The organism is Actinoplanes sp. NBC_00393 (genome assembly GCF_036053395.1).
Lineage (GTDB): Bacteria > Actinomycetota > Actinomycetes > Mycobacteriales > Micromonosporaceae > Actinoplanes.
This window is the reverse complement of the sequence record NZ_CP107942.1, coordinates 1,430,718-1,544,320: the sequence shown is the minus strand read 5'-3', so window position 1 is coordinate 1,544,320 and position 113,603 is coordinate 1,430,718. Positions and strand designations below refer to the sequence as shown.

Here is a 113,603-nt window from a genome sequence, read left to right as displayed (position 1 = left end):
TGATCGCCGTCGGTTCGGCGCTGACCGTGAAACCGGGCCGGCTGTCGCTGCGGCTGTCGTTGCGGTTGACCTGGTCCAGCAGCGCGCCCGCATCCCCGGCGAACGACGAGACCGCGATCTGCGCCTGGACACCGCCCTGCACCATCGACGCGGACGCTGAGCCGGCCCCCGGCTGCACCGTGTCGGCGCCGACCAGTATGCCGTCGACCAGCTCCCAGCCCACCGGCGGCGCGATCGTCAAACCGTTGTCCAGGTTGAGCCGGTCGCCGGCCTCGATCACGTCGTCGACCGGAGTCGCCTGATCGATGGACGGGATGATGCTGCGCAGCAGGATCGCGATCGCGAAGACCACGAGACCCGGTAGCAGTGTTCGCTTGTCCAGGCCCAACCAGCGTCTCTCCACGGGGACCCAGTTGTCGACTGCGACATGGCGCCCCCCATATGTACTCGCCATGACCACACCCTGGCACGGCAAGGATCATCCGGGAAAGCGCTCTGTTACCCAGGACTCACCAAGCGCCAGCCCGCCGCGGCCTCCTGCTGCCGCCAGAACTCCGCGAACCGCCCGCCGGCGGCGACCAGACCGTCCACCGTGCCGTCCTCGACGATCCGTCCTTCCTCGAAGAACAGCACCCGGTCGGCGGCGCGGATGCCGGCCGGCCGGTGGGCGACGATCACCCGGGTCCGTGCCACCGGGTCGGCCGTCAGCGCCTGCACCACGGCGATCTCGTTCTCGGTGTCCAGCGCGCTGGTGGCCTCGTCGACCAGCAGAATCGGGGCCGGTTTGAGCAGCGCGCGGGCGATCGACACGCGCTGGCGTTCGCCGCCGGACAGCGCGGTCCCGCCCTCGCCGGCCCGGGTGTCCAGGTCGTCCGGCACCCGGGCCAGCGTGGCGGCGGCCGCGATCTCGGCGTCGTCCGCGCCGGGCCGCCCGCTGCGGATGTTCTCCCGGATCGTGCCGTCGAACAGGTACGGGTGCTGGAAGACCACGCTGACCATCGAGCTGTCGACGGCGGCGCCGTCGGCGAGGACCTGTCCGGTGGTGGGTTCGTGCAGGCCGGCGAGCAGCGCGAGCACGGTGCTCTTGCCGGAACCCGAGGGGCCGACGATCGCGGTGGTGGTGCCCGGCTCGAAGGTCACGTCGAGGCCGTCGAGCACCGCCGGGGTGTCGGCGGCGTACCGGAAGCCGACGCCGCGCAGCTCGATCCGGGGTGGGCCGGCAGCGGGCTCCGGCGTACCCCCGCGGTTGTCGATGATGGGTGCGGTGAGCGCCGTGCGCAGCCGGCGCAGGACCGTGGTCGCGGCCTCCAGGCCCGGGGTGAGCTCGCCGAGCGCGGTGAACGGCTCCAGGTAGCGGGCGATCACCGCGATCAGCGCGATTGCCTCCGGCACACCGAGGTCGCCGCGGACGGTCAGCAGCGCGGTGGCGCCGGCCAGCAGGACCAGCGCGATCTGCCCGGCCAGGCCGAACAGCAACTGGCCGGGGATCTGCATGAGCAGCAGCCGGCGGGTGGCGGCATGCTGCGCGGTGAGCGCGGCCCCGGCATGGCTGCGGGCCGGTTCCACCCGGCGCGCGGCACGAAGAGCCTGCTGGGTACGCGCGAACTCCACGATCCGTTCGGTGAGGACGGTGTTCGACTGCTCCGCCGCACGATCGGCGTCCCGGCCGAGCCGTCCGGCCGCCAGGAACGCGCCGAGCAGCACCGGCACCCCGGCGAGCGCCGCCAGGCCGAGTGGCAGCGAGACGGGCAGCAGGGCCACCGCGATCGCCACCGGCAGCAGGATCGCCCCGGCCAGTGGAGTGAACAGGTAGATGACCAGACCGACCAGGTCCGGCCCACCGGCCGCGACGGCCTGCCGGGCGGTGGCGGTGTTCTCCGCGGTGAACCAGGTCAGCCGGGTGCGGACGAGCCGGTCGGCGACGCTGTGCTGCCCGTTCTCCAGCAGGCTGAAGCCCAGGTCGAAGCCGATCCGGGCGGCCCGCGCGTCGATCAGCCAGCCGGCGGCGGTGACGCCCGCCAGCATGCCCACCCAGGGCCAGGCATCGGCGGGCCGGGCACCGAAGAGAGCAGCGACCAGGGGTACGAGCAGCACCACACCAGCCGCGCGGAGCACCACGCCGAGCAGGGTGAGAGTGAGGTGGACGGCGACCGCGCGGCGGCGGTCGGCGGGCAGCAGCGCGAGCAGGGTGCGGATCATCGGACCATCTCCGTACGGGCGGCGCCGGCGTCCCAGAGCTTGCGGTAGCGGCCGTCGCGGGCGAGCAGTTCGTCGTGGGTGCCGCTCTCGGCGATCCGGCCGGCATCGAGCACCACGATCCGGTCGGCGCCGGTCACCGTGCGCAGGCGGTGCGCGATGACCAGCACGGTACGGCCGGCGGTGAGCCGGTTGAGGGCCTGCTGGACCAGGTACTCCGACTCGGGGTCGGCGAACGCGGTCGCCTCGTCGAGGACGAGCACCGGGGTGTCGGCGAGCAGGGCCCGGGCGATGGTGAGCCGTTGACGTTCGCCGCCGGACAGGGCGGCGTCGGGTCCGAGGACCGTGTGGTAGCCGTCGGGTAGCCGTACGATCCGGTCGTGGATCTGGGCGGCCCGGGCCGCCGCCTCGACCTGCTCGCCGGTCGCGTCCGGCACGGCCAGGGCGATGTTCTCACGGACCGTGCCGTGCACGAGCTGGGTCTGCTGGAAGACGAACCCGACGCGGGTGTAGAGCTCGTCGGCGGTCAGCTCACGCAGGTCGCGGCCGCCGATCCGGATCGCTCCCTCGCCGACGTCGTGGAAGCGGGCGAGCAGCGCGGCGAGCGTCGACTTGCCCGACCCGGACGGCCCGACCAGCGCGGTCACCGTACCCGGTTCCAGGGTGAGCGAGATGTCGCTGAGCACCGGGACACCCGGCCGGTAGGCGAATCCGACCCGGTCGAACTCCACGGTGCCGGTCTGCTCGGCGGCGGACGGTTCGCGCATGTCCAGTTCGGCCTCGTCGAGGGTGACCTGAATGCGGCGGGCGGCGAGCAGACCGCCGCGCAGACCGCTGAGCCCGTAGCCGATGCCGAGCAGCCGCGCGCCGAACGTGGTGCCGAGCAGCAGGAACGGCAGCAGGGTGACCGGATCCATGCTGCCGTTCGTGACGAACAGCGTGCCGGACGCGGTGATCAGCAGCAGGAAGGTGGCCGGGCGGGTGGCCAGGTCCATCAGGGTCTTCTTGCCGGTGAACGGGCGCTGCCAGTCGCCGAGGAAGGCGATGTACTCGTCCTGTCGGGCCCGGAACGAGGACGCGGCCGCACCGCCGAACACCCGGATCACCGGCTGGCCGTCCAGATAGGCGCCGGCCTCCGCATTCATCCGCTCCGACCAGCGCAGATACTGGGCGGGCCGGGTCCCGGACTGGACCAGCATGACGTACATGGTGAACACGTAGACCAGGACCGGGACGAACAGCAACAGCGCGATCCGCCAGTCCACGAGGAACAGATAGACGAGTACGCTCACCGGCGCGACCACCGCGGCGACCGCATCCGGCACGGCGTGCGTGACCAGGTAGTGCAGGGCCAGGGTGTCGTCCTGGACGAGCTGTTTGACCTGGCCGGAGCCGCGGTCGGTGAACCAGCCCAGGGGCAGCCGAGCCAGTTTGCCGAGCAGCCGGCGGCGCAGGTCCCCGGCGAAGCGGGCGTCGACCGCGTGCAGCCACAGGGTCAGCGCCGAGCCGAGCAACACCCCGGCGCCGACCAGCCCGGCCGCCCAGAGTGCCGCACGGACGCCGGACTCACCGGCGAGCAGGGCCCGGGCGAGTTCGGCGAGCAGCACGAACGGGGCCAGCTGGATCAGGGTGACCAGCGCCTGGAGCACGCCGGCCAGGATCAGGGTGGACTTCAGCGGGGCGAGCAGCCGGCCGCCGGCCTGCGCACGCCAGGCGCCCTGCTTCGTCGTGGCCGGTTCGGGCTTCGGAATCTCCGGCTGCGGTTCCTCGGGCACACCGGTCGCCCGGAGCTTGCCCATCGCCCGGCCGTGATACCAGTACGCCTGGGCGTACATCTCGGTCTTGGGAAAACCGAACTCGTCGCGCAGCCGCAGCCGCAACTGCTTGAGCGACCCGGACTCGACCGCGACCCAGGCGAACCAGTCGGACCAGTCCCGGGCCTCGATCGCGGCAGCGAGCGAGGCCGGGCCGCGGCGTGGAACCCGGTGCAGGTTCATCCGCGGATGGGTGCCGAGCGGGATCAGCAGGTCATCGTCGTCGTGCTGCTCCAGATAGACCTCGACCGGGATGTCTTCCGGGATCGCGCCGAGAATGCCGGTGATCGCCGGGATCGACGCCGAGTCACCGATCAGCAGATATCCGGCGGGCGGCTCGTCCGGAACCTCGAACCTGGACGAGCCGAGCGACGTCACCGCGATCGTGGCGCCGGGCTCGGCCCGCTGCGCCCACAGCGAGGCCGGCCCGGCCGGCTCGTGGATCACCACGTCCACCGCGAATGTGCCGGCCTGCTCGTCGGCCTCGGAGAGCGTGTAGGCCCGCTGGTGCTCGGCGTCGCCGCCGTCCGGGTCGGGGAACCAGAACCGCAGCCACGCCGTCGGTCCCGCCTGCGCGTCCTGGAAGAGGGTCGGGGACGTCATGCGTACCCGGAGGAAGTTCGGCGCCAGGAGCTGTCTGCCCACCACGGTCGCCTGGTGATCGCGGGCGCCGAAGCTCCGCATCATCGCACCCTGAAAACCCCGCGCCATCTACGCTTGCTCCTTCTCGCCGGAGAGGTCGGCGATGATCTCCGCGACCGGCCGCCCCGGCGGGGCGACCTGGATCAGTCCCCGGATGGCCGCGGTCAGCAGCATCCGTACGTACGCCGGGCGGCTCACCTGCGGCAGCACCGAGTGCGCCGCGGCCAGGTGCGCGTCGGTCGCCAGTTGCTCGACCGCGGCCTGGCGTTCCCGGTCCAATCCGGTCAGGTCCTCGGTCTCGGCGGCGACGCTGCTCTCCTCGGAGGCGGTCATCGCGATGCTCAGCGAGGCCACCGCGCCACTGACCACGACCGCGGCGTCCGGCCGGTAGCCGCGCCGGACGAGCGCCTCGACCTCGGCGGTGAGCAGGCGCCGGCCGCTGTCGCCACGCGGGAACAGGATCTGCAGATATCTCGCCAGGCCGGGATGGGCCAGCACGAACTCGCGCAGCTGGAGCGCGAAGCTCAACAGGTGCGGTTCGAGGTCGTCGGCCGGATCGTCACGCAGGGTGAGGCCGGCCAGGATGCTCTCGCCGACCACGCGTTCGAGGCCGAACCGGCCGTCGACGTGCCGGTAGAGCGCGGTCGGGGTGACGCCGAGCGCGGCGGCGACGGCTTTCACGCTCAGCCGGCTCATGCCCAGCTCGCGGCCGGCCCGGACGATGTCGTCGCGGCCGATCTGCGGTGGACGGCCACCGATGCGCCTAGTCAAAGTTACCCCCTGAAACTAAGGGCAACCTAACCTAAGGATCCACTCTCGGCAATGGTCAGTTCCAGCCGCTGAGCTTGGCCGGGTTCAGGACTATCCAGACGGTGGCGATCCGGTCACCCGCGGGCTGCACGGCAGCCACCGCGACGACCCGGCCGGCGCGGCGCAGGGCCAGGCCCGGTGTTCCGTTCACCGATTCGCTGGTGAGGTCCGCGCCGCCGCCGGTCAGCCGGGTGAGCAGCCGGGCCACGTCCGCGGCGCCGCGGACCGGCAGCAGGCCGATGCCGTCGCACACGGCGACGGCATCGGTGGTCAGTACGGCCTCCAGGGCCGCGACGTCCCCGTGCAGGCAGGCGTCGGCCAGCCTGGCCACGAGGTCACGCCGATCCGGCATGTTCGAGTCTCGAGGACGGCTCCGCGCCCTGTTTCTCGCTGCCCTGCTTCTCGCTGCCCTGTTTCTCGCTGCGGGGTGCTTCTCCGCCGGTCACGAACTCGTGGCGCGGGTCCTGCACCGAGGCCAGCGAGACGATGTCGCGGCCGAACAGGGCGGCGGTCAGCCAGACCGCGAGCACCCGGACCTTGCGCTCCCAACTCGGCACCGCCAGCACGTGGTAGCCGCGGTGCATCAGCCACGCGGGCAGACCCTTGATGACGATGCCGCGGTACTGGAAGATGCCGCGGCCGAGGCCGAGCGTGGCGACCGTACCCAGGCTGTGGTGTTTGTATTGCCTGGTCCGGCGGCCGCGCAGGGTGGCCGCGATGTTCTTGGCCAGCAGCTTGCCCTGGCGCACCGCGTGCTGGGCGTTGGGCACGGTGGCCGCACCCGGCCGGGCGACCGCGAGGTCGGGCACCGCCGCGTCGTCACCGGCGCCCCAGGCGTCCTCGACCGGCTCGTCCTCGGTGCCGACGCGCAGGTCGGCGCGCACGATCAGCATGCCGCGAGCGTCCACCGGCAGGTCGGTGTGGCTGCGCACCATCGGGTTCGCGCCGTTGCCCGCGGTCCAGACGATCAGGTCGGAGTCGAACTCCTCGCCGGTCGACAGCACCACGTGCCCGCCGTCGGCGGAGACCAGCTGGGCGTTGAGGTGGACCCGGGCGCCCCGCTTCTCCAGCGACTCGACCACCCAGCGGCCGGGCTTGTCGGTGACCTCGGGCAGGATCCGGTCCCGGGCCTCCACCAGGTGGAAGCTCAGCTCGCCGGGGTCCAGCTCGGGATACTTGCGCACCAGGGCGGTGGCCAGCGACAGCAGCTCGCCGATGCCCTCGACGCCGGAGAACCCGCCGCCGACGAACGTCACGGTCAGCAACCGCCGGCGCTGCGGCCCGGCCGGCAGCGTCGAGGCCCGGTCGAAGTTGGTCAGCAGACGGTCCCGGATCGCCACCGCCTCCTCCACGTGCTTCATGCCGATGGCCTGCTCCGCCACCCCGGGGATACCCAGTTTGCGGGTGATGGCACCGGCGGTGACGACGATGATGTCGTAGTCGAGCCGGTACTCCGGGCCCTCCACCGGCTGCACGGTGACCTGCCGGTGCGCGTGGTCGACCTGCACGACACGGCCCGCGATCAGGCGGGTGCGCCGCAGGTGCCGGCGCAGCGACACCGCGGCGTGCCGGGCCTCGACCGAGCCGGCCAGCACCTCGGGCAGGAACGGCTGATACGTCATGTACGGCCGCGGATCGACCACGACGACCTGCGCCTCGTCACGGCGCAGCTTCTTCTCCAGCTTCCAGGCCGTGTAGAAGCCCGCGTAACCGCCGCCCACCACCAGAATCGTTCTCATACCTGTAGGACCGGACAGCCCGCCGGTTTGTGACAACCGGCGGTGTGACCTACAACGCTGCGAGTTTCGCCGGGTTCATCATCCACAGCAGCTGGTCGATGCCGTCGGCCGAGGCGGTGATCGCGAGCACGGCGTTCACCTGCCCGTCGCGCAGCAGCAGGGCTGCCGGCTGCCCGTTCACCTCGGCGAACCGCACCTCGAGGCCCTCCCAGAACCAGCCGGAGATCACGTGGTACATGTTCGCGATCTTGCCGGCGCCGGTGACCGGGTAACGCGAGACCTGCTTCGCGCCGTTGCCGTCGGAGAGGCTGACGACGTCCACCGCGAACAGCCGCTCCAGCTCGGCCATATCGCCGGAGCGGGCGGCCGCGACGAAGGTGGCGAGCAGCTCCTTCTGCGCCTCGGAGCTCACCGGCGTACGCCGTTCCCCGGTGACGTGCTTGCGGGCCCGGCTGACCAGCTGGCGGACCGCGGGTTCGGTGGAGTGCAGGATGTCGGCGATCTGCCCGTACGGATAGTCGAAGGCCTCGCGCAACACGTACGCCGCGCGCTCGTTGGCGGTGAGCTTCTCCATCAGGATCAGCGACGCGAACTCCAGCGCCTCACCGCGCTCGGCCCCCAGGTACGGATCTGCGCTGGTGTCGACCGGCTCGGGCAGCCACGGCCCGATGTACGTCTCCCGCCGCACCCGCGCCGACTGCAGCGCGTTGATCGCCAGCCGGGTGGTCGTGGTGGCCAGGAACGCGGCCGGGTTGAGCACCGCGCTGCGATCGGTGGTCTGCCACCGCAGCCACACGTCCTGCACCAGGTCCTCGGCCTCGGCAGCGCTGCTGAGCATGCGGTACGCGATGCCGAACAGCCGCGGCCGCACGCTCGTGAAGATCCTCGCCGCTTCGTCGAGATCTTCGGTTTCCACTACCACTGGCCCCCCAATGTCTTCGCGCCGATGACCATCCTTCGCTGAATCCGGCCGGAATTCCAACGCGTCCCGTGTCACACATCCCGCGGCTGCCCGGTCTGGGCTCGTGACAGCGATTCCGCGCCAGGAAGGCAACCAGATGAGCGAGCACATCCTCGAACCGGCGGCCCAGGCCTTCGCGGCCGCCACGGCAGAACCCCCTTTCCTGTACGAGCTGGGCGTCGACCGCGCCCGCCAGGTGCTCGACGACATCCAGGCGGCGGCGATCGACAAGCTCGACGTCGACGAGAATTGGATCACCGTCCCGGCCGGCGCCGGCGACGTGCGCGTCCGCATCGTGCGGCCGCCGGGCTCGGCCGGTCCGCTGCCGGCGATCCTCTACGTCCACGGTGGCGGCTGGATCCTCGGCGGCGCCGTCACCCACGACCGGCTGATCCGGGAACTCGCCGTGGGCGCCGACGCCGCGGTCGTGTTCGTCGACTACGACCGCTCGCCGGAGGCCCGCTATCCGGTCGCCATCGAGCAGGCGTACGCGGTGGCCCGCTGGATCACCGAGCACGGAGGGTCCTCAGGTCTGGACACCTCCCGGGTCGCGATCGCCGGTGACTCGGTCGGCGGCAACATGACCGCCGCCCTGACCCTCCTCGCCAAGCAGCGCGGTGAGGTGCGCTTCGTGCACCAGTCGTTGTACTACCCGGTCACCGACGCCGGCCAGGACACCCCCAGCTACCGCGAGTTCGCCGACGGGCCGCACCTGACCGCCAAGGCGATGGCCTGGTTCTGGGACGCCTACCTGCCGGAGAAGGACAAACGCGACGAGATCACCGCGTCACCGCTGCGGGCGAGCCTCGACGACCTGGCCGGGCTGCCCGAGGCGTTCGTGCTCGTCGACGAGTGCGACGTGCTGCGCGACGAGGGCGAGGCCTATGCCCGCAAGCTCACCGCAGCCGGGGTACGCACGACGAGCGCCCGTTACAACGGCACGATCCACGACTTCATGATGCTCAACCCGCTGCGCGGGACCGCCGCCACGACGGCCGCGATCGAGCAGGCGATTCACGTTCTCCGCAAGGCCCTCGGCCGGTACTGAAAGGACCCTGTCATGACCCAGCAGAAGCCCACCGTCGTACTCGTCCACGGCGCCTTCGCCGAATCCGCCAGCTGGACCGCAGTCACCGAGATGCTGCAGGCGAACCACGTGCCGGTGATCGCCGCCGGCAACCCGCTGCGCAGCCTCTCCGGCGACGCCGCCTATGTGCGTGACGTGCTCGCCACCATCGACGGCCCGGTCGTCCTCGTCGGCCACTCGTACGGTGGCATGGTGATCACCGAGGCGGCCGCCGGCAGCGAGCAGGTGGCCGGTCTCGTCTACGTCTGCGCGTTCGCCCCGGACCAGGGCGAGTCCGCGTTCCAGCTGTCCACGAAGTTCCCCGGCAGCACGCTCGGCGAGGCGCTCGAGGCGTACCCGCTGAGCAGCGGCGGCAACGAGTTCGTGATCCGGCGCGACGCCTTCCACCACCAGTTCGCCGCCGACCTGCCGGCCCACCAGGCCGCGGTGATGAGCGTGACACAGCGCCCGGTCACCGAGGCCGCCCTGACCGAGGGCCTGCCCACGGCGACACCCGCGTGGCGCTCCATTCCCTCCTGGTTCGTCCTCGGCGACCGGGACAAGAACATCCCGGTCGCGTTGCAGCGCTTCCTGGCCGACCGGGCCGGCGCGAAGGGCGTACGGGAGGTCTCCGGCGCCTCGCACGCGATCAGCGTGTCCCACCCGGAGTCGGTGACCGCCTCCATCCTCGACGCGGTCAGCGCGGTCTCCGCTTGATCCGCCCGGTGGTGCGGCCGCCGGGCCGCACCACCGGCCCACCCCGGAAGGACCCGCGATGACACGACTGCCGACCAGGCAGGTCAGCACGGCCGAACTCGACGTGGCCTACCACGAGACCGGCCCGGCCGACGGGCCGCCGGTGGTCCTGCTGCACGGCTTTCCCTACGACATCCACAGCTACGCCGAGGTGGCGCCGCTGCTCGCCGGATCCGGGCACCGGGTGATCGTGCCCTACCTGCGCGGGCACGGCCCGACCCGGTTCCGCAGCGCGGACACCGTCCGGTCCGGCCAGCAGGCCGCCCTCGGCGCCGACGCCATCGCGCTCCTGGACGCCCTCGGCATTCCCCGCGCAGTCCTCGCCGGGTACGACTGGGGCGGCCGGGCGGCGTGCGTGGCCGCGGCGCTGCACCCGGAACGGGTGACCAGGATCGTCTCCGTCAACAGCTACCTCATCCAGGACATCAGCGCGGCGATGCGGCCGCTGCGGCCCGACCTGGAGGCCGGCTTCTGGTACTTCTTCTACTTCCTGACCGAGCGGGGACGCGCCGGGCTGACCGCGGACCGGCGCGGGATCGCCGAGGTGATCTGGCGGCGCAACTCCCCGAAATGGGCGTTCGGGACGGCTGACCTCGACCGGGCGGTGGCGGCGTTCGACAACCCCGACTGGGTGGAGGTGGTCGTTCACTCGTACCGCCATCGGCTCGGACAGGCGGCCGGCGCGCCCGGCCATGCCCGCGCCGAAGCGCAGCTCGCGCTCCTGCCGTCGGTCCCGGTGCCGGCGGTGACGCTCGACGGCACAGCCGACGGGAACTTCCCCGCCACCGATGGCAGCCCGACCGCGGACCGGTTCACCGGCCCGCGCCGCCACCATCAGGTCACCGGCGCCGGGCACAATCTGCCGCAGGAGGCGCCGGAGGCGTTCGCCGACGCGGTCCGGGAGGTGCTCAGCCTCGCGGGGTGAGCCCGGCCCGGCGGTAGCACTCGTCCATCAGCTCGGCGGTGGCCACCGATCCGTCCAGCTCGTCCGGCGGGTTCTCGGCGAAGCGGGCCAGCTGGTACGTGTACGACGTCTGGTCGCCGAGCACCTCGTCTTCGGTCCGGCCGGCGCGGGTCACCGTGATCCGGTTGTCGAAGTGCGGGATGGCGAAGGACTGCGAGACGGCCGTTCCCGCGGTGCCGGTCACCGTCCAGGTCATCGTCAGATCGTCGGCGGCCATGTCCCACCGGCCGCGGCCGGTCACCCCGCCGTCGTACGCGAACTCCACCTGCATCGCCGAATCCACCTCGGGCGCCCAGAGCGTGACGTCCACGCCGGTGATCCGCGCCTCGGCGCCGATCCAGTCGCCCAGGGTGCGGGCCGCGTCCAGCACGTAACAGCCCAGATCCATGGTCGCGCCGCCGGCCAGCTCGAGCGACCAGCGCGGGTCGGTGGGCGGCGGCGCCGGGATCGCCAGCACCAGGTCCACCGAGCGGATCTCGCCCAGCGCGCCCGAGGTGACCAGGTCACGCAGGCGCAGGTTCACCGGGTGGTGCCGGTAGTGGAAGGCCTCGACGAGCCGGCCGCTGGATTCGCGCGCAACTGCTCGTACCCTGCGAGTTTCCGCTGCGTTGCTGCTCAGCGGCTTCTCGCTGAGCACGTGCTTGCCGGCGCGCAGGGCGGCGATGTTCCACTCGGCGTGCAGCGAGTTGACCAGCGGGTTGTAGATCATGTCGATGCCGGGGTCGGCGATCACCTCGGCATACGTCTCGTGCACCCGGGCGATGCCGTGTTTCGCGGCATACTCCTCGGCCCGCGCGCGGTCACGGGCGGCGATGGCCACCAGCTCGTGCCCGAGCACCTGGGCCGGGGTGACGATGGCCTGGTCAGCGATCCGGGCGGCGCCGAGGATTCCGATGCGCAACGGACTCACCTCCGTGAAGTGTTACCGAGCCTCTCATAGTTGCGCTAGGCTGCGCCTTAGAACATTTGTTCGAGAGCAGTTTGTTCGGAGAAGCACCGTCGCCGCACCTTCCCCTGCGGCACGCACCTCGGGGGACCGCGCATGGGCACACGGCAGGCTTGGACCGGCGACGGCCGCATCAACGGCGTGGCCGACGCTCTCGACGCCCTGCAACGTGTCAACGCCACCGCGCAGCAGCGGGACAACACCGCCGCCCTCGCGCACGCCGTGCAGACCGCCGACGAGGCCGAGCTCGCGCCGGACGTCTCGCAGATCCTGCCCGCCGACCCCGCCCTGCTGCCGCTGCTCCCCTGGCCCGGCGGGCTGCGCAAAGGCGCCACCGTCGCCGCGGTCGGCTCCACCTCGCTGCTGATGCTCCTGCTGGCCGGCGCCATGCGCGACAACGGCGGCTGGGCGTGCGTGGTCGGCATGCCGTCGTTCGGGGTGCTCGCCGCGGGGCAGGACTACGGGGTGCCGATCGAGCGGCTCGCCCTGGTGCCCGACCCCGGCCCGGATTGGCCCACGGTCATCGGCACCCTCCTCGACGGCATCGACCTGGTCGTCGTGGCCCCGCCCGCCGACGTCCCGGAAGGGCTGGCGCGGTCGCTCTCCTCGCGGGCCCGGCAGCGCGGCGCGGTCCTGATCCCGACCCGGGCCTGGCCGGGCGCCGAGCTCACCATCGAGGTGACGGCCCGCCGCTGGCACGGGCTCGGCCAGGGGCGCGGCCGGTTGCGGCACTGCGAGCTCGAGGTCCGCTCGGCCGGGCGCGGCAAGGCCGTCCGGGCCCGGTCCGCCACGCTCAGCGTGCCGCCGGGCGCGGCCGCCCCCCGGGATCCGATTCCGCCGCCGCCTCCGCGGCCGGCCCGCGTCAACGCGGCCGATCTGGTGTGATCCGTTACACACCGTCACTGCAAATGACAGCAAAAACGGGTTGAGGAATCGATTTGCGTCATCGGTGTTTCCGGCCCTTGTCAGGCTCGTCAAAGGCTGCCTATTCTCGCCAGGAAAGCGCTTACCCAGTGCTCAGAGGCTTGCAGCGGCGGCATCCCCATACACCGCCGTCAATGACGCACGTCCCCGACCCAGGACAGGTGAGACGAGAATGAAACGACCGTCCAAACTGCGACTTCGCGCGGCGCTGGCGGCCACCGCCACCGCGGCGGCCGCAGGCGCGATCGCCGTCACGCTGCCGACGCAACAGGCATCAGCGGCGGTAGGCGGCGTCACCGGCTTCGCGACCGCCAACGGCGGGACCACCGGCGGCGCCGGCGGCACCCGGGTCCGGGCCACCACCGGCACCGCGATCCACACCGCCCTGTGCACCCGGGCCAGCAGCAGCACCCCGATCATCATCGAGGTCGAGGGCACGATCAACCACGGCAACACCGCCAAGGTCTCCGGCGACAGCTGCAACACCGCGGCCGGCCTGATCGAGCTCAAGCAGATCAGCAACGTCACCATCGTCGGTGTCGGCGGCGGGGCGGTCTTCGACCAGCTGGGCATCCACATCCGCGACTCGAGCAACATCATCATCCAGAACGTGACCGTGAAGAACGTGAAGAAGTCGGGTTCGCCGACCTCGAACGGCGGTGACGCGATCGGCATGGAGAGCACGGTCCGCAACGTGTGGGTGGACCACGTCACGCTCGAAGCGTCGGGTGGTGAGTCGGAGGGCTTCGACGGCCTGTTCGACATGAAGAACGACGTCGAGTACGTGACGCTGTCCTACAGCATCCTGCGCAACTCCGGGCGCGGCGGCCTGATCGGCTCCAGCGAGACCGACACCGGCAGCGGGAACATCACGTTCCACCACAACAAATACGAGAACATCGATTCGCGTACGCCGTTGCTGCGCGGCGGTGTCGCGCACATCTACAACAACCACTACGTCTCGCTGCACGAGTCCGGGATCAACTCGCGGGCCGGGGCGAAGGCCAAGGTGGACAACAACTACTTCGAGGACTCGAAGGACGTCCTCGGCACGTTCTACACCGACCAGGCCGGGTACTGGCAGGTCAGCGGCAACATCCTGGACAACGTGACCTGGTCGGCGCCGGGCACCGACAACAAGCCGGCCGGGCCGAACCTGACCTCCACGACGACGGTGAGCGTGCCGTACTCGTACACGCTCGACAACGCGTCCTGCGTGCCGAACATCGTGAGCCAGACCGCCGGCGCGAACAAGGGCCTGCAGGTCTCGACCGGGAGCTGCTCGGTGACCACCGGCCCGACGTCGAACCCGCCCTCCTCGCCGCCGCCGTCCTCGCCCGCGCCGTCCTCGCCCGCGCCCTCGTCGCCGGCCCCGTCGCAGCCGACCGGGACCAACCTGAGCATCGGCGCCGGCGCTGACGGGTCCAGCAAGGCCAGCGGCACCAGCTACGGCAACGTCAAGGACGGCAACCTGAGCACCTACTGGTCGCCGAGCGGCACCACCGGCGACATCTCGATCAAGTGGAGCTCGGCCAAGACGGTGTCGAAGATCAACATCCGGGAGGCGTCCGGCGCGACCGGCCGGATCGGCAACTGGCAGGTTCTCAACGGCAGCACGGTGCTGGCCTCCGGCAGCGGCGCCAAGGTGATCAGCTTCTCGGCCACCTCGCTGACGAAGATCACCTTCCGGATCAGCAGCGCCTCCGGCACGCCGCAGGTCGCCGAGTTCGAGACGTACGCCAGCTGAGTCTTTCCTAGTAGGAGGCGGCGCCGCCGGTCAGGGCGGCGCCGCCTCGGCTCTGCCGGTACTCCAGCGCCTCGGGGACCTCCTCGTACTGCAGCAGGCTGCCGGTCAGCTCCATCAGATGTTGCTTGGCCTCGGCCGGCGTCGCATAGAAGAACTCGCGCCGCTGATTCACCAGGTTGACCCGCCGATCCGCCAGCCGGGCGTGCATCTGCGCCTCGATCCCGGCGGCGTCGTCCGAGAAGAACAGCGCGTGTACGTCGAACGTGAACGGAACCGAAGCGTCCCCGAGCTCCCGCACCCGGTCCATCGGATCGAGCCGCCGGGTCATCCCCACCTTGATCATGTTCTCGCCGAACGCGCCGAGATTCGAGATGACGTAGACGTACCCGGCCCGAACATTCGCCGCCCGGTAGTCGACATCCTGGATCGCGGTGTCGATCTGCGCCAGCCGCTCCTGCAACTGCGCGGCCCCCTGGGCGTCACCGTTCGCCTGCAGCGTGGCCAGGGCGTTCGCGTAATGCTGACGCTCCTTGTCCAGCCGGGCCCGCTCCCGTTCGATCTCCTGCTGGATCCGCCGCTCCTCCCGCAGCCGGGCCTTCTCCTCGCGGTCGCGCTCCTTCTCCTCGGCCAGCTTCTCCTGAAAATCAGCGGTCAACCCCAGTTCGCGTACGCGCAACCGGTGGTAATCCTCAGTGATCCGAATGTCCATCGTCCGGCCCAGCCGGGCGATGGTCGCGGCCACCTTGCCGAGCCGGTCGATCGCCGCCTCCAGCTTGTACGGCTTCAACGTCCGCACCAGGTTGTCAGCCTCGGCGTTGTAGGCGCGCAGCATCAACTTCGAGTAGTCCCGCAGCATGGCGCGCCCCTGTGACTCCGACCCGTTCACGGTCCAGCCGCTCGCGGTCGCCACCGCGCCGCCGTCGGTCTTCGCCATGGCCTTGACCTGGTCCTGGAGCTGGGCGAGCGCGTCTTGGTAGGCGACCGCATCGCTGAGCGGATGCTGATACCGGTAGACACCCGCCTCCTGCAAGAGCACCCGCTCCTCGGTCACCACGACCTGCTGCCGCAGCTCATCGAGCCGCGCCCGCAACTTCGCGTGCTCCGCCTCGGCGGCGACTGCGCGTTCGGTGATCTCCCGGTCCAGGCGGCCGCGATACTCCTCGAGCTCCTGAACGGCGAACACGCCGAGCCGTTCCATCTCGGCTCGCAACTGATCGTTCTCCGCGCGCAGCCGGGTCACTTCGGCGGCCAGTTCACGCGCTTTGCCGCGCGCCCCGAAGAACGGCACGTCCGCCTCAACAGCCGGCGCCGCCTGCGCTGCCGCCGACGCCTGCGCTGCCGCCGACGCCTGCGCTGCCGCCGACGCCTGCGCTGCCGGCGGGGCCTGCGTTATGAGCGGCGCCTGCGCTATGAGCGAGGCCTGCGCTGCCAGCAGCGCCGGATCGGCCTCCATCCCGGACGGCGCTGCGTCCACCTGCGGCACCACGGGCGGCGCCGGCGTCTCAGAAACCCAGAACTGCCATCCGGGCGGCACCGGCCCCCACGCCGGATCCGGCGCCCACCCGGCCGGCGGCTTCCACCCCGGCGGCGGTGCGGGCCAATTCGGCGGCGCCTGGAATCGCCACCTCGCCGGTGCCGTCTCGCTCCCCCGCTCCGACACCGCCGCCGAAGCCGGAGCCGACGCCGGAGTCAGGGCCGAATCTTGAGCCGGGGCGACAGCCGGAACTGAGGTCGGCGCCGAAGCCGAACCATGCGCTGAAGCCGAGCCGTGCGCCGAACCCGAGCCGTGCGCCGAAGCCGAGCCATGAACCGAGGCGGGAGCCGCGGAAGGAACGGACGCCCGGGCCGAAGCGACCGGCGCGCGGGCCGGCTGCAGAGGCTCCGACGTCCTATGAGAAGCCGCCGGCACAGCAGCCTGTTGGTTCACCACCGGGGCGGACGTCACCGGCATGGAGCGCGCCGGTGCGGCACCGGACAGGGACGACGCGAGCCAGCTCTCCGGCAGGTCGTGCGCGCGGGCCGCGTACAGAACGACCTCGGTCTTGATTCTGTTGCCCTTGACCACCGCACGGGCCGCAGTCGCGAGATCTCCGGCGGCGAGGTGCCGGATCGCCGGCAGCAGGTCGCCGCTCATCTTCGGGGTGAGCTGTCCGACCCGGGCCCCGTCGAGGCGCACCTCGACGACCGTGCGTGAGCTGCGCGCCAGCTGTTCGGTCACCTCGTGCAGGGTCGCGTGGACCCAGCACTCCCCTTCCGGTCGCAGCCACGGCGCCAGCGTGTCCAGGTGTTTCTCCTCGCCGGTCACCTGGATCGCCGCGCCGGCCGGCAACAGCGAATGCGGGACGCCGGGCGGCTGGTTGGCCGGCACGAGCATGTGCGGCTCGGCCAGATCGAGCCGCACCGACGCGGTGACGTCCCGGCCGGAACCCGCCGCCCAGAGCCGCGCGGAGACCTGCGGGGTCCATCCCCGGGCCAGCAGCGCGGACAGCACGGTCGAGTAGCGGGCCGCCTCCTGACGTGGCAGGTAGCCGAGCTGCCGCGAACCGGCCCAGACGCCGACCGCGTTCCGGTCGTGCTTGTTCGTGCCCTCCGGCAGCAGCTGCACGGTGGCCGTCATCTCGGAGCCGCCCGCGCGCAGCGCCGACCCGAAGAGGGCGCGGATCGAGGTGACGTAATGCGATTCGCCGGCCACGTCCATGCCGGCCCAGCCCCGCTGGCCCCAGAGATCGAACGGCAACGACATGGCGGACAACGTACGGCGAATATGTGATCGACTACATTGGCCGGTCGGCCCTCCCGGGATGGCCCGGGAGGGCCACGTCACCGGTCAGCGGGTCAGAACCGGTTCCAGTACGTCGTACACGTGCGTGTTCGGGTGCTTGCCCGTGAACCTCTCGGCCAGCGGTCCGAAAGCGGTCACCGGCACGTCCTGTCCGGTGTGCCCGGTGGTCGTCCAGTCGATCACGAACTGGAACGAGCTGCCCTGCACCGCGAACGGCCCGTCCTCCACCGAGGCGCCGCTGCCGGACTCGTCCTCGGCATCGACGTCCTCCACGGCCAGACCGCCGGTCTCGTGGTCGCCGGTCACCACGACCAGGGTGTCACGGTGGTTCGCCGCGTAGGCCCTGGCCACCGCGACCGCCTTGTCCAGTTCGCCCATGGTCTGCAGGGTGCGGATGCCGTTGTTGCGGTGCGCGAACTCGTCCACCCCCTCCTCCTCGACCATCAGGAAGAAGCCGTCCCGGTCACCGGACAGCCGTTTCAGCGCCTCGCGGGTCATCGTGGCCAGGCTGACCACCGGGTCGTAGATGTCGCCCTGCCCTTCGGCCCGCTGCTGGAACATCTCCTGGTTGGCGAAGAGCCCGAGCACCTTGCCGGACCGGGCAGCGGCCAGTTGCGCCGGCGTCGACACGTACTGGTAGCCGGCCGCCTGCGCCTGCGCGATCAGGTTGCCCTGGGTGCTGCGGCTGCCCTCGGTCGGGTCCTCGGCCGGCTGGTCCGGGTAGGCGCCGGGCGTCCCGGCGGGCAGCCACCAGTCCTCGCCGCCGCCCAGGATGATGTCCGGTTTCGACTTCTCCAGGTACTGCCGGGCGATGTCGTCCTGCGCCGCCCGGTCCACCGAGTTCGAGAAGAACGCCGCCGGGCTGGCGTCGGTCACCTGTGCCGTGGTGACCAGCCCGGTCGCCTTGCCGGCTGCTTTGGCCTGCGCGCCGAGGATCGGCAGCGGGTTGCCGTCGGTGTCGACGCTGATCGCGCCGTTGTAGGTCCGCACGCCGGTCGCCCAGGCGCTCGCCCCGGCCGCGGAGTCGGTGATCGCCGACTCGGGGTCGTCGGGGCTGGTGGTGAGCTGCCCGGAAACCGGCAGCTTGTCCATGGTGAGCTGGCCGTCCATCCCGGCGTAGTACAGCCGGGCGGCCTCGCGGTGGGCGGCCGCCATGCCGTCACCGTTGATGAAGATGACGTTGCGGACCCCGGGACGGCCCTTCTCCGGCGCCCCGGCGCCGGCCTGGCTCAGCGGGTTCACCAGGGTCAGACCGGCGGCAGCCACCGCTCCGGCCACGACCGGCGCGGCCAGCCAGCGCACAGCACGAACGAACATGTCTCCTCCTCCAGCGTCGTCGATGTAACGGAGGACCCGATGACGGGCATCGATGTCGAGTTAACGCCCCCAGCCATCGTCCGTCGCACCAGCCGCCGGAAATGCGACAACTATGCGGATGGGCAGACCATCCAAGATCAACACCATCCGGAGTACGCGTGACGAAAAGTCCCCGCTCTCCCCGAGCGATCAGGCACGCCTCAAGGCCCCAGCGCCCCCGCCGGGCTGAAGCACGGGGTTCAGCTGTCCCGCAGGGCTGCTTCGCAGCCCGCGAAGCAGCCCTGGTCCGTCAGCCGCCCCACCGAGCTGACCCCAAACGCTGCCTCGCGGCCCGGAAGACAACCCTGGCCGTCAGCCGCCCCACCGGGCTGACCCCGAACGCTGCCTCGCGGGCCGGGCCGGGCCGAGGACGACGGCTGGCGCGTATTGCTCGGCTGGTTGACTGGGCTGTTTTGCGGACGCGAAAACAGGCGTGTCGACCGGCCGGTCCACGTGCTTCAGCCCGGCCGTGGCGTTGGGGCGTCTCGCCGTGCCAGGTCGCTTGGGTGAGCGGGGACTTTTCGTCGCGCGTACCCCGGATTTTCAGAATTCGTAGCTGTGCAGGCCGGCATGGCCGGCCGGAAGCAGGCAGTCGTCGTGCTCGTCGGGGCAGACGCGGTCGCAGGGTTCGAGGCGGAGCACTTCGCCGCGCTCGGCGTCCCAGCTCGCCCACCACCATTCGTCGCCGCCGTCGGCGGCCAGCGCGAAGGCGACGTGGCGGCCGCCGTGGTCGGCCGCGAGTTCGCAGCGCAGGTCGCGTTGTGGCAGGCCAACCCGGTGCCGCAGGCCCAGCAGGACCTCGAAGTCCGCGTGCGGCACGGTGGTGGCCGCTGCGCATCGCGTCCCCTCGGGGGCCGCCTGCGAACTCCGGTCCGCCATCGTCACGTGCAGCAATGTACCCAGATCATGCAGGCTCGCATCCCCGGGCCCGTCCGTCGCATCGGCGGACGGGCCGCCGGCTGCGCCGACCGGTCGGAATCGGCCGGGCACCGGGGGTCACTGCTGGGCGCCGAGCGTCACCTTCGCGCTGCCCGGTTTGCCGTTGCGTGTGTAGTCGACCGTGACGACGTCGCCGGGCCGCTTGGTCAGGGTGACGGCGGCGAGGTCGTTGGTGCTCGTAACCGGCTTACCGTCGATACTGGTGATCATGTCGCCGGTCTGCAGGCCGGCCTTGGCCGCCGGGCCGCCGGGCACCACCGAGCGGACGTAGACGCCGCCGGGCTGGCCCTGGGTGGGCGGCACCGTGATGACGCTGACGCCGAACCAGGCGTGGGTGACCGTGCCGGTCTCGATGATCTCGTCGGAGACGAGTTTCGCCAGGTCGACCGGGATCGCGAAGCCGAGGCCGATGTCACCGGCGCTGCCGCCGCCGCCCGCCGAGCTGGGGATGGTCGCGCCGGCCGAGGGCACCCCGATCAGCTGGCCGGAGCAGTTGACCAGCGCGCCGCCGCTGTTGCCCGGGTTGATCGCGGCGTCGGTCTGCAGCGCTGAGACCAGCAGCGCGCTCTCCCCCTCGTCGCCCGGCACCTCGATGGTGCGGTCCAGGGCGCTGATGATGCCGGAGGTGACCGTGTTGGACAGGCCGAGCGGGGCACCGAGCGCGACCACCGGCTGGCCCACCACCACGTCCTTGGAGGAGCCGAACGGGATGACCGACAGGTTCTGCTGCCCCTCGACCTTGATGACGGCCAGGTCGGCCTTCGGGTCCCGGCCGGTGATGGTGGCCGGCACGCTGCGGCCGTCGTTGAACAGCACGCTGACCTGGCCGCCGTTCGCGGCCACCGAGATCACGTGGTTGTTGGTGAGGATGTAGCCGTCGTCGCGGATCACCTCGCCGGAGCCGGTGCCGCCGGCCTCGCCGCTGCTCGCGGAGATCGTCACGACCGAGGGCAGCGTCTTCTCCGCCACCGCGGTGGCCGCGCAGGTGGCGGCCTTGTCGGAGCCCACGCCGAGCGAGGAGCCGCCGGACGGGCTGCCGGACGACTGGTTCGCGTTGACCACGACACCGCCGATCACCGCGCCCAGCACCGCGGCGATCGCCGCACTGACCCAAACCCGCCAGCCCCAGTCGGAGCTCGTCGCCGGAGCGCTGTCGTTCGCGGTGTCCATCTTCTACCGTCCTTGTGCCGTCGTTAACCGCCCGTCCGTCGTCCAGCAAAGGACACCGCGTCGCGGGTGACATCCCCCGTCAGGGGTGAGCGCGGCTCAGGTTCACCCATCACGAACGATGCGCGGCACCGGCGCAGCGAGCGACGTTGAGGCCATGGCTGATACCGAACAAGGGCGGGACACCGCCGTGACCGGTCAGGCGCCGGCCCGAGCTGGACTGGTGCTGACCGCGCTGATCGTGGTCGCCGCCGTGGCGAACCTGAACCTGTCCGTGGCGAACGTGGCCCTGCCGTCGATCGGCCGGGCCTTCGACTCGTCGCAGACCACCCTGGACCTGATCGCGGTCGGCTATTCGCTGGGCCTGGCCGCGTCGGTGCTCTACCTGGGCGCGCTCGGCGACCGGTACGGGCGCAAGATGATGCTCCTGCTCGGCATGGGGCTCTCCGTCCCCGCCTGCCTGCTGGCCGCGTACGCCCCGTCGGACGCGGTGCTGTTCGGGGCCCGGATGCTCGGCGGCTTCTCGGCCGGCCTGGCCTACCCGACCACCCTGGCGCTGATCACCGCGCTGTGGTCCGGCGCCGGGCGGACGAAGTCGATCGCGCTCTGGTCGGCGATCGGCGGTGGCATCGCCGCCCTGGGGCCGCTGGTCGCCGGGGCGCTGCTGCAGAACTTCTGGTGGGGCTCGGTCTTCCTGATCACCCTGCCGCTGGTGGTGCTGGCGCTGCTGCTGGCCTGGTTCCTGGTGCCGAGCGGGGTGAACGAGACCACTGATCCGGTCGACAACCTCGGCGGCATCCTGTCCGTGGTGCTGGTCGGCTCGCTGATCCTGTCGATCAACTTCGCGCCGGTGCCGAACAAGGGCACGCTCACCCTCGGGCTGGCCGCGATCGCGCTGGCCGCGCTGATCGGGTTCATCCTGCGCCAGCGTGCCGCCGCGAACCCGCTGTACGACCTGAAGGTGGCCGGCCGGCGAATCTTCTGGGTGGCCGCCTGCGCCGGGGTGATCGTGTTCGGCTCGCTGATGGGCTCGGCGTTCGTCAGCCAGCAGTACCTGCAGAACGTGCTGTCCTACTCGACCCTGGAGGCGGGCGCCGCCTTCCTGCCGGCCGTGGTGCTCATGGTCCTGGTGGCTCCCCGAAGCGCCGTGCTGGTGGAGACCCGCGGCGCCCGGTTCACCCTGCTCTGCGGGTACGTCTCCCTGCTGCTCGCCTTCGGCTGGATGCTGGTGTTCTGGCAGGAGGACAGCCCGTACTGGCAGATCGGCCTGGCGTACGCGTTCATCGGCATCGGTGTCGGTCTGGCCGGCACCCCGGCGTCGCACTCGCTCACCGGCTCGGTCCCGGTACGCCGCGCCGGCATGGCCTCCGGCACCGCCGACCTGCAGCGTGACCTGGGCGGCGCGATCCTCCAGTCGATCTTCGGCGCGCTGCTGACCGCCGGGTACGCCTCCGCGTTCGCCGCCACGCTGGCCACCGCTCCGGACGCGCAGAACATGACCAGCGAGATGGAGAACGTGCTGACCAAGTCGTACTCCAGCGCCGCGGACGCGGCTCAGCAGTACCCGCAGTACGCGAACGAGATCACCGCCGCCGCCAAGAGGTCCTTCCTGGACGGCGCGGACTGGGCGTACACGGCCGGGATCATCGCGATCCTCGTCGGCGCGGTGCTCGTCTACTTCCTGTTCCCCCGTAAGGAGCAGGAGCAGCAGCTCTTGGCGGACTACCACGCCGAGGACAACGGATAGGGGAAGAGCGCATGCACTCCGACGTGATCGTGATCGGGACCGGCGCCGGTGGCGGCACCCTGGCACACCGGCTGGCCGGCACCGGCAAGCGGGTCCTGATCCTGGAACGCGGGGATTACCTGCCCCGGGAACGGGACAACTGGGAATCGACGGCGGTGTTCGTCAAGGGTAAGTACCGGGCGCCGGAATTCTGGCTCGACAAACACGGGCACGAGTTCCCACCCGAAGTGAACTACTACGTCGGCGGGAACACCAAGTTCTACGGGGCGGCGCTGTTCCGGCTGCGCCCGCAGGACTTCGGCGAGATCCGCCACCACGGCGGGGTCTCCCCCGCTTGGCCGATCAGCTACGACGACCTGGAGCCGTACTACTGCGAGGCCGAGCATCTGTACGGGGTGCACGGGTGGCACGGGGAGGATCCGTTCGAGGGGCCGGCGAGCCGGCAGTATCCGTACGCGCCGGTGCAGCACGAACCGCGGATCCAGGAGCTCAGCGACAGCCTGGAGAAGCTCGGCCGGCACCCGTTCCACCTGCCGATCGGGGTGAACTTGACGCAGAACGCGGCCGGGAACGCGACCCATGACAGCGCCTGCATCCGCTGCAACCGGGTGGACGGCTTCCCGTGCCTGCTCAACGCCAAGTCCGACGCCCAGGTGCGGTGCGTCGACCCGGCGCTGGCGCACGACAACGTCACGATGATCACCAATGCGTACGTGGAGCGCCTGGAGAGCTCCAGCCGCGAGGTCACCGCGGTGATCGCTTCAGTGAACGGCGAGACGCAGCGGTTCACCGCCGACATCGTCGTGGTGGCCTGCGGCGCGGTGAACTCGGCGGCCCTGCTGCTGCGATCGGCGAACGACCAGCACCCACGCGGCCTGGCCAACGGCTCGGACACGGTGGGCCGCCACTACATGCGGCACAACAACCTGGCCGTGATGGCGGTGTCCCGCGAGCCCAACCCGACCCGCTTCCAGAAGACCCTCGCGATCCACGACTGGTATCTCGCGTCGGACGAGTGGGAGTTCCCGATGGGCGGCATCCAGATGCTCGGCAAGTCCGACGCCGAGCAGATCCGGGCGAACGCGCCACGGATGGCCGGCAAGGTGTCCCCGGAGATGCCGTTCGAGGTGCTCGCCCATCACGCGGTCGACTTCTGGCTGTGCGGCGAGGACCTGCCCGACCCGGCGAACCGGGTCACGCTGGAGTCCGACGGGCAGATCCGGCTGACGCTGGACGAGAAGAACAACTTCGAGGGCGTCAGGCGGCTGCAGCACCAGCTGCAGAACATGCTCGGCGACCTCGGGATGCACCCGCACCGGCTGCTGGACCACAGCATCTACCTGCACAAGGGGATGCCGATCGGGGCGACCGCGCACCAGGCCGGGACCGTACGGTTCGGCACGGACCCGGCCAGTTCGGCGCTGGACGTCAACTGCAAGGCCCACGAGCTGGACAACCTCTACGTGGTGGACACCAGCTTCTTCCCGAGCATCGGGGCGGTGAACCCGTCGCTGACCGCGATGGCCAACGCCCTGCGGGTCGGCGACCACATCGCGTCACGCCTGAGCTGAGCTTTCCGTGGCGGGGGCCCGCGACGTGGCCGGGTCCTCGCCCAGCTCATCCTGCTGATCCAGCCAGAACAGCAGGATCAGGGCCGGGATCACCAGAATCAGGGCGCCGACGAACCAGATCAACATCCACCGCAGCGTCGCCGCCTCGGCGGCCCCCTGCGAGACAGTCAGCGAGAACGGCAGCAGGTACGGATACTGCGCGACCGCCCACGCCCCGACCAGGGCAGCGATCCCGCCCGCGCTGACCAGCCGGGGCAGCCACGTCCGGGCGCCGGTGGCCAGCCGGAACGAGACAGTCAGCAGGATCAGGCTGAGCAGCAGCAGGATCCAGCTACGCTGCACCACCCGGTCGAACATCTGCTTCTCGTCGAAGTACAGCGAGATCAGCACACCGACGCCGATCGCCAGGCCGGCGATGCCGGCGCCGATGGCCCGGATCCGGAAATAGCCGTACAAGGCGCTGACGCCGTGCCGGAGCGCCTCGGCGTGCAGGTAGACCGCCGAGACATACGCCCCGATGGCCACCACCAGCAACCCGATCAGGATGGCCGTGACGTTGAACCAGCTGGTGACCTCGTTGCCCGCCGCGTCCCCGACCGGGATCCGGCCGGTGAGCACCGCGCCCACCGCGGTGCCCAGCCAGAACGGGGTGAGCACCGAGCCGATCCCGAACACCCAGCCGGCCAGGTGCCGCATCCGGGCCCGGGCCGCGTCCTTGCTCATCGCGAAGCCGGCCGCGCGCAGCACGATGCCCAGCAGCGCGAGCGCGAGCGGGATGTACAGCGTGGACATGATCGACGCGAAGGTGCTGCCGAACGCCGTCCAGCAGACCACCAGCACGTAGATCAGCCAGACGTGATTCGCCTCCCAGACCGGGGTGATCGCGGTGTCGATCAGGGCGCGCGGGCGACGGCCCCGTTCCCGTCCACCGGCGGTCAGATCCCAGAATCCGGCGCCGTAGTCGGCGATGCCGGTGCACGCGTACAGGGTCAGGGCCAGCACCATGATGCCGGCGACAGCGGTGCTCATCGCTCCACCACCTTGGGCCGCGGCCCGTAGACGGCCAGGTCGTCCTCGGTGTGATCGGTGTTGCGCCAGCGCCGGGACATGGCCCGCAGCACGGTGATCGTGCCGATGGCCAGGCACAGGTAGAGCACGGCGATGGCGGTGAAGCTGATCCAGAGGGTGCCGGCGCCGATGTCGGTCACCGCGTCCTCGGTACGCATGATGTTGTAGACGATCCACGGCTGCCGGCCCACCTCGGTGACGATCCAGCCGGCCTCGATGGCGATGTAGGTGAGCACGCCCGCACTGGCCGCGAACCACAGGAAGACCCGGTTGTCCGGCACGTCGCGCTTGCGCCAGTAGGCGATGAAGAACCAGAGCGCCAGCAGGATCAGGACGGTGCCGACGCCGACCATGATGTCGAACGCCCAGTGCACGATCGTCACGTTCGACGGGCGGTTCTCCGGCGGGATCTGGTCCAGGCCGGGGACGTACGTGTCGACGCTGCCACCGGCTAGCCACGAGTTCAGCCCGGGGATCGAGATGCCGCCCTCGACGGTGTTCGTGGCGCTGTCGTACCGGCCGAACAGCACCTCCGCCTGATTGGTGCCGGAGGTGGTGACCGCCTCCATGGCGGCGAACTTGGCCGGCTGGTCCTCGAAGACGGCGACCGCGGTCCGGTCGCCGACGATGAACTGCACCGGGGTGAGCACGGTGGCGACGGTCAGCGGAATCAGGATGCCGAGCCGGTGGTAGCGGTCGCGGCGGCCCTTCAGCCAGCCGACCACGTAGATCGAGGCGACGGTGAACCCGGCGGCCATGTACGCGGCGACGATGAAGTGCGCCAACTCGTACGGAAGCGCCTGGTTGAAAATCGCCTTGATCGGGTCGACGTTGATCACCTGGCCGTTCGCGTCCAGCTCGAACCCGGCCGGCATGTTCATCCAGGCGTTCGCCGAGATGATCGAGAACGCGCCGCCGAAAGCCACGAACGGGATCGGCAGGCCGAGCCAGAAGTGGGTCCACGGCTTCAGCCGCCGCCACCCGTAGATGTAGACGGCGACCAGGATCGCCTCCAGGAAGAACAGGATGCCCTCGATCGCGAAGGGCAGGCCGAAGACCTCGCCGAACCGGCCGGTGAGACCGGGCCAGAGCAGGCCCATCTCGAACGACAGCACGGTTCCGGAGGCGGCGCCCACCGCGAAGGTGAGGCCGGCCGCGTGCGACCAGCGCCGGGCCAGCATCAGCGACACCGGGTCGTTGCGCTTGAGGCCCTTGTAGTTGGCGATCAGCATCAGCGTCGGCAACGCGATCCCGAACGGCACGAAGATGATGTGGAACATCAGGGTCAGCGCCATCTGCTCCCGTGCCGGCAACAGCTGGGCGGGAGCGGCGAGCAGGTCCGGATTCACCGCTCCACGATGGGTCAGCGCCGCGTTTGCGCACCTCATCCATCCGGGGTGAAGCCCCTCGGGTATGACCGTCCGACCATGTCGGGATGACCGAGACGAAACGAGTCGTCATCGTCGGCGCGGGGTTCGCCGGGGTGGCCTGTGCACGGCGGCTGGCCGCCGAGCCGCGCGCCCGGGTGACGATCGTCGACCGCAACGGATACCACCAGTTCCAGCCGCTGCTCTACCAGATCGCCACGGCCGAGCTGGCGCCCCGCGACATCCGGTTCGAGCTGGACGAGATGTTCGCACGGCACAGCAACGTGGAGACGCATACCGGTGAGGTGGTCTCGCTCGACCCGCACGCGCCGTCGGTGACCCTGGCCGACGGCAGCACCCTGCCTGCCGACGTGCTGGTGCTCGGCGCCGGCGCGCAGCCCAACTTCTTCCACACACCCGGCGCCGACCAGCACACCCTGCCGCTGTACAGCCTCGACGACGCCGAGCGGGTCCGCGGCCGGATCCTGGAGCTGTTCCGCGACGCCGCGGCCAAGCCGGAGCTGATCGACGAGGGCGCGCTCACCTTCGTGGTGGTCGGTGGTGGCCCGACCGGGGTGGAGACCGCGGGTGCGCTGGCCGAGATCGTGCACGACGTGATGCCGCACGTCTACCCGCACCTGGCCATCGCCGGCGCGAAGGTGATCCTGGTCGACCTCGGGCACACCGTGCTCACCGCGTTCTCCGAGGACGCGCACGGCTATGCGGTCAAGCAGCTGAAACGACGCGGCGTCGAGCTGCGCCTCGGTGTCTCGGTCAAGGAGGTCACCCCGGACGGTGTCACGCTCAGCGACGGCACCGGCATCCCGACCCGACTGGTGGTCTGGGGCGGCGGCCAGATGGCCGCACCCCTCGCCTTCCGGTCCGGCCTGCCACAGGGGCGCGGCGGCCGGATCGACGTACGCCCGGACCTCACCGTCTCCGGCTTCCCCCGGGTGTACGCGCTCGGCGACGTCGCGAACATCCCGGCCGGCGACGGTGACACCCTGCCCCAGCTGGGCAGTGTCGCCCAGCAGGCCGGCGACTGGGCGGCCGGCAACATCATCGCCGACCTCGAGGGCGAGGCCCGGCAGCCGTTCCACTACCGGGACAAGGGGATCATGGCGATGATCGGCCGCAAGGCCGCGGTCGCCGAGATCGGCCCGCACCGGCACGAGCTCAAGGGCCGGTTCGCCTTCGCCGCCTGGCTCGGTGTGCACGCCCAGTTACTGGCGAACGCCGGCGCCGAGATGCGCGCGTTCGTCTCCTGGCTCGACGACTTCTACGTACGGCCCGCGCACCGCTCGGCCGAACTTCTGGATCCCGCCACGATCGATCAGCCACGCATCCGAAAGGGCGACTGAGATGGCAACGAACACACGGGGTGACGTCTTTGTCATCTTCGGCATCACCGGCGACCTGGCCAAGGTGATGACCTTCCGCTCGCTGTACCGCCTGGAGCTGCGCGGACTGCTGGACTGCCCGATCATCGGGGTGGCCGTGAACGAGTGGTCGCACGCCGACCTCGTCACCCACGCCCGCGCGGCGATCGAGGGCACCGGCGAGAAGATCGAGGACGAGGCGTTCGAGCGGCTGACCAGCCGGATGAGCTACGTCAGCGGCGACTTCGGTGACGCCGCCACCTACCGCCGGGTCGGCGAGGCGATCGGGGACGCCACGGCGCCGGTGTTCTACCTGGAGATCCCGCCGTTCCTGTTCGGCCGCGTCACCGCGGGATTAGCCGAAGCCGGACTAATTCGTGGCGGACGAGTTGTGGTGGAAAAACCGTTCGGCCACGACACTTCATCGGCGATCGCACTGGCCGCCGAGATCCACCAGCACGTGCCCGAGGAGCAGCTGTTCCGGATCGACCACTTCCTCGGCAAGATGGGCCTCGAGGAGCTGGTCTACTTCCGGTTCGCCAACACGCTGCTCGAGCCGATCTGGAACCGCAACTACGTCGAGTCCGTCGAGATCACCATGGCGGAGAGCTTCGGCGTCGAGGATCGCGGCCACTTCTACGACCCGGTCGGCGCGGTCCGCGACGTGGTGGTCAACCACCTGATGCAGGTCGTCGCCGCGGGCGCGATGGAATCTCCCGCCGGCGCCGACCCGGACACTCTCAAGAACGCCCAACTGGCGCTCTGGAAGGCCATCCCGGCGGCGGACCCGGCACACTACGTGCGCGGCCAGTACGACGGCTACCGCAGCATTCCCGGGGTCGCGGCCGACTCGCAGACGGAGACGTACGCGGCGATCCGCCTGGACATCGACAACTGGCGCTGGTCCGGGGTGCCGTTCTTCATCCGCACCGGCAAGCGGCTGCCGGTCACCCAGACCGAGTTCCGGCTGGTCTTCAAACGCCCGCCCAAGCTCGGCCTGCGGATGCCGGGCCTGTCGCACCGGCCCGAGCCGGACGAGCTGGTGGTCAAACTGGACCCGTCGACCGGGCTGCGACTGCGACTGCAGGCCCACCGGTCGGATGCGGAGGGACCCGAGCCGGTCACCCTGGACATGGAGTTCGCCCAGGAGGGCGGCGAGGGGCCGACGCCGTACGAGGTGCTGCTGCACGCCGCGCTGCTCGGCAACAGCACGCGCTTCCAGCGTCAGGACGGGGTCGAGGAGACGTGGCGGATCATGCAGCCCCTCATCGACAACCCGCCGCCGGTCGAGTCGTACGCTCCCGGCAGCTGGGGCCCGCCCGGCGCCGACCGGCTCGTCTCCGGCCACGGCGGCTGGCACGGCCCCTGGGTCGCCTCATGACCGTTTGTGCCAGGATGGGCCGGTGGATGCCGACGCGTTCGCCGGCCTGATCTCTCCGCTGCGTGCCGAGCTGCACGCGCACTGCTACCGGATGCTCGGCTCGGTCCACGACGCCGACGACGCGCTGCAGGAGACGTTGGTCCGGGCGTGGCGGGCGATCGACCGCCTCGACGACCCGGCGAACGTCCGGCCGTGGCTGTTCCGGATCGCCACCAACCGCTGCCTCACGCTGCTGACCGGCCGGGCCCGCCGGGAACTGCCGGTCGACGCCTCGGCCGATCCGGTCTGGCTGGAGCCGTACCCGTCTCCCGAGACGCAGACCGTGGCCCGGGAGAGCATCGAACTGTCCTTCGTCGTGGCGGTGCAGCAGCTCTCCGCTCTGCAGCGGGCCGTGCTGCTGCTGCGTGACGTGCTCGGGTTCAGTGCCCGCGAGGTGGCCGACCAGCTGGACACCAGTGTGGCCGCGGTGAACAGCACCATGCAGCGGGCCCGCAAGGCGCTGCCCGCGGTCACCCCGCAGGAGACTCTGCCCGAGGCGACGGTCCGCGAGGTGGCGAGGCGTTACGCGGCCGCCTGGGAGGCCGGCGATGTCGACGGCATCGTCGGCATGCTCACCGAGGACGCGCGGTACTCGATGCCGCCGCTGCCCGCCTGGTACGCCGGACGCCCCGCGATCCGCGCCTGGCTGCTGGAGCCCGGTGGCCCACTCGACAGCCGCTGGCGGTTCCTGCCGGCTGCGGCGAACGGGCAGCTGGCGTTCGGCACCTACCGCTGGGATACGGCGCGGAGCGCGTACGTCCCCTGCGGTCTTGATCTGTTGCGGTTGCGACCGGACGGCATCGCCGAGGTGGTCTCGTTCCTCGACGCCGACTTCAGCATTTTCGGATTGCCGATGGATTTGGCGTCCCTGCCGGGTTGTACCGGTGAAAGGAGCTGACCATGGACAACGAGAAGACCATCATCGCGCTGATCGAACGCTGGGTGGCCGCCATCCGGAACCGTGACCTGGACGGGGTGCTCGCCGACCACACCGGCGACATCGTGATGTTCGACGTGCCGCCGCCGCAGGACGGCGCCCGCGGCATCGACGCCTACCGGGAGACGTGGCCGCCGTTCTTCGAGTGGATCGAGAGCGGGAGCATCTTCGAGCTGGTCGAGACCCGGGTCGTCGCGGGCGCCGACGTCGCGTACGCCCATCTGTTGTTGCGTTGCGGATCCCCGGCGGACCTGGCCCGCCGGCCGGACCACCGCCTGCGCATCACCCTGGGGCTGCGCCGCGAGGCCGGCCGGTGGCAGATCGCGCACGAACACCACTCGTTCCCGCTGGATCCCCAGCCTGACTCTCAGCCGATGTAGTCGGCCAGGTGCTGCCCGGTCAGCGTGGACCGGGCAGCCACCAGGTCGGCCGGCGTGCCCTCGAACACGACCTTGCCGCCGTCGTGACCGGCGCCCGGGCCCAGGTCGATGATCCAGTCGGCGTGCGCCATCACGGCCTGGTGGTGCTCGATGACCAGCACCGACTTGCCGGCGTCGACCAGCCGGTCGAGCAGGCCGAGCAGCTGTTCGACGTCGGCCAGGTGCAGACCGGTGGTGGGCTCGTCGAGGATGTAGATGCCGCCCTTCTCGCCCATGTGGGTGGCCAGCTTGAGCCGCTGCCGCTCACCGCCGGACAGGGTGGTCAGCGGCTGGCCCAGGCTGAGGTAGCCGAGGCCGACGTCCACCAGCCGCTTCAGGATGGTGTGCGCGGCCGGGATCCGGGCGTCGCCGGCGGCGAAGAACTGCTCCGCCTCGGCCATCGACATGCCGAGGACCTCGCTGATGTCCTTGCCGCCGAGGTGGTAGTCGAGCACCGACGCCTCGAACCGCTTGCCCTCACACACCTCGCACGGCGTGGCCACGGTATCCATGATGCCCAGGTCGGTGTAGATGACGCCGTTGCCGTTGCAGGTCGGGCAGGCGCCCTCGGAGTTGGCGCTGAACAGGGCCGGCTTCACCCCGTTCGCCTTGGCGAAGGCCTTACGGATCGGTTCGAGCAGCCCGGTGTACGTGGCCGGGTTGCTGCGCCGCGAACCCTTGATGGCGCCCTGGTCGATCGCCACCACACCCTCGCGCCCGGCCACCGAGCCGTGGATCAGCGAGCTCTTGCCGGACCCGGCCACCCCGGTGATCACCGTCAGCACGCCCAGCGGGATGTCCACGTCGACGTTCTGCAGGTTGTGGGTGTCGGCGCCGCGCACCGGGAGTTTGCCGGTGGCCTGGCGGACGTCCTTCTTCAGCGAGGCCCGGTCGTCGAGGTGCCGGCCGGTGAGGGTGCCGCTGGCCCGCAGCCCGTCCAGGGTGCCCTCGAAACAGATCGTGCCGCCGTTGCTGCCGGCGCCCGGCCCGAGGTCCACGACATGGTCGGCGATCGCGATCGCCTCCGGCTTGTGCTCCACCACGAGCACTGTGTTGCCCTTGTCGCGCAGGCGCAGGAGCAGCTCGTTCATCCGCTGGATGTCGTGCGGGTGCAGCCCGATGGTGGGCTCGTCGAAGACGTAGGTGACGTCGGTGAGCGCCGACCCGAGGTGGCGGATCATCTTGGTGCGCTGGGCCTCACCACCGGACAGGGTGCCGGCCGGCCGTTCCAGCGACAGGTAGCCGAGGCCGATCTCGACGAACGAGTCGAGGGTGTGCGCCAGCTTCGCGATCAGCGGGGCTGCGGACGGCTCGTCGAGTCCGCGTACCCATTCCGCCAGGTCGCTGATCTGCATGGCGCAGGCGTCCGCGATGTTGATGCCCTTGATCTTCGACGACCGGGCGTGCTCGGCCAGCCGGGAGCCGCCGCAGTCGGGGCAGGCGGTGAAGGTGATGACCCGCTCGACGAACGCGCGGATGTGCGGCTGCATCGCGTCGACGTCCTTGGACAGCATCGACTTCTGGATCGACGGGATCAGACCGGAATAGGTCAGGTTGATCCCGTCGACCTTGATCTTCGTCGGCTCCTTGTAGAGCAGATCGTGCAGTTCCTTCTTGGTGAACTTGCTGATCGGCTTGTCCGGGTCGAAGTAGCCGCAGCCCCGGAAGATCCGCCCGAACCAGCCCTCCATGCTGTAGCCCGGAATGGTCAGGGCGCCCTCGTTCAGCGATTTCGTGTCGTCGTACAGCTCGGTGAGGTCGAAATCGGTGACCGAGCCGCGGCCCTCACAGCGCGGGCACATGCCGCCGGTGATGCTGAACGAGCGCCGCTCCTTGGTGACCACACCGGCCTTCTCGATCTTCACCGCGCCGGCGCCGGAGATCGAGGCGACGTTGAACGAGAAGGCCTGCGGCGACCCGATGTACGGCTGCCCGAGCCGGCTGAACAGGATCCGCAGCATCGCGTTGGCGTCGGTGACCGTGCCGACCGTGGACCGCGGGTTCGACCCCATCCGCTCCTGGTCGACGAGGATCGCCGTGGTCAGGCCCTCGAGCACGTCCACGTCCGGCCGCGCCATGGTCGGCATGAAGCCCTGCACGAACGTGCTGTAGGTCTCGTTGATCAGCCGCTGCGACTCGGCGGCGATGGTGCCGAAGACCAGCGAGCTCTTGCCCGATCCGGAGACCCCGGTGAAGACCGTCAACTGGTGTTTCGGGATCTCGACGCTGACGTCCTTGAGATTGTTCACCCGGGCGCCGTGCACGCGGATAAGGCGTTGCTCGCTCATGTGCGTCCCCCTGTCGCTCAGCTGTCCTGGATCAACCCGAGGACGTTGCCGTCCGGGTCGGCGAACGTGGCCACCGTGCGGCCGGGCCCGACCTGGTGCGGGGCCTCCTTCACGGTGGCGCCGGCGTTCGTGACCTCGGCCAGCTTCGCCTCGATGTCCGCAACGTGCCAGTAGGCTACCGGGCCGGTCATGCCCTGCGGGCCCCCGTTCGGGACCAGGCCGATGTGCTGGCCGTCGACGTCGTAGCCGACGTACCACTCGCTGTCGGCCTGCGGTTGGACGCCGAGCAGGGCGGTGTAGACCTCCTTGGCCTTGGTCAGGTCCGCGACCGGGTGCAGCACAGTCTTGATCATCATCTTCTCCTCTTCGCTCTCGAAGGCGCGGTTACGAAAGCCACGCTAGGTGCGTGGCCGAGGCCCGCGCTTCTCGAATCCTGACGAGCTACTGGATGGTGATCGGGTTGACCACGTCGGCGGTGACCGTGAGCAGTGTGAACACGGCCCCGATGATGATCGCCGCGTAGGTCACCGGCATCAGCTTGTAGTAGTCCACCCGCCCCGGATCCGGCCGCCCACGCCGCGCCGCCAGCCACGAGCGGGCCCGCTCGAACCACCAGATCGCGATGTGCCCGCCGTCCAGCGGCAGCAACGGCAGCAGGTTGAAGAAGCCCATGAAGACATTCAGACCGATAAAGATCATCAGTACGGTGGACCAGAGCCCGAGCGACGCGGCTTCCCCGCCGATCAGGCTGGCGCCGACCACGCTGATCGGCGTCTCCGGGTCCCGCTCGTCGCCGGTGATCGACCGCCACAGCGCCGGAACCTTCGCCGGGATGCGTTTCGCCGCCTCCACGGTCTGCCCCGCCAGCCAGCCCGAATAGGTGACCGTCGCCCCGAACGCCGCCACCGGCCCGTACGTCACCTCGCGCGGCGCGCTGACCTGCAGATCCACGCCCAGCGCGGCCACCGTGCCGGCCGCGCCCGCCGGGTCGTCCAGCGGCGCCCGCTGCACCGCGCTCAGATCCGCGACCACCGTGCCCGGCCGCCCGTCCCGCGTGAAGGCGATTTTTGCCGGCCCCGGCAGCGACTGCCGGACCACCCGCACCATCTCGCCGTACGAGCCGATCGCCACCCCGTTCACCGAGGTCAGCACGTCACCGTCGCGCAGCCCGGCCTTCCTCGCCGGCGACACCGGATCCCCCGCCGCACAGGCCCGCGCCGCCTCCGGCGTCACACACTGCCCGACCACGATCGCGGCCGGCTGCGCGTTGAACTGCGCCGGCGTCTGCGGATAAGCCAGATTCGGTACGCCGACGAAGGCCGCCGCGAACCACAACGCGACGATCGCCAGCAGGAACTGCGTCATCGCCCCGGACGCCATCACCACGGTCCGCTTCCACAGCGGGAACCGCCACATCGCCAGATGCCGGTCGGCGGGCTCGACCGGATCATCCGGCACCATGCCGGCGATCTTGCAGAAGCCGCCTACGGGGAGGGCCTTCACCCCGTACTCGGTCCCGCCCCTCCGCCAGGAGAAAACCGTCGGCCCGTAGCCGACGAAGAAACGCTTGACCCGCATCCCGAACCGCTTCGCCGACAGCATGTGCCCGGCCTCGTGCAGGCTGTAGGAAACCAGCACCGCCATCGCAAACGCGATCGTGAACAGGACCCTCGACATCAGCTTCCCTTCGCCGGTGCGGGCCTCCACCCTAAAAGAACGCAGCCCCCCAGGCGGTCTCCCCGGTCACCCTATTTCCCGACACGGAACCCCGGTTTCTCGGCACGCGACCCCGATTTCTCGGTGCGCGACCCCGATTCCTCGGTGCGCGACCCCGATTCCTCGGTGCGCGACCCCGATTCCTCGGTGCGCGACCCCGATTTCTCGGTGCGCGGCCTTCCTCGGCGCCGGCCAACCCACCCGGCTAGCAGCCGCGCACCGCCTCAGGGCCGCATCCGGTGCGCCCACGCCAGCCCACCACGCCGAGCTGGCACCACGCACCCACCAGGACCGCATTCGGTGCGCCCACGACAGCTGATCACGCCCAACTGGCTTCCGCCTGCCGACCGGGCCGCAGCCAGCGCCAGCGGCAGCCGGCCGAATTCGGCTGGCGCCGCACCGAACGGCCGCATTTCGCATTTCCAGCGCCGACGACGGTTCGGGACGCTCAGCCGTCGCCCATGCATCCGAAACGCGCTTATCTGCGTGAGCGGCGGCTCGCAGCGACCGGCCGCCATACAGGCAGGTCCCAAGCCCCGGATTACCTGCGTAAGCGGCGGCCCGCAGCGACCGGCCGCCATACAGGCAGGTCCCAAGCCCCGGATTACCTCCGTAAGCGGCGGCTCGCAGCGACCGGCCGCCATACAGGCAGGTCCCAAGCCCCGGATTACCTCCGTAAGCGGCGGCTCGCAGCGACCGGCCGCCATACAGGCGGGTCCCAGACCTCGGATAACCTGCGTAAGCGGCGGCTCGCAGCGACCGGCCGCCATACAGGCAGGTCCCAAGCCCCGGATTACCTGCGTAAGCGGCGGCTCGCAGCGACCGGCCGCCATACAGGCGGGTTCCAGCCGTCGGGTTACCTGAGCCGGCGGCGGCTCGCGTGCACCCAATGCCACTTAGCTCCCGCGTGCGCCCAATGCCACTTGGCTAAGTTGATCATGATGGTTGAGATGCCGCCGACCGAACACGCCCGGCTCATCAAGATCAAGCGTGCGGATTGTGGATCTCCCCGGCTGGTTCTCACGGCCGTTCACGAGGCCCCGCAACAGCCATGAGAGCCAGCTGGATCTCCGTGGCTGGCTCTCACGGCGGTTCAAGCACTCCGTAAACAGCCACGAGAGCCAGCCGGATCGCCGCAGCTGCCAGCCCGAACTGTTGATCATGAGGCTGGGCGCAAACCCTTGGCCAAGGACGCCCGGCCGCGCATCGGAGCGCAAGATCAACTTAGGCTCATTGGCATCGGAGCACGCTCGGCCGTCGCGCACGCATCCCATTCGGCCGCCATGACGATGCCAGTGACGGCCGGGCTTGGCGAAGCGCTCGGCTGGCGCTTACGCACGCAACCACGGGCCGTTGCAGCGCGGGCAACGGCTGTCAGGCTGGCTGGCTCCGGCGCGACGGAGAGCACAGGCCACCAACGGCGCTTGCCCGGCTGGCTCCGGCGCGGTGAAGCGCGCAGGCCAGCCACTGCGAGGACCGGCTGGCTCCGGCGCGGCCTAGAACGCAGGCTGCCAACTGGGCTGGACCGACTCGGTCGGGTGTGGCGGAGGGCGCAGGCCATGAGCTGCGCCGGAACCGGCCGCGCTGGTGCGCCGGCTTGATGCGGGCCGCGCGTTGGTGGGGTGAGCGTGCGCCCGTGCGATTTCCCGGCGGGCGCGTTGTGGGGCTGGCGTGGCTGGTGGTCGCGTGGCTTGGCGGGACGGCGTCGATTTTGTAATGAGGTGTAGGCGTACCGGGGAAAAACGATCAGACCGGGACGGCCGTGCGGTCCTCGGCCACCGCCTCGGAGCGCGTCTGGATGCGCAGGCTGAGCAGGGCCAGCAGCAGGCCGACGACGGTGAGGGCGACGCCGATCCAGGCTGACGCCATGTAGCCCCAGCCGGCCGCGATGGCCGCGCCGCCGAGCGCGGCGCCGATGCCGTTGGCGATGTTGAGGGAGGACTGGTTCACCGCAGCGCCCATCAGCTGGGTGCCGGGGGCGGCGGCGATCAGCTGGGCCTGGAGGGCGGGGACGATGAAGAGGCTGGCGGCGCCTACCAGGAAGGCGCCGATGAAGAGACCGGCGGGGTTTGCGGCGGTCAGGGCGAAGAAGCCGGCGGAGGCGAGCAGGCCGACGAAGCCCAGGAGGACGCTGCGGCGCAGGTTGCGGTCGGCGGCTACGCCTCCGAAGGCGATTCCTACGGTCATGCCCAGGCCCATCACGGCCATCACCCACGGTACGGTGCCGGCGGACAGACCGGTGACCTCGGTGGTGACGGGGGCTACGTAGCTGTTGACGGTGAAGAAGCCGCTGGTGCCGATGGCTACTACCAGGGCTACCAGCCAGACGTGCGGGGAGCGGAAGGCGCGCAGTTCGGCGCGGGGTGAGCCGCCGGGGGCGGCGGCCACCGCGGGCACGGTGGCGAGCACGGCCAGGAGGGTGGCGGCGAAGACTGCGGCAACCGCGAGGTACGCGATGCGCCAGCCCTGCTGCTGTCCGAGGGCGGTGATGAGGGGTACGCCGAGCAGGTTCGCCGCGGTGAGGCCGCCGATGACGATGGCTACGCCTTTGCCGTGGTTGCCGGGGCCGAGGATGGTGGCGGCGAGGATGCCGGCGGCGCCGAAGTATGCGCCGTGGGCGAGAGCGGCTACGAACCGGCCGGCCAGGACCAGCTCGAAAGTGGGGGCCAGGGCGGAGGCTGTGGTGCCGACGACGAAGAGGGCGAGCAGTCCGAGTACCAGGCGACGGCGAGGGGCCCGGGCGGTGAGTGCGGCGATGGTGGGCGCACCGACCACGACGCCCAGCGCGTAGATGGTGATCATCCAGCCTGCGGTGGCTACGGCGTCCGGGGCGGACCGGGCGTAGGCGTCGGGCAGCAGGTCGCGGGCGATCTCGGGCAGCAGGCCCATGGCGGCGAACTCGGTGAGGCCGAGCCCGAAGCCGCCCAGCGAGAGGGCGAGCAGGGCCGCCCAGCGGCGGCCGGCGGTCAGTGTGTCCACGGAGATCAACTCTAGAACGTTCTAGTTCGCGTGCCGATAGAACGTTCTAGTGATCACAAAGTAAGCTTTCCCGGTGCAGTCAGCAGACCGCAGGACTACGCTCGCCGACGTCGCGGCCGAGGCCGGGGTGTCGGTGGCGCTCGTGTCGATCGTGATGCGCGGTGCGCCGGGTGCCGGGGCCGCCACCCGGGAGCGGGTGCTCAAGGTGGCCCGCCAGCTCGGCTACCAGCCGGACAGCCGGGCCCGACTGCTGCGCAGCGGGCGCACCCGGCTGCTCGGGGTGGTGTTCGACGTCCGGCATCCGTTCCACGACGATCTGCTCACCGGGCTCTACGACGCTGCGGGCCGGGTGGGGTACGAGTTGACGCTCAGCGCCGTGACCCCGCGGCGGAACGAGCGCACCGCGATCGACGGGCTGCTGCAGGACCGGTGCGAGGCGCTGGTTCTGTTCGGCGGGCGGTTGCGGACGGCCGAGCTGGCCACGATCGCGGCCCGGCTGCCGGTCGTGGCGATGATGCGCGGGGTCCGGCATCGTGACGTCGACGTGGTGCGCACTGATGATCCGCTCGGCTCGCAGCAGGCCGTCGACCATCTGGTGGCGCTCGGGCATCGGGACATCGCGCACGTCGACGGCGGTCTCATTCACGGGTCCGCGGAACGTCGCCGGGGGTATTACGAGGCCATGCGCCGGCACGGGCTGGCGGATCAGGTGCGGGTGCTGTCCGGCGGCGCCGGTGAAGAGGACGGCGCACGAGCTGCGGCGGGGCTGCTGGCTTCACCGCCGACCGCGGTCACGGTGTTCAACGATCTGAGCGCGGCTGGGCTGCTTGATGTGCTGCGCCGCAACGGGCTGGACGTGCCGGGGGACATCAGCGTGGTCGGGTATGACGACAGCAGCTTCAGCCGGCTGGCGCATATTGATCTGACTACGGTCGCGCAGGATGTCGAGGCCATGGCGGCGGGTGCGATCTCCCGGGCGGTGGAGCGGATCGAGGGGGCGGTGGTCGAGCGCCGGGAGGTGGTCATCGCGCCGCGATTGGTGGTGCGAGGCACCACCGGGCGGCCGGACGGGCGCTGACCTGCTCGGGGCGATAGGCCCTGACCAGCTCGGCATGAAAGGCGCAAGCAGGCGCGGACCGCGCCCAGGAGACGCTGACCAGCTCGGCATGAAGGGCGCAGGTAGGCGCAGGCCGACGCGGCGCGCGACCGGGAAGGGTGATCAGCGCGGCTTGCCGCGGATGGCGATGATCGCGTTGAGGCTGTGCTGCCGGGTGCAACGTTCGAGCTCGGCCGGCGAGACCTCGTCGTCGCGTAGCTGGCGCAGCAGCTCGTCGTGCTCGTCGACCGCGCTGGCCAGTCGCTTGGCTGGGTAGAGGGAGACCAGCACGCGGGAAGCGTCGATCCGGTCCCAGAGACGGTCCAGCGACTCGATCAGGTAATCGTTGTCTCCCCGGGCGTAGATCGCGCGGTGGAAGCGGCGGTGCAATGACATGACCTTCTCGTGGTCCATCGGCCCGGCGACCTGGGCGCGCAGCGCGTCGTTGTAACCCTGCGCCTCCTTGATCACGCCGGCGGTGATCCGGCGGCGGGCTCGGGTCACCGCGTAGCCGTCGAGCAGGGCGAGCATTTCGACGAGCTGTTCCCAGGCCTCGCCGTCGAGGGTGTTGACCCGGGCGCCGACGTTGCGTTCGAAGGTGACCAGGCTCTCGGCTTCGAGCCGCCGGATCGCCTCGCGCACCGGGACCGGGCTGACGTCGAGATCACGGGCGATGACGCTTAGCACCAGGCGGTCGCCGGGGGCGTAGCGGCCGTGGACGATGTCCTCGCGGAGCGCTCGGTAGACCGCCTCGTGCTTGGACAGACCTCCCGAGGAGAGCTGCAACGCGACACCCCCTCTGGACGGCCGGAAGCTGATCGTATATCGTCGTGAAATCGTATACGATCTTGCCGGTACCGGGTGACCGGACGGGGGAAGATCCAGCCTCGCCGATCTGCGGGCGAACGGTTGGGTCTACCGGCAAGTGGGGGCCTGGGGCCCGGGCCGACTGGCCCGGGCCGCGGCCGGCGGTCCGTCTCGGTACGCCGGCCCACCGCAAAACAGCAGGCTCTCAGAGCTGGATCGACTTGATCTGGGTGTATTCCAGGATCCCGTACGGGCCGAGCTCCCGCCCGTGCCCGGACTGCTTGTAACCCCCGAACGGCGCAAGCGGGTTGAACGCCGCCCCGTTGATCTCGACCTGTCCGGTCCGCAATCGGCGGGCCACCCGGACCGCCCGGTCCCGGTCACCCGACCACACGCCACCGGCCAGCCCGTAGTCGCTGTTGTTGGCGATCCGGACCGCGTCGTCCTCGTCCTCGTACGGGATCAGAGCCAGCACCGGCCCGAAGATCTCCTCGCGCGCGATGGTCATCTCCGGTGTGACGTCGCTGAACACTGTCGGGCGTACGAAATATCCCTGATCGACCGGCGGCGAAGCGCCGCCGCAGACCAGCTTGGCGCCCTCTGCCTCGCCCCGCGCGATGTAATCGCGGACCCGATCGCGCTGCGTCGCCGAAACCAGCGGCCCCAGCGCGGTGCCCGGATCGAACGGGTCCCCCACCGTGATCTGCCCGGCGACCGCGGCCGCGATCTCCTCCACCACCGGCAGCGACTGCCGCGGCACCAGCATCCGGGTCAGCGCCGAACAGGTCTGCCCCGAGTTGATGTAGCACTTGGCGATCCCGTCGGCCACGGCCTGCTTCAGATCCGCGTCGTCGAGGATGATGTTCGCCGACTTTCCGCCGAGCTCGAGTGCGACCTTCTTCACGGTCGCCGCCGCGAGCTCGCTGACCCGCCGCCCGGCCCGGGTCGACCCGGTGAACGACACCATGTCCACATCCGGATGCCCGGCCAGTGCCTCCCCGACCACCGGACCGTACCCGGTGACCAGGTTGAACACGCCGGCCGGCAGCCCCACCTCGTCGAGGATCTCGGCGAGCAAGAAGGCGCTGAGCGGAGCGACTTCGCTGGGTTTGACCACGATGGTGCATCCGGCCACCAGCGCCGGCGCCACCTTGGCGGCGACCTGGTGCAGCGGGTAGTTCCACGGCGTGATCGCCGCGACCACGCCGACCGGCTCCCGTTCGATCAGCGAGTTCCCGATCCGCTGCTGCCAGGGCAGGTCCTCGACGAGGTGCTGCATCGACGCGAACGTGGCGGCCGGCAGTCCGGCCTGCACGCCCATCGCGAACGGCAGCGGCGACCCCATCTCCCGCGCGATCAGCGCCGCGATCTCCTCGGCCCGCTGCTGCAACCGCAGCGACACCGCGCTGCACAGCGCGACCCGGTCGGCGAGCGGCGTCGCAGCCCAGCCGTCGAAGGCCGCACGGGCCGCGGCCACTGCGGCATCGGCATCAGCCGCGGTGCCGGCCGGGACCTCGGCAAAGACCTCTTCGGTGTACGCGTTGACGACCTCGATCATCTCGTCCGAGGTGGACGGTACCCACTGCCCACCGATGAAAAGGTTCTTCACAGCGCCGCCTCCTTGATGTTCTCGGCGGTCCTCGACGCCAGGGCCATGATCGTGATCATCGGGTTGGTGCCGGACGGGGTCGGGAACGCCGAGGCGTCACCGATCCACACCCCCGGCGTGTCGTGCAGCTCGCCGCGCGGGTCGGCCACGCTGGTGGCCGGGTCGGCGCCCATCCGGCAGCTGCCCATCTGGTGCGCGCTGAAGATCGTGGCGCCGCCGGCCCGCAACGGCACCCGCTGGGCCCGGGCGATGTACGCCTCCAGGTCATCCCCGTACCGCCAAGGTGGAATACCCCGGGCCAGCAGCCGGATGCCGCGAGCCCCGGCCGCGTGGTGCAGCCGGATCTGCGCTTCCAGAGCGCGGTGCGTCATCCGGACGTCCCGTTCGTCGGTCAACTCGTACCAATGCACGGTGTTGCCGGACGCGTCCAGGGTGACCCGGCCGTGCCCGTGATCGCGGATCAACCCGATGTACGAGCCGTTGTTGCGATAGTCGGCAAGCGCCTGCTTGTGCTCGGCCCCGCTGGTGAACGGCAGCGCGGAAGCCCCCAGCCCGGTGCTGTACTGCACGCTCTCCATCAGGAAGCCGTAGCCGTCCTCGACGTCGGCGAACTCGTTGACCAGCCCGGCCTGCGGCGCGCCCCACCAGGCCTGCATGTCCGTGCCGTAATCACCCATGGTGACCGTGCACGGGTGCAGCCGCAGGTAGTCCCCCACCGCCGGCCCGCCGATCCCGGTGCGCAGCAGCACACCCGGCGATTCCAGTGCTCCGGCAGCCAGAACGACGACCGGCGCCCGTACCGTGACGGCTGCTCCGTCCACTGTGCGGCCCTGCGCCCCGGCGGCCCGGCCGTTCTCCACCAGGATCTTCTCGACGTGGCAGCCGTCGACCACGCGGGCGCCGTGCTCGGTGACGGCCGGTTCCAGGTAGACCTTGAGGGTCGAGCGTTTCGCCCCGGACGGATCCCCGAAGCCGAGGTGCCCGGCGATCGCCGGGTCGTGCCGTTTCTCGTCCCAGTTGCGGTAGATGGTGGCGAACGACCAGCCGAGCGCGTCGGCGCCCCGATGCATCGCCTCGTGCACCCGGTTGAACTCGGAACACTGGTCGGTGACCGACAACTCGCGCCACACCGCGTCCAGGTGCTTGTCGAACGCCGGCGTCGCCACATCACTCAGACCGTGGTCCTCGGCCCACTGGCGGCGTACCCAATCCTTGGTCTTCAGGCAGTTGGTCCAATTGATCACGGTGCCGCCGCCGAGCCCGGCGCCGGCCATCAGCGTGACGTTCAGATCGGCGGTCGGGTTGGGGCCGCCACGCCAGTAGGAGTTCTGGTACGCAGCGAGTTCGAGCTGGTGGAAATCGGCCTCGGTGCGGTAGCGGCCGGCCTCCAGAACGACCACCCGGGCGCCGGACGCGGCGAGCCGGCCGGCGATCAGGCCACCGCCGGCGCCGGAGCCGATCACCACGACGTCCGCGTCCAGCTCGAGGTCGCCGTCCGGCCGGATCGGGGTGATGGCCGGCTCGTCCGGCGGCGGAACCGCGGAGACCGCGCCGGGATAACCGAGCCGCGTCCAGTTCGGATTGCGCCCGGACGCGTCCGCGGCGCCATAGGTGAGCAGCAGGATGATGCTGGTCAGCGAGCCGATGCCGGCCGCGGCCTGCGCCGAGGCCAGCGACAGCGTGGTGAGGATCTGCTCGCGCGACTCCTGCGAGGTCGTCGGGCGGAAGCCCTGCGCGCCGAGCACGTCGAGCAGGCCGCCGAGGGCCAGCCGCTGCTCTTCCGGCATGGCCGCCAGCATCGTCAGCACGCCCTGGTCGGTGCCGACGTCGGTGGCGCGGCGGCGCCAGAAACCGTCGGAGTCGTCCGGATGTGGGAGGGAAGGGACCACGGTGTCGCAGAGCAGCCGCAACACCTGGGTCTGGGAGGGAGTGAGGATCTCGGTCACGAGGCGGTCCTCCTACTTCGGCCTTCGGCGGAGAAGGTCGGTGGCCGTACGAGACCATCAATGTACGGCCTCCGGCACGCTCCTCAGTGGATTCTTCGTTGACTAGATGCGTGACGGGGGTGTGTAGATGCTGCGCAGATACCGTGCACGCGGCGGGCTGTGGGCGGATTCGGACTTAACGTCCGGGTGGTGGAGACAGTCGATGTTCTCGTGGTGGGTGCGGGTCTGGCCGGCCTGCAGACCGCCCGTCTGCTGGCCGAGCACGGCCTGAGCGTGCAGGTGGTCGAGCGACGCCGGTCGCTTACGGTGGGCATTCGCACGACCGGCATCTTTGTACGGCGTACGCTGACCGATTTCTCGTTGCCGGACCATCTGCTCGGGCCGGGCATCCGGGACGTGCTCCTGTATCCGCCGTCGCGGCGGGCCCCGATCCACCTGACCAGTGACCGCGACGAATACCGGGTGGCCGACATGGCCGGCGTCTACGACCATGCCCGGCGGGCGGCGGAATCCGCTGGGGCGCGGGTGTCGCTGGGCGTCCGCTATCCGGAGGAAGTCCGCGTCTCCCCCAGGTTCCTGATCGGCGCCGACGGCGCCCGGTCCCGGGTGGCCCGCGACCTCGGCCTCTCCCAGAACCGCCACTTCCTCATCGGCGCCGAATTCGTGCACCCGGTGGCCCCTGGCAGCGTCCCGGCGTTCCACTGTGTCCTCGACCCGCACGTCGCCCCCGGCTATCTGGCCTGGGTGCTGGACGACGGGCATTCCGCGCACATCGGCGTGGCCGGCTACCCGGGCGCCATGCGCGCCGGGGTGCGGCAGGCACTGGAGTCGTTCGCCGCCACCGCGCCCGGCCTGCGGGACAGCCTCGGCCCGGTGACGCGGCGTGGTGGCCCGATCCCGGTCGGCGGGGTGTTGCCCCGGCTGGCCTGCCCCCGCGGCCTGCTCGTCGGGGATGCGGCCGGGGCGGTCTCCCCGCTGACCGCCGGCGGCCTGGACCCGTGCCTGCGCCTGTCCGCCCTGGCCGCCGCCGTGACCGCCGAATATCTGCACACCGGCGACCCGTCTGTATTGCGCCGCTACGACGGGGCCTCGCTGCGCACCCGCTTCCGCGGCCGGCTCCTGCTGCGCCGCGCCTATGCGGCTGTCCGCTCTCCGGCCCTGACCGAGGCCGCGTTCGCGATGCTGCGCCCGCGCGTCGGTCGTGCCCTGGCCGCCCGGGTCCTTTTCAACGACGGCTCCTTCCCCGACGTCCCCGTACCCGTACCCGGCTGACCACCAGCGCTTTCTCAGCCGCCGCGAAGCAGCCCTGGCGGTCAGCCGGGCCACGAGGGCTGACCGGCAGCGCTCTCTCAGCCGCCGTGAAGCAGCCCTGGCGGTCAGCCGGGCCGCGAGGGCTGACCGGCAGCGCTTTGTCAGCCGCCCGCGCGGCCCACGCACTCAACACGGCCTCGGCCGTCGCTCACGCTTGTCATGCCGCAAACCCGCCTGACGTCGGCCCGACCACCCGAGCCGTCGCTCACGCTGGAAATAAGCAGCCCGAGGCCCGCCTGAGCGGCGGCCGAGCCGAACGAGCCGCCACCCACGCCGGTAACAAGAGCCCGGAAACCCGCCTGAGCGGCGGCCGGACCGAACCAGCCGCCACCCACGCCCGCAACAACAACCCCGAAACCCGCCTCAGCGGCGGCCGGACCGAACCAGCCGCCACCCACGCCCGCAACAACAACCCCGAAACCCGCCTCAGCGGCGGCCGAGCCGGACGAGCCGCCACCCACGCCGGTAACAAGAGCCCGGAAACCCGCCTCAGCGACGGCCGGACCGAACCAGCCGCCACCCACGCCCGTAATGAGGGACCGGAAGCCGGTGCGACGGCTGGGCCACAAGTTCGGCTGGCGCTGAGGCTGTTCGGCGGCCCACGAAACAGCACTCAAAGCCAGCCGTGCAAGTTCGGCCTGGGCGCGGCGCGGGTCGTCAAGACCTGGTGGCGTGCAGGCGTTCGATGGTGCCGGCCTTGAGTCGTTCGGCTTCGGCGACGGCGAAGCCGGCGGACTCGACCAGCGGCCGCTGCCGGCGGGTGAAGTGCTCGCCGGCGGTGGCGATGGTGATGCGTTCGAGCAGCCACTGCAGCGCGCGGACCGGCGGCCAGGTGCTGGCTACATGGTCGAGCAGCAGCAGGCGGCCGCCAGGGATCAGGACGCGGTGCATCTCGGCGATCGCGGTGCGCGGCTCGGGAATGGTGCACAGTGAGAGCGCGCAGACCACGGTGTCGAACGAGCCGTCCGCGAACGGCAGCTGCTGGGCGTCGCCTTCACGCAGGTCGGCGCGGAGGCCGAGGTCGGCGGCTCGGCGGCGGGCGTGGGTGAGCATCTCGGGGCTGAGGTCGATTCCGGTGATCTCAGAGTTCGCCGGGAGGTGCGGCAAGTTGCGGCCGGTCCCGACGCCCACGTCGAGGATGCGGCCGGTGGCCCGGGCGCCGAGCCATTCCCGGCCGCCGGTGAACCAGTGCCTCTCCAGGAACGCGATCTGCCGGTCGTAGTTCGGCGCGCTGCGGTCCCAGACCCGGCGGGCCTTGGCGGTCTGCTCCGATGCGTCCACGGCTTTCACCGTAACTGCTGGCCGCAGCCGGAACCGCCAACCGGGGGCCGGAGGGACCGGCGCGGGGAGGCGGTCCGGGAGGAGGCGGTCCGGGGCGAGGCGGTCCGGGGCGAGGCGGTCCGGGGCGAGGCGGTCCGGGGCGAGACCGGGCCGGGGCGAGACCGGGCCGGGGCGAGACCGGGCCGGGGCGAGACCGGGCCGGGGCGAGACCGGGCCGGGGCGAGACCGGCCGGCGCGGGGCGGCGCCGGGTGAAGCTGAGGCCGCTGACTGCGGTGGAGGCGGGGAGCCGGGCAAGGGTGGGGGGTGGCCGAATGACCGACAGCGCAGGTGGACACCGTGCGGCACCGTGGAGCGATGGGGAAGCTGGAGCGGATCCGGGAAGGGCTGGCCGGGGCCGGGCGGATGCTGGACGGGCCGTTCGGGGCGCGGCGGGTGACCTACGCCGACTACACGGCTTCCGGCCAGGCGCTCGACTTCGTCGAGGATTTCATCCGGGAGCAGGTGCTGACCGGTTATGCGAACACGCACACCGAGGCGTCCGCGACCGGCGCGCAGACCGGCGCGCTGCGGGAGGAGGCCCGGGCGATCATTCACCGCAGTGTGGGCGCCGGCCCCGAGCACGTGGTGATCTTCTGCGGGTCCGGGTCGACGGCTGCGGTGGCCAAGCTGGTCGGCATCCTCGGGCTGCGCATTCCGGAGAATCTGGATGATCGGTACGCCCTGAGCACCCGAATCCCCCACCACGACCGCCCGGTGATCTTCGTAGGCCCGTACGAGCACCATTCCAACGAACTCCCCTGGCGCGAGTCGATCGCCGACGTTGTGGAGATCGAGTCGGACCACACCGGCCACGTCGACCTGACCGCCCTGGACCGCGCGCTGACCGCCTACGCCGACCGCCCGCTGCGCATCGGCAGTTTCTCCGCGGCCTCCAACGTCACCGGCATCCTGACCGACGCCGCCGCGGTGTCCCGGGTGCTGCGCGATCACGGCGCTCTCTCGGTTTGGGACTACGCCGCCGCCGGCCCGTACGTGCCGATCTCGATGACCGGCAAGGACGCCGTCTTCCTGTCCCCGCACAAGTTCGCCGGCGGCCCGCAGACCCCGGGCGTGCTGGTCGTGGACCGGCGCCTGATGACGAACCGGGTCCCGGTCACGCCGGGCGGCGGCACGGTGGCCTACGTGGACCCGACCGGCCACCGCTACCTGCAGGATCCGGTGGCCCGCGAGGAGGGCGGCACCCCGGCGATCGTCGAGTCGATCCGCGCGGGCCTGGTCTTCGCCGTGAAGGACAGCATCGGCACCGACCTCATCGAGGCCCGCGAACGCGAACTCTGGCAGCGCGCCCGCCACCGCTGGACCGCCGAGCGCAACATCCAGATCCTCGGCGACCTGGACGCCGACCGCCTGTCGATCGTGTCGTTCCAGATCCGCGCCGGCGACCGCTACCTGCATCACAACTTCGTCGCCGCTCTGCTCAATGACCTGTTCGGTATCCAGGCCCGCAGCGGCTGCTCGTGCGCCGGCCCGTACGGGCATCGGCTGCTCGGCATCGACGAGGCCCACTCGCGCGAGTTCCGCGGCGAGATCCTGGACGGCTGGGAGGGCATCAAACCGGGCTGGACCCGGCTGAACCTGAACTACTTCATCTCGGACGCGGTCGCCGATTTCCTGATCGAGGCGGTCACGCTGATCGCCCGGTACGGCGCCCGGCTGCTGCCCGACTACCGGTTCGACCCGCGGACGGCGCGGTGGACGCACGTCCGGCACGTGCCGCCGCCGGTCCGGCTCGCCGATCTGCGACTGTGCGACGACGGCACAGTGTCGATGCCGATCGCGCCGACGGCCACCGCAGGTGAGGACGCTCTGGCCGGTTACCTCGACGAGGCACGCCGGATCCTTGTCCGCAGAACCGAGCCGGCTGACGGCGTACGCCTGAATCTGCCCCTGGGTTTCGAGAAGCTGCGCTGGTTCCTGCTGCCGGACGCCTGCCTGGATAGATGAACGTCGAGCGACCTAACTCTCGGCATTCGGGCACGCCTGCAACCTCTACGGGTAACGCCGTTCCCGTGACCGAGACCATTGTGATCCTGACCCTCGTCGTCGCCACCGCAAGCTGACCGAGGACGAATTCCGCAAGATCGCCCGGAGGTTGACCGATCACTCCCGGCGCAACCCGGTCACCTCGCACGACATCGAGGCATGATCAACAGCTCGGTTCTGCAGCAGGCTACGCCGGAGGATGTGGTCCGGGTGTCGGCTCATCTGGCCGCGGGTGGCTGGCCCCTCGCCGACCCGCCGGCCGACTGAGCCGCTGGTCGACCGCGCCGAGCCGCTGGTCGACCGCATCGAGCCGCCGGTCGACCGCATCGAGCCGCTGGTCAACCGCATCGAGCCGCTGGTCGACCGCATCGAGGCGCCGGCCGATCGCGTCGAGGAAGCCACGGACCGGGCCAACAGTCAGCAGCCCGCTGGCCGCACCGGCCCATTCTCCGGCCGCCGGGCCCAGCGCCTGCTGGGCCCGGCGCATCGCCGCCCCATCACCGGCATCCACCGCGGCCTGCGCAAACAGGCACCAGAGCGCCTCGGCCAGCAGCCCGGGCGGCGGATCAGGCAGGTCACCCAGGGCGACGCCCGGGCTGAGCAAGGGCCGGACCCACATTTCGTACGGACCCCAGGCGCCTTCATCGACCAACGGCAGCCCGCGCCGCAGCCGGACGCCGAGCAGCGCGAGAGACAGCAGCCCGTCCCGCATCCCGGGCATCCCGGCGTTGTCGAGGCGGGCCGCGGCCGCCCGGTAAGCCTGCTCGACGCGAGCCAATTCGTCCGGGACCTCCGCCGCCCCGCCCGGAACCGGGGCTGCGCCGGCCGACGGAGCCATACCGAGCGCAAAGCCGGCCGGCGGAGCCATACCGAGCGCAAAGCCGGCCGGCGGAGCCATACCGAGCGCAAAGCCGGCTGGCGGACCAGTACCGGGCGCCAAGCCGGCCGACAGAGCCTCACCGGCCGCTCCACCCGTCATGTCGGCCCGCAACGCCCGGTACCACTCCGTGAAGACGCCGACCAGCGGTAACGAATGCCTGGCCGCGAGGGCATCAGCCGCCGCCGCGTGCCGGTCGGCCTCGGCGAACGAGGCCACGGCTGCCTGGGCCTGCATCCTGATCAGGTGGCCGAGGACCTCCGCCGGCCCCAGCGCGTGCCGCCCGGCAACCGCGACGATCTCCGCGCCGATCGCGTCCCGCCGGCCCGACTGCCCGGTTCCGCGGCAGCTCTGCAGGAACACCCCGTTGAGCGCGAACACCAGCAACCCGGGATCGTCGAGCGACCGCGCGATCGCTTCGGCCTCCACCGCGCACTCCCACGGCCGGGGATCGGTGACACCTCGCGATTCGACCGCGACGGTGGCCAGCAACCGGGCCCGCGCCGTCGGATGCGCCCCGGCAGGCAGCGCGGCCAGGGCACGCTCAGCCGCGGCCACCACCGCGGCCGCCTGCGCCGGATCATCCACCCGGGTCCAGATGGCCGGCACGTCGTAGGCGCCGATCACCCGGGCCGTCAATTCGGGATCGTTGAGTTGCTCAGCAGCGGCGACCGCTGCCGCCCGCTGCTCCCGGGCCGCCTCCAGCCCTTCCGGCCCGGCGACCGCCAGGTTCCGCAGCAGCCCGACCGCCGCTTCCAGCCGGGCGCCGCCGTGCAGCACCCGGTCGTACGTCGCCGCGGCCCGCGCCCAGACCGCTTCCGCCTCCGGGTGATCGAGGTGCGGCTTCTGCTGGAGGATGTCGCTCTCCAGCTCGCGCAGACCCGGACCCGGATCGATCCCGAGCTGCCCGGCGAGCAGCGTGCGGGCCCGGCGCAGCACCGCGAGCGCATCAGCCTGCCGCCCGGACCGGTAGAGCGCCAACGCCAGCAGCCGCCACCCCTCCTCCCGCCACGGGTGCTCGGCCACGTGCGCGTCCAGGTCGGGCACCGCTTCGGCAGCGCGACCCACCTCGAGCCGGGCGTTCGCCAGGCGTTCGACGGCGTGCAGCCGCAGTTCGGTCAGGCGGGCACGCTCGGGGCGGACCCAGGCGGCGTCCGGGAAGTCCGCGTACGCCGACCCGCGCCACTCGGCCAGTGCATCGGTGAGCTGGGCGAGCGTGGCGGACGGGTCGACGGCGGTCTGCTCGAAACGCCAGGCGTCCACGTCGCCGGTTGTGGGCTTCAGCGCGTACCCCGGGCCTTTGGTGATGAGCAGAGCCGCCGGCGCCCTGGGTGGCCGATCCGGTTCCAGCGCGCGCCGCAGGGCCGCCACGAAGGTGCGGACCGCGGCGACCGCGCCGTCCGGAGGCGCCACCCAGAGATCGTCGACCAGGGCGGTGACCGGGACGACCCGACCGCGGGCGACCAAGAGCCGGGCCAGCACCGCGCGATGCATCGGGCCCTTCAGCGCGACCGGGCGGCCGGCCGGATCCTCGGCGGCCACCGGTCCCAGCACACCGAACCGGATCCGCACGCAGGTCACGCTACCGCCGTGCTCATCCAATGCTCATCCGGACCCGCGACAGTTTCTCCCATGAACTTCGAACACCTGCGAGTCCCCGTCGCCGAGGGCGTCGAACTGCACACCGCCGTCGCCGGTTCCGGCAGCCCGATCGTGCTGCTGCACGGCTTCCCGCAGAGCCATCTGATGTGGCGGCACGTCGCCGCCGACCTGGCCGCCGACCACACGGTGATCTGCCCGGACCTGCGCGGTTACGGCGCCAGCGACAAGCCGGCCGAGGACGGCCCGGACACCTACAGCAAGCGGACCATGGGCGCCGACATCGTCGAGTTGGCCCGGCGACTGGGCCACGACCGGTTCGCGCTGGCCGGCCACGACCGGGGTGCGCTGGTCGCGATCCGCACCGCCATGGACCACCCGGACACCGTCACCCACCTGGCGTCGCTCGACGTGCTGCCGACGCTGGACATGTGGGACGTGATGCACGGGACGAGCGCCGCCGTCGGCTTTCACCTGTACCTGATGGCCCAGCCGCCCGGCCTGCCGGAACGCATGATCGCCGCGACCGCCGACGAGTTCTTCGGCCACTTCCTGGACCTCTGGGCGAACGACCCTGCCGCCATCCCGCCGGACGTCCGCGCCGCCTACCTGGACGCTTGCCGGAACGCTGTCCCGTCGATCGTCGCCGACTACCGCGCTTCGGCCGGCATCGACGTCGAGCACGACCGCGCCGACCGCGAGGCCGGCCGGGTCCTGCCGATGCCGGTCACCGTCCTGCAGCAGGACTGGGGTTCGATGCTCGGCTTCGACGCCGCCGCCCGGTGGCGGGCCTGGGCCCCGGACCTGCGGCACGTGCCGGTCAGCTGCGGCCACTTCATGGCCGAGGAGGCCCCGGATCTGGTGACACAGGAGATCCGCAAACTCCTGACCCGCTGAAGCCAGCTGACGCTCAGCGCTGCCTCCCGGCCGCCGAAGCAGCCCTGGCCGTCAGCCGAGGTTCGCCAGCTGACGCTCAGCGCTGCCTCCCGGCCGCCGAAGCAGCCCTGGCCGTCAGCTGGGTTTGGAGTTTGGTCGATTGCCCAATACGATTGGCCTGGACGATCGACCAGGGAGGCGACCACATGGTGACCGCGACCGAACGAGGCCGTGAAGTGCGGGAGCGCATGCTGCGCGCCGCATCCGAGCTGATAGTCGAGCGCGGGTGGACTGCCACCACCACCCGGGTGGTGGCCGAGCGCGCCGGCGTGGCGCCCGGCCTGGTCCACTACCACTTCCGCTCGGTCCAGGCCCTGCTCACCGAGGCCGCCCTGGACACCGCCCGCGCCCTCACCGCGCAGGTCACGCCACTGTTGGCCGGCACCCGCAGCGCCGCCGACGCGGTGGATCGGCTGTTCCGGGCGCTCGACCCGCACACCGGCACCGACCCGGCCTCGGTGCTGCTGGTCGAGGCGTACCTGGCGGCCACCCGGGACGAGCAACTCCGGCAGCAGCTTGCCGAGGTGATCCGCGACTTCCGCCGCGACCTGGCCGACCGGCTCGCCGCCCACGGCGTGCCCGGCCCGGAGACCACCGCGGCCGTGGTCGCCGCCGCTGTGGACGGCGTGATGCTGCACCGCGCGCTGCTCGGCCCGGAGCGCGGCGACACCACCACCGTCCTGCGCCGCCTGGTCCGGTCCCGATGAGAGCGATCGTCTGCGGCGCCGGCATCGCCGGTCTGGCCCTGGCCCGGCAGCTCGACACGGCCGGCGTCGAGGTCGTCGTGATCGAGCGCTCCCCCGGCCCGCACCCCAGCGGCTACATGATCGACTTCTTCGGTCCAGGTTACGACGCCGCCGAGGCGATGGGCGTGCTGCCCCGCATCCAGCAGCTCGGCTACCGGGTCGACGAGCTCGCCTACTGCGATGACACCGGCCGCCGCCGCGCCGGCCTGAAATACTCCGAGTTCGCCCGCGCCGCCGGCGGCCGTGTCGTCAGCATCATGCGCCCCGATCTGGAGCAGGCCCTGATCAGCGATGTCGACGTCCGTTACGGCCGCAGACTCACGGCGATCGACAACCGGGCGGACGGCGTCACCGTCACGCTGGACAACGGCGAGACCCTCACCGCCGACCTGCTGGCCGGCTGCGACGGCATCCACTCGGCGACCCGCGCCCTGACCTTCGGCCCGGAACGCGATCACGTCCACTACCTCGGTTTCCACACGGCGGCGTACACGTTCGACGATCCCGTCGCGCACGCCGAGGTCGCCGGCCGGTTCTGCATGACCGACACGCTGCACCACACGCTCGGGTTCTACGGCTTGCGCGACGGGCGGGTGGCGGTTTTCGCGGTGCATCCGGCCGACGACCCCACGCGTCCCGCCGACGTCCGTGCGGCGCTGCGCGACGAATACGGTGACCTGGGCTGGATCGCGCCGCGGGCGCTGGCCGCCTGCCCGCCGTCCGGCGAGGTCTACTACGACCAGGTCGCGCAGGCGATCGTCCCGGCCTGGAGCAGCAGCCGGGTGGTTCTGCTGGGCGATTCCGCGTACGCCGTCTCGCTCCTGGCCGGGCAGGGCGCCTCGCTCGCGGTGGCCGGCGCGAGCGTGCTGGCGCGCGAGCTGACCAGCCGCGCATCGATCGATGCGGCTTTTCTGGGGTACGAGCAGACGCTGCGCCCTCTCGTGACCGCAACCCAGGACCGGGCCCGTCGCGGCACCCGCTGGTTCGTCCCGCGCACGCCCGCCCAGCGCTGGCTGCGCCGCACCGTGCTGCGCGGGGCGGGCCTGCCGTTCGCCGACCGCCTCCTGGCGAACGCGGTGATCGGCAAGGCGACTGCACTCTGATCAGCTTTCAAGAAGCGCAGCTCCGGCCCGGCTTCCTAGCATGGAGCGCATGGCTGAGAAGACACCCGCGGCGTTCAGTGACGAGGAGAAGGCCGCGATGAAGGAGCGTGCCGCCGAGGTGAAGGCGGCCCGTCGCGGCAAGAGCAAGGCCGATCCCGAGGCCGCCGTGCTAGCGAAGATCGGCGAGTTGCCGGAGGCCGATCGTGCCCTGGCGGAACGGGTCCACGCCATCATCAGGGCCAGCGCACCCGAGTTGACGCCGAAGCTCTACTACGGGATGCCGGCGTATGCGAAGAACGGCAAGGTCCTGTGCTTCTTCCAGTCGGCGGCGAAGTTCAAGACGCGGTATTCCACGCTGGGCTTCGAGGAGATCGCGAACCTCGACGAGGGAACCATGTGGCCGAGCGCTTTCGCGATCACCGAACTGACCGCTGCGGACGAGAAGCGGATCGCCGATCTCGTCAGGCGGGCAGCCGGCTGATCGGACATCGGTGAGCCGGTATGCTTCCCGCCACGCACCGTAACGATCAAGTCGGGAGTTGATGTCGGTCATGTCGCTGGATGCCGTTTCCGTCGCTCAGGAGGCGTGGGGTTCCACCCCGGCCGGCGCGGTCGACCGGTACACCCTCAGCAACGGCAGCGGCCTGCGGGTCAGCGTCCTCACCTACGGCGGGATCGTGCAGTCGATCGAGGTGCCGGACCGGGGCGGCAACACCGCGAACGTGGCGCTCGGCTTCGCCTCGATCCAGGGCTACCTGGACAACCCCGGCCCGTACTTCGGGGCGATCATCGGCCGGTACGGCAACCGGATCGCCAAGGGACAGTTCACCATCGACGGGCTGGCGGTCCAGGTGCCGGTCAACGACGGTCCGAACAGCCTGCACGGCGGCACGCCCGGCTTCGACCAGCGGATCTGGGAGGCCACGGTCACCGACGACGGCGCGCTGGTGCTCCACCACGTCAGCCCCGACGGCGACCAGGGCTTCCCGGGCACGCTGTGGGTGACGGTCACCTACCGCCTCACCGCCGACAACGGCCTGCGGATCGACTACCGGGCCACCACCGACACGGCGACCGTGGTCAACCTGACCAACCACAGCTACTTCAACCTGGCCGGTGACGGCTCCGGCAACGTGTACGACCACGTGCTGCGCATCGACGCCGACGCTTTCACGCCGGTCGACGCCACTCTCATCCCGACCGGCGAGATCGCCCCGGTGGACGGCACGCCGCTGGACTTCCGTACTCCCACCGCGATCGGCGAGCGCATCCGCGAGGACCACACCCAGCTGCGCTACGGCAGCGGATACGACCACAACTGGGTGCTCAACAACCCGGAAGCCGGCCTGCGGGTCGTCGCCCACGTCGCCGAGCCCGGCACCGGCCGAAGCCTGACCGTGCACACCACCGAGCCCGGTATGCAGTTCTACTCCGGCAACTTCCTGACCGGCACGTTCGCCGGAGCCAGCGGCCACCTGTACCGCCAGGGCGACGGCCTCGCCCTGGAGACCCAGCACTTCCCGGACTCCCCCAACCACCCGCAGTTCCCCACCACGGAGCTGCGCCCCGGCCAGACCTACGAGTCGACCACGGTGTACGAGTTCGGATGGTGATCGCATAGGGTCGCTGTCATGACGACTGCGAACGCCATCATCCCGGACGATCTTCGTGACCTGCTGGAGCGGCCGCTCTTCGCCGACCTGGCCACGGTTCGGGAGGACGGCAGCCCGCAGGTCAATCCGATGTGGTACGCCTGGGACGGTGAGGTCATCCGCTTCACCCACACGAACTTCCGGCGCAAGTTCAAGAACATCCAGGCGAACCCGGCCGTCGCGATCTCGATCATCGACCCGGAGAATCCGTACCGCTACATCGAGGTGCGCGGGGTTGTGGAGCGCATCGAGCCGGACCCGACCGGCGCGTTCTACATGGAGCTGGCCAACCGGTACAACGCGCCGTTCGGCACCGACGCGCCGAAGGACGCGCCCGACCGGGTGATCTTCGTGGTGCGTCCTACCGCTGTCGGGAAGCGCTGAGGCTCGGTGTGATGTCGGTCCGGACCACCGCCATCGCGATGGCCAGGGCCTCCCGGACGTCGTCGCAGGTCGGGCACTCGGCCGCCGGGCAGCCGGTGTGCCGGGCGGCCAGGTTGACGACCGCGGCGTGGAAGGCGATCACCTGCACCTGACGTTGTTCCCGGGCCGGGAGCCCGTCGAAGATCCGGGCGTACCGGTCGACGGCCGGCTCGGGGACATCGAAGTGTTCCGCCATGGCGCTGGTCCGCAGCGGCAGCGTGTCCTCGGCCGGCACCGCGATCACCTGCCGTTCCCGGCGAACCGGTGCCACAGTCGTGGCCGGCGTGGCCGCCGCCGGCCGACCATCTCGGCGAGCTCCATGTCGACCAGCTCGCGGCAGCCGGCCAGCGCGACGGTGAGCGCCGCTTTCAGCCCGTCACAGGTTCGGCAGACCGCCCGGCTGCAGTCGGCGCGGTGGTCCTGCGCGGTCCGCACCAGGATGGACGCCATGCCGCCCTCCGCGTACCCGAGCGGGCCGCACTCGCGCATCCGGGACCGGTAGCGGACCACCGAGTCGTCCTCGACGCCGTAGGCCTGCGCCGCCTCGCTGATGCTGCGGAGTGCTTCCTCATACACGTTCGCCCTCGCCTGCACGTTAGCCCCCGTCGCTCGGCGTGATGTTGATGTACACCGCAAGCTACCTTCGCCGGCCTACCGCCACCATGGACCGGAAAGCCGATGTCAGGGCAACGAGCCCTCCAGGACGGTTCGGGTGATCGGTGGACGGCCGAAGCGGCCGAGGATCTCGTTGGCCAGTTCCACGATGGACAGCGGGTTCGGGCTGCCCGGCACCTCGATGCCGGCGGCCAGCAGGCCCGGCGGCAGGGCGCCGGCGTCCAGCAGGGTCCGCCATTCCCGCGGCCCGAGCCGCAGGAATTCCAGGCCGGTCAACCGGCCGATCTCCAGCGGGTCGGCCAGGGTGCCCGGGTAGGCGGTCAAAGTGCGCAGCCGAGTCAGACCCATCACCGGTACGAGACTCAGCGGCTCGCCCTGCCAGACGCCGATGCCCAGCACCTCCAGGCGCGGGTCCACGGCCGCCTCGATGCTCGGCAGACTGCGGATGTTGATCCGGGCCACGACCGGCGGCTCGTCGGTGCGTTCGGACCGCCACGACTGGCGCCCGTTGAGCACCATGTCGGTGAGCGACTCGGCGAGCAGTGCGGCCCTGATGTTCTGCTCGTGGTCGATCATGATGATCTGGCCGATGTGGCCGCCCGGTCCCGGGGTCAGATCGATGGCGAGCCGGTCACCGCCGCCGTTGTCGCCGAAGGCGATCCAGCCGGGTGAGCCGACGAGGCCCTGCACCGCGGCGCCGGGCGGGGTGACCACCGCCTCGGTCGCAGCGAACTGCCAGAGGCTCGGCCGGGACGCCGCGTCAGCGATGTACACCTCTTCGAGCGGGAACAGCTCGCAACCGACCGCGTCCGACGCCCGCTCCGCCGCCTCGTAGTCGTCTCCCCAGTCCTTCCACTGCCCACGGGTCACCCGGTAGAGCGCCTTGAGTTCCTCCGGCATTGCGACACCGAGACGCGCCTCGGCCGCGGCGATCTCCGCCTCGGTCGCCCCGATGGCGCCGGGGATCCGATCGCGCAGCGTCCGCTCCAACCGGCCCGGATCCGCTGACGGCGCGGGGGTCGCCGTGGGCGCCGGCTCCGGCAGGCGCCGCCACGGCTCCGGCACGGCACCGTCGACCAGGACGAGCGAGCCCGGGTACGGCCCGAGCCCGGTCTCCACGGCAGGACCGTTGTCGATCAGGTGCAGCACCCGGCGTCCGGGCGCCTGCGCCTCCACGACGAACGAGAGGCCCTCCCGGCCATCGGCGATCAGCGCGTCCCGCACCCGGCCGACCGCATCCCACTCCTCCTGCATGTCGGACACCTGGGCGGCCCGGCCGGGAACCCATTGCGGCTTCGGCACCGGCACGCTCCAGGAGCCACGGCTGATCTGCCCGGCCGCGTGGCCGCCGGGGTCGAGCCGGATGAGTTTGAGCAGGGGAAGCCAGGTCGCGAAGTCATCGATCACGGGCGAAGATTATCGTTCAGGCGTGAAACCACTTCCGATCTCCCCGACCAGCGGCAAGGTGCAGATCGGCGCGCGGCTGCGGGCCGCCCGGCTGCGGCAGGGGCTCACCATCGACCAGGTCGCGGCGAGCGCGGAGGTCAGCAAGGGTTTCGTCAGCCGCATCGAGCGCGACGAGACGTCCCCGAGCGTGGCCACGCTGGTGACCATCTGCGAGGTGCTGTCACTGCCGGTCGGCGCGCTGTTCGAGGCGCCGGAGTTCGACCTGATCCGGGCCGGTGACGCGGCCCGGATCCAGCTGGCCGGGGACGGCTCGGACGAGCGGCTGCTCACCCCGCGCGGGCAGTCCCGGGTGCAGGTGGTGCGGTCGGTGGTCGAGCCGGGCGGCACCGGCGGCGCCGAGCTGTACACGCTGAACTGCGAGCTCGAGGTGCTGCACGTGCTCGACGGGGAGCTGGACGTGTTGTTCAGCCAGCACACGGTCCGGCTCGGGGCCGGCGACTCGCTGACCTTCTCCGGCCGGGAGCCGCACAGCTGGGTCAACCCGGATGCGGAGCGCACCGCCGAGGCGATCTGGGTGATCATCCCGGCCGCCTGGAACGTCTCACCGTAGGTCGATGGCGACCGCCCGGACCGGTGCGCCGTCAGCGCCGGAGAGGGCGATGGGCAGGCAGGAGACCAGCGGGTTCGGGAAGTCGACGAGTTCCAGGTTGCGGAAGTTCTCGCCGATGACTCCGCCCGCCTCGGCGATCAGGTGGTGCACCGGGTAGCCCTCGCCGGGATGGGCGCTGTCGGGCGTCTCGTCGAGGTTGACCGCGTCGATGCAGAACGTTCGGATCCCCCGGTCGAGCAGGCGACGGCAGGCGTCGGCGTCCAGGAACGGGTGGTCGTAGTAGGCCGGGGTGCCGTAATGCGCTGACCACCCCGTACAGATCAGGGCGATCGTGCCCGGCTCCAGGCGAGGCGCCGCCGCGCTGATGCGCTCCCAGGTGATGCGCCCGCGTGCCCCGGCTCCGCGGACGTCGATCAGCGCGCCGGGGCCGGTGAACAGGCTGAGGTCGAGTTCGTCGATGCGCGGTGCGTCGTCGCGGAAGTGGTAGGGCGCGTCGACGTGGGTGCCGGTCTGCGAGCCGAACTCGACGTGGAGCAGGTTGTAGCCCTCGCGGTCGACCGTCGCGTGCCGGGTGAAACGGACTTCCGGGTCGCCGGGGTAGACCTGCGTGCCCGGGCCGACCGGAATGGACAGGTCGACGATGCGCATTGTTTCCTCCTTCGAACTTCTTAGCAACAAGTGTTGCCTGTGAGGCAACTCGGGTCTAGCTTCTGCTCAACCCCGTATCGAGGACGGTCGACAGTGAGCGAAACCCCGAAGACCTTTGTGATAGAGACCTACGGCATCGACACGATCCGCGACGAGGACCGGACGTCCCGGCCCCGTGACCTGTTCCGCATCCAGTTCGGCGGGGCGAACACCTTCGCCACGATCATCCTGGGCACGTTCCCCGTACTCCTCGGTCTTTCGCTGTGGCAGGCGGTCGCGGCGACGGTGACCGGCCTGCTGGTCGGTGCTCTCATCCTGATGCCGATGGGCCTGTTCGGGCCGAAGACCGGCACCAACAACGCGGTCTCATCCGGCGCGCACTTCGGCGTGCGCGGCCGGGTGGTCGGCTCGTTCCTGTCGCTGCTGACCGCCATCGCCTTCTACTCGATCTCGGTGTGGGTCAGCGGTGACGCGGTCGCCGGCGCGCTCACCCGGCTGTTCGGCATGCCGGACAACGACCTGGTCCGCGGCATCATCTACGCGGTGCTCGGCGCGCTGGTCATCGTCGTGGTCGTGTACGGCTACCAGCTCATGCTCGCCGTCAACAAGATCGTCGTCGTCGCCAACACCGCACTGATGCTCCTCGGCGTCGTCGCCTTCGCAGGGATGTTCGACTTCGGCTACGACCCCGGCCCGGAGGCGTACGCGCTCGGCTCCTTCTGGCCCACGTTCGTGCTCTCCGCCCTGATCGTGATGGGCAACCCGATCTCCTTCGGCGCGTTCCTCGGCGACTGGTCGCGCTACATCCCGGCGGACACACCCGTACCCCGGCTGCTGGGCGCGACCTTCTTCGCCCAGCTCGCCACCCTGGTGCCGTTCCTGTTCGGCGTCGGCACCGCCACCCTGGTCTCCGGCGAACAGGACTACATCTTCGCGCTCGTGCAGGTCTCCCCCGCCTGGTACACGGTCCTGCTCGTGGTGATCGCCTTCCTGGGCGGCATGTCCACCGGCGTGACCTCGCTCTACGGCACCGGCCTCGACTTCTCCTCGGTCTTCCCGCGGCTGAGCCGGGTGCAGGCGTCGCTGTTCATCGGCGTCCTCGCGTTCGTCTTCATCCTGGTCGGCCGGCTCGCCTTCGACCTGATCGACAGCGTGAACGCGTTCATCGGCGCGATCGTCATCTGCACCACCCCGTGGATGATCATCATGACCATCGGGTACATCGTCCGGCGTGGCCACTACGACCCGGCTGACCTGCAGGTCTTCAACCAGGGACGGACCGGCGGCCGGTATTGGTTCACCGCCGGCGTCAACTGGCGCGGCATGGCCGCCTGGATCCCGGCGGCGATCGTGGGCCTGATGTTCGCGAACTATCCGCCGCTGATCGAGGGCCCGTTCCGCAACAGCGCGGGCGGCGTGGACATCAGCCTGCCGGTCACGCTGGTCCTCGCTGCCGCGGCCTACCTTCTTCTTCTGTACGCCGTACCCGAGCCCCGCTACGTCTTCGGACCGGACGGACCCCGCGGGGTGCCGGCCACGGACGGTGTCGCCCCGGAGGTCGTGGACGACGCCGGAGCCTCGGTGCACCGGGTCGCCCGCCGATGAACGACCCACGGATCACCGAGAACGGCCGGATCGGTCAGATCGACGCCACCGTGGTGCCGCGGTTCGCCGGGCCGGCCACGTTCGCCCGGCTGCCCCGCGCCGACGAGGTGTCCGACCTGGATGTGGCGGTGATCGGGGTGCCGTTCGACGCGGGCGTGAGCTACCGGCCGGGCGCGCGGTTCGGGCCGGCCCACGTCCGGGAGTCGTCGCGGCTGCTGCGCCCGTACAACCCGGCCGCCGACGTGTCGCCGTTCGCTGCCCTGCAGGTGGCCGACGCCGGCGACCTCGCGGTGAACCCGTTCGACATCGGCACGGCTGTACAGCAGGTCCACCACGGCGCCCGCTCCGTCCTGGAGCGGGCGCCCCGCCTGGTCACGATCGGCGGCGACCACACCATCGCACTGCCGCTGCTGCGGGCGATGGCCGAACGCCACGGCGGCCCGATCGCCGTGGTGCACTTCGACGCGCACCTGGACACCTGGGACAGCTACTTCGGCGCCGACTACGTGCACGGCACCCCGTTCCGCCGCGCGTCCGAGGAGGGCCTGATCGACCGGACCGGGTCGATGCACGTCGGCATCCGCGGCCCGCTGTACGCCTCGACCGACCTGGCCGACGACGCCGCGCTCGGCTTCCAGATCGTGCACAGCCACGAGATGGACGACATCGGCGCCCGCGGCGTCATCGAGCGGATCCATCAGCGGGTCGAACAGCGGCCGGTCTACGTGTCGCTCGACATCGACGTGCTCGACCCGGCGTTCGCCCCCGGCACCGGCACCCCGGAGGCGGGCGGCCTGACCAGTCGGGAGCTGCTGACCATCCTGCGCAGCTTCGCCGCACTGAACCTGGTCGGCGCGGATGTGGTCGAGGTGTCCCCCGCGTACGACCACGCGGAGATCACCGGGATCGCGGCGGCGCATGCCCTCTACGAGCTGCTGTCGGTGATGGCGCTAACCGGCCGGCGCCCGGGCCGTGCAGGTCCTTGACGGCCACTGCCCGGCCGGTGATCGCCATGCCGATCGCCTCGATCGGGCCCGCCACCTCGGCGCCGGCGCCGCTGCTCCAGTCGGCGTCGGTGGCGGTGAGGCGGAGCCCGTCGAGGCGGCCCGGGGCGACCAGAGCGGGCGCCACCCGCGGCGAGGTCAGGTAGTCCAACAGGATGCGCCAGTGCTCGGCCGGTACGTCGGCGGCCAGTCCGAGTGGGCGGGCGATGTCGCGCAGGTGCAGGCAGGTCTCGGCGAACGGGCCCATCGGCCCGACCCGCGGCGGGTCCACGTGGTCGGCGGCGTGTTCCCGCAGCAGTGTGACCAGCTCGTCGCGGGGTCGCCGGGCCAGCTTCCGGGTGAAGTGGTCGACGGTCCGGTCGGTGTCGCCGCGATACCGCAGCGCGGCCAGGAAGAAACGCCCGAAGCCGACCAGCATCGGCTGGACGAAGTGGGCGGCCATGTGGTGCACGGTCCAGCCCTCGCACAGGGTTTCGGTCGCCCACTGGTCGTCGTCGAGGGATTCCAGGAAGTCCGCGATCATCAGGCGGTTGGCGGTGGTCAGCTCGTAGATCATGCGGTCCTCCGGCGGACGTCCCGGTTGAGCGCGGTCAGCACCTTCAGCGCCGCGGCGATCTCCGCCGGGGTGCAGTCGGCGGCCAGGCCGGCCAGGGTCTTGAGCTCGTCCTCGCGGATGCGGTCGAACAACTCGGCGCCGGCCGGAGTCAGCGTGATCAGCACCGAGCGGCGGTGTGCCGGGTTCTCCTTCGCGACGACGTGACCCAGATCGATCAGGTCGTTGACGTGCCGCTGGACACCCTGGCGGGCCAGATCGAGCCGCTCGGCGACGGCCGGCACCGGGGCCGGGCCGTGCTCGGCGAGCACCTCGAGGACGGCGCGCATGCCGACGGTCAGCCGCTCCGGGCGCAGGGACGCCTCGACCGCCCGGGCCGAGTTGAGCACCAGGGGGCGGACTTGGCGGAGGACTTCGTACAGCGCTGCGCCCTTGTCATTCATGACAACAATGATGTCATGTTGGCGGCAGGTCGGCCAGCACCAGCCGGAGCGCGCCGGGCGCGTCGGTCTCCTCGTGCACGTGGCCGTCCCGGGTGCGAACGACGAACCGATCCGCAGTGGACGCCGGGGTGACCACCGGATGGTCCCGGCCGAAGCCCAGCGTGAAATGGCTGGTGAACGGCTGCGGTTGTCGCAGCCTCGGCTCGTGGAACGCCAGCGCGACGAACGCCCGCAGCTTGGCGCCGATCGGGTCGTCGCAGTGATTCTCGTACAGCCAGAGCCAGCGCGACTCCGCCCGGTCGCCGCGCTCACGGGCCTCGGCCAGCGCCACCGAACCGAGGAACGGGAAAGCCGCCGCGACCTCGCCCGGCCGGGTCCCGGCGAGCCACATCCGCGCCGCCTGCGCAGCCACCGCCAGATCCGGAGCGAACCCCTGCAGCGCCGTGAACCGGCCGGTGCGCAGTGCCAGGTAGAACTGGCGCTGCCCGCGGCGGGCCGTCAGGTCCGCCCGCAACTCACCACTGGAAACGCCGGCACGGCGATGCCGGCTCAGGTCGCCGTCGGGCTGAACGTCGAACGTCACGCCCTGCCGCTCGAACTCCGCCCGCCAAGCCTCCGAGGCGTCGCCCGCCTCGACGATGTCCGGATACCAGCGCGCGTCGTCACCCCACGGATCCATCACACCGCAGCGTAGTTGCGCAGCACCCGGAGGGCTTCCGCCGCGTACGGTCCCTTGGTCTGCAGACCGGACGCCTCCGGGTCCAGGCGCTGGGCGCCGACCCGGCAGAAAGCGCCGGCGTCACCGGCGATCACGTTCTCCGCGGCCGGGTCGCCGAACTGCCAGGACGAGCCGTCCGGCGCGGTCAGATCACAGAACACCGGCACGGTGGGCAGGCCGGTGAGCCGGAATGCGTACGGGAGAGTGCTGTGCCCCAGCCAGGCGATGTGCCGCAGGCGCATCGTGTCCGGATAGTCGATGCCGAGCGGCGTGGCGATGTCCAGCGCGTGCGCCCAATGCTCGGCCAGCCGGGTGGTGGCCAGGGTGCGCGGCTTGATCCAGTTGGTCACCCAGCGCACCGGCTGGCCCGGGTCGGCGGCCCGCAGCGCCTCCACACAGGCCCGGCGGGCGGCCCGCCACCGGTCGAAGACCACCGCCGGATCGGTCCGGTCGGCGGCGACCAGCGCTGCCATCGCCTCGTCCACGGTGCTGCCGAGACGCTGCCACTCGATCGCGTTCCCGTCGCCGTGCACGGTGGCTGCCACCGCCTCATCGGTCTGCGCCAGATGCAGCGCGACGTCGGCAATCGTCCAGCCGGCGGCTGCGGACGGCGCAAGCCAGTCAGCCGGCACGAGCCGACTCAGCACCGACTCCAGGCGCAGCTGTTCAGCTTCAAGGTCATCGATGACATTGGCGGCCACGCGGCCATTATGCAACCCCGCCACACCCCTGCGCCCAGCCGTCACTCCTGCCCGCCGATCATCCCCCTCCCGACTGTCACCCACCCCACTCCCCAGCTGTCACCCACCCCTTACCACCTGGCCTCGTTGTGGGTCGCAGCCCAGCTGTCACCCAGGGCTGCTTCGCAGCTCCCGAAGCAGCGCTGGTCGCCAGCCGCGTGGTTCGGCTGACCGCTAGAGGGCTTTCGGCGTCGGGGTCTCGCCGCCGGTCCGGGGTCGGCGGCCGTCCGCCGCTCGCCTCGAGCGCGAGATGTGCCGGATGGCCGGCCGGGTCGCGGTGCAGGCGCGCACCAGCCCTCCCTTTTCGATCCAGCCGAACCCGCACCGCTGGCAGAACACCGCGCGCGGTGCCGGCGCTCTGCAGCGGGAGACCTCCCGGGTAACGGCCACACCCGTGGCGGGTGTACCTACACCCGCCACGGGTGTGCCGGCGTCCGGAAACTCATACGTCACCGGCCGCCGTACCCTGGCCCCGCCAGGCGGCGCCGAAGGCGGGCTCTCAGACGCCCGACCCCCGACCCCCGACGAGACCCGGCCCGCCTCCGTCCCGCCCAGCAAGCAACAACCACCGTCAGCCGGACTGCTCGGCTGACGGCCAACGCTGCCTCCCGGCCCGCACGCAACACCCACCGTCAGCCGCGGTTGCTCAGCTGACGGCCAGCGCTGCCTCCCGGCCCCGCACGCAACACCCACCGTCAGCCGCGGTTGCTCGGCTGACGGCCAGCGCTGCCTCCCGGCCCGCACGCAACACCCACCGTCAGCCGGGGTTGCTCGGCTGACGGCCAGCGCTGCCTCCCGGCCCTGCATGCAACGCCCAGCGTCAGCCGGGGTTGCTCGGCTGACGGGCAGTGCTGCCTGCCGGCTGCGGAAGCAGCGCTGGTGGTCAGCCAGTCCGCTCAGCTGTCGACCGGGGCTGCGGCGGCGAGGGCGGGCGCCGGCAGGGCAAGGCGGGGGGTCAGGCCGGGTCGTAGGCGCCGGCGGCGATCTCCTCGGCCAGGGTTCGGTGGGTGGGCTGCCAGCCCAATACGCGCCGGGCCTTCCCGCCGTCGGTCTGCTGGGAGAGCAGCAGCGCCCGGCCGAACTCGCCGAGCCGGGCAACCGTGTCTGCCGGGTCCTCGGGCACGACGCGGCCGCCCAGCCCGAGGCGGTAAGCAGCAGCCTCGCCCAGCGAGCGGGTCGTCGGGTTGTCACCGCTGACACCCAGGAACGTCTCGCCATGACCGGCCCGCTCGAGGGCAGCCACATAGAGCCGTGCCAGGTCGTCGACGTGCACGGTCGCCCAGTGCTGGCTACCGTCACCGATCAGGCTGAGCCCCGAAGCGGACCGAGCAGCGCCGGTCACCAGCCGTGGAATGCCGCCACCATGGCCGTATACGACACCCGGCTCGATGAGCACCGCACGGATGCCCGTTGCCGCAAGGACTCGCCGGTCCACACTTTCCCGCCATGCGACGATCGGCGGCGCCGACCGCGGGGTCTCCTCGGTGATCGCGTCACCGGACCCGTGCACCCAGACACCGCCGGTGCGGATGAAGGTCCCGTCCAGCCCGGACAGCACCGCGTCAGCAAACGCGTTCTCCGCATCGGCGCTGCTCTCGTCACCGGGGCTGGCCGCGTGCACGACCGCGTCGCTCTTCTCGGCAAGCCGCCGGACCAGCACGGCGTCGCGCATGTCACCGATCACCGGCTCCACACCGGCGCCGGCGATGCGGTCGGCGGCCGAGGACGTACGCACCAGCGCGGTAACCGTGTGCCCCGCCCCAGCGAGTGCCGAGCGGACTGCGGATCCGATGTAACCGGTCGCGCCGGTCAGAAGAATGTTCATGACAAGCACCCTCCCGCGCCCCAGTCATCGTGTCCAACGAATGCTCTTGATAGCCGCCATCGCCCCGAGCGATAGAGTGGCCGCATGGAGCAGCGCCAACTGGAGTTCTTCATCGCCGTCGCCGAGGAGCTCAACTTCACCCGGGCAGCGAAGCGCACCCACGCCGTACAGTCCACGGTCTCCGCCAGCATCCGGGCGCTGGAGCGTGACCTGGGCACCCCGCTCTTCGACCGCAGCACCACCCACGTCACGCTGACCGCCGCCGGCCGGGCACTGCTGCCGGAGGCGAAGAACGCGCTGGAGTCGCTGGACTCGGCGCGCGCCGCCGTCGAGGGCGCCGGCCTGGGGCTGCGCGGCAGTCTCCGGGTCGGCACGCTGGCCGGTCTCGCCGTCGTCGACCTGCCCACCCTGGTCGGCGGCTTCCGCAAGAAGCACCCCGGCGTGCGCCTGCACATGACCGTGGCCGCCGAGGGCAGTTCCGGCCTGCTCGACAAGCTGCGCTCGCACCAGCTCGACGTGGCCTTCGTCGGCGTCGACACCCTGCACGTGGACGGCGTCGACCTCACGCCGATCGCCACGTTCCAGCCGCGCCTGCTCGTTCCGGACGACCACCCCCTCGCCACCGAGAAGCAGGTCAGCCCGGGCGACCTGGCCGGCGAGCTGTTCATCGACCTGCCGACCGGCTACTGCAACCGGATCCGCTCGGACAACGACTTCCGCCGGGCCGGCCTGACCAGGACCGTCGTGGTCGAGGCCACCGACCTGACAACCATTCCCCGGTACGTCGAAGCCGGTCTGGGAGTCGCCCTGGTCCCACCTTTGCGGGCCGAGGCCGGCGCGAGAGTCGTACCCATCGAGCTTGATCCACCGGCGACGCCGTGGACGCTCGCGCTCGCCCGGCCGTCCGCGATCCCGCCGAGCCGCGCCCTGCAGGCGTTCCTCAGCCTGGTCCCCGCACACACCGACACCACCGGCGAGTATTGACCTATCGGGGCAGCTGCGCCGTGGGCATCCGCTGCTGGCGGGGCATGCGCCGATAAAGGCGCTGCCGTTCCAGGGCGATCCAGTCCCGCCCGTCCGCGGCCACCGCCTCCAGCACCCGCAGCGCGCTGGTCACGCCGGCCGCGTCCGAGGCGAGCTCGGCGAGCTGTTCCGCATCCTCCCCGAACTGCTCGAGCGGCTCCCCCGCGAAGTCGTCGAGCAGCACCTCGATCGTCTGGTTGCTGATCAGGCCGAGCTGGAAGGCCTGCCGGCCGCGGCCCACCTCGGTGACCCGCACCGAGCCGATCGCGCTGTACCGGAACGTGGTCCGCCGGATGGCGGAGAATGTGCCGGTCGCGAAGTCGAGCCGGGCCTGTACCTGCCGCACCCCACCTTCAGTGAGCAGGAACAGCAGGACGGTGTACGCCGAATGCCGGTACGGACCGCCCACATACCGGGCGTGCCGGCCGCGCGGCGCCGCCTCGGTCAGCGTCAGGTGGGTGAGGATGTCGCGGTTGGTGAGCCGGTACTCGCTCATCACCTCGCGCTTCCACAGTGCCAGGTCGAGGCTGAGCCACCGACCCATCTCGGCGTCGGTCGGCCGGTCGGCGAGCCAGTCCACCCAGCGCTGCCAGGCAGCGCACTCCCCGGCCCAGCGCCGCTGGAACTCGAGAGAGTCGAGGGCGATCCGCCGCCGCTCGCCGAAGAGCGCCAGGCCGCCCCGGAGCACCAGCCGGGTGCCGAACCAGAGCAGCGGCGCCGCGAGCGCCAGCGCGTAGAGGGTCAGAACGCTCATGGCCCACAGCAGCACGATCGCGGCGGCGGCCAGGGCCACGATCCCGGCGATCGGGGTGGGCGGCCGGTGCGGGCGGCGGAAGTCGTCGAGGGTGCCTTCCCGCCAGCGGCAGGCGATGTCGTCGGCATGGTGGTGCACGAGCCAGCGCACCGCTCCGGCGCGGACGCCGCGTACCCCGTACAGATCGATCAAGTCACCGTGCAGCGCCTTGCGCAGCCCGCGCGTGTCCTGCCAGAACGCCTCGCGCAGATGCTGCTCGCGCGGTTGATAGACGCCGAAGACCGTGTCGATCATCGCGTTGGTGGCGTCGGCGAAGCCGGCGCGCATGGTGTCGCCGGCCGGGCGCAGGAATCCGGCCCGCGTTCCGTGACTGAACTCGGCCTCCTCGGCCGCCTGCCGGCTACGCCGGAACGCCCGATCCACGCCCTGCCGGACGATCGCGTAGCCGCCGCCGGCCACCAGCACGAACACCGCCACGCCGGCCACGATGTGGGTCTCGGCCGCGGCCAGCGCCAGCAGCGCGAGGCCGGCCACGCTGAGCAGGCCGCCGCCCGCCAGGGGAAGCACGGTGGGCTGCGCGGGCGCCGGCCGGGCGGTCTTGACGACCGGCTCCGCCGGATCAGGTTCGAAGAATTTCGGTACGCGCGCCAGCCGGCCCGGTTCACCCCGGCTGATGCGTACGTGCTCCGCGTTCAGATCCTCGACATGGTCCCGCACCACCCCGGACAGGGCGAGACTCAGGTGCCGTTCGATGGCGAACCGGTCGACGTCGGGCAGCGAGGCGTACGCGCGCAGCGCCGCACCCAGCCCCCGCGGATCCGGCTGACCGTCCGGCCCGACGACGAGCAGCGCGTTCACCAGGGCCCGGATCGTGTCGACGCATCGCCACCACCGCCCGCCGGCATGCCGTTCGGCCATCGCGAACGCGTGCTCGAGCCGGGCCACGTCACCGCCGCCGAGGCTGGTCAGGGTGCGCCCGCTGAGCAGGGCGAGCACCCAGTGGTAGGCGACTTCGGCGGACCCGTACCGGTCCTCGGTCACCAGCGCCCGGATCCGCCGGCGCGCCTCCCCCGGCGCCCCGCTCTCCAGATAGCCGATCGCCACCTCGAGTTTCTGCTCAGGCGTCAGGGCGTGCGGTTCCGCTGCGTAGGCATTGCCGTGCAGGGCGTGAGTGGCCATCGCCGCAATTCTGTCCCCGCCATCGGCCCCGGCAAGCCCGCCGAACGTCGGAAGCACTCCCACCACGGCTCTGACCAGCGCGGCAAGCGACCGCGCTGGTCAGATTCCCTCGATCGGGGGTCACGCCCCCGGGCGGATCAGCTGCGGTAGACGCCGAGCTCGTAGAGCGAATATCCGTACGACGTGGCGCGGCTGGTGCCGTTGACCCGGACGTAGCGGCCGGAGCCGGAGACGTTCAGCTGGTCGAAGCCGCCGTTGCCGGTGGTCGTCGAGTGCAGCGTGGTCCAGTTCGAGCCGTCGTTCGAGGTCTGCACGGTGTACGCGGTCGCGTACGCCGCCTCCCAGGCCAGTTGGACGGTGTTGAAGGACTGGACCGAGCCGAGGTCGACCTGCACCCAGGCGGTGTCGACCCACTCGCTGGCCCACCGGGTGCCGTAGTCGCCGTCCACCGTGTAGGACGGCAGCTGCGGGCCGTTGGTGCCGGTCGGCTGGTACGACGACGCGGTCACGGTCTTGCCGCGGGCCAGGTTGGTGCCGGGCAGGGTCGGCGGGACGACCTTGAACGAGCGCTGTTCGATGCCGACGTTGCCGTGGCCGTCGTAGGCGTACACATAGATCTTCCAGACCCCGAGGGCCTCCGGCGCGCGTACGGTGAATTGGCCGTTGCCGGTCTGGGTGAAGCTCAGGTGGCGCAGGCCCCGGTTGGCCGTGATGTGCTTGTCGCTCGCCATCAGGTTGTAGCGGATCAAGTCGCCCTGCGGGTCGGTGGCGGTGGCCGACACGGTGAAGGTGCCGCCCGCCGGCACGGCGGTCTGGTTACCCACCGTCATCGCGGTGATCTCCGGCGGCGTGTTCGGCGCGACCTGCCCGGTGTAGGCCTGCCGCATCGCGTGATAGCCGAGGCGCCGCCACCCCCCGGTGGTGGTGTTGAGCCACACCCCGCCGAAGTCGTTCTCCAGGCCGTAGTGGAACTCGGTGGCGCCGAGCGCGACACCCGGATGCCCCTTGATCGCGTTCCAGCTGTACGTGTACCCGGCCTTCTTCTGCAGGTCGGTGGGCTCGTTCGGGACCCCGTTGACGTCGTTGGGCACCTCCCACTCACCGGCCGGCCCGCCCTCGGTGAGGATGTACGGCTTGGTGTAGCCGCCGGCGATCCAGTCCCGCTTGACCGTGTCGATCGCCCCGTACGAGTTGACCGCGAGCAGGTCGAGTGCCGGGGCGTGCGGCTTGTAGTAGGTCCAGGCGTGGGTGTACGCGTCCGTCGAGGTGACCGGGTGGTTGGCGTCAGCGGCGTGGATCGCTTCGGCGATCTCGTTGACGAACTTCGCGTACGCCACCCGGCGCGCCTCGACGACCTCGGCGGAGAGCCCGTAGTTCTGCATCTCCAGGATGACCTCGTTACCGACGTCCCAGAGAAGCACCCCCGATCGGTTCTTGAGCTCGTTCACCTTGGCCACGATCTCGGCCTTCACCGCGGTCTTGTAGGCGCTGTCGTTCACGTAGTCGGCGCCGTGGTTGAGCCACAGCCCGACGATCACCTTGATGCCGTGCCGGGCGGCGGTGTCCAGCAGCGACGGCGTGGCCGCGTCCGGTCCCCAGATGCGGATCGTGTTGACGCCCATGTTCTTCAGGTCGCGCATGTACCCGTCTGCGGCGGCCTGCGGCGGCCCGTAGGTCATGCCCTTGACCTCCCACGGGCTTCCGTTGACCGTGAGCTGCCAGTTGCCCTGGCTGCCGGTGACCTTGACGACGCTCGGCCCGGCCGGCACCGGCGGGTCGGTCATGGCCGGCGCCGTGCTGCCCGTCGCCTTCGCAACCGTCACCGAGTCGATGCTGAGCACCCCGCCCGACGTGGTGTCCGCGGTCGGCGTGGTGAAACCGGCGATCGCGTTCGGCAGCGAACCGCCGATCGCCAGGTCGAAACGCAGGTAGAAGCCGTGGTGCACGGCCGCCTCCCACGCGGCGACGCCGACCTGCGACTCCCGCACGACCCAGGTCTGCCGCCCGTCGAGGTAGAAGCGGATCTCCTCGTCGGTCTTGGTCCGGTCGATCACCTGCGTGTACTCGTGGAAGCCGGTCTGGCAGCCGGTGCACGAGGCGAAACCGGAGGACCGGCCGTCGTACTCGTTGCACGGCCCGCCCGGCGCAGTGCCGCAGTGCAGCGTCTGGGACAGCTGGTTGCGCCCGTTGGCGTTCGTCATGATGTCGGTCTCGCCGACGCCCGGCCAGTTGGTGAAGTTGCCGCGGTAGGCGGCGCCGGTCGCGCGGAAGCCCGGCCAGTAACCGGCGGCGTTCGCGACGTCCGGCTGCTTCAGCACGGCGGTGAACTTGAGCTGTTCACCGCGCGCCGGGGCGAAGTCGGTGCGCTGCGTCTCGATCCGGCCGGAGGTCCACTTGCCGGCGCCGTCGCGGATCGCCCGGATGTTCAGTTTGCCGCTGCCGTCGAGGTAGACGTTGGCGGTCGAGTCGGAGGCGGTCTCGACCGAGCCGGTGCCCCAGTTCGCGGCGCCGCCGGGGTACTGGGTGCCGGTCCGCTTGAGCCAGTTCGCGGCGCTCGGCGAGGTGTTCGCCGCTCCGTCGAAGGTGTCCGTCCAGATCGTGGTGAAGTTGCCCGGGACGTCGGTCGGGTCCGGTGTCGGCTCGGTGGGCGGCGTGGTCGGCGCCGAGCCGCCCAGCACTTCGAACTCCCACAGCGAGTAGCCGTAGCCGCTGCTGCGCGCGGTGCCGTAGAGACGGACATAACGCCCGGTCCCGCTGACATTTATCGTCTCGGTGCCTCCGGCACCGTTGGCCTGGGTGTGCAGGGTGGTCCAGGCATTGCCGTCGGCCGAGGTCTGGATCTGGTACGCCTTGCCGTACGCGCCCTCCCACCGCAGGACCACCCGGCAGATGGACGTGCCGGCGCCCAGATCGACGCGCAACCACTGGGGGTCGGCGAACCGGCTCGACCAGCGGGTCCCCGGGTTGCCGTCGACTGCTTTCTCCGGGCCGGTGTCGCCTCCCTCGGAGGTGGACGCGGTCGCCGGTTTGCCCTTGGCCACGTTTTCCGTGCAGTTGCCGGGCGTCACCGAGCCGATCGAGCCGTAGACCTTGAACTCGTACAGCGAGTAGCCGTAGCCGCTGCTGCGCGCGGTGCCGTGGAGCCGCACGTAGCGGCCGGTGCCGGTCACATTGATCGTCTCGGTGCCTCCGGCACCATTGCTCTGGGTGTGCACGGTCGTCCAGGCATTGCCGTCGGCCGAGGTCTGAATCTGGTACGCCTTGGCGTACGCGCCCTCCCATTGCAGGACGACCTGGCTGATGGTGGCGGTGGACCCGAGGTCGACGCGGATCCACTGCGGGTCGGCGAACTGGCTGGACCACCGGGTCCCGGCGTTGCCGTCGAACGCCTTGTCCGCGCTGACGTCGGCGCCCTCCTGCGACGAGGCGGTGGCGGGCTTCCCCTGTGACAGCAGGGTGTCGGCGGCACTGGCCGCGGTCGTCACCGCCACACCGGCGAGGCCGAGCAGCACCGCGAGCACCGCGGCCACACTTATTCTTCTCATGATCACACCCAACGGGGAAATTTTTTCCGGGTACGGAAAGCGCTCTCCAAGCGAGGGCGATTGTTTCGCCCATGTTGCCGGTCGTCAATAGACAGCATTGACATCAGTGGTTCCGGAACCGGAGACTGCGGCCGTGAATGCGAATCCCCGGATCCTTCTCGCATGCGCCGCCACCTTCGCGCTGTTCGGATGCGCTTCCCCTGCTCCCACGGCGCCGTCGCCCGGCCCCGCCGCCTCCTCCGCGCTCTCGGCCGCGTTCGGCGGCACCGACCGCTCATGGATCGAGATCAACATCGCGATGGACGAGGAGTTGCTGCCGCTGCTCTCAATGGCCGCCACGAACAGCGCCGATTCCGCGGTTCAGCAGCTCGCTGTGCAGGTCAGGGCGGTCATCGACGATGAGCTGAGCACGTTGCGGCAGCTGCACGCCGAGGCCGGGCTGCCCGCGGAGAACCCGCACAAGGGCATGCCGATGCCCGGCCTGGTGACACCCTCCCAGCTCGCCGAGGCCGGCGGGCAGCGTGGCCCGCGATTCGACGAGACTCTGCGCGAATGCCTCCGGGCGCACCTGGAGCAGAGCCTCCAGTTGGCCGGCAGCGAACGTACGGCCGGGAGCGAACCACGCACAGTTGCGCTCGCGGAACGCATTTCCACGAGCCGCGAGAAGTTTCTGCAATCGCTCGATTAATAAGTGTTATCGAGTAGCCCGGCCACCGTCGGCCGGGCTACTCGCGTACCTATGCGGGCAATTCGTAGTTCTCGTTCAGGGCCGCGCCGCGCTCCGGCTTGTAGAGGTCGAAGCCCCGCGGGTTGCACTGCAGCCCGCCGTTGATGCAGTGCCGGACCAGCGCCGCCAGCACAGCCGGGTCCCAGACGTTGTAGACGTCGTAGTGGAACGAGTACCCGCGCCCGCTGGAGAACCGGACCTGCGACATGTCCCCGCTGACCGGCCAGGCCATCTTGAACTCGATCATCGGCACGGCGACCGGGTGCGACGCCGGGCAGACGCCGTTGACCGGGTACGACATGTGGCTCTTGTGATCCGGCGTGTCCAGGTGCAGCCCGTTCCAGCAGCTCGGCGCCTGGTAGCGGACGTTCAGCTGGGTGCCGGCCGGACAGTTCGCCGGGATGTCCCAGTTGAAGGCGCTGTTGCCGCACTCGAAGCCCTCGACCGCGCCCGGCGCGTACCGGAATTCGTCGAGCGTCGCGGTCGGGCTGCCGACCACGTATCGCAGACCCGGCGGGAACGGCCGGACGCTGCGGTAGTCGATCACGCCGCTCTTGTAGTAGATGACCTGCGGTCCGTCCGGTTGCACGGCGGTGTTGCCGTTGAGCAGCGTCGGCATCCAGTAGCCGGTCTTGTCACCGGGCGTGATGCACGACGTGCCACCGGCCTGCAGACTCTGCAGCGTGGAGTTGGCGTTCGTGGTGCGGTTGCCCATGAACGTGTGCGAGTGCGAGGCGCCCGGCAGGTTCGGGAAGACGATCGGGTCGTCGTTCAGGTTCGAGCGGCTCACCGAACAGTTCGCCTGGAACTCGCGGTGGGTGACCGGCGGGTTCATCGCGGGCGGGATCGCCGTGGACGGGACGACGCCGGTCACCGGCGGATTCGCGTTGACGTAGCCGGCCCCGCCGGTGGGCTGCGGGGTGGCTGACGAGGTGCCGAAGACCTGGAACTCGTACAGGGAGTAGCCGTAGCCGGTGCCGCGCTGGGTGCCGTACATCCGCACGTACCGGCCGTTGCCGCTGACGGTCAGGGTCTGGGTGCCGCCGGTCGCGGTGGTCGTGCTGTAGATGGTCGACCAGGCGTTGCCGTCGGGCGAGGTCTGGATCTGGAAAGCCTTCGCGTACGCCGTCTCCCACACCAGCTTCACCTGGGTGATCGCGGCGGTGGCGCCGAGGTCGACGCGGATCCATTGCGGATCGGCCCACTGGCTGCCCCAGCGGGTGTCGGCGCGGCCGTCGAAGGCGGCGATAGCGGGTGACTCGCCGTTCTCCAGGGAGCTGGCGAGGGCGGGCCGGCCCTGGGAGAGCAGGGTGTCCGCCGCCTGCGCGGACTGGTTGCCGACGAGCGCCAGGGCGCCGGCCAGCAGGACGGCGCACACCGGCGCCAGGATTCGTTTTCGCATGGGATCTCCAACGGGGATGCAGGACGGATCGCTTGGAGAGCGCTTTCCAGTGTTGGGCCGCTTCATCACGTACGTCAATGTTCTGGGGTTCCGGAACGTGCCCGGCCGGGCCGTTCCGGCAAGCGCTCTCCGTGCTATAAATTCGGGCATGCAGAGTGAGCGGCTGCCCACGCTCGAGGACGTGGCGCGCGTGGCAGGCGTCTCCCGGTCGACGGTCTCCCGCGTCATCAACGGGATCCGCAACGTCGACCCGCAGCTCCACGAGCAGGTGTGGAACGCGGTCGACCAGACGGGGTATGTGCCTAATCTCCTGGCCCGTTCCCTGGTCACCCGGCGCACCGGCACCGTCGCGCTGGTCGTCTCCGACTCCGAGACGCACGACGACGACCCGTTCATGAGCCGCTTCTTCTCGGATCCGTATTTCGGTCGCGTCGTCGGCGGCCTGATGAGCGTGCTGCGCCCGCTCGGCGTCCAGCTGGCGCTGCGCATGGTCGGCGCCGCCGGCCACAAACAGCTCGTCGGCGACCTGCGCAACGGCCAGGCCGACGGCGCTGTGGTGCTTTCCCTGCCGGCCCACGACCCGCTGCCCGGCATGCTGGCCGACGCCCGCATTCCCGCCGTGCTGATCGGCCGTCCGGCCTCCCCGGTCCCGATCAGCTACGTCGACCTGGCCAACGAGACCGGCGCCGCGCTGGCAGCCGAACGCCTCGTCGCCCGCGGCTGCCGCCAGATCGCCATGATCTCCGGCCCGGCGGATGTGCCGGCCAGCGTCGACCGCGACTCCGGCTTCCGCCGCGCCCTGGCCCGCCACGGCCACGCCTGGGTGCCCCAGGAGGTAGGAAACTTCACCCAGGACAGCGGCGCCGCAGCGATGCGCGCCCTGCTGGCGGCCCAGCCGAATCTCGACGGAGTCTTCGCAGCAAACGACCTGATGGCGCTCGGCGCCCTACTCACCCTGCGCGACGCCGGCCGCCACGTCCCGGACGACGTAGCCGTAATCGGCTTCGACGACAGCAGCGCGGCGGTGGCCGCCCGCCCAGCCCTCACCACGGTCCGCCACCCTTTGGAAGACATGGCCGCCGAGGCCGCACGCCTCCTGCTGACCAGGCTGGACGACCCTGCGGCCCGCATCGCCTCAGTCATCTACGAGCCCACGCTGGTCCTCCGCCAGACCGCCTGACCGCCCTCCGGCGCGCAGCCTTTCGATCCCACCCTGGGCGCGCATCCTCCGCACGCATCCCTTGCCCGCCCGCGCAAACTCCGCCCTCTGCGGGCGCTCCCTATCCCTGGTCGCAGCGTTTCCCGGCTCCGGATGCCGGCGAGCCGACCCCGTCGCGGCGCGTCTCGGCCCTCCGCGGCTGCGCATCTCCTGGCCTGCGCTGGGTAGTAGCAACCAGGACGACAGGCGGAGGTGGATTCATGTCCGACAACCGGGACGGCGTGTCCGGCAGCAGCACGGACCAGCACGTCGACGGCCTCGAGGAAACCGGAACGTTCGTCACCGACGAGCCGCCGGGTGGTGACGTGCCCGCCCACGGCAGCAGCAACGCCGGGATCAACGCCACCCGGGCGAACCGTGTCGAGCCCGAGACCGAAGCTCAGGACGAAACCCGGGATCGCGCCTAGGTCTCCTGGGTCTACCGTGCCCAGGTGCGGCCGTCTCTAGAGGCGGCTTCCGCCGGTGTCGGCCAGTTCGGACCAGGCGCCACGGGCCAGCCAGCGGTCGCCGAGTTCGCAGGCGGCGCGTTCGTCCCAGTAGGCATAGGCCTTGCCGCGCGCGGAATGCCAGGCGATCCAGCGGCCGTCCGAGGTCGATCCGAACCGGACCGTGACCGTCCCGGAGCGCCAAGCCCGCAGCCAGGTCAGGCCGACGAGATCCTGCACGTGTATCCGTTCCGCCCCCATACCCGCGCAGGGTAACGCCCGCTGCCGCACATATCGCGGATTTCGCCCACATCGGAGCGTCGCCCTACCGTTCCGTCTCGGCAGCCATGTCCGGGCAGGCGGCGGGCGGCAGGCAAGGGGCGGCCGGCAGCGGGCACCGGACGGGCGGCCAGCGGCAGGCATCGGCGGCAGGAAGCGAGCAGGCAGCCGGCGGCGGGCAGCGGGTGGCCGGCGGCGGGCAGCGGCAGGCAGCGGGCAGGCACCGGCGGCAGGAAGCAGGCAGGCAGCCGGCGGCGCGCAGCGGGCGGCCGGCGGCGCGCAGCGGGCAGCGGGCAGCGGGCAGCGGGCGGCGGGCAGCATGGCGATTGTCGCCATGCCGCCCGGGAGCAGATCAGCCGGTATCACCGCCCTCCGCGGAGTCTGATTCCGGCGGTGAGGGCGGCAGTTGCCGCTTCGCGGGTGCGCCCGGTGCGCGGTACGCGATTTGCACGTCAATCTTGATGTTCGCGGGCAGAACGGTCGTCAGGCGGATCTTGAAATCGACGGGTCGGTGGCTGGGGTTTACCTTGAGGATCAAGGTCAGTACCGACACGAATCCCAAGAAGGCCAGGAGAGCCCCGATCCACGGATAGGGCTCCCACACGTTTCTGGGCCGCTACTCGCCGGACTTCACGTGGAAGTCGGCCTCTCTCGCGATGCGGTCGTCGGAAAGTCGTGCATGGTTCCTCCCGGACTGAAGGCCTCGGGCTCTCACGCGAATCCACCGGATCCCAAACCCTTGAATCCGGTTGCCGTTGCACCTCGCCGACACGGGCGAGGTGTTCCCCTGCGCGAAGCATGGGGTACGGGAACCGAGGCCATTAGGTGATTCCGGGTGAATCGTAAGCATTTGCGAGCTGTGGGGAAGGGAGACCCGCCGACAGCGGATCGAGAGGGATTCGAGAGCCGCGAGCGGGACCATGGATACAACCGGGCGGGGTCTCACGCCCCAAGCAACGGCCCCGCCCGGCCCGCGCACAAGCCGGCCACGCAAGAAAGCCGGCCGCGCACAAAGCAGGCCGCGCAAAGCAGTCCCCCACGCCCGGTGCCAACGCGCCTACGCTACGACGATGACCACACCCGACTACGACGAGTTGTATCGCGGCGGTGGAGACGGTCTGCCCTGGGAGATCGACGCTGTCCAGCCGGCCCTGGTCCCGGTGCTCGGCGAGGTGACCGGCCCGAAGGTGCTCGACCTGGGCTGCGGCACCGGCGAACTCGCCATCGCGCTGGCCAGGCGCGGCCACCAGGTCACAGCGGTCGACATCTCCGAGGTCGCCATCGACCAGGCAAGGGCCAAGGCGGGAAAGGCCGAGGCGGGGAAGCCCAAGGTGGGTAAGGCCGAACCAGGAAAGGGCGAGGCGGAGAAGGCCGAGGCGGGAAAGGCCGCTGCCGCCAGGGGGAAGGCGGGCGCGACGGCCGCCGGCCTCGATATCGACTTCGTGGTTCAGGACGCCACCCGGCTGCGGCTGCCGCAGGCGCCGTTCAACGCGATCTTCGACTCCGGCCTGCTGCACAACCTGCACCGCTACGGCGGCGCCGACGACTACCTCGCGCAGCTGCCCGGTCTGGCTGCGCCGGAGGCCGAGCTCTTCCTGCTCGCGGTCTCGGCGAAGGCCGGCCCGGGCTGGACCCTCACCGAGAACCACCTGAGGCGGTTTTTCGAGGAGCACTGGACCGTCACCCACCTCGACGACGTGGAGATCACCGCGCAGGTCGACGGCGAGGCCTTGAAACTGCCCGGTTACCTGGTCAGGGCAACAGCGCTGCCACGTCCGGCTGCTCCTTGACGAGGCCGTCGGTCACGACGAGCTGGGCCAGGGTGTCCACCGACGCCCGGTTGATCTCGGCGGGCCAGCGGGGCAGGATCAGCGCGTCCCGGGTCTCCGGTGGGATCTTCGTGTACGACCCGAGCACCTCCCGGACCTCGTCCTGATGCCCGTCCGCGTACGCCAGCGACTCCTTGATCGCCTCGGTGAACCGGGTGACCAGGTCCTGGTTCTCCGCGATCAGTTTCTGCGAGGTGAAATACATCGCGACGGTGAGGTTCGGCGCGGTGTCGACGTAGCTCGACGCGATCCGCCGGGCCCCCGCCGCGATGGCCGACTGCTGGAACGGCTCGACCACGAAGATCGCGTCGACCCGCCCGGCTTCCAGCGCGGGCACCTGGTCGGGGAAGGCCAGCTCGGTGAATTTCACCGCTGCGGCGTCGCCACCGTCCTTCTTCACCGACGCCTTGACGCTGGTCTCGACGATGTTCTTCAGCGTGTTGGCCGCGACCGTCTTGCCGGCGAGATCCTTCGGCGACTTGATCGGGCTGTCCGCCTTCACATACAGCGCGCCGAAGTCCTTGCCGTCCTCGCCGGTCGAGTTGTTGCCGTTGGCGACGACTTTGATCGGCACCTTCTGGGTCTGGGCGATCAGCAGCGAGACGGTGTTGCTGAAGCCGAACTGGAACTGGCCGCTGAGCACGCCCGGCACGATGGCCGCGCCGCCCTGGGCGGTGGTCAGTGTCAGGTCGATGCCTTTGTCGCGGAAGATCCCCTTGGCCTGACCGAGATAGATCGGGGCGACGTCGACGATGGCGATGACACCGACGTTGACCTTGTCGAGCTGGCCCGAGGCGGTGGCCTCGGGTTCGTCATCCGATCCGCCGCAGGCGGTGACAGCGAGGAGCAGCGCGGCGAGAACCGCGAGAACAGGGCGTCGTCGCATCGGAACTCCTATGTCGGCCGACCGTTCGCCGCTGATCCTATCGACATCTGTTGATCGTCACGGTCCCGATTCAGCAACGCCGCGTCGTGCTCGTACACCCAGCCGAGCCCGTTGAAGGACCAGGCCTGCCCGCCGGCGGCCAGCTGCCGGTCCCGGTCCCGCTGCGCGGGCCCGTCCGGCAGGTGGAACCGGGTCTTGTTGCCTGCCGACATCTCCTGCAACCGCGACGTACGGGCCAAGCGCTCCCCTTCATAACGCCGGAGCGCCGCCTCCACGGCCCGGTCCTGCCGCAGGCACTCCGCGAGCGTCGCCCCGTCCTCGATGGCCTGCGCCGCACCCTGCGCCATGAACGGCAGCATGGCGTGCGCCGCGTCGCCGAGCAGGGTGACCCGCCCAGCCGACCACCGGGGCAGCGGCGGACGGTCGAAGAGCGCCCACACGTACGTCTCATCGGCCGCCCCGATGATCTCCCGGACCTGCGGATGCCAGCCCTGGTACGCGCCCAGCGCGTCCGCGATCGATCCCCGGTCGGTCCACGACTCCCGCGTCCACCGGTCCTGCTCGATCACCGCCACGAAGTTGACGAGCCGCTTCCCGCTGATGAAGTAGTGCACGAAGTGCTGCCCCGGCCCGAGCCAGATCTGCGCAGTGACCTCCAGCTCCAGATGCCGCAGCCGATCCGCCGGCACCACACCCCGGTACGCCACACAGCCGGTGAACCGTGCCCGGTCAGCACCGAACAGCCCCTGGCGCACCGCGGAATGGATGCCGTCCGCACCCACCAGCACGCCGACGTCGGCCGACCGCCCGTTCGCGAAGGTGACGGAGATTGCGTCGGCGCGAGCAGTGAACCCGGTCAACCGGTGCCCGGTGTGCACCCGGGACGCGGGCAGTTCCGCGGCCAGGGCGGCGAGCAGGTCGGCCCGGTGCATCTGGTAGTGCGGAAACCCGTACGTCGCCTCCAAGGCCTCGGCGAGCGGCGCCCGCAGCAGCGTGCGGCCGTCGTCCCAGCGGCGCTGATGCCACGCCAGTGGCTTTACACCGGTGGCCGCTAGCGCGTCGGCCAGGCCGAGCCGGTGCAGCAGGCGCGACGCGTTCGGGCTGACCTGGATGCCGGCGCCGACCTCGGAGAGCCGGCCGGCCTGTTCGTAGACGTGGACGTCGAACCCGGCCCGCAGCAGGCAAAACGCGGCGGTCAGCCCACCGATCCCACCACCGATGACCGCGACCGACAGCGGCTTGTCCCCCATCCGCTCGATGCTTCATCGACCCGGGTCACGATGCAGCCGGATCAAGGACAGCCGGTCGCTCGTAGCAGTACTCCAGACCGTCCTCCTCATCCCATTGTTCGCCGACCTTGACGAACCCGTACTGGGAGGCCAGCCGGTAGGACGGCTCGTTGCCGGGGCTGATGCTCACGCGTACCCGATGAATGTGCGGATCGGCGGCGGCGCGCTGCAACAGCGCTTCCAGCGCGGCCCGCGCGTAACCGCGCCGACGGTGTGCCGGATCCACCGCGTACCCGATCTCCACCATGCCAGATCCGTCCGGCGGCTCGTGGAAGCCGGCCCGGCCCACCGCGAGGGTGCGCTCCTCGTCCCAGATGATGCCGGTCACCCAGCCGGCGCTCGCCGGATCGGTCTCGCACTGCCGGACCCGCATCGCCCACACCGGGCGGCACTCCGGGCCGGCGAGATAGGCGGAAGCCGGCACCGGGCCGGCGGCGTTGGCCGCCGCGAGGTCACCTTCGGCGAGAGCTCGAAAGACAGGCAGGGTCAGATGCACGATGCGTACGCGTGGCGCGGGATCATCAGTCACCGGGCCAGGCTGCCCGAACCCTCGGCCACGGGGAAGCGGTTTTCCTGGAACGGCTTCGCAGCCGGAACGGTGCAGCTCACACTCCAGTGGAAGCTGCCCTCGCAGACCACCGCTCCGTTCTCGCCGGTGATCGTGGTCGTGGTGGTGAACCGGACCCGGGTGGCCCCGGCGAAGATCTCGGCGAGCTCCTGACGAGCCTCGTCGTCCAGGGCGCAGGTGGCGATCAGGCGGCCGCGTGCGGGCGCACGGAACCGCAGCGACGCGGCACCGCCCAGCGGCACGATGCCCTCGAAGGCCGCCGCGCTGGGTGCGGCGGAGATGATGGCCGCGAGCCCGGCCGCGTCGATCAACGTGATCAGGCCGCTGGAGTGCAGGGAGCCGATGACGTTGGTCAGCTTCGGCCGGACCTGCACCGCGACCACGCCGACGGTGTCCGCGGCCCGCAGCACTTCCAGACCCATCGTCCGGTGTGCCGGGATCGGGCCGAGCAGCGATCGGGCCAGATCGGTCAGGTCCATCCCCACAGGCTTCCCCGGTGTGATGAACGTAACCTGTCGCCTTTTCAACGGCCGGCCGGCGGTTGCGCTTCGACCTGGCGTTTCGATCATCAGGGGCGGGGCATGCGTCGAGGTATGACTGCCACCCTGAAAGCTCTGGTCCTCGGATGTTCGCTGAAGAAGTCGCCGGCCCCGTCCAGTTCGGAACTGCTCGGCCGGGAGGTGCTGGCCGCGCTGTCCGACCACGACGTCGACGGTGAGCTGATCCGGATCGTCGACCACGACGTGCGGTTCGGGGTGTCCACCGACGAGGGTGACGGCGACGAGTGGCCGGCGATCCGGGAGAAGCTGCTGGCCTCCGACATCCTGGTGATCGCGACGCCGATCTGGATGGGCCAGCCGTCCAGCGTCTGCAAGATGGTCCTGGAGCGGCTGGACGCCGAATTGTCCGAGACCGACGAGCAGGGGCGGCTGCTGACCTACGGCAAGGTGGCCGTGGTGGCGGTGGTCGGCAACGAGGACGGCGCGCACCACGTCACGGCCGAGGTGATCCAGGCGCTGAACGACGTCGGGTTCACCATCCCGGCGGCGGGCGGCACCTACTGGGTGGGCGAGGCGATGCAGACCGTGAACTACGACCAGGCCGGGCCGAAGCCCGACACCACCGGCAAGGCGACCAAGACCCTGGCTGTGAACGCGGCACACCTCGCCAAGCTGCTGGCGGCCCAGCCCTACCCGGCGGGCTGACCGGCCAGGCGGCGCAGCGCGACGCCGATCAGCACCAGGACGATGCCGAGGCCGGCGGCCAGCAGCGCGACGCCGAAGGCGACCACCGAGGTGAACAGCGAGGCCTGCAGGAACGACGCCGTCATCACGGACTCCCGGTTGGGGTCGTCGCGTGGCAGCTCCGCGTACGTCTTGCCGCCGGCCATCTCGCTGGCGTGCTTGCCGATCACCATGGCCTCGGAGTACGCCTGCCATGGCTGGGTGACGTGCTGACCGGCGAACCAGTCGGCGTCGTCCGACACGGTGATCTTCTGGTCGGCCAGTGTCGAGCTGACCACGCTGTAGGTGGCCACGCCGGCCACGAAGAAGATCGCGCCCGCGATGATCACCAGGAGTCCGAGTAGCGGGGCCGCTCCGCCCCGGCGCGTGGTGGCTGCCATGGTCGACACCTTTCCGGCGCGCTCAGCGCCCGACATCGTCCGGAATGGATGAATCAGGCGGCCAGCCAGGCCTTCGCCTCGTCCAGGCCGGTACCGGGGAACACCCGCGCCGCACCGGGCACCAGGAAGCCGAACAGGCCGAGCGCGTGCCGGACCCAGTCGGCGTCGGAGACGATCGCCATCCGCTCCCACGCCTTGTGGTGCTCGGTGCCCGGCCCGAGACCGAACTTCAGGTCCTCCCAGAACGCGCCCGGCTGGAACCAGCCGAAGTCCTGGTCGATGACCAGGACCAGCCGGATCCCCTGGCCGCCTTCGAGCGCGGCCTGCAACGGCGGCCGAAAGACGCCGAGATACTCCTCCCGGGTCACCGGCCCGGCGAACCGGAAGCCCAGTACGCCGTCCGGCAGCCCACCGAGCTCCTCGATCACTTGCTGTCCCCGGCTGCTTTGACGTCCTGCTCGATGTCCGCCGGGTCGGCCTTGAGCTCCTTGGACTTGAGCTTCTCGGCCTTCGCCATGGCGCGTTCCACCTTGGCGCCCATGTCCGAGACGGCGACCACGACCAGGCCGGCCTGGCCCTCGTCGAGGTATTCGCCGAGTTCCTTCAAATCGTGCCGGCTCATCCCGGCCGCGGCGTGGCCGGCCAGCGCGCCGAGCAGCGCCCCGCCGCCGGTGGTGGCCGCGAGCAGGCCGCCGCCGATGGCCGCGAACGGGAACAGCGCCACGACGAGGCCGGTGGCGAGGCCGAAGCCGCCGCCCAGCACCCCGCCGACCCGGGTCGGTGTCTCGTGCTTCTTGACGATCTTGGTCTTGCCGTCCGCCTTCCGCTCGACCACCGCCGCGTCGTACGCGTCGATCAGGTTCGCCTCGCGGTGCAGGTCCTTGACGAGCTGGTAGTCCGCCTCCGCCGCGTCCACGCTGGGGTACACGCCGACGTAGGCGATGAACGTGTCGAATGCCATGATCTTCCTCCCGCTCCCCACTGGGTCGGAACCATGGTGATCGATACGGGAGCCGGCCGCCTCACCCCGGGGAGGTGACTACCCGGTCACGGCCGGCGTGCTTGGCGGCGTACAGGCAACGGTCCGCCTCGGCCAGCAGATCCGCCTGGCTCGCTCCGGCGTACCCCTCGGTGCTCACCGACCCGATGCTGACCGTGACCGGCAGCTCCCCGGTGATCGGCGCCCAGCCGTAGGCGGCGACCCGGCGCCGCACGGTGTCCAGCAGATGCGGCGCCTCCCCCGCGCCCACCCCCGGCAGGACCAGCAGGAACTCCTCGCCGCCCATCCGGGCCAGGAAGCCGTCGCCGGTGAAGCCCGCGACCAGCTCGGCGACGGCCATCAGCACCCGGTCGCCGGTGTCGTGCGACAGCGTGTCGTTGATCCGTTTGAAGTGGTCCAGGTCGAGCAGCGACACGGTCACCGGAACGCCGTCGGCGGCCGCCCTGCTCAGCGTGTCCGGCAGCCGCTCGTCGACGTAGCGGCGGTTGTAGAGGCCGGTGAGCGGGTCGCGGCGGGCCTGCTCGCGGTAGCGTTCGGCGTCCCGGCGGGCCTCCGCGGTCTCGAAGATCGCCTGCCGGGCCCGGGCCCGCGCCTCCAGCTGCGACGAGCGCAGCTGCTCGCTCTCCGCGTGGAAGCTCTTGTACTCCTCGAACGCGGCCTGGTAGTCGCCGGTCGCCGCGTACAGTTCGGCCTGCTCGGCCAGCAGGCGGACCGCGACGCCGGTCAGCTGGTGCTCGGCGCACAGCCGGCGACAGCGGTCGAGGCTGTCCTGCGCCCGGTCGTAGGCGCCCAGGTGCCGCTGCGCAACCGTCAACGTGAGGGCGGCGTCGGCGGCGTCGTGCGTCTCGTACCAGTTCGGCGCGTCGTCCAGGTCGCGCAGGATCGCCTCGGCCTCGGCGTACCGTCCGGCGCTGATGTGGATGTTGGCGACCGTGTCGCGCTCGACGATCAGCAGGTCACGGCCGATGGCCGCAGCCGCGCCGTACATCCGGTCGACGGCGGCCAGCGCGGTGGCGGCATTGCCGGCTTCCAGTTCGGTGTACGCCAGATTGTTCAGAACCAGCAGCTGCCGGGTCAGGTCCCCGATCTCGACGGCGATCCGTTCCGCCTGCCGGTAGCGTTCCCGGGCCTCGTCGGTCGACCCGTTCTCGGCGAGCGAGTTGGCCAGCCGGATCAGGTGGATGATCCGCAGCCCGGGCGACTCGTCGTCGCCCAGCAGTTCCACCGCGTTGAGCGCGTGCTCCAGGCTGGCCGCGTGGTCGCCCAGGTAGTGGAAGGTGAGCGCCAGGTGGAAATGACTGCGGGCCAGCAGTGGCCGGCAGTCGTGCCGCCGTGCCCACTGGTGGGTGCTGATGAAGACCCGGGCCGCGTGGTCGACGTCGCCCTCGCGGCGCCGCATGTCGGCCTGCACGAGCCGGGCCCGGTGGCCCAGCACGACGTCGCCGAGCCGCTCCGCCGCGTCCAGAACGGCGGTGGCCCGGGCGAGTAGGGCCGCCACGTCATGACCCTCGTGGTTCTCGAGGTCATCGAGTTCGGCGGCTACTTCCAGGGTCACCGCAGCCGTATCGGCACGATTTCCCGGGACTGTAGAAAGAAAGTTCTCAGGTCGGGTGCGACCACGCCGATGTCTCGCCACCGTAACGCAACCGGCACGCTACGGAGGACGCACATGAGGCGTACCAGGAAAGTTGTGCGGACCGCCGTGGCGGCGGCCCTGCCCCTCGCTCTGATCGGCGGCAGCGCGTACGCCATCCGGCCCGGGATCGCCGAGCCGATGGGCCGTGCCTGGTCCGGACAGTGGCTGACCACCTCGACCACCACCGGTACGGGCACCACGCTCAAGGACGTCCGCACGATCATCGGCGCGGACACCGGCGCGGCGGCGAAGCTGACCGGCGCGGGTGTCGGCGTCGCGCTGCTGGACACCGGTGTCGCCCCGGTCGCCGGGCTGCCCGCCTCGCAGATCGTCAACGGGCCCGACCTGTCCTTCGAGTCGCAGGCGGCCAACCTGCGCTACCTGGACACGAACGGGCACGGCACCCACATGGCCGGCATCATCGTCGGCAACGACACCGCCAGCGGCACCAAGGGCGTCGCCCCCGGCGCGCAGCTCACCTCGCTCAAGCTGGGTACGGCCAACGGCGCCGTCGACGTCTCCCAGGTGATCGCCGCCATCGACTGGGTGGTGGAGCACCGCAACGACGACCCGGACAACCCGATCCGGGTGCTGAACCTGTCGTACGGCAGCGGCGGCAACCCGTCCGCCGCCACCGACCCGCTGCAGTACGCCGTGGAACGCGCCTGGAAGGCCGGCATCGTCGTGGTCGCCGCGGCCGGCAACGAGGGCAACGCCGAGGCCAAGATGACCAACCCGGCCACCGACCCGTTCGTCATCTCGGTCGGCGCCACCGCAACCAAGGGCACCGTCTCCACCGCCGACGACGACCTGGCGGCCTTCACCAACAGCGGAACCAGCGGCAAGGCGATCGACGTGCTCGCGCCGGGCGAGTCGGTCCTGTCGCTGCGGGACCCGGGTTCCAGCATCGACGACGCGTATCCGGCCGCGCGCAGCGGCACCACGCTGTTCCGCGGCAGCGGCACCTCGCAGGCCACCGCGGTGACCTCGGCGGCCGTCGCCCTGCTGCTGGAGGCCCGCCCGTCGCTCACCCCCGACCAGGTGAAGAACCTGCTCAAGCGGGGCACCGTGCTGACCACCGGCAAGGCCGGCACGCAGAAGCTCAAGCAGATCAACGTGAACACCGCCCTGGGCCTGGCCCCGGCCTCCGACAGCACGCAGAGGTTCGCCTGGTCCACCGGCAGCGGCGAACTCGACGACGCCCGCGGCGAGAGCCGGGTGGTCAGCAACAACGTGGAGCTGACCGGCGAGTACACCGTCTTCGGCCCGTTCCACAGCGCCAACTGGGCGGCCATGGCGGCGGCCGAGCGGTCCTGGATCGGCGGCACCTGGATGGGCACCACGATCGCCGGCGACAGCTGGAACGGCACCTCGTTCGCATCGAAGACCTGGGGTTCCGCGGTCTGGCCGGTCATCCCGTGGGGCGGCAACCGCACCTGGGCCGACCCGAGCTGGTCCGGCCGCGCCTGGTCCGGCCGGGCCTGGTCGGCCGACGCCTGGACGGGCGCGCGCTACGCCTCCACCGACGACTGGAGCACCGCCCTCTGGGGCTGAGTTTCCCTTCTGGTCACGCCCGGCACATCAGTGCCGGACGTGTTCCGTTTCCAGAGCGACCACCGCTTCGGTACGGCTGTGCACGCCCAACCTCGCGAAGGCGTTCTCCAGATGCTTGCGTACGGTGTGCGCGGACACCCCGAGCCGGTGACCGATCGCGCGGTTGGTCAGCCCGCGCCGGACCAGCGCGAGGATCTCGCGTTCCCGCCGGGTCAGGTCCGGGCCGGGCTCGATGATGCGCCGGACCGCGGCGTCCAGGTGCGGCCGCAGCAGCGTCAGCACCAGCCGGTCGTGCTCGTCGAAGGCCGGCCCCGGCCCACGGTCGAGCAGCAGCACGTTGGTCTGCCCGGGCGGATGGCTGAGCTTGACGCCGATCTCGTGCTCCAGACCGCTGGGCCGGAAGTACTCCGCATAGAGCCCGGTACGCCGCCAGGCCGGCCCGTCCAGCACATCCGTGATCGCGCAGACCGGCACGTGCTCCCCGGCGCCGTGGCAGAGCGGATGCTCGTGGTAGTGCTCCCAGAACACCGCGTCGAGCGCGGAGTCCGTCTCGGCGACGTCGGCGGGCAGGGTCGCGCCGTCGAGCACCCGCCGCCCGGCGATGTCGAGCCGGGACCACGACACCACGTCGCACGAGGTGGTCGCGGCGACGACGGCGAGCACCTCGGTGATGGTCAGGGGCGGGCCGCCGGTGGCCAGCAGCCGGCGCACCGCGGTCGCGTCGAGATCGATGCCCACGGCTCACCGTACGACGAACGTCGTATGGTTCCTGTCGCCCAGCGGACGCAGCGTTCAAGGCATGCAACCAGACATCCTTGACGGCCCCTGGCAGAGCCGGCCCGCCTTGACCATCGCCCGCGGCGGCCTGATCGCGGCCACCGCTGGCGCCACGTACGCGATCGGCGGCTTCACCACGGCGTTCGGCGCCGAACACGACTCGGTCGAGCGGCTCGACCGGGAGAGCGGCCGGTGGCGGCTCATCACACCGATGCCGACCGCGCGCGGCAACCCGTCGGCGGCGGCCGTACGCCGGGACATCTACGTGCTCGGCGGCTTCGTCCGCGGCAAGACCGTGGACATGGTCGAGATTCTCGACACCGGGTCGGGGAGCTGGCGTACCGGGCGGCCGCTGCCCGGCGCCCGCGGCGGCGCCGGTGCGGCCGCGATCGGCGACCGCATCTACGTGGTCGGCGGGTTCGACGCCGACGACGTGGCCACCGCGGCGGTCGCCGTCTACGACGTGTCCGACGACCGGTGGCGCCGGCTGCGGCCCATGCCGACCCGCCGCGGCCTGCTCAAGGTCGCCGTGCTCGACGGCGACCTGTACGCGATCGGCGGCGCCGACGACGCGATGGTCTTCCAGTCCGCCGTCGAACGGTACGACCCGGCGACCGACACCTGGCAGTCCGTGGCGCCGCTGCGTTCCGCCCGGGGCAACCCGGCGGTCGCGGCCGGCAACCGGCGGCTTTTCGTGGTCGGCGGGGCGAGCGCGGACGGTCCGCTGCGCACCACCGAACTCTATGATCCGCGGGCGGACCGCTGGCGTACGCTGCGCCCGCTCCTCGCGGTCGGCCGCGCTTCCTTCTCCGCCGAGCTTCTTCCCGGCGGCACGCTGATCGCCTTCGGCGGCTTCGAGATCGAGGGCGGCCAGCCGACGGCCAGCGCCCGCGTGGAAGCCCTGCGAGTCGGTCAGCCCGCCTCGGACAGGTAGGCGTCCAGCACTGGGTCGGTCGGCCAGCTGACCCGGTCGGCCTCCTCGCCGGTGCAGGTCAGCAGCGCGACGGTCACCGTGGCCGGGCCGCGGGCCAGCACCTGCCAGGTGCCTCCGCTGTCGGCCCAGCGCTGCAGGACGGTGACGGGTTCCGGGGTCGCCATGCCTCCATCATCCTGCTCCACCTCCACCAGACGTGAGACGTGTCTGGACGGCGGCTCGCCCTCACCAGCCGCCACCCAGACATGCTTCGCGGGTGTTGAAGCGTGTCTGGACGGCGGCTCACTCTCACCAGCCGCCACCCAGACATGCTTCGCGGGTGTTGAAGCGTGTCTGGACGGCGGCTCACTCTCATCAGCCGCCACCCAGACATGCTTCGCCACCTGCGCAACACGCCTGAGCGGCGGCCCACGCCGACCAGCCGCCGCGCAGGCGCGGAAGGCGGCACCCGGCGAACGACATGGCTGGCGCGACCGGGCGGGACACCGGGTCAGAACGAGCCCGCCGATCCGGCCGGGGTGGTGTCGTGCTCGGCGACGGTGTCGTCCAGGCGGGTGCCGCGGGTCTCCGCCGCATAGCCCGCCACCGCGAGCGCGGCCAGCAGGAACGCCGCCGCGAACGCGGCGAGCGCCACGGGCAGGGACAGGGCGATCAGGGCGCCGCCGGCCAGTGGGGCGGCCACCGCGCCGATGCGGGCGAAGCCGCTGGCCGCGCCGAGCCCGGAGGCGCGCAGCTGGGTCGGATAGCGTTCCGGGGTGTACGCGTAGAGCGCCGCCCACGCGCCCAGCGTGAAGAAGTTCATCAGTCCCGCCGCGACGAAGACGAGCGTCGTCGAGTCGGCGATCGCCCAGGTGAACGTGGCGGCCGCCGCAGCCGCCAGGTAACCGGCCAGCACCGGCTTGCGGCCGGCCCGTTCGACCAGCCAGGCCGCCGACAGGTAGCCGGGGAGCTGCGCCAGGGCCAGGAAGAAGACGTACTGGTAGCTGCGCAGGAAGCCGTATCCGGTGGCGAAGATCTGCGGCAGCCAGGAGAAGATCCCGTAGTAGCCGAAGCCGATGAACAGCCACACCACCCACAGCAGCAGCGTGGTGCGGCCCAGCGCCCCGCGCAGCAGGGCCGCCGGTGTGGTGCGGCCCCGCCCGGACGGCAGGGTGAGCCGCTGTTCGACCGGTGGCGCGCCGTTGGCCCGGGCCACCTGGTTCACCAGGTCCCGGGCGCCGTCGGCGTCACCCCGGCTGAGCAGGTAGCGGGCCGACTCGGGCACCCGTGACCGGGCCCAGAGCACGAGCAGCGCGGCCGCCGCGGAACTGCCCAGCAGCCAGCGCCAGCCCAGCGTCGGCATGATCAGCAGCGCGAGACCGGCCGCGGTCACCGTGCCCACCGCCCACCAGCTCTCCAGCAGCACCAGCCAGCGGCCCCGGTCCTTGGTCGGCAGATACTCGGTGAACAGGGCGAAGTCCAGCGGCAACGCCCCGCCGAGGCCGAAGCCGGTCAGGGCCCGCAGCACCGCCAGCCACACCGGGTCGGTCGCGAACGCCGACGCCACCCCGAACACCGCGAAGATCGCGATGGTGAGCTGGAAGCCGACCCGCCGTCCGACCCGGTCGGCCATGATCCCCCAGAACCAGGCGCCGACCAGCATGCCGGCGAAGGTGGAGGTGACCACGGCGCCGGCCTGGCCGGAGGTCAGACCGAACTCGCGCGTGATGCCGGGCAGGGCGAACGAGAGTAACAGGATCTCGGCCGCGTCCGCCGCCCAGGTGACCCCGCAGACGAGGAAGAGGCGGCGCTGGAACGGCCCGAACCCGACCCGGTCGATCGCGTCCTGGATGTGCACGTCTCACCTCTCCGAAGCGCCTACCCGCTGTTCAGCTCGCGGAGCCGTTCGAACGCCGCCTTCGGCTCCCACACCTCGGCGTCGTCGGCCGTGGCCGGCCGGACCACTTTGACGATGCCGTAGCTCGCCATGTCCAGGTCATAGGTGGGATCTTCCCGGTACGGATTCGACGGCTCACTGAAGGCGAAGACGAAAGCCGCGTCGACACCCTCCCGCGCGTAGATTCCCCGCAATTCGCCGATATAGTCCGCCTGCACCTGTTCATCCCGCCGGTATCCGGGCTTGATGGTCGGCGGATCACCCCACTTGACGATCAGGAAGCCACCGCCGCCCTTCTGGTCCGCCCCGGTGAACGTGCAGCAGCCGAACTCGGTGATCACCACGGGTTTGCCGTGCCGCCGGTACCGCTGGAGCTTCTCGACGTATGTCGAGGCGTTGCTCGCCTGCCGGTAATAGTCGACGCCGACATAGTCGAACAACTGCCAGTCGACGCCTTCCCACTCCCCCGACGAATAGGTGATCGGCCCGTGGAATCGTTCCCGGGCGACCGCGCAGGCCTTCCGGAGATGGGCGTTGAGCCGGACGTTGAACACCGGCATGAGGAAGTAGGTGACCATCAGTCCGCGGATGCGGGTCATGAAGCTGCGGCCGGGCAGGATGCCGCGCATGAACAGGCTCAGCTCGCAGCCGACGTTCAGCACGATCCGGCCCGGATGCGCCACCCGCAGACGTTCGGCCAGCTCAGCGGCCTGCGCGAGGTGTTCCAGAACAGCCGCGGGCTTGGCGTCGACGAGCCGGGGCTGCAACCAGACGTCCATTCCCTGGGCCAGCGCGAATTCGGCGGCCTCGCGCAGCCGGTCCAGATCCGTGCCGAGCACGGTTACCGCGTCACATCCCAGGTCGCCGGCGATGGCGCGCATGTCCCGCTCGACGTCGCTGGAATGCCAGAACTCCCGGGACAGCGAGCCGGGCACGAAATTGATTCCGGTGTCGTAGTTGATTCCCCGATGCGACAGCGCATTCACGGGGTCGATGGTGTCACCGGCGTACCAGTGGGGCGACCAGCACGGTTGCCACTCCGGCCGTGACGATGGCGAGCAGCGGTGAGGTCACCTCGGCGAGGGCGCCGAACACCAGCGGGCCGAGGCCCTGCAGCGCCATCAGGCCGGTCGACAGCAGGGCGAACAACTGTCCGGTACGCCCGTCGGGCGCGGCCTCCAGGAACGCCCGCTGCAGGCCCAGACCGTACGCGAAGCCGGTGCCCGCCAGCACGAGCAGCCCGGCGGCGACCGGCAGTGGCGGCGACAGGACCAAGCCGATCAGCGGCGCGCCGAGCAGGACGACGAACGCGGCGGCGTACCGTTCCCGCAGCGACGGTCGCAGGAACCGGCCGACCACGAAGTTGCCCAGGAACATGCCCGCCGCGGGTGCGCCCATCAGCACCGCGCCCGCGGCGGCCGGGAATCCGCGTCGTGCCGCGTAGGCGACGAACAGCGCCTCGGCCCCGACGACGAACGCCGCCGGCAGCCACTGCGCCAGCAGCAGCCGGCCGATGACCCGGTCCCTGAGCAGGCTGATCGCGCCGGTCCAGCTGTCCCGGACCGTTCCGCCGCGGTCCGGCGCCGGCTGCTTGACCGACGCCGGCAGCCCGAGCCGGACGGCCACGGCGGCGACGACATGCAGGCCGGCGGCGAACAGCAGGGCGGGGCGCGGGCCCAGCGCCGCGACGGCTACGCCACCGCCGGCGAGACCCAGCAGCTGCGCGGCCGAGGAGGACATGCTGGAGACCGAGCGGCCGAGGACGTACGCGTCGCCGGTGAGCCGTTCGGCGATGACCCGCGCCGCCGACCCGGCGAAGACCGGGGTCCAGCAGGCGATCGCCGCGACCAGACCGAGACTGATCGGTACGGGCAGCACGACCAGACCGAGCACCGCAGCGAGGACGGCCTCCACCGCGTACCCGATGGTGATCAGCGGCCGGGGGCGCAGCCGGTCGGTGAGCGAACCGAGCAGCAGACCGCCGACGAACTGCGGCGCGAACCCGGCCGCGAACGCGAGCGCGCTCAGCAGGGGCGAGCCGGTGCCCGCGTAGACCAGCACGGACAGCGCGAAGATCTGCAGGGCGTTGGCGCCGATGGCCAGGGTCCGCGCGACGAACAGGGCGCGGAAGGTCCGTTCGGCGAACACCTCACGGTAGGTGGCGGGCCGGTCGGTCACGGTCATGGGTGGAGCGTGCCGGGGCGTACGCCGTACCTCTAATGTTTCGTCGAGGGACGTAAGGTCGAGGGGTGATCCGGTTCGAGGTCGGCGCGGAGGACCTACTGCAGACCAGGTTCGCGTTGTCGCCCGTCTTCGAGCTGCAGCACCTGATCCGTGGGCTGGCCGGGCCGCACTCGCACGGCGTACCCGAAAGGTGGCTGGGCCGGCTGCGGCCGCGCTTCGCCGCGCTGCGCGATGACCCCGCCCTGGCCGCGATCCTCACCCTGCGGCTGCCGCGGTCGGGCGCGAACATCCTGTCGCCGCCGCCGCGGCGGCTCGCCCAGACGATCAACGACGACCTGACCGCGCTGCTCGCGACGCCGCCGGCGGTGGCCCGCGCGGAGATCGACTACTACCTGCAGCGGCGCCCGGACGCCACCGGACCCGCCCGGTCGGTGCTGACCTCGCCGGGCGTGCTGGACCAGCTCGCCGGTTTCCTGGCCACGGCTTGGGCAGCGCTGCTCGCCGACGACTGGCCGCGGCTGCGCCTGCTCTGCGAACGCGACGTGGTGCACCGTTCCGGCGAGCTGAGCCGCTCCGGTTGGGCGGCGGCCCTGGCCGGCCTGCACCCGAAGGTCCGCTGGCGTTCCGGCGGCATCGACCTGATCGGCCGCGTGGGCGGCACGACCGTGCTGGGCGGGTCCGGCCTGCTGCTCGTCCCGTCGGTCTTCGTCTGGCCCTCGTTCGCGGTATTCGCCGACGAGCCGTGGCCGAAAGCGATCGTCTACCCGGCGCGGGGCGTCGCCACCCTGCTGGAGCACGGCCCACCGTCGGCGCCGGAGCCGCTGGCGGCGCTGCTCGGCCGCTCCCGCGCCCAGCTGCTGGCCGCCCTCGCCGACCCGGCCAGCACGAGCCAGCTGGCCCGCGCCTACGGCATGACCACCGGCGCGGTCGGCGACCACTTAGCGGTGCTGCACCGCGCCGGGCTGCTCAGCCGCGCCCGGTCCGGTCGGTCCGTCCTCTATCAGCGCACACCGCTCGGCGATGCCCTCGCCGATTCCGACAGTTTCGGACGTGGTTGACATCTATTGCGAAAGTTGTCAATGTTCGTCCACCACGTTTCGTGTGTGAACCTGTGTGCGTCTCCGCCAGGAGGGCTCGATGCCGACCACCGCTCGCTTCCGCCGCCCAGGCAGCGCTCTGCTGGGCACCCTACTCCTCACGCTTGTATCTGTGAACGTTCCCACATCGGCTTCAGCAGGGCCTAAGCCCTCGGACACGTCGTGCGCCACCACCGGCTCCGCCGACTTCGGAGTCGACCTGGCGGGCGACGGCTGGAAGTTCAGCACCGGCGACGACGTCGCGTGGGCGGATCCCGCCTTCGCCGACAGCGCCTGGCGGGACTGGACCGTCCCGGACAACTGGGGCGCCCACGCCGACCTCGCCTCGTACGACGGATTCGCCTGGTACCGCAAGACATTCACCCTGCCCGAGCGGCCGGCCGGGGTCAGCGACTCGGCGGTGGTCGCCGCGCTCGGCAAGATCGACGACGCGGATCAGGCGTTCCTCAACGGCCAGGAGATCGGGCGCACCGGGGGCTTCCCGCCGTCGTTCGACTCGACCTGGGAGGTGCCGCGCGAGTACTACCCGGCGGACGGGCTGCTGCGATGGGGTGGCACCAACGTGCTCGCGGTGCGCGTCTACGACGGCACTGGTGGCGGCGGCTTCTACCAGGGGCCGGTCGGCCTGTTCACCAAGGCCCGGCTGCGGTCCCTCGCGGGGATCACCGGGACTGCTGCTACGCGTACCCAATTGGCGCACGCCTGTGCCGTGCTGAGCCGGCAGCATCGCGCCGTGGCCGCCGGTGATCTTCGCGGGTATGCCGCGACTCTTGCCCCCGGTTTCTTCCACCAGGGTGACACCGCCGGACGGCGGCTGAGTGAGCTGCGGGCCCTGCTGAAGAACGGCCCGGTGACGCTGACCGACGCGCAGGCCGAGGTGTTCGTGGACGCCCGCGGCCGGCTCGTGGCGGACACCATCCGCACCTGGACCGGCCTGCCGCCGACCCGGGAACTGCTCTACCTGGACCCGCGCCGCCAGCTTGAACTCGGCGACCAGGCGCGCTTCTTCCGCGACGACTACGCCTCCGCGGCGATGGGCCGGCGGGCGCAGTTCAACGTGTACCTGCCGGCGAGCTACACCCGCACGAACGCCAAGCGGTACCCGGTCGTCTACATGCTCAACGGCGTCAACGGCAGCAACATCGAGTGGGAGGCACGCGACATCGACAGCGTCCTCGACAAGCTGATCAAGGACAACGGCCTGGCCGAGATGATCGTCGTGTTCCCGGACGGCGGCAGCGGCTGGTACGTCGACACCGCGGCCGGCAACTACCGCACCATGATCGTCGACGAGATCGTGCCGCTGGTCGACCGGGCCTACCGGACGATCGCCGACCGCGACCACCGCGGAATCAGCGGCATCTCGATGGGCGGGCAAGGCGCGTTCACCCTCGGCCTGGGCAACCCCGCGGTGTTCAGCTCGATCGCCAGCCACATGGGCGCCCTGAGCCTGCCGCCGCTGGCCGGCACCCCCGCCGAACAGGCCGCCAACGCCGGGCTGCGGCCCCTCACCATGGTCGCCGCGATGCCGGCGGCGGACCTGAACCGGCACCGCTACTACTTCGACGGCGGCGACGCCGACGAGTACCGCTTCGGCGCGGCCGCCCAGCAGATGAGCACGGCGCTGGCCACCAAGGGCGTCCGCCACGACTACCAGCTCGGCCCGGGCCGGCACGACGACGCCTATTGGATGCCGAAGCTGGACCGCTCGTTCGGCCTGCACAGCGAACAGTTCCGGACCCACTGAGTCACGTCGGTGGTCCCGGCGAGGAATCGCCGGGACCACGTTGTGACGCACTCACTGCTGCGGGCCGCTCCCGTTTCCGGCGGCGGTGTCGGCGCCGGCGAACTGCCGGTCCGCCCTACGCTCCAGTCGTTCACGTAATGCGTCGAAATGGTCGGTGCGCTCGAAGTTGTCGCTTTCCTCGGCCTTCCTCGCCATCAGGTCCTCGAGTTTCTCAGCAGCAGCTTTCTGTTCCGCGACGATCTTCCGGACCACTTCGAACAGCTCCTTCTCGGTCATCTCGGCCGCGCCGTCGGCTACCGGGCTGCCCATGAGATCGGTCAGGATCGCGGTCCACTGCTTGCTCATCTTCTCGGCGTACTCGGCGCGCCGCACCTGCACGTCATGCTCACAATCGAGCTTGATCAGCTGCTCCCAGTAAGGCTGCACAGCCTGCTTGACCTGATCGTCCAGCTCCACCCAGATGTGCGGCCTGCAGCTCAATGCCACGCCGTTCCAGCTGAATTTCCAGGCGCCCTTCTCCTTGAGTGACTGTTGCAGCGCTACTTCCAACTCCCGGGCGCGGTGCGGCGCATGCTGCCGCGCGTGTTGTGCGGCGAGTGCCTTGAGATGCCGGACAGCAAACGGCATATGGCCGTCCATGGCGCTGCTCAGCTGATCCTTGTAGAGGCCTTCGGCCTCCCAGATGAAGGTGGCGTACACCTGGAAGGTGTAGATATAGCCATCGGCCGGGACCACCATCGGATTCTGCAGCTTGCGCCGCCCGCTCAACCGGCCCGGAGGTGGCGGCGGCGGCGGAGGCGGTGCCGGCGAGACGGGAACCGGCAAGGCTTCCGGTTCAGGCTGTGGTGGGCTGAACAGAGCAAGGAAAGCCCGCCACATCCGGCCGAGCCAGGCGCTGAAGCGCAGCCATCTGCTTACCGACGGGGACACCGGTCCGTATTCGGTGCTCACGAGTCCCGCCTCCTCTCCTGCATCCAGTCGGGTAGCCCGTCTTTGAAGCCGGGCATTCTCTTCAGGTAGAACAAGATCCGTCGGCGCATCGCCGGCTTCGGGACCATCGCGTCCAAGAGCGCGATGAGATAGGGACGAAATTCTTCTGCCGACTCGCCGTACCGGATCCATCGCGCCAGTGTCATCGCGGCTGTCGTTGCGGTGCCGGCCTCGAAGAACGCGACGAGCCAGAGGTGGCCGAGATCCTCGATGCCGATGCTCCCCTCGGCGAGCCGCGCGAGAAGATCCGGCCGGCCGTCCGGCGCCTCCGCATCCACCCTGGCGGTCAGGGCCAGCATTGCGCCTACGGCGTGCACCTGAAGGAGCGGTGTCCCTTTGGCCCAGACACGCAGTTCGGCAAGGATCCACCCTGCCCGGTCGGGCCGATACAGTTGATTCACCGCCTCCGCGACCACCCGCCGCCGCTTCTGATATGCAGTGCCGGCAACCCGGGCAAGGTCGTACATGCTCCATGCGAGGACGGTCTGCTCGAGTCCGCTCGCATAGACGCGAGCGGCCGTGTCGCTCTGATAGTTGCTCCGGCTGGAGCACCATTCGCTCAGTTTCGCGCGGACCTTGGGCCCGACGTCGCCGGCCATGTCGGAGAGCCGCATGGTCCACGCCGCAGCCTGGCGGACGTCGGGTTTCGGCGAGGCGGCCCACCTGTCGACCAGGTCCTCATGCACGCGCTCGAAGTCGTAGTGGACGAGAAGTCCCGCGGTCTCCGCAGCGGCTCGCCGCATGGTTTCGTCGCCTTCCGAGACCAGACGGTCGAGCCACTTCAGCAGAGATCTCCGGGTGCCGTCGAAGTCGTGCCAGGCGACGTCGATGATTGCTCCGCGCAGGCCCGCGTCCCTGATCCAGGCGATCCTGGATCCACCGAGCGCGGCGTTGCCGGCTTCGCGCCCGGCTTCCCAGTCCTTCTTCAGCACCGGCCCGAGCAGTTCCGGAACCGGATGCTGCAGCGCCATGCTGCCCCAGTCAGGCCGGAGCGCAGCGCTGTCGATCTCGCGGAGGAGCAGATCAGCCGCTTCGAACACGTAGTGCAGTGGACGGCGATAGAACACGGCATACGACAGCCGGAAGGCGCGTTCGTGTTGACCGGCTCTGCGGCCTTTCGCCGAGGACTCACTCGTGCCGGGCAGCAGGATGGCAGCGGCTCGCTCGCGCCGTTTGGGTTGAGAACGGTTGAGGATCGCCGACAGACGCTCACTGCTGGCCGGATGCTCTCGGGCAATCGCATTCGCGAGCGCGACGCTCTCCTTGGGACCGTAGACAGCCTTGAGCGCGGCCTCGACCTCGTCGGTGAGGTATCCGTCGATCACCTCGGCCTCCACGTCAGGCAGCGCATTTGTCAGGTGACTGCGGAAGACTTCGATCGGTTCGGGCGCGTGGTGCCGGACCTCACCTCCGTGCAGGTCCGATCGCCTCGGTTCCTCGTCCTTGATCAGCAGCAGGCTGGAGGACCGCTGACGAAAGAGAGCGGCCAGCTTGCGCATCACGTCGATGTGGCCGTCGCCGGGTAGCCGCAGCAGGAAGCCGCTGTCCTCGGCCAGTCGGGACGGTTTGGCGAGCAGGGCTTCCGGTGTGACATCGGTGGGCAATGCGATCTCGAAAACGGGACCGCGTTTGTGCCTACGTCCCAGGGCGGCACGGGCGGTGCTGTATCGGCCCGAGTTCCGGGGCCCGACGAGGCAGGCCGTCGATCGTCGCGACAGCATGTCATCGAGCTGGTCGTCGACATCGGTAGCGACGTAGACCGACAGCGCGGGAAGCTTACTGATGATCGGGTCCAGCGGTTGCTTCCCGAAGTAGTTGTGCATCGTGTTGTTGTTGCCGAGTTGCGCAGGCCCGTGGGTCGTCGTGCCGGTGTAGAGATCACCGAAGATCTCGCTGGCGACATGCCGGTCGATCAGTAGGGAGTCCGGGTCGATCGCAGCGGCGTCGCCCTCCTCCACCGGGCTGCCCACCGGCGTGGGCGTTGCCTCGGGGACAGTCGGCGGCTCCGGCGCGGGCTCCGCCGGTGTCTGCTCGTCGGCGCCGCTCGCCGGTGATTCGTCGACCGGAACCACATCGGCGCCCGGTTCTTCCGGCTTGTCGTCATCCATCGGAGTTCCGCATCGTGTTGTGGTTGCCGAACTGGGTGGGCCCGTGTGTGGTGATTCCGCTGAAGGACTGGCTGACCGGCACCTCGGGTGATGTCGTCGGGGCCGGCGATGAATGGGCCTGGGTCGGCGCGCCTGCGGCATTCTCGCCGGGGACGTAGATCCAGGCGGCGGCGCTGAAGCCTTTGTCCGGGATTTCGGCGCGGACCTGCGCGAACTGGTCGGGGCGCAGATCGCCGTAATGCTCGATGACCTCGCGGTACAGCGAATCCGAGACGATGAGCGCCACGTTCGCGCCGGTGAAGGTCCGCAGTGCCTGTTTGAGCTGCGGCGAGTCGACCAACCGGCAGACGTGGACGACGGCGTCGCTCGGGAATCCGTTGGCGCCGTCCAGGTGGACGAGCCCTTGATGGACGGCGAGGCGGAGCCGGACCTTCGCCTCGGTGGCGAGCCCCTGGTTGTGTTCTCGTAGCAGCTGATCGGCAACCGGGGCGAGCCGGGCCGCGACGGTCCGCTCGCTGGTGCCGGCCGGCAGGACTGCCAGTTCTCCGTCGCCGCCCTGCTGGATCTGCCAGTCGACGCGGTTCAGCCCGACCGCCGTGGTGGCATCGTCCATGATCCGCCGGAACGCCAGCTGGGCGCGATGCTGCAGGACGTTGTTCCGCCTGCTGTAGCTCTCCATGTCCGCCGCGACGAGGACTCGGCGATGCGGATCCGGTATCTCGGGCACGAGCGTCCACCCTCCGGTGACGGGGTCGTTGTGTCCCCTTCTCTCTACCGGCCGCACCCCGAGGCGATTACGTATATCTATGGGTTGTCCGGAAGCCGATCGCGGAGCCGGAACACATACGAAGATGTATTCGCGTCCGGGAATCGGCGGTGCACTGGACGCATGACTGCTGAGGATCTCCGCCCGTACCGCGATCTGCGACTGGCCCTGGACGCCGCCGCGTCCCTGCAGGCGACGATTCGTCACGCCGACATGAAGGCCCAGATTCTGCTCGGCCTGCATGGCGGGATGGCAGTAGCCGTTCTTCAACAGGCACCCATGCTGGGCCGGCTCGACAATCCCGCCCTGAACGCCCTGGCCGTCATCGGGGCGATCGCCTGGCTGGCCGGCGTCGCCGTCAGTGGTTGGCATCTGCTGGCGACGCTGGCTCCGCGGCTGACCGGGCCGCCGGGAACGAATCGATTCGCGTTCCCGGCCCGCCCGCCCGAGACGGACGACATCGCGGAACAGCGGGATGAGGCGTGGAGCGCCGTGTCCACTCTGGCCGATATCGCCCTGGCCAAGCATGGACGGGTTTTGCGGTCCCTCCCTGGCCTGTGTGTTGCGTCGGCATCGGCCGGCTTGATCGTGGCCCTGGCCGCCGTCGTGATCATCACTACCTAGCGAAGCGGTGGCATCGCATGCTGTAGTCGAGCCAGCGAGTTGTAGTGAGCGTGGAGGCGCGCTTGACCGAAGCATCCTGGCTGCCCGGCACATTGCTGAGCCGCCTCGACGAAACCACCCGCCGTGAGTTCCTCCAGCTGGGGATCCCGCGAACCGCCGCCGCGTCGAGCGTTCTCCTGCAGGAAGGCGTCCAAGAGTCCCATGTCATCCTGCTCAGCGACGGTCTGACCAAGGTAACCGCGGCCATGACCGACGGCCGGCACGCCCTCCTGGATGTCCGCGTCTCCGGCGATCTGGTCGGCGAGATCTCCGCGTTGAACGGAACGCCCCGGTCGGCGACCGTCACCACCTGCCGCACGTCGACGATCCGGATCATCCACCGCAACGACTTCCGCGCGTTCCTGCGGTCTCATCCGGACGCCGCCATGGCGATCGCCGGCATCGTGGCGGACCGATTGCGCCTGGCGAACCGCCGCCGTGTCGACTTCGCCTCGTATCCGGTCAAGGTGCGCCTTGCCCGGGTCCTGTGGGAGATCTCGACGGCGTACGGATATCGCGACCGCGACGGGATCGTCGTCGACATTCACCTCACCCAGTCGGAACTGGCAACCATGTGCGGGGCTGCGGAGATCACCCTGCAGAAGGCGATGCGTGAGCTACGCGCCTCCGGCATCGTTGGCACCGGCTATCGGCAGGTGCTCGTTCGCGATCCCGCAGCCCTTCAACACTGCGCCGATGTCGACTGAGGGTCACCCACCAGAGGCAGCGGTGTTCCGGTACGCGGCGACGAGCTTGGCGTACACCTCGGCGCTCGGTTTGGGGGTTCGGGCGAACGTCTCCCGGTCGACCTCGTGCAGGCCGAGCTGGTGGCCGTAGCCGAAGATCCACTCGAAGTTGTCGAGCAGGGTCCAGTGCAGGTAGCCCAGCACCGGCACTCCCTCGGCGATCACGGCCTGCAGGGCCTCCAGCGCGGGCGGTAGGAAGGCGGCGCGGAGCGTGTCGTCCGGGGTGCTCATGCCGTGTTCGGTCACCAGGATGGGGACGCCGGTTTCAGCGTGGACGTAGCGGATCGCGCCGGCGAGCGACTCCGGTTCGATGCCGCTGCCCATCTGGTTGCGGGGGACGTCCGGCGGCAGCGGGACCGGGCCGTCGCCGTCGTAGAACAGGCGCTCGTAATTCTGGACGCCGATGTAGTCGTCGGAACGGGCCAGCTCGAGCCAGCGCTCGTAGACCTCGGAGCGCTTGCGGTCGCGTACGCCGGCATCTGAACCCACGGCGACGTCGTCGGCGACCGCCAGCGAGAAGCCGACCGGGAGGGAAGGCTGCAGGGTCTTGATGGCGGCGCGTGCGGCGCGGTGGCCGGCCTCCATGCCGTCGGCCATCGCGTCCATCTCTTCGGGCAGCATCACGTTCGCGGCGCGATAGCGGGGCACGCCGGCAGCCGCGCTCGCGGCTTCGAGCGTGGTTCGTTCCAGGTCGCGTACGAACGACGGCAGATCCATCCACGTCAGCAGGCGGGCCAGGTTGGGCTCGTTCATCGTCACCGCCACCGCGATCCGGTCGCCGAAGCGGGCCGTGACCTCGGTGCAGTAGCGGGCGAAGAGCGTAGGCGCCTCCGGGTTCAGCCAGCCGCCACGGGCGGCGAACCAGTGCGGCGACGTGAAGTGGTTGTAGGTGACGACCGGCGCCAGACCGGAGGCCAGGCAGTGGTCGACGATTGCTTCATAGTGGTCGAGCTCTGAAGAGGAGAAGACGCCGGGTGATGGCTCGACGCGGGCCCATTCGACCGAGAAGCGGTAGGCGTTCAGACCCAGGCCGGCCGCCAGATCCACGTCGGAACGCCAGCGGGCGTAGCTGTCGCAGGCCGGCCCGGAGGGCTCCCGGAACACCGTGGGCTGCACGTTCTCCAGGAACCAGGTGTCGCTGAGCGAGTTGCCACCCTCGGTCTGGTGGCCGGCGCCGGAGACGCCCCAGAGGAAGTCAGGCATCGAGCTCTCGCAGGGTGTCCTCGATCCAGTCGGCGGTGTAGGCGGCGACGTGCGGCAGGTGGTCCAGCCCGCAGTGCTCGGTCGCGCCCTCTTCCGGCGTGAACAGGCGCAGGTCCTTCTTCGGCGCGTTCACCGCCTGCTCGAAGGACTGGTGCGCGTAGGCCACGTTGATCTGCCGGTCGTTCGTCCCGTGCGTGATCAGCAACGGACAAGTGATCTTGTCGACGACGCCGTTGAGATTGACCCGTTCGGCCTCGGCGATGAAGGTTTCGATGTCTGGTGAGCCCCAGACCCAGAGCACATGCTCCCAGTAGTGCGGCACCGGGTTCTCACCCTCGCGTTCGAGCCGTTTCCGCTGCACCTCACCCCAGTTGTGGTTGGCGCCCCAGGCCACCGCGAGCGCCAGTCGCTTCTCGAAGGCGGCCGCCCGCGGCACGTAGTAGCCACCGAGCGACCACCCGACCAAACCAATCCGGTCATGTCGGACATCGGGCCGGCTTTCCAGATACGAGACGCAGGCCGCAGCCCAGTCCTCGCTCTCGACCCGCGAGGTGAGCCCCTGGAGACGCAGCGCCTCCCCCGACCCCGGGCAGTCCACCTGCAGCACCGAGATCCCCCGGGCGGCCATCTCCGACGGCCAGCCCGACGTGTACATGTGCTCCTTGGTCGAGTCCAGCCCGTTCCACATGATCATCGTCGGCACGGGCCGGTCGTCGGTCGAGGCGTTGGTGAAGTACGCCGGCAGCGTCGTCCCCTCGAACGGGATCTGCACCCGGGTGGTCCGCGGGTCGATCAGCTCGAAGGACTTCTCCATCACTTCGAGCAGGTGCCGGTACGTCGGCACGCGCAGCGGCGACGAGTTCGACAACATCCGCTCGGCCTGGCACAGGTAGGCGCCGGCGCGCAGATACTTCTGTCCGGCCGTACGCAGATGTCCTGCTTTCTCGGCCTCGATGGCCTGCTGCTCGACCTGGTCGGCGACCTTGCGCCACGACTGCATGAACTGCTCGGTGCCCACGTCGGACCCCTGCGCCGCCAGGTCCCGGATGGGCCGGCAGGCCCGGTCCACCTCGTCGATCGTGCCGCCGGAGTTGAGCGTGGCGACGACGCCCAGATTCCAGATGTAGTTGCCGGGGAAGTACTCGAACATCGCAGGTCCTTACGCAGGAGGGGCGATCGCGTCGGCGATGCCCTTGTGGGAGACGTGTCCGGTGAGCCCGCCGTCGACGACGATCTCGGCGCCGGTGATGTAGGCCGCCGCGTCGGAGCAGAGGAAGACCATCAGCCCGGCGACGTCGTCGACAGTTCCGGTACGACCGAGCGGGATCTCGGCCAGGGCAGCGCCACGGAAGGCGGGCGAGGCGTTCTCCATGAGCGGTGTCTCGATGAGCCCGGGCAGCACGGCGTTGACCCGGATGCCGCGCGACCCGAGCTCCAGCGAGGCGGTCCGGGTGAGGCCGCGCAGCGCCCACTTGCTGGCCGTGTACGCCGCTGCGACGTGCCCGGACACCGCGGCCACCGAGCACACGTTCACAATCGACGAGCCCGGCGGCATGAGCGGGACCAGGGCCTGAATGCCGAGCATCGGCCCGGTCACATTGATCGCGAAAGTCCGGTCCCAATTGTCCAGATCAACATGGGGCAGTCGTTCCCGCCCGGCCACCCCGGCGTTGTTGATCAATGCGTCGACCCGGTCCAACGAGCCCGCAAGGGTGGCCCAGCCACTGGGGTCACGGACATCCAGGTGGACGCCGTCAAAAGGGAGCACGTCGGTGGCGATCACCGTCGCCCCGGCGGCCCGTAGAGCAGCCACCTCGGCGGCACCCTGCCCACGGGCGCCGCCGGTGACCACGACGACCTTGCCGTCCAGTCGGAACATGCCGGCTCAGACCGGCGGCGCGACGAACAGGCCGCGGTCCGGGTCGTTGAAGCTGTCCTTGGCGATGATCTCGCTCATCGGGTCGGCGGTCCCCCACTGGTCCTGCACGTTCGGGTCGGCGATGTCGTGCAGCTCGGGATGCCACTGGTCGGTCTCGAGGCGCTCCAGCTCGGTGGTGTACTCCATCGTGTTGCCGCTCGGGTCGAGGAAGTACGTGAACGTGTTGTTGCCGGCCAGGTGCCGTCCGGGGCCCCAGATCTTCTTGATGCCGGCCCGCATGACCCGGCCGGTGCCGCGCATGTACTCGTCGAGGCCGCGCATCTCGAACGACACGTGATGCACCGAGGTGTGCGGGCCGCGCGCGATGGCCAGGCTGTGGTGCCAGTCGTTGCACCGCATGAAGTGCATCATTTCGCCCATGTGCTGGCTCCACAGCGTGTCCGACAGCTTGAAGCCGAGGTGCTGCTCATAGAAGGCGCGGGTGCGGTTCGGGTCGTTCGAGTTCATCACGGCGTGCGAGATGCGCACCGGAATGGCCTCGCCTTCCTCGACCGCCCGGTGCTGCCGGGTCTCCACGTCCGAGGAGATCTCGATGGTCCGGCCGTCGATGTCGAAGAACCGGAAGCCGTAGCCGCCGCCGGCGGTCTGCAGCTTGCCCGGCTGGGTGGCCAGCTGGATGCCGTCAGAAGCCAGCTTGGCGGCGAGCGCGTCGACGGCGGCCGGGTCGGTCGCGCCGAAAGCGATCAGGTCGAGCCGCTTCTCGGCGGCCTTGCGCAGCCGGATGATGTACTGCTCCGGCGAGCCCTCGGCGGCCAGGTAGGACAGGTCGCCGTCGGTGCCGACCTCGGTCAGGCCCCAGGTGTCGCGGTAGAACGTGCGCTGGGTCGCGTAGTCGGGCACGGCCAGATCGACGTGCCGCAGGTGGGTGATGCCGTGCTCGTTGAGGTGGGACATGACTCTTTCCTTTCAGCCGAGAACTGAGCCGCCGCCGTCGACCACCAGGTGCGCTCCGCTCACCCAGGCGGATTCGTCCGAGGCGAGGAAGACGGCGGCGTTCACGACGTCGTCGGGCCGGCCGTGCCGGCCGAGGGGGATGCGGTCGAGGACGACGCTGCGCAACCGCGAAGGCGGGTCGGCCAGCATCGGAGCGGTGTTGGGGGTCTCGATCAGACCGGGACTGATCACGTTGGCGCGGATGCCGTGCGGGCCGCCCTCGACGACGAGTTGCAGAGTGAGGGCGATGACGCCGCCTTTCGCGGCGCTGTGCGCGTTCTGCGCCATGAACTCGACACCGCGGGTGGCCGCGATCGACCCGACGTTGACGATCGAACCGCCGCCTTGCCGGCGAAGGTGCGGCCAGGCGGCACGGACCGTGTAGTAGACGAGGTCGAGCTCGTTGCGCATGGTGAAGTCCCAGTCGGCGACGGTCAGCTCGTCGAGCGTGCCGAACCGCTGAGCGGACGCGTTGTTGTAGAGGATGTCGATGCCGCCGTGCACCGCCACGGCCTCGTCCACCCACTGCCGGGCCTGCTCGGGATCGCCGAGGTCGACGCCGCCCATCACCCGGATATCGCCGTGGGAGGTTGCCGCCGCGTCGAGGTCGCAGCCGATCACCCGCGCGCCTTCCGCCGCGAACCGGGCCGCCGCAGCCGCGCCGATGCCTCCGCCGACGCCGGTGATCAGCGCGATCTTGCCGGCCAGCCGCCCGGTCATGGTTTCCCCGCGCGGTCGAGCAGTTCCACCAGGTTGCCTTCCGGATCGGCCACATAGGCCATCCGGATGCCGGGTTCCGGGGACGGTCGCGGTGACATCCGGTCACTCGCCCCGACTTCCAAGAGACTTGCGTACGCGGAACCGACATCCGCCACGTCCAAGGCGATGTGCCCGAACCCGCGCGTGAGAGCCGCCTCGATCGGGTTCGCCGGCGACGGGTGACCGGTGCTGCCGGCACGTTCGAGCAGCTCGATGCGGTAGCCGTCACCGCGCAGCATGACGCCGCGGAACTGATGTTCCGGGATCTCGAAGGAGAACTCGCTGGTCAGACCGAACGCGGTCGCATACCAGTCGCGCATCTTGTCCAGGTCACCGACGGTGAGGCCGACGTGGTCGAGCTTCATGCGATCACCACCGTCCGCACGTTGGTGAACTCGCGGACGCCCTCGGCGGACAGCTCCCGGCCGTAGCCGCTGCGCCCGATGCCACCGAACGGCAGCCGCGGGTCGGAGGCGACCGGCGCGTTCACGAACAGCGCCCCGGACCGGATCCGCTTGCCGACCGCCAGGGCATGTCCCTGCGTGCCCCAGACCGAGCAGCCGAGACCGAACTCGGTGTCGTTGGCCAGCTCGATCGCGTGCTCGTCGTCGCGGGCTCTGACCACGGCCGCCACCGGCCCGAACGTCTCCTCGACGAAGGCAGCCATGCCCGGCGTGACGTGGTCGAGGACGGTCGGTTCGAGGCGACAGCCGGAGCCCGTATTCCCGCCGGTCAGCAGGCTCGCCCCGGCGGCCACGCTCTCGCTGATCTGCCGCACGGCCGTGTCCCGCAGGTCGGCTCGGGCCAGCGGACCGATCTCCAGGACAGCCACCTCGCTGAGCAGCGCGGCCACGAACTCGTCCGCGACGGCGTCGACCACGACGAAGCGTTTGGCGGCCACGCAGCTCTGCCCGGCATTGCCGAACCGGGAGCGGACCGCCGCCGCAGCTGCCGCGGTGATGTCGGCGTCGGCCAGCACGACGAACGGATCCGAGCCGCCGAGTTCCAGGACGGTCTTCTTCAGCGCGGCGCCGGCCGCCTGGGCGATCGCCGATCCGGTGCGCTCGCTGCCGGTAAGGGTGACCGCGGCGATCCGCGGGTCGGCCACGATCCGGGCACTCACCGACGGCACCCGGTCGGCCTCGATGACCAGGGACCGGAACAGCCCGGCGGGTGCCCCGGCGTCGAGGAACAGCTGCTCGATGGCGAGGGCGCAGCCGGTCACGTCCGGGCTGTGCTTGAGCAGGGCCGCGTTGCCTGCCGACAACGCCGCGCAGGCGAAGCGCAGGACCTGCCAGAACGGGAAGTTCCACGGCATCACCGCGAAGATCACGCCGAGCGGTTCGTAGGCGACCCACGACAGCGAGCTGCCGGATTCAAGAGGCTTGTCGGCGAGCCAGCCGGGTGCCAGATCGGCGACGACCGAGCAGTTCCAGGCGCACTTGTCGATCTCGGCGAGCGACTCGGCCAGGGGTTTGCCCATCTCGGCGGTGATCAGGGCGGCGTACTCGTCGCGGCGCTCGGTCAGCAGCTTGCCGACGGCTCGCAGCAGGGCAAGGCGGTCGGTCAGTTCGACATCCGCCCAGGACCGTGCCGCCGCGGACACCTCGCCGAGCAGAGCAGCCACTGCCGCGTCGTCGTGGGCGGGGTATCTAAGCAGCTCCCGGCCGGTCGCCGGGTTCCGCGTCACGACCTCGGACATGGTCACACCTCCTCGCGGACCCGGCGGCGGGCGGCGACGATCGGCGGCACGGTCTCGGTGCCGGCGACGATCCGGTTGCGGATGGTGCCGAGCCGCTCGATGGTCATCTCGACGACGTCGCCGACCTGCAGCGGTGGCGGGGTCAGCTCGCCGGTGCGGCCCCAGCCCTCGGCCAGGGCGCCGGAACCGCAGGTTCCGGAGGCCAGGACCTCGCCCTTCTTCACCCAGGAGGCGCGGGACGCGTACGAGACCAGGTGCTCGAAGGACCACCCCATGTGCCCGGACCGGTCGCTGCCGGTGACCGTGCCGTTGACCTTCACGGTCATCTGCAGATCGAGGAACCCGTCGGCGTCGCGGAAGTCGTCGAGCTCGTCGGCGGTGACCACCCAGGGGCCGATCGTGGTGGCGAAGTCCTTGCCCTTGGACGGGCCGAGACCGAGCTTCATCTCGCGGCCCTGCACGTCGCGGGCGGACCAGTCGTTCATCACGCAGTAGCCGCCGATCGCCGACCGGGCCTGCTCCGGGGTGACGTTGCGGACGTCGCGGCAGATCACCGCGGCCATCTCGAGCTCGTAGTCGAAGCGCTCGGTGTCCGGCGCGATGGCCACGTCGTCGTAGCCGCCGGTGACCGCGTGCGGGGCCATGAACAGGAAGGACGGGGCGGCGTACCACTCGTCCGGCACGAATTCGTGCCCCTGCATGCCCTTGCCGACGCCGGCCACGTGCTGTTCGAAGGTGAGGAAGTCGCGCATCGCCACCGGGTAGACCGGCGGCAGCAGCCGCACCTGGGCCGGGCGCAGTCCGTCGCCGCGGGCGGCGGTGTCGGCCGCTGCCTCCCGGTCGACGCGGTCCGCCGCGAGCAACTCCACCAGGTCGGTGCCGTCCGCGAACGGGTGCAGCCACCAGTCGGGACCCTCACCGACGACCAGGCCGACCCGGCGGACGCCGTCGGGCTCGGTCGCGAGGCGGAACGCTGCCAGTCTCATCTCAGATCAGCCGATCGTGGTGTAGAAGGCGCGCTCGCGCTTCACGAGCACCGGGATGGCCTGTTCGAGCGCGTACGTCTTGAAGTGCTCGGACGCGCCGTGCGCGGCGTAGGCGTCCTCGTCGTCGTAGATCTCGAAGAGGCGGAAGACGCCCGGCTCGGCCGGGTCCTGGTACGCCTGGTAGAAGCGGTTGCCCGGCTCCGCCCGCGACAGCGGGGTCAGCTTCTCGACCGCGTCGAGCACGACGGCCTCCTGGCCGGGCTCGGCGGTCCACGTGGCGCTGACGACGTATGCCATGAAAAGTCCTCCTCATTCCGGTGACGTCCTCACGCTAGGTGCGCGACAGCTGACCGGAGAAAGCACCGACGGCGATGCCTGGCATCACTGCGGAGCGGGTTCCGCCTTTGCGCAGCTCCGTGTTCTCTGTGACCCAGCACACGTCTGTTAACAGCTGTCGCTCATAGCCCCGGGAGTTGACATGGATCTGAAAAATTACGGCCGCGCTGCCGCCCTCTCCGTCGGCAGCCTTCTCCTCGTGACCGCCTGCAGCTCCGGCGGAACCCAGCCGGCTGACGGTTCCGCCGCTGCGGGTTCGGGCAACGCCTCCAAGACCATCGTGTTCTCGCCGCTCGCGTTGAAGATCCCGGCCATGAAGGGCCTCTCCGAGGGCGTGCAGGGATACGGCAAGGGTCACGGCTACGAGGTCCTCGTTCAGGACCCGAACCTCGACCCGCAGAAGCAGCTCACCGACCTGAAGAGCGTCATCGAATCCGGCCGGGCCGGCGGCGCCTGGGTGATCGCGGTTCAGCCGGCCGCCCTCTCCGACCTGGTGAAGACCGCCCAGGAGAAGAAGGTGCCGTTGCTGCTCAACGGGGTGCCGGAGGACTTCGGTCTGTCCGGCATGCAGCCCGGCATCACCTTCGACAAGATCGACTACGCCGCCCAGGGCAAGGCGATGGGCGAGGAGCTCGGCAAATGCATCAACGAGAAGCTCGGCGGCAAGGCCAAGGTCATCATGACCGTCAACGTGGCCGGCACCGCGGGCAAGGCCGAGGTGGAGAAGGCGCAGAAGGAGGCCCTCGCCGCGACCGCGCCCGGAGCGGAGATCGTCACCGAGGTGATCGCCAACGAGCGGGCCAAGTCGCAGACCGACATCGGTAACGCGCTGCAGGGCAACCCGGACGCGAACGCGCTGCTCGGCACCAACGACGAGGCGGCGCTCGGCGCGCTGGGCGCGTACGCCGCGGCCGGCAAGGAGCTGCCCTGCGTGACCGAGACCGGCGGGAACGACGAGGTGCTCAAGGCGGTCAAGGACGGCAAGATCTACGCCTCGGTGGCGCTGCAGTTCGAGGCCGACATGGTGCAGTCGTTCGACACCCTGACCGCGATGATGGCCGACCCGAGCGCCCCCGGGAAGCAGATCACCGTGCCGCAGAAGGTGATCACTCAGGGAAGTGGGCAGTGACGGTGACCGCCGCGCCTGTGGAGAAAGCGGACGCGCCGGTCCCCACCGGCCATGACATGCCGCGGGCGGTCTCCGCGCTGGTATTCGTACGCGATCGCGGCATCTTCGTGCTCTGGGGCCTGATCATTCTGGCCTTCTCGTTCTGGTGCGCGCCGTACTTCGCCACCCTGGACAACGCCCTGCTGATCGCGAACGCGGCCGCCCTCACCGCGATCTTCGCCGCCGGCGTCGGCATCGGCGTGATGACCGGCGTGCTGGACCTCTCCCTGCCCGGCACCGCCGCCTTCGCCGCCTGCGTCGCCGGCTGGCTGATCACCAACGGTCAGCCGGTCTGGCTCGCCCTGATCGCCGGCCTGGCCTGCGGCGTCCTGGTCGGCCTGGTCAATGGCCTGATCGCACTGCGCGGCTTCAACCCGATCATCGTCACCATCGGCACCCTGTCGGCGCTGTCCGGCCTGGCCGCGGTGATCGCCGGCGGCTACACCTTCCCCGGACTGACCGGGCTGCAGTTCATGGGCACCGCCCGGTACCTCGGGGTGCCCGCCCCGGTCTACATCGTCGGCCTGCTGTTCCTGGTCGGCACGGTGTTCCTGACCCGCACCCGGGACGGCATCCGGCTGATGGCGGTCGGCGGCAACGCCGAGGCGGTCCGCCGCTCCGGCATCCACAGCGACCGGTACAAGGTGCTCGGCTTCGTCATCTCCGGCCTGTGCGCCGCCCTCGGTGGCCTGGTCACCGCGGCGATCACCACCGAGGCCACCCCGGAGGCCAGCCCCAGCATCATCTTCAACGCGCTGACCGCGGTCGCGCTGGCCGGCGTCGCCCTCACCGGCGGCCGCGGCAGCCTGCCCCGGATCCTGGTGGGCGCGCTGATCCTGGCCACCATCGCCAACGGCCTGACCATCCGCGGCATCCAGCCCTACTGGGCCACCGTCACCACCGGTGTGCTGCTGCTCGCCTCGCTGCTGCTCGAGCGGGTCGTGCAGACCAGCGTGTCGAACCGTCTGATGGCCAGCGCCAACCTCTCCGTGCACAAGAAGCAGGTCTGACATGACGACTCCCGCGCTCGAACTCAGCGGCATCGACATGCACTACGGCTACGTGCGCGCGCTGGCCGGTATCGACTTCCACGTCAACCCGGGCGAGGTGGTCGGACTGCTCGGCGACAACGGGGCCGGCAAGTCCACCCTGCTCAAGGTCATGTCCGGGGCACACCGGCCGAGCGGCGGCACGATCCGCGTGCACGGCGACGAGGTGCAGTTCCACTCGCCCAGCGACTCGGCGAACGCCGGGATCCAGATGGTGTACCAGGACCTGGCGCTGGTCGACCCGCAGGACATCTCGACCAACCTGAACATCGGGCGGGAGATCCTGCGCAAGGGGCCGCTCGGCTGGCTCGGGTTCGTCGACCGCAAGGCGATGCGCAAGCGCTCCGAGGCCGAGCTGGACCGGCTCGGCGTACGCACCGCCCCGATGACCCGCCCGGTGGAGATGCTCTCCGGCGGCCAGCGGCAGGTGGTCGCCCTGGCCCGCGGCGCGATCCGGGTCTCCGGCGAGGCCAACGGCGTGCTGCTGCTCGACGAGCCGACCGCGGCTCTCGGCTACGAGCAGACCAAGCAGGTCGAGGCGCTGATCCGGCGAATGGCGTCACAGGGTGTCGCGATCGTGCTCGTCACCCATAACCTTCCGCTGTGCTCCGAGGTCGCCGATCGGGTGGTGGTCCTCAACCGCGGCAGCAAGGTCGCCGACATCGCCGTGGCTGAGACCGAACCGGACCACATCGTCGGGTGGATTACCGGCGCCCGCCCCTCCCAGTTCGTCTGATTCCGTCGTCGTAAAGGAGTTGAAATGACCTCCCGCGTCCTCGTCGTCGGTGGCGGCATCACCGGTGGTGTGCTGGCCCTGGCCCTCGCCCAGCGCGGCGTGCAGGTGGTGGTCGCCGAACTGCGCTCGTCGCTCGGCGGCGTCGGCCACGGCATCACCCTGCAGGGCAACGCGCTCAAGGCGTTCCACGCCGTCGGCATCTTCGAGGAGCTCGCCGAGCACGGCTACTCCTTCGACAAGCTGCGGATGTTCCGGGCCGACGGGGTGCAGCTCATGGAGATGCCGGCGCCACCGATGGGCGGGGACGCCGTGCCGCCGACCATGGGCGCGCTGCGCGCCGACCTGGCCGACATCCTGGGCCGCCGGGTCCGGGAGGCGGGCGTCGACGTACGCCTCGGCACCACGGTCACCGAGCTCGACGACCGCGGCGACTCCGTGGTGGCGACCCTGACCGACGGCAGCACCGAGACGTTCGACCTGGTCGTCGGCGCGGACGGCATCCGTTCCGCGGTGCGCAGGATGATCGGCATCGAGGCCCAGCCGCAGCCGGTCGGCATGGGGATCTGGCGGGTGGTCGCGCAGCGGCCCGAGGCGATGGACAGCTCCGGCGTCTACTACGGCGGCCCGAAGTACAAGGCCGGCTACACGCCGATCTCCGAGGACCTCTGCTACGCGTTCCTGCTGGAGGAGAACCTGGAGCGCTCCTTCGTCGGAGAACACCCCAACGGCAAGATCCTCAAAGAGCACGGCCAGGGGTACGGCGGAGTCTGGGGCCAGGTCCGCGACAGTCTCCCCGACGACGCCGTCGTGAACTACCAGTACATCGAGTCGATCCTGCTCGACGGCCCGTGGCACCGCGGCCGGGTGATCGTGATCGGCGACGCGGCACACGCCTGCCCGCCGCTGATCGCCCAGGGCGCGGCCATGTGCGCCGAGGACGCCGTGGTCCTCGCCGAGATGCTGACCAGCGGCGATCCGATCGACGAGGTGCTGCCGGCCTTCTACGCCCGCCGCTTCCCCCGGGTCAAACTGGTCCTGGACAACAGCCTGCAGCTCGCCGAGTGGGAGATCCACCCCGACACCCCGGGCGCCGACCCGGGCCGGGTCATGGGCCAGACGCTGCACGCGATGTGCGCTCCGGCGTGAACGGCCTGCTGTTTCCCGGCGACGAGGGTTTCGAAGCGGCCCGCGTCGACCGGATCTTCAACCGCCGGCTGCCCGGTCGGCAGCCGGCGGCGATCCTGCGGGCCACCACCGAGCAGGACGTCGTCGACGGTGTGCGGCTGGCCCGCGAGCGCGGCTGGCAGGTCGCGGTCCGCTCCGGCGGGCACAGCTGGGCGCAGTGGTCGATCCGCGACGACGCCCTGGTCATCGACCTGGGCGGGCTGCGGGAGATGAGCTACGACACCGCTTCGGAAATCGTCTCGGTCTCGCCGGCCGTACAGGGCGGATTGGAATTGGCGCCGTTCCTGGAGAAGCAGGGCCGGTTCTTCGTGGGCGGGCACTGCCCGTCGGTCGGGCTCGGCGGGTTCCTGTTGCAGGGTGGGCAGGGCTGGAACGCCCGCGGCTGGGGCTGGGCCGCCGAATACGTGGTCGCGGTGGACGTCGTCACCGCGGACGGTCGACTTGTGCGTGCCTCCGCCAGCGAGAACGCGGACCTCTACTGGGCCGCCCGCGGCACCGGGCCCGGGTTCCCCGGCGTGGTCACCCGGTTCCATCTACGGACCCTGCCGCTGCCGGCGTACATCGCGCAGACCGTCCAGGCTTACCCGCTGGACGACTTCGACGAGGTGATGACCTGGTTGCACGACATGCACCACACTGTCGCGGGCACCGTGGAGATCGTCGCGCTCACCAAAACGGATATTTCGCTTTCACCCGACCCCGTTCTGCTGGTCACCGCCGTCGCCCTAGTCGACAATGCGGCGGAAGCTCACCGCGCCTTGGCCACATTTCGGAAATGTCCGGCACGCGGCCGGGCGCTGCTCGACCTCGACGCCGTCCCGACCACCCTCACCGAGCAGCGGGAACGGCAGCTCGCCGACAACCCGGAAGGTCACCGCTGGGCGGTCGACAACGCCTGGCTCACCGGTCCCGCCTCGGACGTGGTCCCGGCGATGCGGCGCGCATACACCACGCTGCCGAACGACAAGGCCTTCACCATCTGGTTCAGCATGGCCCCGCTGCGCGAGCTGCCGGACATGGCGTTCTCCGTGCAGTCGGAGATCTACCTGGCCTCGTACGTGCTGTGGGAGGACCCGGCCGACGACGAGCGGCACCAGGCGTGGCTGGCTCAGGCGATGGCCGACCTGGAGCCGGTCACCGCGGGCCACTACCTCGGGGACAGCGACATGCGGCGCCGGCCGCTGCGCTACCTGTCCGAGCCGGCCCGTGAGCGCTACCAGCAGGTGCTACGAAAATACGACCCGGAGCGCCGGTTCACCGGCTACCTAGAATGACGGCCAGCTCGTCGAGGCGGGCGAACAGCCAGCGGTGCGCGGGATCGGAGAGCCGGTCCCGCGCGTACCAGTAGCCCTCGGCCAGCAGCACCTCCCCGAACGGCGGCTCGATCATCGTGATCGGGCCGTCGTCGGCCAGGTGCAGCCGGGCCAGCCGCTCCGGGACCACGGCGACCAGGTCGGTGCCCTCGATGACGAACGCCAGCGG

General features: G+C 70.6%; 104 protein-coding genes and 2 pseudogenes (2 of these 106 cut by a window edge). 42 read left to right on the top strand and 64 right to left on the bottom strand.

Going from position 1 to position 113,603, the window contains the following annotated elements; genetic code table 11:
• The 7 genes in view from OHA21_RS07005 to sigJ are tightly spaced (at most 55 nt apart) and all read right to left on the bottom strand, a layout consistent with a single transcriptional unit that may run on beyond the window.
• A protein-coding gene (locus tag OHA21_RS07005) for a hypothetical protein (protein ID WP_328471357.1) crosses the window boundary here: on the bottom strand, positions 1–454 show its 5' portion. The gene continues 194 nt to the left of window position 1, outside the view; only the first 454 of its 648 coding nucleotides appear in the window; the start codon lies at positions 452–454; its stop codon lies beyond the left edge, outside the window.
• 44 nt (positions 455–498) lie between these two features.
• Complete coding sequence (locus tag OHA21_RS07000; RefSeq protein WP_328471355.1) at positions 499–2,199, bottom strand: ABC transporter ATP-binding protein; 1,701 nt, start codon at positions 2,197–2,199, stop codon at positions 499–501.
• Positions 2,196–4,721 carry an ABC transporter ATP-binding protein/permease gene (locus OHA21_RS06995; RefSeq protein WP_328471353.1) on the bottom strand — a complete coding sequence of 842 codons (2,526 nt, stop codon included), beginning with the start codon at positions 4,719–4,721 and terminating at the stop codon, positions 2,196–2,198. Before OHA21_RS06995 ends, OHA21_RS07000 begins: the two co-directional genes overlap by 4 nt.
• Entirely contained in the window at positions 4,722–5,423 is a 702-nt protein-coding gene (locus tag OHA21_RS06990; RefSeq protein ID WP_328471351.1) for a TetR/AcrR family transcriptional regulator, read from the bottom strand.
• A 55-nt stretch (positions 5,424–5,478) separates the two neighbouring features.
• Positions 5,479–5,814 carry a siderophore-interacting protein gene (locus tag OHA21_RS06985; RefSeq protein ID WP_328471349.1) on the bottom strand — a complete coding sequence of 112 codons (336 nt, stop codon included), beginning with the start codon at positions 5,812–5,814 and terminating at the stop codon, positions 5,479–5,481.
• On the bottom strand, positions 5,798–7,201 hold the full coding sequence (locus tag OHA21_RS06980; protein ID WP_328471347.1) for an NAD(P)/FAD-dependent oxidoreductase: 1,404 nt from the start codon (positions 7,199–7,201) through the stop codon (positions 5,798–5,800). The genes OHA21_RS06985 and OHA21_RS06980 overlap by 17 nt, the downstream gene beginning before the upstream one ends.
• 49 nt (positions 7,202–7,250) lie before the next feature.
• Positions 7,251–8,117 (bottom strand): RNA polymerase sigma factor SigJ, encoded by an 867-nt coding sequence (gene sigJ, locus OHA21_RS06975; protein ID WP_328471345.1) that lies wholly within the window; start codon positions 8,115–8,117, stop codon positions 7,251–7,253.
• Between the two features lie 142 nt (positions 8,118–8,259).
• Between sigJ and OHA21_RS06970 the strand changes: the two genes are divergently transcribed.
• The 3 genes from OHA21_RS06970 to OHA21_RS06960 are packed head-to-tail and all read left to right on the top strand — an operon-like array spanning position 8,260 to position 10,909.
• Positions 8,260–9,210: an alpha/beta hydrolase gene (locus tag OHA21_RS06970; protein ID WP_328471343.1), complete on the top strand. Its 951-nt coding sequence runs from the start codon at positions 8,260–8,262 to the stop codon at positions 9,208–9,210.
• A 12-nt stretch (positions 9,211–9,222) separates the two neighbouring features.
• Positions 9,223–9,945 carry an alpha/beta fold hydrolase gene (locus OHA21_RS06965; protein WP_328471341.1) on the top strand — a complete coding sequence of 241 codons (723 nt, stop codon included), beginning with the start codon at positions 9,223–9,225 and terminating at the stop codon, positions 9,943–9,945.
• Positions 9,946–10,003: 58 nt separating this feature from the next.
• On the top strand, positions 10,004–10,909 hold the full coding sequence (locus OHA21_RS06960; protein ID WP_328471339.1) for an alpha/beta fold hydrolase: 906 nt from the start codon (positions 10,004–10,006) through the stop codon (positions 10,907–10,909).
• On the opposite strand, the gene OHA21_RS06955 is transcribed toward OHA21_RS06960, so the two are convergent.
• Positions 10,893–11,849 (bottom strand): Gfo/Idh/MocA family protein, encoded by a 957-nt coding sequence (locus OHA21_RS06955; protein WP_328471337.1) that lies wholly within the window; start codon positions 11,847–11,849, stop codon positions 10,893–10,895. The two genes, OHA21_RS06960 and OHA21_RS06955, sit on opposite strands and share 17 nt — an antisense overlap.
• A gap of 141 nt (positions 11,850–11,990) precedes the next feature.
• Here OHA21_RS06955 and OHA21_RS06950 point away from each other — a divergent pair, with 141 nt between their 5' ends.
• Both OHA21_RS06950 and OHA21_RS06945 read left to right on the top strand, forming a co-directional pair.
• Positions 11,991–12,779: a hypothetical protein gene (locus tag OHA21_RS06950; protein ID WP_328471335.1), complete on the top strand. Its 789-nt coding sequence runs from the start codon at positions 11,991–11,993 to the stop codon at positions 12,777–12,779.
• Positions 12,780–12,990: 211 nt separating this feature from the next.
• Entirely contained in the window at positions 12,991–14,565 is a 1,575-nt protein-coding gene (locus tag OHA21_RS06945) for a pectate lyase family protein (RefSeq protein ID WP_328471333.1), read from the top strand.
• A 7-nt stretch (positions 14,566–14,572) separates the two neighbouring features.
• On the opposite strand, the gene OHA21_RS06940 is transcribed toward OHA21_RS06945, so the two are convergent.
• On the bottom strand, positions 14,573–17,389 hold the full coding sequence (locus OHA21_RS06940; protein ID WP_328471331.1) for a DUF4041 domain-containing protein: 2,817 nt from the start codon (positions 17,387–17,389) through the stop codon (positions 14,573–14,575).
• A 3-nt stretch (positions 17,390–17,392) separates the two neighbouring features.
• Complete coding sequence (locus OHA21_RS06935; protein ID WP_328471329.1) at positions 17,393–18,664, bottom strand: alkaline phosphatase; 1,272 nt, start codon at positions 18,662–18,664, stop codon at positions 17,393–17,395.
• A 39-nt stretch (positions 18,665–18,703) separates the two neighbouring features.
• On the opposite strand from OHA21_RS06935, the gene OHA21_RS06930 reads away from it, so the two are divergent.
• Positions 18,704–18,826 carry a hypothetical protein gene (locus tag OHA21_RS06930; protein ID WP_328471327.1) on the top strand — a complete coding sequence of 41 codons (123 nt, stop codon included), beginning with the start codon at positions 18,704–18,706 and terminating at the stop codon, positions 18,824–18,826.
• A gap of 420 nt (positions 18,827–19,246) precedes the next feature.
• Here the strand turns inward: OHA21_RS06930 and OHA21_RS06925 are convergent, their stop codons facing one another.
• On the bottom strand, positions 19,247–19,588 hold the full coding sequence (locus tag OHA21_RS06925) for a hypothetical protein (protein WP_328471325.1): 342 nt from the start codon (positions 19,586–19,588) through the stop codon (positions 19,247–19,249).
• A gap of 111 nt (positions 19,589–19,699) precedes the next feature.
• Positions 19,700–20,812, bottom strand: a complete 1,113-nt coding sequence (locus OHA21_RS06920) for a S1C family serine protease (protein WP_328471323.1) — start codon at positions 20,810–20,812, stop codon at positions 19,700–19,702.
• A gap of 154 nt (positions 20,813–20,966) precedes the next feature.
• Between OHA21_RS06920 and OHA21_RS06915 the strand changes: the two genes are divergently transcribed.
• Both OHA21_RS06915 and OHA21_RS06910 read left to right on the top strand, forming a co-directional pair.
• On the top strand, positions 20,967–22,556 hold the full coding sequence (locus tag OHA21_RS06915; RefSeq protein ID WP_328471321.1) for an MFS transporter: 1,590 nt from the start codon (positions 20,967–20,969) through the stop codon (positions 22,554–22,556).
• 11 nt (positions 22,557–22,567) lie between these two features.
• Positions 22,568–24,127 carry a GMC family oxidoreductase gene (locus OHA21_RS06910; RefSeq protein WP_328471319.1) on the top strand — a complete coding sequence of 520 codons (1,560 nt, stop codon included), beginning with the start codon at positions 22,568–22,570 and terminating at the stop codon, positions 24,125–24,127.
• Here OHA21_RS06910 and OHA21_RS06905 read toward each other — a convergent pair.
• Positions 24,113–25,156 (bottom strand): cytochrome d ubiquinol oxidase subunit II, encoded by a 1,044-nt coding sequence (locus OHA21_RS06905; RefSeq protein WP_328471317.1) that lies wholly within the window; start codon positions 25,154–25,156, stop codon positions 24,113–24,115. The genes OHA21_RS06910 and OHA21_RS06905 overlap by 15 nt on opposite strands.
• Complete coding sequence (locus OHA21_RS06900) at positions 25,153–26,544, bottom strand: cytochrome ubiquinol oxidase subunit I (protein ID WP_328471315.1); 1,392 nt, start codon at positions 26,542–26,544, stop codon at positions 25,153–25,155. The genes OHA21_RS06905 and OHA21_RS06900 overlap by 4 nt, the downstream gene beginning before the upstream one ends.
• A gap of 86 nt (positions 26,545–26,630) precedes the next feature.
• On the opposite strand from OHA21_RS06900, the gene OHA21_RS06895 reads away from it, so the two are divergent.
• From OHA21_RS06895 to OHA21_RS06880, 4 genes and pseudogenes are all read left to right on the top strand, one after another.
• On the top strand, positions 26,631–27,923 hold the full coding sequence (locus OHA21_RS06895; protein WP_328471313.1) for an NAD(P)/FAD-dependent oxidoreductase: 1,293 nt from the start codon (positions 26,631–26,633) through the stop codon (positions 27,921–27,923).
• A 1-nt stretch (position 27,924) separates the two neighbouring features.
• Complete coding sequence (locus tag OHA21_RS06890) at positions 27,925–29,322, top strand: glucose-6-phosphate dehydrogenase (protein WP_328471311.1); 1,398 nt, start codon at positions 27,925–27,927, stop codon at positions 29,320–29,322.
• Between the two features lie 22 nt (positions 29,323–29,344).
• A complete protein-coding gene (locus OHA21_RS06885; RefSeq protein ID WP_328471309.1) occupies positions 29,345–30,259 on the top strand; it encodes an RNA polymerase subunit sigma-70 in 915 nt (304 codons plus the stop codon).
• A 2-nt stretch (positions 30,260–30,261) separates the two neighbouring features.
• Positions 30,262–30,669, top strand: a pseudogene (locus tag OHA21_RS06880) (YybH family protein); the annotation flags it as partial.
• Here the strand turns inward: OHA21_RS06880 and OHA21_RS06875 are convergent.
• From OHA21_RS06875 to OHA21_RS06860, 4 genes are all read right to left on the bottom strand, one after another.
• Positions 30,666–33,005 carry an excinuclease ABC subunit UvrA gene (locus OHA21_RS06875; protein WP_328471307.1) on the bottom strand — a complete coding sequence of 780 codons (2,340 nt, stop codon included), beginning with the start codon at positions 33,003–33,005 and terminating at the stop codon, positions 30,666–30,668. The pseudogene OHA21_RS06880 and the gene OHA21_RS06875 overlap by 4 nt on opposite strands.
• Before the next feature lie 17 nt (positions 33,006–33,022).
• A complete protein-coding gene (locus OHA21_RS06870; protein ID WP_328471305.1) occupies positions 33,023–33,361 on the bottom strand; it encodes a VOC family protein in 339 nt (112 codons plus the stop codon).
• Between the two features lie 85 nt (positions 33,362–33,446).
• Positions 33,447–34,682 carry a M50 family metallopeptidase gene (locus tag OHA21_RS06865; RefSeq protein ID WP_328471303.1) on the bottom strand — a complete coding sequence of 412 codons (1,236 nt, stop codon included), beginning with the start codon at positions 34,680–34,682 and terminating at the stop codon, positions 33,447–33,449.
• A 1,785-nt stretch (positions 34,683–36,467) separates the two neighbouring features.
• The gene (locus tag OHA21_RS06860) at positions 36,468–37,700 is read right to left on the bottom strand and encodes an MFS transporter (RefSeq protein WP_328471301.1); all 1,233 of its coding nucleotides are present in this window, start codon (positions 37,698–37,700) and stop codon (positions 36,468–36,470) included.
• A gap of 73 nt (positions 37,701–37,773) precedes the next feature.
• Between OHA21_RS06860 and OHA21_RS06855 the strand changes: the two genes are divergently transcribed.
• Entirely contained in the window at positions 37,774–38,778 is a 1,005-nt protein-coding gene (locus OHA21_RS06855; protein WP_328471299.1) for a LacI family DNA-binding transcriptional regulator, read from the top strand.
• A 141-nt stretch (positions 38,779–38,919) separates the two neighbouring features.
• On the opposite strand, the gene OHA21_RS06850 is transcribed toward OHA21_RS06855, so the two are convergent.
• The 3 genes from OHA21_RS06850 to OHA21_RS06840 all read right to left on the bottom strand — a co-directional run bounded on the left by OHA21_RS06850 (position 38,920) and on the right by OHA21_RS06840 (position 43,158).
• The gene (locus OHA21_RS06850) at positions 38,920–39,582 is read right to left on the bottom strand and encodes a GntR family transcriptional regulator (protein WP_328471297.1); all 663 of its coding nucleotides are present in this window, start codon (positions 39,580–39,582) and stop codon (positions 38,920–38,922) included.
• Positions 39,583–39,808: 226 nt separating this feature from the next.
• The gene (locus OHA21_RS06845) at positions 39,809–41,212 is read right to left on the bottom strand and encodes an aldehyde dehydrogenase family protein (protein ID WP_328471295.1); all 1,404 of its coding nucleotides are present in this window, start codon (positions 41,210–41,212) and stop codon (positions 39,809–39,811) included.
• Entirely contained in the window at positions 41,209–43,158 is a 1,950-nt protein-coding gene (locus OHA21_RS06840; protein WP_328471293.1) for a GMC family oxidoreductase, read from the bottom strand. Before OHA21_RS06840 ends, OHA21_RS06845 begins: the two co-directional genes overlap by 4 nt.
• 189 nt (positions 43,159–43,347) lie before the next feature.
• Here OHA21_RS06840 and OHA21_RS06835 point away from each other — a divergent pair, with 189 nt between their 5' ends.
• On the top strand, positions 43,348–44,430 hold the full coding sequence (locus OHA21_RS06835; protein ID WP_328471291.1) for an NAD(P)/FAD-dependent oxidoreductase: 1,083 nt from the start codon (positions 43,348–43,350) through the stop codon (positions 44,428–44,430).
• A 140-nt stretch (positions 44,431–44,570) separates the two neighbouring features.
• Here OHA21_RS06835 and OHA21_RS06830 read toward each other — a convergent pair whose 3' ends face one another.
• Positions 44,571–44,993, bottom strand: a complete 423-nt coding sequence (locus OHA21_RS06830; protein ID WP_328471289.1) for a hypothetical protein — start codon at positions 44,991–44,993, stop codon at positions 44,571–44,573.
• A 133-nt stretch (positions 44,994–45,126) separates the two neighbouring features.
• Positions 45,127–45,750, bottom strand: coding sequence for a class I SAM-dependent methyltransferase (locus tag OHA21_RS06825; protein WP_328471287.1), 624 nt, complete (start codon positions 45,748–45,750; stop codon positions 45,127–45,129).
• A 355-nt stretch (positions 45,751–46,105) separates the two neighbouring features.
• Between OHA21_RS06825 and OHA21_RS06820 the strand changes: the two genes are divergently transcribed.
• Both OHA21_RS06820 and OHA21_RS52665 read left to right on the top strand, forming a co-directional pair.
• Complete coding sequence (locus tag OHA21_RS06820; RefSeq protein WP_328471285.1) at positions 46,106–47,755, top strand: aminotransferase class V-fold PLP-dependent enzyme; 1,650 nt, start codon at positions 46,106–46,108, stop codon at positions 47,753–47,755.
• Between the two features lie 198 nt (positions 47,756–47,953).
• Positions 47,954–47,998: pseudogene (locus OHA21_RS52665) on the top strand (hypothetical protein); the annotation flags it as partial.
• Here OHA21_RS52665 and OHA21_RS06815 read toward each other — a convergent pair.
• A complete protein-coding gene (locus OHA21_RS06815) occupies positions 47,982–50,243 on the bottom strand; it encodes an AfsR/SARP family transcriptional regulator (protein WP_328471283.1) in 2,262 nt (753 codons plus the stop codon). The pseudogene OHA21_RS52665 and the gene OHA21_RS06815 sit on opposite strands and share 17 nt — an antisense overlap.
• A 60-nt stretch (positions 50,244–50,303) precedes the next feature.
• Here OHA21_RS06815 and OHA21_RS06810 point away from each other — a divergent pair, with 60 nt between their 5' ends.
• From OHA21_RS06810 to OHA21_RS06785, 6 genes are all read left to right on the top strand, one after another.
• Positions 50,304–51,167, top strand: coding sequence for an alpha/beta fold hydrolase (locus tag OHA21_RS06810; protein WP_328471282.1), 864 nt, complete (start codon positions 50,304–50,306; stop codon positions 51,165–51,167).
• Positions 51,168–51,352: 185 nt separating this feature from the next.
• Positions 51,353–51,913: a TetR/AcrR family transcriptional regulator gene (locus OHA21_RS06805; RefSeq protein WP_328471280.1), complete on the top strand. Its 561-nt coding sequence runs from the start codon at positions 51,353–51,355 to the stop codon at positions 51,911–51,913.
• Positions 51,910–53,055: an FAD-dependent oxidoreductase gene (locus OHA21_RS06800; RefSeq protein ID WP_328471278.1), complete on the top strand. Its 1,146-nt coding sequence runs from the start codon at positions 51,910–51,912 to the stop codon at positions 53,053–53,055. Before OHA21_RS06805 ends, OHA21_RS06800 begins: the two co-directional genes overlap by 4 nt.
• Positions 53,056–53,104: 49 nt before the next feature.
• A complete protein-coding gene (locus tag OHA21_RS06795) occupies positions 53,105–53,536 on the top strand; it encodes an iron chaperone (protein ID WP_328471276.1) in 432 nt (143 codons plus the stop codon).
• A 70-nt stretch (positions 53,537–53,606) separates the two neighbouring features.
• Positions 53,607–54,668, top strand: coding sequence for an aldose epimerase family protein (locus OHA21_RS06790; RefSeq protein ID WP_328471274.1), 1,062 nt, complete (start codon positions 53,607–53,609; stop codon positions 54,666–54,668).
• 18 nt (positions 54,669–54,686) lie between these two features.
• A complete protein-coding gene (locus OHA21_RS06785; RefSeq protein WP_328471272.1) occupies positions 54,687–55,091 on the top strand; it encodes a PPOX class F420-dependent oxidoreductase in 405 nt (134 codons plus the stop codon).
• Here OHA21_RS06785 and OHA21_RS06780 read toward each other — a convergent pair.
• From OHA21_RS06780 to OHA21_RS06770, 3 genes are all read right to left on the bottom strand, one after another.
• Positions 55,069–55,374, bottom strand: a complete 306-nt coding sequence (locus tag OHA21_RS06780) for a hypothetical protein (RefSeq protein ID WP_328471270.1) — start codon at positions 55,372–55,374, stop codon at positions 55,069–55,071. The genes OHA21_RS06785 and OHA21_RS06780 overlap by 23 nt on opposite strands.
• Positions 55,371–55,706, bottom strand: a complete 336-nt coding sequence (locus tag OHA21_RS06775; RefSeq protein WP_328471268.1) for a hypothetical protein — start codon at positions 55,704–55,706, stop codon at positions 55,371–55,373. The genes OHA21_RS06780 and OHA21_RS06775 overlap by 4 nt, the downstream gene beginning before the upstream one ends.
• Positions 55,707–55,811: 105 nt before the next feature.
• The gene (locus tag OHA21_RS06770) at positions 55,812–57,152 is read right to left on the bottom strand and encodes an SMI1/KNR4 family protein (RefSeq protein ID WP_328471266.1); all 1,341 of its coding nucleotides are present in this window, start codon (positions 57,150–57,152) and stop codon (positions 55,812–55,814) included.
• A gap of 22 nt (positions 57,153–57,174) precedes the next feature.
• Between OHA21_RS06770 and OHA21_RS06765 the strand changes: the two genes are divergently transcribed.
• Positions 57,175–57,762, top strand: coding sequence for a helix-turn-helix domain-containing protein (locus OHA21_RS06765; RefSeq protein WP_328471264.1), 588 nt, complete (start codon positions 57,175–57,177; stop codon positions 57,760–57,762).
• On the opposite strand, the gene OHA21_RS06760 is transcribed toward OHA21_RS06765, so the two are convergent.
• Positions 57,754–58,410 carry a cyclase family protein gene (locus OHA21_RS06760; protein ID WP_328471262.1) on the bottom strand — a complete coding sequence of 219 codons (657 nt, stop codon included), beginning with the start codon at positions 58,408–58,410 and terminating at the stop codon, positions 57,754–57,756. The genes OHA21_RS06765 and OHA21_RS06760 overlap by 9 nt on opposite strands.
• Before the next feature lie 93 nt (positions 58,411–58,503).
• Here OHA21_RS06760 and OHA21_RS06755 point away from each other — a divergent pair, with 93 nt between their 5' ends.
• Together OHA21_RS06755 and speB are read left to right on the top strand one after the other, a co-directional pair.
• Positions 58,504–60,015, top strand: a complete 1,512-nt coding sequence (locus OHA21_RS06755) for a purine-cytosine permease family protein (RefSeq protein WP_328471260.1) — start codon at positions 58,504–58,506, stop codon at positions 60,013–60,015.
• Positions 60,012–61,001, top strand: a complete 990-nt coding sequence (speB, locus tag OHA21_RS06750) for an agmatinase (RefSeq protein WP_328471258.1) — start codon at positions 60,012–60,014, stop codon at positions 60,999–61,001. Before OHA21_RS06755 ends, speB begins: the two co-directional genes overlap by 4 nt.
• Here speB and OHA21_RS06745 read toward each other — a convergent pair.
• The 5 genes from OHA21_RS06745 to OHA21_RS06725 form a co-directional block, all read right to left on the bottom strand.
• Positions 60,913–61,575: a maleylpyruvate isomerase family mycothiol-dependent enzyme gene (locus OHA21_RS06745; RefSeq protein WP_328471256.1), complete on the bottom strand. Its 663-nt coding sequence runs from the start codon at positions 61,573–61,575 to the stop codon at positions 60,913–60,915. The genes speB and OHA21_RS06745 overlap by 89 nt on opposite strands.
• Positions 61,572–62,015, bottom strand: a complete 444-nt coding sequence (locus OHA21_RS06740) for a MarR family winged helix-turn-helix transcriptional regulator (protein ID WP_328471254.1) — start codon at positions 62,013–62,015, stop codon at positions 61,572–61,574. Before OHA21_RS06740 ends, OHA21_RS06745 begins: the two co-directional genes overlap by 4 nt.
• Positions 62,016–62,028: 13 nt before the next feature.
• Positions 62,029–62,694, bottom strand: coding sequence for a DUF6193 family natural product biosynthesis protein (locus OHA21_RS06735; protein ID WP_328471252.1), 666 nt, complete (start codon positions 62,692–62,694; stop codon positions 62,029–62,031).
• Entirely contained in the window at positions 62,694–63,434 is a 741-nt protein-coding gene (locus OHA21_RS06730) for a maleylpyruvate isomerase family mycothiol-dependent enzyme (protein WP_328471250.1), read from the bottom strand. The genes OHA21_RS06735 and OHA21_RS06730 overlap by 1 nt, the downstream gene beginning before the upstream one ends.
• Before the next feature lie 994 nt (positions 63,435–64,428).
• Positions 64,429–65,298, bottom strand: a complete 870-nt coding sequence (locus OHA21_RS06725) for an NAD-dependent epimerase/dehydratase family protein (RefSeq protein WP_328471248.1) — start codon at positions 65,296–65,298, stop codon at positions 64,429–64,431.
• Positions 65,299–65,382: 84 nt separating this feature from the next.
• Between OHA21_RS06725 and OHA21_RS06720 the strand changes: the two genes are divergently transcribed.
• Positions 65,383–66,282: a LysR family transcriptional regulator gene (locus tag OHA21_RS06720; RefSeq protein ID WP_328471246.1), complete on the top strand. Its 900-nt coding sequence runs from the start codon at positions 65,383–65,385 to the stop codon at positions 66,280–66,282.
• Between the two features lies 1 nt (position 66,283).
• Here OHA21_RS06720 and OHA21_RS06715 read toward each other — a convergent pair whose 3' ends face one another.
• Entirely contained in the window at positions 66,284–68,254 is a 1,971-nt protein-coding gene (locus OHA21_RS06715) for a hypothetical protein (protein WP_328471244.1), read from the bottom strand.
• A gap of 137 nt (positions 68,255–68,391) precedes the next feature.
• Entirely contained in the window at positions 68,392–71,799 is a 3,408-nt protein-coding gene (locus OHA21_RS06710; protein WP_328471242.1) for a discoidin domain-containing protein, read from the bottom strand.
• 133 nt (positions 71,800–71,932) lie between these two features.
• Here OHA21_RS06710 and OHA21_RS06705 point away from each other — a divergent pair, with 133 nt between their 5' ends.
• Entirely contained in the window at positions 71,933–72,487 is a 555-nt protein-coding gene (locus OHA21_RS06705; protein ID WP_328471240.1) for a DUF305 domain-containing protein, read from the top strand.
• 49 nt (positions 72,488–72,536) lie between these two features.
• Here OHA21_RS06705 and OHA21_RS06700 read toward each other — a convergent pair whose 3' ends face one another.
• Positions 72,537–73,928 carry a DUF1996 domain-containing protein gene (locus OHA21_RS06700; protein WP_328471238.1) on the bottom strand — a complete coding sequence of 464 codons (1,392 nt, stop codon included), beginning with the start codon at positions 73,926–73,928 and terminating at the stop codon, positions 72,537–72,539.
• A 148-nt stretch (positions 73,929–74,076) separates the two neighbouring features.
• On the opposite strand from OHA21_RS06700, the gene OHA21_RS06695 reads away from it, so the two are divergent.
• Both OHA21_RS06695 and OHA21_RS06690 read left to right on the top strand, forming a co-directional pair.
• Complete coding sequence (locus OHA21_RS06695; RefSeq protein WP_328471236.1) at positions 74,077–75,108, top strand: LacI family DNA-binding transcriptional regulator; 1,032 nt, start codon at positions 74,077–74,079, stop codon at positions 75,106–75,108.
• 239 nt (positions 75,109–75,347) lie between these two features.
• Positions 75,348–75,554 carry a hypothetical protein gene (locus OHA21_RS06690; protein ID WP_328471234.1) on the top strand — a complete coding sequence of 69 codons (207 nt, stop codon included), beginning with the start codon at positions 75,348–75,350 and terminating at the stop codon, positions 75,552–75,554.
• 36 nt (positions 75,555–75,590) lie between these two features.
• Here the strand turns inward: OHA21_RS06690 and OHA21_RS06685 are convergent, their stop codons facing one another.
• Positions 75,591–75,833, bottom strand: coding sequence for a hypothetical protein (locus OHA21_RS06685; protein WP_328471230.1), 243 nt, complete (start codon positions 75,831–75,833; stop codon positions 75,591–75,593).
• 370 nt (positions 75,834–76,203) lie between these two features.
• The gene (locus OHA21_RS06680; RefSeq protein WP_328471228.1) at positions 76,204–76,404 is read right to left on the bottom strand and encodes a hypothetical protein; all 201 of its coding nucleotides are present in this window, start codon (positions 76,402–76,404) and stop codon (positions 76,204–76,206) included.
• A 517-nt stretch (positions 76,405–76,921) separates the two neighbouring features.
• Between OHA21_RS06680 and OHA21_RS06675 the strand changes: the two genes are divergently transcribed.
• Positions 76,922–77,641, top strand: coding sequence for a class I SAM-dependent methyltransferase (locus OHA21_RS06675; RefSeq protein ID WP_328471226.1), 720 nt, complete (start codon positions 76,922–76,924; stop codon positions 77,639–77,641).
• Here OHA21_RS06675 and OHA21_RS06670 read toward each other — a convergent pair.
• Genes OHA21_RS06670 through OHA21_RS06655 form a run of 4 tightly spaced genes read right to left on the bottom strand, consistent with a single transcriptional unit; the run spans position 77,604 to position 80,902 of the window.
• Complete coding sequence (locus OHA21_RS06670) at positions 77,604–78,566, bottom strand: ABC transporter substrate-binding protein (protein ID WP_328471224.1); 963 nt, start codon at positions 78,564–78,566, stop codon at positions 77,604–77,606. The two genes, OHA21_RS06675 and OHA21_RS06670, sit on opposite strands and share 38 nt — an antisense overlap.
• Positions 78,567–78,574: 8 nt before the next feature.
• A complete protein-coding gene (locus tag OHA21_RS06665) occupies positions 78,575–79,816 on the bottom strand; it encodes an FAD-dependent monooxygenase (RefSeq protein WP_328471222.1) in 1,242 nt (413 codons plus the stop codon).
• Between the two features lie 25 nt (positions 79,817–79,841).
• Positions 79,842–80,384, bottom strand: coding sequence for a GNAT family N-acetyltransferase (locus OHA21_RS06660; RefSeq protein WP_328471220.1), 543 nt, complete (start codon positions 80,382–80,384; stop codon positions 79,842–79,844).
• Positions 80,381–80,902: a PaaI family thioesterase gene (locus tag OHA21_RS06655; protein ID WP_328471218.1), complete on the bottom strand. Its 522-nt coding sequence runs from the start codon at positions 80,900–80,902 to the stop codon at positions 80,381–80,383. Before OHA21_RS06655 ends, OHA21_RS06660 begins: the two co-directional genes overlap by 4 nt.
• A gap of 114 nt (positions 80,903–81,016) precedes the next feature.
• On the opposite strand from OHA21_RS06655, the gene OHA21_RS06650 reads away from it, so the two are divergent.
• The gene (locus OHA21_RS06650) at positions 81,017–81,628 is read left to right on the top strand and encodes a flavodoxin family protein (RefSeq protein WP_328471216.1); all 612 of its coding nucleotides are present in this window, start codon (positions 81,017–81,019) and stop codon (positions 81,626–81,628) included.
• Here the strand turns inward: OHA21_RS06650 and OHA21_RS06645 are convergent.
• The 4 genes from OHA21_RS06645 to OHA21_RS06630 form a co-directional block, all read right to left on the bottom strand.
• Positions 81,613–82,047 (bottom strand): aromatic ring-opening dioxygenase LigA, encoded by a 435-nt coding sequence (locus OHA21_RS06645; RefSeq protein WP_328471214.1) that lies wholly within the window; start codon positions 82,045–82,047, stop codon positions 81,613–81,615. The two genes, OHA21_RS06650 and OHA21_RS06645, sit on opposite strands and share 16 nt — an antisense overlap.
• Before the next feature lie 53 nt (positions 82,048–82,100).
• A complete protein-coding gene (locus OHA21_RS06640) occupies positions 82,101–82,475 on the bottom strand; it encodes an STAS/SEC14 domain-containing protein (protein WP_328471212.1) in 375 nt (124 codons plus the stop codon).
• Positions 82,472–83,008, bottom strand: a complete 537-nt coding sequence (locus tag OHA21_RS06635; RefSeq protein ID WP_328471210.1) for a hypothetical protein — start codon at positions 83,006–83,008, stop codon at positions 82,472–82,474. The genes OHA21_RS06640 and OHA21_RS06635 overlap by 4 nt, the downstream gene beginning before the upstream one ends.
• A 61-nt stretch (positions 83,009–83,069) precedes the next feature.
• The gene (locus tag OHA21_RS06630) at positions 83,070–84,602 is read right to left on the bottom strand and encodes a GGDEF domain-containing protein (RefSeq protein ID WP_328471208.1); all 1,533 of its coding nucleotides are present in this window, start codon (positions 84,600–84,602) and stop codon (positions 83,070–83,072) included.
• A 114-nt stretch (positions 84,603–84,716) separates the two neighbouring features.
• On the opposite strand from OHA21_RS06630, the gene OHA21_RS06625 reads away from it, so the two are divergent.
• Positions 84,717–86,237: a S8 family serine peptidase gene (locus OHA21_RS06625; protein ID WP_328471206.1), complete on the top strand. Its 1,521-nt coding sequence runs from the start codon at positions 84,717–84,719 to the stop codon at positions 86,235–86,237.
• A 27-nt stretch (positions 86,238–86,264) separates the two neighbouring features.
• Here OHA21_RS06625 and OHA21_RS06620 read toward each other — a convergent pair whose 3' ends face one another.
• Complete coding sequence (locus tag OHA21_RS06620) at positions 86,265–86,975, bottom strand: response regulator transcription factor (protein ID WP_328471204.1); 711 nt, start codon at positions 86,973–86,975, stop codon at positions 86,265–86,267.
• 61 nt (positions 86,976–87,036) lie between these two features.
• Here OHA21_RS06620 and OHA21_RS06615 point away from each other — a divergent pair, with 61 nt between their 5' ends.
• On the top strand, positions 87,037–87,948 hold the full coding sequence (locus OHA21_RS06615) for a Kelch repeat-containing protein (protein ID WP_328471202.1): 912 nt from the start codon (positions 87,037–87,039) through the stop codon (positions 87,946–87,948).
• Here OHA21_RS06615 and OHA21_RS06610 read toward each other — a convergent pair.
• The 4 genes from OHA21_RS06610 to OHA21_RS06595 all read right to left on the bottom strand — a co-directional run bounded on the left by OHA21_RS06610 (position 87,927) and on the right by OHA21_RS06595 (position 92,008).
• Positions 87,927–88,112: a hypothetical protein gene (locus tag OHA21_RS06610; RefSeq protein WP_328471200.1), complete on the bottom strand. Its 186-nt coding sequence runs from the start codon at positions 88,110–88,112 to the stop codon at positions 87,927–87,929. The two genes, OHA21_RS06615 and OHA21_RS06610, sit on opposite strands and share 22 nt — an antisense overlap.
• A 326-nt stretch (positions 88,113–88,438) precedes the next feature.
• Positions 88,439–89,785 (bottom strand): MFS transporter, encoded by a 1,347-nt coding sequence (locus tag OHA21_RS06605; protein WP_328471199.1) that lies wholly within the window; start codon positions 89,783–89,785, stop codon positions 88,439–88,441.
• Positions 89,786–89,805: 20 nt separating this feature from the next.
• Complete coding sequence (locus OHA21_RS06600) at positions 89,806–90,810, bottom strand: hypothetical protein (protein WP_328471197.1); 1,005 nt, start codon at positions 90,808–90,810, stop codon at positions 89,806–89,808.
• Between the two features lie 13 nt (positions 90,811–90,823).
• The gene (locus OHA21_RS06595; protein ID WP_328471195.1) at positions 90,824–92,008 is read right to left on the bottom strand and encodes an MFS transporter; all 1,185 of its coding nucleotides are present in this window, start codon (positions 92,006–92,008) and stop codon (positions 90,824–90,826) included.
• Between the two features lie 65 nt (positions 92,009–92,073).
• Here OHA21_RS06595 and OHA21_RS06590 point away from each other — a divergent pair, with 65 nt between their 5' ends.
• Both OHA21_RS06590 and OHA21_RS06585 read left to right on the top strand, forming a co-directional pair.
• Positions 92,074–93,066, top strand: a complete 993-nt coding sequence (locus tag OHA21_RS06590; protein ID WP_328471193.1) for an ArsR/SmtB family transcription factor — start codon at positions 92,074–92,076, stop codon at positions 93,064–93,066.
• A gap of 151 nt (positions 93,067–93,217) precedes the next feature.
• Positions 93,218–94,852 carry an alpha/beta hydrolase gene (locus OHA21_RS06585; protein WP_328471191.1) on the top strand — a complete coding sequence of 545 codons (1,635 nt, stop codon included), beginning with the start codon at positions 93,218–93,220 and terminating at the stop codon, positions 94,850–94,852.
• 51 nt (positions 94,853–94,903) lie between these two features.
• Here the strand turns inward: OHA21_RS06585 and OHA21_RS06580 are convergent, their stop codons facing one another.
• From OHA21_RS06580 to OHA21_RS06570, 3 genes are all read right to left on the bottom strand, one after another.
• Positions 94,904–95,602, bottom strand: a complete 699-nt coding sequence (locus OHA21_RS06580; protein ID WP_328478327.1) for a hypothetical protein — start codon at positions 95,600–95,602, stop codon at positions 94,904–94,906.
• Between the two features lie 197 nt (positions 95,603–95,799).
• On the bottom strand, positions 95,800–97,950 hold the full coding sequence (locus OHA21_RS06575; protein WP_328471189.1) for a hypothetical protein: 2,151 nt from the start codon (positions 97,948–97,950) through the stop codon (positions 95,800–95,802).
• Positions 97,943–98,668: a hypothetical protein gene (locus OHA21_RS06570; RefSeq protein WP_328478325.1), complete on the bottom strand. Its 726-nt coding sequence runs from the start codon at positions 98,666–98,668 to the stop codon at positions 97,943–97,945. The genes OHA21_RS06575 and OHA21_RS06570 overlap by 8 nt, the downstream gene beginning before the upstream one ends.
• 171 nt (positions 98,669–98,839) lie before the next feature.
• Between OHA21_RS06570 and OHA21_RS06565 the strand changes: the two genes are divergently transcribed.
• Together OHA21_RS06565 and OHA21_RS06560 are read left to right on the top strand one after the other, a co-directional pair.
• Entirely contained in the window at positions 98,840–99,340 is a 501-nt protein-coding gene (locus tag OHA21_RS06565; RefSeq protein WP_328471187.1) for a hypothetical protein, read from the top strand.
• Between the two features lie 62 nt (positions 99,341–99,402).
• Positions 99,403–100,086, top strand: a complete 684-nt coding sequence (locus tag OHA21_RS06560; protein WP_328478323.1) for a Crp/Fnr family transcriptional regulator — start codon at positions 99,403–99,405, stop codon at positions 100,084–100,086.
• A 3-nt stretch (positions 100,087–100,089) separates the two neighbouring features.
• On the opposite strand, the gene OHA21_RS06555 is transcribed toward OHA21_RS06560, so the two are convergent.
• Genes OHA21_RS06555 through OHA21_RS06515 form a run of 9 tightly spaced genes read right to left on the bottom strand, consistent with a single transcriptional unit; the run spans position 100,090 to position 107,944 of the window.
• The gene (locus OHA21_RS06555) at positions 100,090–101,328 is read right to left on the bottom strand and encodes a glycoside hydrolase family 1 protein (protein ID WP_328471184.1); all 1,239 of its coding nucleotides are present in this window, start codon (positions 101,326–101,328) and stop codon (positions 100,090–100,092) included.
• Entirely contained in the window at positions 101,321–102,478 is a 1,158-nt protein-coding gene (locus OHA21_RS06550; protein WP_328471182.1) for an alpha/beta hydrolase family protein, read from the bottom strand. The genes OHA21_RS06555 and OHA21_RS06550 overlap by 8 nt, the downstream gene beginning before the upstream one ends.
• A gap of 9 nt (positions 102,479–102,487) precedes the next feature.
• Complete coding sequence (locus tag OHA21_RS06545; RefSeq protein WP_328471180.1) at positions 102,488–103,207, bottom strand: SDR family NAD(P)-dependent oxidoreductase; 720 nt, start codon at positions 103,205–103,207, stop codon at positions 102,488–102,490.
• Between the two features lie 6 nt (positions 103,208–103,213).
• The gene (locus OHA21_RS06540; RefSeq protein ID WP_328471178.1) at positions 103,214–104,161 is read right to left on the bottom strand and encodes a VOC family protein; all 948 of its coding nucleotides are present in this window, start codon (positions 104,159–104,161) and stop codon (positions 103,214–103,216) included.
• Between the two features lie 12 nt (positions 104,162–104,173).
• Positions 104,174–104,920, bottom strand: coding sequence for an SDR family NAD(P)-dependent oxidoreductase (locus tag OHA21_RS06535; protein ID WP_328471176.1), 747 nt, complete (start codon positions 104,918–104,920; stop codon positions 104,174–104,176).
• A complete protein-coding gene (locus OHA21_RS06530) occupies positions 104,917–105,324 on the bottom strand; it encodes a VOC family protein (RefSeq protein ID WP_328471174.1) in 408 nt (135 codons plus the stop codon). Before OHA21_RS06530 ends, OHA21_RS06535 begins: the two co-directional genes overlap by 4 nt.
• Entirely contained in the window at positions 105,321–106,661 is a 1,341-nt protein-coding gene (locus OHA21_RS06525; protein ID WP_328471172.1) for an aldehyde dehydrogenase family protein, read from the bottom strand. Before OHA21_RS06525 ends, OHA21_RS06530 begins: the two co-directional genes overlap by 4 nt.
• Before the next feature lie 2 nt (positions 106,662–106,663).
• Positions 106,664–107,647 carry a fumarylacetoacetate hydrolase family protein gene (locus tag OHA21_RS06520; RefSeq protein ID WP_328471170.1) on the bottom strand — a complete coding sequence of 328 codons (984 nt, stop codon included), beginning with the start codon at positions 107,645–107,647 and terminating at the stop codon, positions 106,664–106,666.
• 6 nt (positions 107,648–107,653) lie between these two features.
• Entirely contained in the window at positions 107,654–107,944 is a 291-nt protein-coding gene (locus tag OHA21_RS06515; RefSeq protein WP_328471168.1) for a putative quinol monooxygenase, read from the bottom strand.
• A gap of 181 nt (positions 107,945–108,125) precedes the next feature.
• Between OHA21_RS06515 and OHA21_RS06510 the strand changes: the two genes are divergently transcribed.
• From OHA21_RS06510 to OHA21_RS06490, 5 genes are read left to right on the top strand one after another with little or no spacing between them, the layout of a single operon-like run.
• The gene (locus OHA21_RS06510; RefSeq protein ID WP_328471166.1) at positions 108,126–109,112 is read left to right on the top strand and encodes a sugar ABC transporter substrate-binding protein; all 987 of its coding nucleotides are present in this window, start codon (positions 108,126–108,128) and stop codon (positions 109,110–109,112) included.
• Between the two features lie 2 nt (positions 109,113–109,114).
• Complete coding sequence (locus OHA21_RS06505) at positions 109,115–110,161, top strand: ABC transporter permease (RefSeq protein ID WP_328471164.1); 1,047 nt, start codon at positions 109,115–109,117, stop codon at positions 110,159–110,161.
• 1 nt (position 110,162) lies between these two features.
• Positions 110,163–110,936 (top strand): ATP-binding cassette domain-containing protein, encoded by a 774-nt coding sequence (locus OHA21_RS06500; RefSeq protein WP_328471162.1) that lies wholly within the window; start codon positions 110,163–110,165, stop codon positions 110,934–110,936.
• A 24-nt stretch (positions 110,937–110,960) separates the two neighbouring features.
• On the top strand, positions 110,961–112,082 hold the full coding sequence (locus OHA21_RS06495) for an FAD-dependent monooxygenase (protein ID WP_328471159.1): 1,122 nt from the start codon (positions 110,961–110,963) through the stop codon (positions 112,080–112,082).
• On the top strand, positions 112,079–113,395 hold the full coding sequence (locus OHA21_RS06490; protein WP_328471157.1) for an FAD-binding oxidoreductase: 1,317 nt from the start codon (positions 112,079–112,081) through the stop codon (positions 113,393–113,395). The genes OHA21_RS06495 and OHA21_RS06490 overlap by 4 nt, the downstream gene beginning before the upstream one ends.
• On the opposite strand, the gene OHA21_RS06485 is transcribed toward OHA21_RS06490, so the two are convergent.
• On the bottom strand, positions 113,376–113,603 hold the 3' portion of the coding sequence (locus OHA21_RS06485) for a LysR family transcriptional regulator (RefSeq protein WP_328471155.1). It continues 690 nt past the right edge of the window; the window shows 228 of its 918 coding nt (coding positions 691–918); its start codon lies beyond the right edge, outside the window; its stop codon occupies positions 113,376–113,378. The two genes, OHA21_RS06490 and OHA21_RS06485, sit on opposite strands and share 20 nt — an antisense overlap.

Coding starts and splice junctions, on each gene's coding strand:
- OHA21_RS07000 (WP_328471355.1), bottom strand. CDS start 2,199: ATGATCCGCACCCTGCTCGCGCTGCTGCCCGCCGACCGCCGCCGCGCG.
- OHA21_RS06995 (WP_328471353.1), bottom strand. CDS start 4,721: ATGGCGCGGGGTTTTCAGGGTGCGATGATGCGGAGCTTCGGCGCCCGC.
- OHA21_RS06985 (WP_328471349.1), bottom strand. CDS start 5,814: ATGCCGGATCGGCGTGACCTCGTGGCCAGGCTGGCCGACGCCTGCCTG.
- OHA21_RS06980 (WP_328471347.1), bottom strand. CDS start 7,201: ATGAGAACGATTCTGGTGGTGGGCGGCGGTTACGCGGGCTTCTACACG.
- OHA21_RS06970 (WP_328471343.1), top strand. CDS start 8,260: ATGAGCGAGCACATCCTCGAACCGGCGGCCCAGGCCTTCGCGGCCGCC.
- OHA21_RS06965 (WP_328471341.1), top strand. CDS start 9,223: ATGACCCAGCAGAAGCCCACCGTCGTACTCGTCCACGGCGCCTTCGCC.
- OHA21_RS06960 (WP_328471339.1), top strand. CDS start 10,004: ATGACACGACTGCCGACCAGGCAGGTCAGCACGGCCGAACTCGACGTG.
- OHA21_RS06950 (WP_328471335.1), top strand. CDS start 11,991: ATGGGCACACGGCAGGCTTGGACCGGCGACGGCCGCATCAACGGCGTG.
- OHA21_RS06945 (WP_328471333.1), top strand. CDS start 12,991: ATGAAACGACCGTCCAAACTGCGACTTCGCGCGGCGCTGGCGGCCACC.
- OHA21_RS06935 (WP_328471329.1), bottom strand. CDS start 18,664: ATGTTCGTTCGTGCTGTGCGCTGGCTGGCCGCGCCGGTCGTGGCCGGA.
- OHA21_RS06930 (WP_328471327.1), top strand. CDS start 18,704: ATGACGGGCATCGATGTCGAGTTAACGCCCCCAGCCATCGTCCGTCGC.
- OHA21_RS06920 (WP_328471323.1), bottom strand. CDS start 20,812: ATGGACACCGCGAACGACAGCGCTCCGGCGACGAGCTCCGACTGGGGC.
- OHA21_RS06915 (WP_328471321.1), top strand. CDS start 20,967: ATGGCTGATACCGAACAAGGGCGGGACACCGCCGTGACCGGTCAGGCG.
- OHA21_RS06910 (WP_328471319.1), top strand. CDS start 22,568: ATGCACTCCGACGTGATCGTGATCGGGACCGGCGCCGGTGGCGGCACC.
- OHA21_RS06905 (WP_328471317.1), bottom strand. CDS start 25,156: ATGAGCACCGCTGTCGCCGGCATCATGGTGCTGGCCCTGACCCTGTAC.
- OHA21_RS06895 (WP_328471313.1), top strand. CDS start 26,631: ATGACCGAGACGAAACGAGTCGTCATCGTCGGCGCGGGGTTCGCCGGG.
- OHA21_RS06890 (WP_328471311.1), top strand. CDS start 27,925: ATGGCAACGAACACACGGGGTGACGTCTTTGTCATCTTCGGCATCACC.
- OHA21_RS06875 (WP_328471307.1), bottom strand. CDS start 33,005: ATGAGCGAGCAACGCCTTATCCGCGTGCACGGCGCCCGGGTGAACAAT.
- OHA21_RS06870 (WP_328471305.1), bottom strand. CDS start 33,361: ATGATGATCAAGACTGTGCTGCACCCGGTCGCGGACCTGACCAAGGCC.
- OHA21_RS06865 (WP_328471303.1), bottom strand. CDS start 34,682: ATGTCGAGGGTCCTGTTCACGATCGCGTTTGCGATGGCGGTGCTGGTT.
- OHA21_RS06820 (WP_328471285.1), top strand. CDS start 46,106: ATGGGGAAGCTGGAGCGGATCCGGGAAGGGCTGGCCGGGGCCGGGCGG.
- OHA21_RS06810 (WP_328471282.1), top strand. CDS start 50,304: ATGAACTTCGAACACCTGCGAGTCCCCGTCGCCGAGGGCGTCGAACTG.
- OHA21_RS06805 (WP_328471280.1), top strand. CDS start 51,353: ATGGTGACCGCGACCGAACGAGGCCGTGAAGTGCGGGAGCGCATGCTG.
- OHA21_RS06800 (WP_328471278.1), top strand. CDS start 51,910: ATGAGAGCGATCGTCTGCGGCGCCGGCATCGCCGGTCTGGCCCTGGCC.
- OHA21_RS06795 (WP_328471276.1), top strand. CDS start 53,105: ATGGCTGAGAAGACACCCGCGGCGTTCAGTGACGAGGAGAAGGCCGCG.
- OHA21_RS06790 (WP_328471274.1), top strand. CDS start 53,607: ATGTCGCTGGATGCCGTTTCCGTCGCTCAGGAGGCGTGGGGTTCCACC.
- OHA21_RS06785 (WP_328471272.1), top strand. CDS start 54,687: ATGACGACTGCGAACGCCATCATCCCGGACGATCTTCGTGACCTGCTG.
- OHA21_RS06760 (WP_328471262.1), bottom strand. CDS start 58,410: ATGCGCATCGTCGACCTGTCCATTCCGGTCGGCCCGGGCACGCAGGTC.
- speB (WP_328471258.1), top strand. CDS start 60,012: ATGAACGACCCACGGATCACCGAGAACGGCCGGATCGGTCAGATCGAC.
- OHA21_RS06745 (WP_328471256.1), bottom strand. CDS start 61,575: ATGATCTACGAGCTGACCACCGCCAACCGCCTGATGATCGCGGACTTC.
- OHA21_RS06740 (WP_328471254.1), bottom strand. CDS start 62,015: ATGAATGACAAGGGCGCAGCGCTGTACGAAGTCCTCCGCCAAGTCCGC.
- OHA21_RS06735 (WP_328471252.1), bottom strand. CDS start 62,694: ATGGATCCGTGGGGTGACGACGCGCGCTGGTATCCGGACATCGTCGAG.
- OHA21_RS06725 (WP_328471248.1), bottom strand. CDS start 65,298: ATGAACATTCTTCTGACCGGCGCGACCGGTTACATCGGATCCGCAGTC.
- OHA21_RS06720 (WP_328471246.1), top strand. CDS start 65,383: ATGGAGCAGCGCCAACTGGAGTTCTTCATCGCCGTCGCCGAGGAGCTC.
- OHA21_RS06715 (WP_328471244.1), bottom strand. CDS start 68,254: ATGGCCACTCACGCCCTGCACGGCAATGCCTACGCAGCGGAACCGCAC.
- OHA21_RS06710 (WP_328471242.1), bottom strand. CDS start 71,799: ATGAGAAGAATAAGTGTGGCCGCGGTGCTCGCGGTGCTGCTCGGCCTC.
- OHA21_RS06700 (WP_328471238.1), bottom strand. CDS start 73,928: ATGCGAAAACGAATCCTGGCGCCGGTGTGCGCCGTCCTGCTGGCCGGC.
- OHA21_RS06695 (WP_328471236.1), top strand. CDS start 74,077: ATGCAGAGTGAGCGGCTGCCCACGCTCGAGGACGTGGCGCGCGTGGCA.
- OHA21_RS06690 (WP_328471234.1), top strand. CDS start 75,348: ATGTCCGACAACCGGGACGGCGTGTCCGGCAGCAGCACGGACCAGCAC.
- OHA21_RS06685 (WP_328471230.1), bottom strand. CDS start 75,833: ATGGGGGCGGAACGGATACACGTGCAGGATCTCGTCGGCCTGACCTGG.
- OHA21_RS06675 (WP_328471226.1), top strand. CDS start 76,922: ATGACCACACCCGACTACGACGAGTTGTATCGCGGCGGTGGAGACGGT.
- OHA21_RS06670 (WP_328471224.1), bottom strand. CDS start 78,566: ATGCGACGACGCCCTGTTCTCGCGGTTCTCGCCGCGCTGCTCCTCGCT.
- OHA21_RS06665 (WP_328471222.1), bottom strand. CDS start 79,816: ATGGGGGACAAGCCGCTGTCGGTCGCGGTCATCGGTGGTGGGATCGGT.
- OHA21_RS06655 (WP_328471218.1), bottom strand. CDS start 80,902: ATGGACCTGACCGATCTGGCCCGATCGCTGCTCGGCCCGATCCCGGCA.
- OHA21_RS06650 (WP_328471216.1), top strand. CDS start 81,017: ATGACTGCCACCCTGAAAGCTCTGGTCCTCGGATGTTCGCTGAAGAAG.
- OHA21_RS06645 (WP_328471214.1), bottom strand. CDS start 82,047: ATGGCAGCCACCACGCGCCGGGGCGGAGCGGCCCCGCTACTCGGACTC.
- OHA21_RS06635 (WP_328471210.1), bottom strand. CDS start 83,008: ATGGCATTCGACACGTTCATCGCCTACGTCGGCGTGTACCCCAGCGTG.
- OHA21_RS06625 (WP_328471206.1), top strand. CDS start 84,717: ATGAGGCGTACCAGGAAAGTTGTGCGGACCGCCGTGGCGGCGGCCCTG.
- OHA21_RS06615 (WP_328471202.1), top strand. CDS start 87,037: ATGCAACCAGACATCCTTGACGGCCCCTGGCAGAGCCGGCCCGCCTTG.
- OHA21_RS06610 (WP_328471200.1), bottom strand. CDS start 88,112: ATGGCGACCCCGGAACCCGTCACCGTCCTGCAGCGCTGGGCCGACAGC.
- OHA21_RS06595 (WP_328471195.1), bottom strand. CDS start 92,008: ATGACCGTGACCGACCGGCCCGCCACCTACCGTGAGGTGTTCGCCGAA.
- OHA21_RS06575 (WP_328471189.1), bottom strand. CDS start 97,950: ATGGATGACGACAAGCCGGAAGAACCGGGCGCCGATGTGGTTCCGGTC.
- OHA21_RS06565 (WP_328471187.1), top strand. CDS start 98,840: ATGACTGCTGAGGATCTCCGCCCGTACCGCGATCTGCGACTGGCCCTG.
- OHA21_RS06555 (WP_328471184.1), bottom strand. CDS start 101,328: ATGCCTGACTTCCTCTGGGGCGTCTCCGGCGCCGGCCACCAGACCGAG.
- OHA21_RS06550 (WP_328471182.1), bottom strand. CDS start 102,478: ATGTTCGAGTACTTCCCCGGCAACTACATCTGGAATCTGGGCGTCGTC.
- OHA21_RS06545 (WP_328471180.1), bottom strand. CDS start 103,207: ATGTTCCGACTGGACGGCAAGGTCGTCGTGGTCACCGGCGGCGCCCGT.
- OHA21_RS06540 (WP_328471178.1), bottom strand. CDS start 104,161: ATGTCCCACCTCAACGAGCACGGCATCACCCACCTGCGGCACGTCGAT.
- OHA21_RS06535 (WP_328471176.1), bottom strand. CDS start 104,920: ATGACCGGGCGGCTGGCCGGCAAGATCGCGCTGATCACCGGCGTCGGC.
- OHA21_RS06530 (WP_328471174.1), bottom strand. CDS start 105,324: ATGAAGCTCGACCACGTCGGCCTCACCGTCGGTGACCTGGACAAGATG.
- OHA21_RS06525 (WP_328471172.1), bottom strand. CDS start 106,661: ATGTCCGAGGTCGTGACGCGGAACCCGGCGACCGGCCGGGAGCTGCTT.
- OHA21_RS06520 (WP_328471170.1), bottom strand. CDS start 107,647: ATGAGACTGGCAGCGTTCCGCCTCGCGACCGAGCCCGACGGCGTCCGC.
- OHA21_RS06515 (WP_328471168.1), bottom strand. CDS start 107,944: ATGGCATACGTCGTCAGCGCCACGTGGACCGCCGAGCCCGGCCAGGAG.
- OHA21_RS06510 (WP_328471166.1), top strand. CDS start 108,126: ATGGATCTGAAAAATTACGGCCGCGCTGCCGCCCTCTCCGTCGGCAGC.
- OHA21_RS06500 (WP_328471162.1), top strand. CDS start 110,163: ATGACGACTCCCGCGCTCGAACTCAGCGGCATCGACATGCACTACGGC.
- OHA21_RS06495 (WP_328471159.1), top strand. CDS start 110,961: ATGACCTCCCGCGTCCTCGTCGTCGGTGGCGGCATCACCGGTGGTGTG.